This window comes from Bradyrhizobium sp. LTSPM299, from assembly GCF_000938235.1.
GTDB lineage: Bacteria > Pseudomonadota > Alphaproteobacteria > Rhizobiales > Xanthobacteraceae > Bradyrhizobium.
This window is the reverse complement of the sequence record NZ_JYMU01000006.1, coordinates 504,645-614,534: the sequence shown is the minus strand read 5'-3', so window position 1 is coordinate 614,534 and position 109,890 is coordinate 504,645. Positions and strand designations below refer to the sequence as shown.

The following is a 109,890-nucleotide window of genomic DNA, read 5'->3' as shown; positions in this document are numbered from 1 at the left end:
GGCCGATAATGTCCCATATTTCGTCCCAGCACTCGCGCCCCTTTGCTCCCAGAGCGCTTGGATGCCTTTCCGGGCCCATCGTTGTACGATAGGCATCATTGTAGAACTGGATGAGTTCTGGCCCCCACCAAATGAACATCGGGTGGCGCGAGGTGAGAACGAGCCGCACGGTAACCCGAAGACTTTGCGGCCATGTTTCGGGAGATCCGAGCGACGTTTTTGACCAGTCAAACGCTCTTGTCAGAGCGCCCATCTCGCCGCCGCCCGACAGGAAGTCGCTGACCAAATTCTCGTCCATACGCACAACCTTAGTCAGACGCTCGTCGCCAAGCCTACAGCCAAGGTTCCGCCAAATACAATGCTCCTCTTGGATCATCAACTAACCCGGCAAGCCCGCCTCTCGAAGGGCTGCGATCATTCGATTGCGCATTTCAGATGAGCGAGTGGGAAATGCCTCTTCCGCATCGGTCGCCCTGGATTCGGGGCGCGACTTCAAGAGCCGCGCGGCGGCCTGTTGGGCCTCCGCAACCTGCCCGGCGGGAATGGCGTTGACGATGAAGGCTCCCAGGGTATGGAAGTTCGCACCCACCTGAATTGATTTCATCGCAGAGACGCAGCCGTCCTCGTAACGGCCGAGTGTGAAGAACGCGAATGAGCTCCCGTTCCAGGCGCTAGCGCGCAGGGGATCAAGCGGATTGAGCCTGATCATCCGGTCGAAGCTCTCGATCGAACGTTCGGCTTCCCCGCACATCATGGTGACCCATCCGCGACTATACCAGGCAATCCCGAGATTTGGATTGAGCGCCACGGCCTGCTCGACCATGGACGCGCCCCGATCGTATTCGCGGCCGAGATAAGTCAGCACATGACCGGCTCTCGCCAACGTAAACGCATCGTCGCCGGCCATTTTCGACGCCGAATTTGCAAGCCGGATTGCTTCAGAGCGCTTTTCGGCGGTCAAAGGGACGCCGCTGATTGCCTGTTCGAACATCAGGGTCGCCGCAGCCTTGGCATAAGCCGGACCGTATTCAGGATCCTGTTCGTATGCTTTGGTGAAAAACGCACGGGCTTCCGCAAACGCGCCCCTGACCTCGCAAATAGACATCGTAGCTGTCGAGGCTCTCGGTGGGCTTTTGTCGCGCCCGGTCAATCTCCGCTTGCTCAAGTTTCGGAGCAATCAACCCCACGACACTGCTGGTCACCTGGTCTTGCAGGTCGAACACGTCTTCCAATGCGCCGTCGAATTTGTCCGCCCATAGATGCCTGTCGGTTGCGGCCTCGATCAGCTGCCCGGTGATGCGAACGCGGCCGCCCGATCTCCTGACGCTTCCTTCAAGTACATAGCGCACGCCCAATTCGCGACCGACGCGTTTGATGTCGACCACCTTGCCCTTGTAAGTGAAGCTCGAATTGCGGGCGATCACGAACAAGGACTTGAATCGGGACAGCGCGGTGATGATGTCCTCTACCATGCCGTCGGCGAAGTACTCCTGCTCGGGATCTCCACTCATGTTCTGGAACGGCAACACGGCTATCGAAGGCTTGTCGGGAAGCGGTAACGGCTTTTTGGTCGTGCCGGAGGAGGCCGTCGCGGCCGAGGTCGCAGGCCAGCCGGCCGGCTGCACCGCATAGATGCGCACGGGCCGTGAGATGTTCTTGACCTGCTGTTCGCCGCGATCCTCGAAAACGGCCTCGAACTTGCCGTCGACTTCGCTGTGGATTTTCCCGGATATCAAGATACCGCCGGGATCGCAAAGCGCCTCGAGCCGTGCGGCGACGTTGACGCCTTCGCCATAGATGTCACCGCTATCCTCCACGATGACATCGCCGAGGTTGAGACCGATCCGTAGAGGAAGTGGACCGGGATCGTTGCCGAGATCACCTTGAATGGCAATTGCGCAGCGCAGGGCTGCGATCGGGCTGGCGAATTCAGCCAGGAAACCGTCGCCCGTGGTCTTGATCAACCGCCCCTGTTGCTCGGAAAGGCGAGGCTCGACGATCTCGCGCCGCAGCCGGCCGACGCGGGCGTAGGTGCCTTCCTCGTCGCGCTCCATCAGCGACGAAAAGCCAACGACGTCGGCGGCCAAAATGGCCGCCAGTTTCCGCTGAACGGGCTCGTTGACCAAAACGCTCCCCCTCTCAAATATCGTCGCATCAAACCATGCCGAGTGGGTGTTCGGCTAGGTCGAATGTCTCCGGGGGAAATGCCGGGATGCTTGCTTTGGCTGCAAGAGCCGACATCTCTCGTTTCCGAACTCTGGCCGCGCATCGCCGAAAGCCGAGCTTGCGCGCGCAATCGTCCGACTGCATTCTGCGCTCGAAAAACAGTCCATCGGCTGCACGCCGCAGTGTCGGAGAGCTTGAATGACCGCGAATGATCGACCGCAAGTGACCAGGAAAGGTCACGAGCACGGCAACACCGGTCAATCGGGCGGGCTGAAGCTCATGACTGGGGTCGGACCGCAGCATACATCGGCGAGCAAAATCTGGTTTGGCAAGGCCAGCAACCCGCCTGGCTTCCGTTCCTTGCCGCATCATCATGGCGAAGCCGAGACTGGCGCCTATGTGCTGTCGGGGCGCGCCCGCGTCTATTTCGGAAAGGACTTCCAGGAGTACGTTGATCTATCGGAAGGCGATTTCATGTTCGTGCCGCCCTATATCCCGCACCTCGAAGTCAACATGAGCACGACGGAAGAGCTTTGGTGGCTGGCCTGCCGGACGCCGGAGAACATCGTGGTGAACCTGCCCGATGTCGAGGACTCCTCGCTCGCAGGTTATCGTCGGGCTTGAAGTTGGCGCTGGGGCGCAATGCCTGAGGCCTCCAACGCCCATGCCCTAGCCGGACTTGCGGCGCCGGTTGCGGATGAAGTGGGCAGCGCCGCGCGCAGCCTCGTAGCCGAGGCTGTGCATCCTCACGGCGGCATGGATGACCGGCACCAGCGGATCGCGGCGGCGCAGCGGGATCAGCACGTCGCCGATCGCGAAGCGTTCGCGCCAGATCGGGTCGATCATGGGGTGGCCGGGCGCCGCGGTGGAATCGGCTGACGCAATCGCGGGATCGGCGCAGAGGTGGCGCGTAAGATCCAGCGTCAATTGCGTGCCCGGCGAATATTTCGCGAAGCGCTGGTCGATACCGATCTTGAAGAAGAAGGCGCGGTCCTGGTGGCGCACGACGATGCCGCCCGCGACCGGCGTCTCTCCGGCATGCAGCGTGATGATCTCGCAGCGGCCGGCTTCGGCCATCGCCATTGTCGCGCGGCGGATGAACGCGGCGTCGCCGGCATACTGGCTCAATGCGGTGCCGCGCTTGCCCTTCCAGCCGCCGGCTTCGAGGGTGAGGAAAATCTCGAGCGCGGCTGCGACCTCGCGCGGGCTACGGGCGACGTCGAAGCGCACCGCGCCATGATCGGCGAGGCGATTGCGCTGGCGGCGCAGCTCCTTCAGCTTCTTCGCGCCCACCGCGTCGCGCAGCAATTCATCCGCATCGCGCGTCGCGTCGAGCGCGGCGCGCGCATAGGCGCTCAGCATGCGCGGACGCAAGCCGTCGCGCGCCAGCGCCGCCTCGATCGCGGCCATGGCCGGGCCTTGCAGCGACATGGTGCGCAGGATCAGCGCATGCGCGCCGGAATTGCGCGCCTGCCGCAGCAATTGTGCCGCGGCGTCCTCCGCCGAGTCGCGATCGAGCAACGGCGTGCACAGCGTGCCGTAGGGCTCGGCGCCGACCAGGGCGGGCAGGGGGAGCTTATAGATGCGCTGCATCGGGAACACCGGCAGCAGGCCGATCAGTTGGCCGGCCTCGCTGACGGCGCTGAGCGCGGCGGCGCCGGTGCGGCCGCGCGCGGAGGCATTGACCGCCAATTCCCAGTCGGGCTGGTAGTAACCGTTGGCCTCGACCGCGCGCTCGGCGAGCGCACGCCATTGGCTGACCGGGGCGTCGGATAGCGGCGGCAACGCATGCGCATCCGCGGCATCGCTATCAGATGCACGGTGGAGCATCGCATGGTTAGCAAGTTCGGCCACGTCCCGTTTCCCCGTGCGCGAGGCGTCCCCCGGGTCGGCCTGCGCGCGTCAGCGGCAATGTTAGCTGAAGGAAATGGACAATGCCGTTGAAGCCGTCAGGCAATTTGAGCGGTAATGTTAACGGGGCGTTCAGTATGTGGGAGCGTCTACAGTTACTCACCCGATCAGGAAAAGCCCGTTGCGTGCAACGTTGCCGTCATTCCTATTTCAGAGACTGGTTGGCCAGGAATTTCAGGATCAGATCCGCAATCTCATCGTTCTTCTCGTCGAAAGCGAAGTGGCCCGCGTCGAGTTGATGCACTTCGGCATCCGGAACGTCGCGCTTGTAGGCGTCTCCGCCGGCCGCGATGAACGAAGGATCGTTTTTTCCCCAGGCGACGAGTGTCGGAGGCTTGTGCTCGCGCAACCAGCTTTGCCACGCCGGATACGAAGCGACGTTGGTCCGGTAGTCGTAGAGAAGCGCCGACTGGATCTCGCGCTGCCCCGGTTGTTGCAAATGGGCGTATTCGTCGGTCCAGGTGTCGGGATTGTAGCGTTCCGGATGCGAAGTCCCGAGGGTGTGACGTTGCTCGGTCGCGGCCTGCGACACGAACGCGTCGAAAACTTCGGGATGGGCTTTCGGATCGGTCCAGTACTGCGCGATCACGGCCCATTTGGCGCCCAAACCCTCGCTGTAGGCGTTGGCATTCTGGACGACGAGAGCCTGCACCCGCTGCGGACGCGCCGCCATCACGCGGAAGCCGACCGGACCGCCGTAATCGTGAAGATAGAAGACGCATTTGTCGATTCCGAGCTGATCGAGCAACGCGCTCGTCGTCTGCGCCAGATGATCGAACGTGTAAGCGTACGACGAAGGCGATGGCGCATCGCTGTGACCGAAACCGGGAAAATCCGGCGCGATGAGGTGATACTGTGTCGCCAGCAGAGGAATGAGGGGATCGAACTCGCGTGAGGAGGACGGAAACCCGTGCAACAGAACGATCGTCGGTGCGCCTTTCGGGCCGGCCTCGCGATAAAAGATGCCGACGCCATCGACCGTCACGCGGTGATAGGTCGTGGTTGCCGAAGTCGACGGCAGTGGATGAGCCTGACCGGCATCGGCCGTGATCAGCGCGGCGGCAGCCGCCAAAACAGCTTTTGCTTTCATGCTCACGTTCTTCCTTAGGGGTCTCGGGGCGATAGGTCATTAAATGACCCGATGCCCCCATACCACGATCTTATGGTTGGTAAGTCGATCGGTGATTCCTCAACTATCTCGCGCAGCCGAGACGACCAATATGTCTCTCCTGCATCTTCCAACAAGACGCTTGCCTTCGTAAGCGCATCGCGCAGCATGCGCTCAGCTTCACTAGCATGGGTCATCGGTTGTTCAACAACACTGCGGCGACATATTGGAGATAGTTCCTGGGCGGATTGGAGCCAACGACCTCATCGCCATTGTGCGTTGCACGCCGGTGTCTCGCCTTCGCAGGGACGACAGCGGAGTTAGACGCAAGCCATCGATCTCACCGCGCGGCCGTCGTGCCCACCGGAGCGGAGCTCTCGATCGGCTCGTAATTTTCCGTCAGGCAGTTGTCGTCGGCCTCGGCCTGCCGGCGATCGGAGACCACGCCGTTGTCGATGAAGACGCGATAGGTCTGGGTGCCGAGCGGCTTGCCGATCACCGATGTCAGCTCGGCGCGCACGCAGGCGGTCCAGCCGCGACCGCGCAGATCATGCAGCGGCGCCGAGACCCGCACATGGGTCGGCTGCGAGCCCGCGGTGAACACCGACTCCAGCTTGGCGCCGACCAGTTGCTTGACGTCTGGCGGCGTTTCGAGCGGCGCCATATCGGTGGCTTTGACCTTCAAGATATCCGGCCACACCGCGTGGCTGTCCGCCAGCCCGCAGCCGCTTAGCACCACCGTGGCGCCGGTCAGCAGCGCCGCAATACAAACTCGTCCCTGTCCCATGGAATTTATTTAATGTGCAGCCGCCAAGATTGCGCCCCCCTGATGGGGTTGAATTCGCATCGCCCGGCGCGCTTTGTCGATCAACAAATGCTGATAGACAAGTCATCGTCGGCATGTTGGTGTTGCCGAATGTTTCTGCGGCTTGCGGGGAGAGGTTGACATGAAGAGGTTGACGATTGCGGCCGTCGTTCTGGCAATGATTGCGACCCCGACGCTGGCCCAGGGCCGGCGGGGCGGCGGGGGTGGCGACGACAAGAAGACGGAAACCAAACCCAAGGTCGATGAGAAGGCCTACAAGGCCGCGCTCGATCGCATCCCCGAGCCCAAGGAGAAATACGATCCCTGGGGCGTCACCAAGCCGGCCGCCGATCCCGCCAAGAAGCCGAAATAGGTCCCGATACAGCGTGGCCTCGCACCTCCCGGATCAAGCGTTGAATCCGGCCGCTACGGCGCTTCACATTGACGCGCAGGCATGAACCTTCGCCTGGAGCATCCCGACCAAATCCTGACTCGATCGTCGGGAGGTCGCCATGATCAGCCGCACACTGCTCAGCCTGCTTGTATCAGCCGCGATCCTGCTCGGTGGCTCGCCGGCATCAGCGGAAAGCCGCCTTGCGTTGGTCATCGGGCAATCCGCCTACAAGTCGGTCCCCGCGTTGCCCAATCCGGCCAATGACGTAAAGGCCATATCACAGATGCTGACCGATTCCGGATTTGCCGTGACGTCGGCGTCCGATCTGTCGCAGGACGAGATGCGCGCACGCATCAGCGAGTTCGCCGGCCAGGTCGCCGCGAAGGGAGCCGACACCGTGGCGCTGGTGTTTTATGCCGGCCATGGCCTGCAGATCGACGGCGAGAACTATCTGGTGCCGGTCGATGTCGATCCGAAGCGTGAAGCCGACATCCCGCTCCAGGCGGTCCGCCTCAACGATATCCTGAATACGCTGACCTCGGTGCCGAGCCGGATGCGTATCCTGTTGCTCGATGCCTGCCGCAACAACCCGTTCCCCGAGCTCGGCAAGAGCGCGGGCCACGGGCTCGCCATCATCGACGCCAAGGTCGGGGTACCGGGCACGTTCGTGTCGTACTCGACCTCACCGGGTGCGGAAGCCGAGGACGGCAGCGGCGCCAACAGCCCCTACACGACGGCGTTGCTGGCCTCCGCCAGGGGAAAGGGAATTCCGATCGAGGACACCTTCAAGCGCGTCCGTCTCGCGGTGAACAAGGCGACCGATGGCCGGCAGACGCCGTGGGACTCGTCGTCGCTCACCGAGGATTTCAGCTTCGCTGCCGGCGTGGGGCCGTCGTCCGCGGCGAGCCCGAAGCCTGCCGCGGCCAAACGCACCGCCGAGGAATGGAAGCGCGACTTGCAGGGCATGGCGGTCGAGGCCGCCAACGAGCTGATCGTGGTCGACGGCACCGATGAAGCCTATGCGGCATTCGCCGTGCTCTACGCCGGCACGCCGCGCGGCTTGCAGGCGCGCGACTGGCTCGACCGCCATCGCCGCATGGTGGCGTGGAATGACGCGGTTCTCGTCAACAATGCCGCGGCCTACCGCGCCTTCCTCGCGCAGTATCCCGACAGCGACCTGACCGCGACCGGCAACAAGATGATCGAACGGCTGCGCTACCGTCCCGACGCGATCGCCGCGGCGATCAGCCTGCCTGCGACCAATGTGGCGCTGGCGGCGCCGATCTGTCCCTGCAACAGCGCGCCGCCGCCGCCGCCGCCGCAGCTGCAGAAGGCCGATATCCCCGCGCCGAAGGTCGACATCCCGGCGAAGAAGCGCGTTGATCCCACTCCGCCGAAGCGCGCGGGCAAGCGGCCGCCGCGGTATGTCGATGACGACGATGTCGTCGTGGAGCGCCGTCCGCCGGTCGTGGTCTACGAACCCGCCGGCCCGCCGGTCGGCGTCGGAATTGGCTTCGGCGGCGGGTATGGCGGCCGCTTCGGCGGCGGCGGCTTCCGCAGGGGTGGATACTGACGCGCCGATGGCTTAAATCGTCGCAGATACGCGGTGCGGCGAATAGTCAATGATCGCATCGGCCGGGGGGATGCAATGCGATCAATGTTTCGCCTGCTTGCGGTGCTGCTGCTTTGCGCGACACCGGCCCTGGCCTGGGAGCATTGGGGTGGCGATCGCGGGGGCACGCGCTTCTCGCCGTTGACGCAGATCACGCCTGATAATGTCGGCAGCCTGGTGCGCGCCTGGGAGTTCCGCACCGGCGATCTTGACGTCCGTGCGCCCGAGGTCATGAAGCGCACCAAGTTCGAGACCACGCCGCTGGTCGTCGAGGACAGCCTGATCTTCTGTACGCCGTTCAACGAGGTGGTCGCGCTCGATCCCGGCACGGGAGTGCAGAAGTGGCGCTACGATCCGAAGATCAGCACCGCGCAGCGTCCGGCCAACCGCTATGTCTGCCGCGGCGTCGCCTATTGGGTCGATGATCGTGCGGCGGAAGGCAGTGCCTGCCGGTCGCGGATCTTCACCGGCACCAACGACGTGCGCCTGATCGCGCTCGACGCTAGAACCGGCCAGCCCTGCGCCGACTTCGGCGCCAATGGCGAGGTCAGGATCGACGCCGGAATCAAGCTGGAATGGCCCGGCGAGTTTCAGATCACGTCGGCGCCGGTGATGGGTCGCGGCGTCGTCGTGGTGGGATCGTCGATATCGGACAACCGCCGCGTCGACGCGCCGCTCGGCACGGTGCGCGCCTATGACGCCCGGACCGGGCAGCCGCGCTGGACCTTCGACCCGTTGGTGCATGAGGGGATCAACGCCGGCGGGAGCAATGTCTGGGCGCCGATGTCGGTGGACGAGGAGCGCGGCCTGGTGTTCCTGCCGACGACGTCGCCGAGCCCGGATTTCTGGGGCGGCAAGCGCCCGGGCAACAACGAACATGCCAACTCCGTGGTGGCGCTGCGGATCGCGACTGGCGAACTGGTCTGGGCGTTCCAGACCGTGCATCACGACGTCTGGGATTATGACCTGCCGGCGCAGCCGACGCTGGCGCGGATCGATACCGGCGACGGCATGCGCGATGTCGTGATCCAGCCGACCAAGCAGGGCTTCGTGTTCGTGCTCGACCGCGACACCGGCAAACCGGTCTGGCCGGTCGAGGAGCGCGCGGTGCCGCAGGGCGGCGCGGAGGGTGAGCTGCTGTCGCCGACGCAGCCGTTTCCCAGTCATGTGCCGCCGCTGCTGACGCAGCGCATCTCCGCCGATGATGCGTTCAGCCTGTTGCCTGGATTTGGCGGCGCCTGCAAAAAGCTGCTCGCCGACGCCCGCAATGAGGGCCTGTTCACGCCGCCATCGACGCAGGGAACGGTGGTCTATCCGATGACCGGCGGCGGCGTGAACTGGGGCAGTGCGGCATTCGATCCGGTCAACCAGATCCTCTACGCCAACACCAGCCATGCCGTGCACATGATCAAGCTGATCCCGCGCGAGGAGGCCAAGGGCTTCAGCCCACCGGCCGGCCATGATTTCGGCCGGCAGGAGGGCGGCCCGTTTGCGATGTCGCGGTCGGTTGCGATGTCGCCGCTCGGCTTGCTCTGCAACAAGCCGCCATGGGGAGAGATGGTGGCGGTCGACCTGAAGGCTGGCAAGATACTCTGGCATTCGATGGTCGGCACCAGCGAGGATGTGGCGCCGCTCGGCATCGCGTTCCATTGGGGCACGCCGCTGCTCAGCGGCGTCGCGATCACCGCGGGCGGGCTGGTGTTCACCGGCGCGATGGATGCCTATCTGCGCGCGTTCGATGCCAAATCGGGCCGCGAGCTGTGGCAGGGCCGGTTGCCGGTGCCGGGCATCGCCAATCCGATGACCTATCTCTGGAAGGGCGAGCAATATGTCGCGATCGGCGCCGGCGGCCATTCCGAAGCCGGCACCTCGATCGGCGACAGCGTGGTGGCGTTCCGCCTGCCGCGCCAGGGCGAGGGGGTGTCGCTGTGGTCGCGCCTGATCGACCGTCCGGGCGGGCGCTTTGCCGGCAAGGTGGCCGCGGCCGGTCTTGTGCTGATCGCGCTCGTCGCGCTGCTGTGGCGCTGGCGGCGGAGGCGCCGCGTGAAAGCCGTCTGATGTCGCTTTCTCAATCCGTGCAGCGAAACGACGTGCGGTTTGATCTGTGCGGTGCCATGCTTGCGTTCGGCACGACGTATCGTTTACGACGTCGCAAGCCGAAGCGCCGGGCTTTCCGGCGACCTGTTCATTTACAATTATCGCTCACAGAGATTTTCATGAAGATCACTGCTTCGATCCTGCTCGCCGCCGCGCTCGCGTTCTCGTCGGCGCCCGCCAATGCCGTTGTCCTCGATCTCTCGACCATGACCTGCAAGCAATTCATCGAGAGCGGCGACGATACCATCAAGCTGGTGCTGACCTGGATGGACGGCTGGTACAAGGGCGATTCCGACGAGGCCATCATCGACACCGACGTGTTCGTCGAGAACGCCAAGAAGTTCGGTACCTATTGTGGAAAGAAACCGACCATCAGCATCGTCAATGCGGCCGAAGCCGTTCTGGGAAAATAGTCTTCTTGTTTGAGCATGGTCTTTCGGCAAACCGCTCCACACTTTTCCGGATCATGCTCTAGCCAGGCAGCATCGCGAACGCGCTCGACACCATCGCCACCGGCTTGTTGTCGGTGGCGGACAATAGCGTAACGCGGCCGAAACTCATGGTGCGGCCGAGCCGGACAATGCGCGCGTCCGCGAGCACGTCGGATGCGGTCACCGCGCGCATGAAATGCGTGGTCTGGTCGACCGTGGTCATCGGGCGATAGCCCTTGTTGGCCGCGAGGTTGGCCAGCACCATCGCGGTGTCGGCAAACGCCATCAGCGCCTGGCCGGACACGATGCCGCCGCTGCGGCAGATCCGTTCCGAGAACGGCATGCGCAGCACGGCGCCGGGCTGCCAGTCGGCGGCGTTGCCGGAGGGTGCTGCGAAGTCGAACTGCTCGACCGACAGATTGAGATCCTGCACCCACGGCGCAAAGATCTCGCCGAGCGCGCGCCTGGCCTCGTCGATCCCGAACTCTCCGGCTTGCTGCTCCATGACGTCCTGTTTCCTCTGCTGCTCGCTGTTGCGTGCGCTTAGCCGCGCGTCACATGGACACGCGGCTTCTCGCCGCCATTCCATTTGCCGCCGATTGCCCGCTCGATCTGGGCGGCGAGCTGCAGCAGCAACCCGTCATTGGCCTGCTTCGCGATGACCTGGATGCCGAGCGGCAGGCCGTGCTCGTTGGTTGCCAGCGGCAGCGAGATCGCGGGGATGCCGCAGAGATTGGCGAGCGGCGTGAAAGCGAAGTTGCGCCAGAGATTGCCGAACCAGTCCAGCACCGACGGATTGTCGCTGATCGTCAGATATTCTGATGTGCCGATCTTCGGCGTCGGCAGCGCCGTGATCGGCGTCAGGATGATGTCCCAATCCTCGAAGAACGCGCCGAAGCCGCGCGAGGTCGTGTTGAACACCGCCTGCATGCGCGCGCGGTCGGCAAATGAGGTGTGCCGGCCATGTTCCCAGATGCGGACGTTGATCGGCTCGATCAGCTCCGCGGGCGGCCGCTCGAGCCCGCGCGCGGCGAGCATGTTGTCGATCACGACGGCGAAATTGCTGATGTAGCAGGTGGTCTGTGCCGCGAAGGCTTCATTGTAGTCGAGCGACGGCAGGGCGTAGTCGACCTGATGGCCGAGGCTCTCGAGGAAGCGTCCGACCTTCTCGAGCTCGGCCGCGATATGCGGCGTCGCTCGATAGTCGCCCCATTGATGCGACAGCGCGATCTTGAGCCGGGCGGGATCGCGCGTGATTGTCGTGGTGTAGGGCTCGGGCGGGGTCCAGAACGGCATGAACTCGCCGGGCGCTGGGCCGCGGCAGGCATCGACAAAGGATGCGGTGTCACGCACCGAGCGTGACTGGCAGCCCTGGATCGAGACCAGCCCAGAAAGATCGGACAGATGCGGCGCCAGCGAGAACACGCCGCGCGACACTTTCAGTCCGATATTGCCGTTGACCCCTGCGGGAATGCGGATCGATCCGCCGCCGTCGGTCGCATGCGCGATCGGGACGACGCCGGCGGCGACCATCGCCGCGCTGCCGGCCGACGAGCCGCAGGTGGTGTAGTCGGTGTTCCAGGGATTGCGCGTGACATAGACTGCCGGGTTTTCAGCCGAACTGCAGACCCCGAACTCCGGCGTCGTGGTGCGGCCGATCAGATTGAGGCCGGCCTTGCGCAGTTTCGTGGTCAGGAAGGTGTCGGCGGTGGCGCGGTTGCCGCGCATCATCAGCGAGCCCATTTCCTGCAGCCGACCCTTCAGCGTCGGGCCGAGATCCTTCATCAGAAAGGGCAGGCCGGCGAAGGGACCGTCGAGGTCGGCGCCGTCTTTGGCCGGATCTTCGATTACATCCTGAAACAATTCGACCACGCCGCAGAGCGCGGGATCGACCTTGGCGACAGCGGCGGTCGCCTGGGCGGCCAATTCCCGGGGCGTCAGCTCGCCTGTCCTGACGCGCTCGGCGAGTGCCGTTCCATCGTGCTGCGCCCATTCGTCCCAGCTCATCGCCAAAGTCATGCCGTCGATTCCTTATCTTGATTTGTTCGCACTGTAATTTGAGCGGGGGCCGGGTCAAACCACCCCTCGCGTGTGGCGGCGTTCCCGGCTTGAAAATGCCCCAGTTTTGGGGCCCTATTCACCCTCGTTGGGGATGGGGCCGTTTATGTTCCGCAGACTGGTATTGCTGGGCGGCGTGATTGCGATCGGGCTTGCGCTCGGTGGCTGCACCAAGTGCGGCCCGATTTGGGATGACTGGATGCAATCGCCGAAATCCTGCAAGTCGGACAATCTCTAGGACCTGCTCTTGGACCTGAAAGTTCTTGGGCAGGCGCGCTTGGCGATGCCGTTTTTGCGGTGGTATATCCCCTCACGAAAATGCAAGGGAGCGTCTTCATGAGAGTTTTGATGGCAGTCGCCGTCGCGGCGTTTGTGGCGGCGCCGGCCTATGCGCAGATGCCGCAGATCAACCTGATGCCTGAGGTCAAGAGCAAGACCCAGGAAGAGAAGGATCAGGACGCGGTCGCGCAGAAGGCCTACAAGGACTCGCTCAGCAAGATTCCCGATGCCAAGACATCGTCCGATCCGTGGGGCGCGGTGCGCAGCGATGCGCCCAAGGCGGCGGCCCGTCCCGCCAAGCCGAAGACCAAGACCGGAAGCACCGCGCAAGGCAGCCAGTAGCGCCGGCCTGCGCCGCATCGTTCTCCCGCAGACTCGGATTCTGCCAGCGCCGGCCCTATATTGCGGTGGTCGTCAGGTGGTCCGGAGTTGCGACAATGGTCTTTCGTCCGCGCGATCTCGCCAGCCGAATGGCCGACCGGCGCAAGCCGGATGACGGCTATCTGCGCGTGACCTTCACCCTGCCACGCGACGAGGCCCGATCGCGGGCGCGCGACTTCCTCGACCGCTACCCGAAGGCCGCCTATATGAGCGCCGTCGAGAGCTGGCGCGAACTTCCCGGCGGCGCTATCGAGTTCACGATGCGGCGGCTGGCGAGTGCGGATTAGAGCCATTTCCGTTCGGCGTCAGCGGGCCTGATCCTGCTGGATCTTCTTCAGCTCGCGGTCGATCCGCAGCTGCACGCGGCGAATGGCCAGCAGATTGAGCTTGGCCTCGGTCTTACCCGTGAAGTCCCGTTCGCCGATCTGAAAGCGCCATTTCCAGACGCCGACCGCAACCTGCGTGACGCTGAATTCGATACCCTTGTGGATCATGTTTGAAAGCTCCGCGGGAATCAGGGGCGGGCGCTTGGCTATTTAAACTATAAGTTGTTTCAATATAAAAAGCTCGTCAAACGATATTGTGACGCACCAGGCCCGGTCTGGCTCAACAATCGGTGTCTTCGGTCCAGCCCGGAGGCTCGCAATTCGCGTGCAGTCGTGGCCGAGGTACGTGACTGGGCACTTATCGTGACGAACACCGGTGGAACTCGCGTGTTCCATTGAAGGCTACGCAGTTTTTTCAGGCCTCAGGAGGTGTACCAAGGTAGTAGGTGTCGGCCCCAATCGCGTGTCGTTCAAAGGCGAAGCGGGCGGGTATTCGAATGTTGATTTAAGCGTATGATCTTAAAAAGTAAAATTTGGAATCCCGGAGGCGGTCGGAGGGCTCGGAACTTTGTTCTCGCCCGGAGAACTACGGACGCCGGCGCCCCCCGTCGTTGCGTTGTGCGCTGTATGATATTGGCTTGGGCGTCGGAGCCAGGACTGCAGGATGGAACCGTACGATTCGCGGGAGAAGGTCAAGGTCACAGCGGGTGCGGTGGCGGCCGTCGTGATGACCGCGATGCTGTTTGTGGTGCTGTTCGCAGTCCTGATTGCCCCATAAGGGCCGACGCAGCTTAAAATTCTCGACGCCAATGAGCCGAAGAGATCATCGCATAAGGCGAACTCGGTAGTCCTACTGAGAACGCACCAAGGCACGGTTACGGCTAGCTGAATTCAATAGGATCATCGCCGGGATTCGACTTCGCACGCTGCAGGTTACCTGGGCCGCGACCATGAACAATTGTCGCCGGCCGACAGAATGAAAGAAGCCGCCAAATGAGGCGGCCTTACAGGGGATAAAATGACAGACGCACCGTTCAAGGTAGGCGACCGAGTAAAGAAGCGCTCAGGTTACGAATATCCGGGTTTCATCGTGTCGGTTTTTATAAACCGAGCGGGGGCCGTTCGGTATGTCGTGGAGGCGGACCACTCTGCCTTCTCCGGCATGTTGCACATCTTCAATGGCGACCAGCTTGAACATCGCTAGGCAAACTGGGCCACTGCCAAAAAGCAAACTAGGCCACTAGGGGATAAAACAGGTCAGTACCCGCCGGCCGGTGCTGTCCACTGCTGAGCCATTTACGATGCAGATGGCCCCCGGTCGGCTCACGGGACGTTTCGATCTCACGAAGCGAAGTGAGGCGATCGCGATGATTGAGATGCTCAATGTCATGAAGGCGTTTCTTGAAAACGATGAGGCCGCTGAGCGATATGGCCGCAACCCAGATGAGGAATGAAAAGAGGCCGCCTCAGTTGGCGATCTCGTGCGGATTGATGCCTATATAAGAGGCTATGCATCTATCGGTGCATATAGGGGAACGAAGTCTCGGTATTCTTACTGAGAACATTGCCCTAAGCGACTTAGGACACTCTCAAAATCAACTTAGGACACTTGGGGTTAAATACGGACAGTACCCGCCGGCCGGTACTGGCCGAAATAGGCCACTCGCAGATGCGAAATATGCCACTGTGCTATTTGGGAATAACGCCCGCAGTTGCGACTGCGGGCAAGCGCATTACGAGTTCAAGGCGCTTTAGAACCGAATCCATGGTATCGCCGGGCACAGCGCTATAGACGTTTGGATTTGGTGCATGGAAGATCGAGCATGAGCCGGATACACTTGCGCCGGCCCTGCACCCCACCGGTTAGTCGACATTCAGGTTCGCAGCTCGCCGGGCTGCCAGAAATTGCTTGGCGAGATCGACACTGTTGGCCGTTCCGTCTCTCACCTTGTCGAGGTGGAGCAATGCGGTCTCCTTGCCTAAGGCGATATGATCTTGTTCACCCATGACGCTTCGCGCGAGGTCGTCGCCGATTTCCGTAATCTTTTTCTCCTGAACAAGATCGGTCTTGGCCTTCTTCGTTTCCTTTTCAGCGCCCTCAGCTCGCTTAACCTGGACACCCAATAGTGCGCCCACACCGGCGAAAGCGGCGGCCTCGATCGAGTGAAAAATAAGCAAATACTTGGCCCAGTGGGTTTCGTTATCGAGATTGAACCACAGCACGACTATTCCGACGACCCAGAGACCGATTAGGAGCAGTGCGACGATGGTCTCGAGCGGTCCAAGCGTTTTCGTAAGTGAAGGTTTGTCGCTCATTCTTGCCTCCGCAATTTAGCTCACAACCAATACTTGCATACCATCAAACGCACCTCTACCGCGGCAAGTGAGTGCGTTGCGGATCGCGTTGATTATGGCCAAGGTCTCCCGCACCTCTGAACGGGAGAATCCGCGATGGAAGTAAAATGTCCACAATGCGGTCTAACTGCTGATTGCACTCCTCTCCCATCAGGATGGACGATAATGGGGGGATCGGTCGCAGAGGTTACCCAGCTTTGCCAAATGCCTGATATCGAACACAGGCGGCCAGCCACATGCACTTGGTGGCAAGAGGAGGCCCACGAAATGACGGGCGGCCCATAGGTCCCTAGAGCGGCCTACTTTTTACCGGACGTTCTCTGCCGTGTTCATGCTTGCGTGCGTCGCAGCGCTGGAGCTTGAACAGGTGGTGTTGGAGGAAATCTAGCTGGCGAGGCAATCGTGCGATTTTTGTTAGTCGGGCTTTTCCTTTGCGGATTTGCCACCGCAACCTGTGCAGATGAGTACCGCGCCTGTCAGGAGAAAGATCGCCCGACCATCGGCATGACCGAGGCGCAGGTGGAAGCGACATGCTGGGGTAAGCCAGACAGTACCTATAAGGTCCCCGACGGAAGAACCGGGTGGTCTATCGACAGGGATTCATATTTTTTACTGACGGCAAGCTATCAATCATTTACGAAGGGCATCATCAAACCTACTAGCTAATTCGGCCCTTGTGGCGTTTGCGCCATAATACCGCTGTTTCTGATTCGGGGCAGGTTCGAGGCGGGCGCCGGATGCGGTTCACTCCAGAACCTCGTACTCAAACGCCACGCCCTCCGGGTCGTTCTCCACGAACCATGTCTCTGCGGCGTCCTGGTTGGCGAACACCTTGATGTGCTCTTTGTCGCCAACCTACTTGCTGGTGTTGACATAGATGAAGACTGTCATTGGTCTCTCTTGAGCTTACGTTTGCCTCAATGGTGGTCTTTCCGGTCTGGATTAAACTCGCGAACCTTGTACCGGTTCAGCGCCTGCATGAACCCGATCCGGGCCAGCATGGTCGGCCGGTTGAGCTCTACAGCCAGCATTAGTTCCGAAATTGCGGTCTGCCATTCCTTCGCCGCGGCTTCCGTTTTTGGCAGAGCTGTAATGTAAGTCGCCGCATCATGCAGCGTTACGAGCGCGCGACCTTCGGGCAACTCGATCGGGTCATCGAACCTGCGCTGCCAACCGCGCGCTTTGGCCAAATCTACCGCTCTGCCGCGCCGTCGCCTTGCTCGGCGATTGGAAGAGTTATTGGCGTCAGCGGCGACGGCCGCCGTTCGCTATGCTCGTACCTAGCGGCAAGATCCAAGAGACGTCGGCGGATGAAGGGATCGGCTCGTGCAGCAAGATCGCGCACCAAACTCGCACGCTGCTTCTTAAATTGGTCGTCCAACATGTCTGACACTCCAAACGCTACCGACTGAAAGCCTGGATGATAGCTCAGTAATCGCGTATGGAAAAGCCATCTCAGGCGAAGAGATCCGCCCCAGCCGGCGTAAACTTCACGAAGGTCCCGCTCTCGTGATAATCGAGCCAGCCGCGCTTGATCGCGAATTGCAGGCCAGCCCAGTATTCTGCCGCGGTCGCCTTGTCCCCGAACAACATCTTGCCGTTGATGACCTCGGTGTATATCCGGCCGTCCCGAATCGGCTCGAAGGCGTTGGCGCGTTCCAGCAGCCGGCGCGCGGCTTTCTCCGGGTCAGCATAAGGGCGAGGCTCGGCGTACTTCATCCTCCACCGATACTGTGATTCTGCGCGTGGAGTGAACGGCGGTCACCCGTCAGCTTCTCGACGTAGTCGTCGATCGCGTCGATCAGCGACCGGCCTGGAACGCCGGTCCGGCTCTTGAGGAGCAGGTAGTCGCGCAGCTTCTGCAACTGCTCAAGGTCTGCCTTGACGCGCTCCGCTTCGATGTCCTCGTCGAGCTTGCGCAACTTCTCTTGCTGGTAGGCTCGCGCCGCGGCTCGGTTTTCTGCTTTGGTCATGCCCCATCACAACGACATCGCTGCGGAGATGCAAATTTACAATCGGTCGTGGCGCGGAACTGTGCCGGGCTACCGCGTGTCGTGGGTGTGGAAAACGATCCCGCAATTTCGCTCGGTGACTATAACCATTACGGTCGCGAAGGCGGCGTCGGTTCCTGCTTCGTCGTCTCGTGCGATCGGTTCATGAGTGATCGGATCGTCGAGCCCTCTACTGCAGCGTCGTCCGCACCATTGGCAACGCGTTCAGGCGTGCACTTCGTTGAGGGCGGACTTCCGCATTCTCGCGCCAGCGCCTCCCATCCCACGCACTTCCCAGCCTGATTGCGATAGCCCGGTCCACCCTTGTCACCGCATGCGGACAGAGCTGGTTGGCTGGCCAAAACCAGCACGAAAGCTATTGCTGCTTTCGCCATCATCGCGTGTCTCCGGCCTGCGCGTTAAGTCACTCCGCTGCTGGCGGCTTGCCCTGAAACTGGATGTTGCATTTCTTGGCGATCGACGCCTGCTCGACAGCCACCATCTGTCCCTTCATTTGGGATAGCTCGGCGGCTGTCTGCTTATCGCCACCCACAAAGAACGCCGCTGGCCAGAAGATGACGACCGCGGCCGCGGTCGCAAGGCCATCCTTGGTTCGCTGGCTGTCCTGAGCGCCTGACAGGGTAGCTGCCCGGGTCGATATTGCTTGAGCCTCGAGCGCCAATTGCTGGCAAGTGTATGATTGGTAGGCCACCGGTGAGACATATGCCGGCGCAATATCCGACGCCGCCGACGCACAACCACCGAGCGCGGCGCAAAGCGCCACGACTGCAAAAACACGCATACTGATTCCCCCTGACCCAGCGCAACCCAAGCGCAACTTACGGTGGAGAGCAAGCCGTAGACCTACGGGGCGCCCCGAAAGGGGATGGATTTTTAACGAAGATCAGCGTCTCGGCTGGTTGCCTGCGACTGTCTTCGGTCTAGCTGCCGATCCTTTCGTGGCCGGGAGTCAAGAATATCCGGCAGCGGTGGCAGTTGGGGACGCGGCTCGGGACTTGGCTCGCTGCCCGGATCGTCCTGGACCTTCGCCCGTTGTCTGATTGCGAGGCCAATCAGGCTGACAACTGCCAACACGGCTCCTGCGAGCATCAGCCAGTGCGGTAACTCCAGCCATTCCATCGCGGTCCTGAGAGTGTCCAACCTACCTCTTCTCCTTCAGTCCGATCTGACGACCCGACCGATGTTCCGCAATCGGAGAGCAATCGTCGCCAATCAGCCAGTCGGAAACAGCTTATCCGTGGCTTTGTCCAAATACTTATCGGCGCCCCGCGCGTTCGCCAGATGTCCAACCAGAGCCCCCGAAGGCTTGTAAATGTTGATGCCTCTTAGGTCGTAGAGCTTCTTTCCCTTGAGGTCGAAGATAGCTGAGCCGATAACAATCGCGACGCGAACCCCACTGCTGTTGAAAATATTTCCGTCCATAGGATAGCTATTTCCCCTCCGCCTTCAGCTTGCTCTTCCGCGATTGAATGGCACCGACGGTGCGGTTCATCTTCAGAGCGATCGCTGGCGCTTTCATTCCGGAAGCCAGCAGCTTGCGCAACATATCGTCGTCGGTGAGCGTTCAGGGGCGGCCGGCTGGACGTGGGCCCGTCATTTGCCGTCACTAATCTTCCGGCAGACTTCCGCTACCTTAGCTGTACCGTGACATCCGAACGACCGTCGTCCGACATCCGCCATGCCGCCGCTCCGAAATAGGCGGTGAAGAACAAACCCGTGACAATGAAAAGCGCAAAAGCGAGCCGGCTCATTTGTTCGACTCCGAGGATAACCCCCGGTTTCATTCCAAGCACTTTTCGCTGATTCGGGAAACGCCCAGTCCGATTTCTGTATTGGCACCAAGCCGGTGACAAGCGGGGAGAGCTGATCACTGCTCGCTAGCGGAGGTTGCGTCGCAGGTGCTGACGGCCTTGTGGGTGCATTTTCCGCTCGCCATTGCGCCGACCGAGGAGCAGGCTGCAATACACAACCGAACTGTTGGTCAGGAGCAACGTTCATGAAAAGGTTGTTGCTTGCCGTCGCCGTCATCCAGAGCATGACCGTCGCGGAAACTGTTTTGGCGCAGTCGCTCGACTGTGCCACCGACCGGCCTATCTGCCCGGACGACGGGTCTACGCCGTCTGGAAATTTCCCGGACTGCAGCTGTCCGAAGCCTTCGAGCTGCGGCGATTTTCCCGATTTTAGTTATTCCTGCTCGTTCGATAATTTAAGCTTCGCCTGGTCTTGCGTATGCACCGACAACCGGCAGCCGGCAGGACCGGCTACGCCGACACCTCCGGCTGACAAACCTGATTTTTGCACCAGTATCCCTTGCCCTGGCGGAGGCGTCGCACATGGAGTGCCGGGGACTGGAAGCTTCGTTTGCACCTGCTCCGACGGAACTTCGCCAAAGGGGTCGTCGTCGAGCCGTTTCGATCCGCGTCGTTTAATCGCCGGCATGCCTTTTAAGCCCAATTCGCAGTCGGCACGGCGCATGTTCGAACGATTGACGCGGAACCGGAACACGGCGGACGAGAATGCCGCCGCCTGTCTCGCTAGTCCCTAAAAGATACGCCGCCGGGCTCGAAATACATTGTCCCGGCGGCGACCTTAGTGTTCCGGCAGCACTCGTCAGAGGCGCTGATGGCACGTCGTCAAAACAAACGCGGCCTTGCTGCATTGCCACTCGCCACCGAGCGCATCACTTGAAACGGGACGGGGGGCAGCCAGCGCCAACAGAATGGCGCCGCCGGCCAGCAAATTGATAATTACCAGGGTGCGCGCTTTACGGATCCAGCCCATCATAGCCGTCACTCCTTCTGAGTTGATGGGAGCAGGCTAGGCGGGATTTGTTTCCGGCCTAATTCGTCCGCTCTGGAAAATGGTTTCGCCGCCAGCCAGAGACTCGTCCGTGCGCTGGTGCTGAGCGATCGGGACAAGACAGCGGGCAATCCGGATCCGCACCAGCGGCCTCGCCAAAGCATATGCACCTATCAGTGCATATGGGGAACAGACTCTCCGTTCTCTTACTGAGAACATCGGCCCAACCAATTCAGGACACTGCCAAAATCAAATTAGGCCACTAGGGGTCGAAACAGGCCAGCACCCGGCTGAGCAAGCCAATTTCTTTGAACATGGAAAGAATCGTCTCGTTATGCCCGCCGTGGCAACGCGAGATAATCCGCCAGAAAATCCGGATGATAAAAACAAGAACAAAAATGGAGGCGGCGGAGGCGGCGATGATGGACTTACCGAACTTGCCCTCGACCCCTTGCTGATCGCGCTTTTGAAGAAGATACCAACGTCGGGGGGAGTGGCCCGCTCCGCAGCGTTTACGCTGGTTTCGAACGTTCGCAATGAACGTCTCGCAAATCTACCACGGCGAAATGGACGATCCAGTCGAAATGAAAATCGAGTTGGAAGGTCCGCCCGTAGGAACCGGAACGTCTAAATATGCCTAGTGAAAGAGGCCGCCAACTGAGGCGGCCCCGTTAGCAGGTTTAAGTAATCGGCGGTCTGCCAATTGCACCCAGCATTCCGTTCAGCACGTTGGTCGGAGTGTGGTCCGTGGCGTGCGAAAGGGCATCAAGGGCCTTGCCCGCAAGGTATCCAATAAGCCACTCGATGGGGCCGCCGCCCGACACCCGATCCAGTTCGTTGAAGTTCAATTCGACACTGATTTCGTTGTGCATGCCTCTCTCCTGTTTGTCGGAGGAGGGACAATCCCCGCCAGCCGCGAGGACAGGCATACGCGCGGATCAGGTTGCCTGCCGTGCTATACATCACACAAGCATCACATTTCAAATTAGGCCACTGCCAAATTCAAAATAGGCCAGTTGCGCCGGAAACAGGCCAGTACCCGCCGGCCGGTGCTGGCCGAAATAGGCCACTCCCAGATGCGAAAAAGAGGCCGCCAACTGAGGCGGCCTTACTCTTCCTTGCGCCATGCTCCAAGCAGAAACCTGCGCCGAGGTGGACCGCCAGCCAGCCTTTGGGTGTCGGTCAGATCAACTGCATTTCGCTTCATCCAGAACTTGACCGCCGCGCCAAAGATTAAGAAGGGCGCGACGTAGATGGCGAACACTTCAAGTGCGCGCATCAGCCAACTCCGGTCCAGGTGGACACGGCAACGATCATAGCACCAAGAACAAATCAAAACAGGCCACGGCCATTTTCAAACTAGGCCACTAAGGGTCGAAACAGGCCAGTACCCGCCGGCCGGTGCTGTCCTAATTCGGACACTCTCGTTCATAAACTAGGACACCTCACGTCTACCCCGGAAGGCCTCGACGCACCCAGCCCGCGTCGGGGCCTCTCGTTTGGTGATCCTGACAACACAACGCCGCCCGCTTGAAATGATTGCAGACGGCGTTGGTCCTAGCCCCGGGAAGGTGATTGCAAAATCCCGTAAAGGTTAGTCAGCACAACGGACGCAAAGGTTCATGGCCCAGATGGGTCATGGCGCGGACAAAGTCGGGCGACACTCGCGACGGGGAATTAGGACACCCTGTGGATAGGTCGCACACTGGGGACATCGGTCACTCATTTTTCGGGACGATCCGAACCACAGAATCGGATAGCCCAAGGCGCTTCCGGCGCGCTTCCTCAAAGCGCTTCTTCACCTCCGGCTCGGCGTCCAGTCTGTTTTGAATGAAGAAATCCAGCGCAGCCCGGATCATGTCTCTTTCAGGGGCATTGTAGTGCGCGGCACAAAAATCATTGAGCATGGACTGCCAAGGTTCGCCCAAGCCAAGCCGCGCGCCTTTGGACGGATTTGACACGCCAGCATTGCTCCTTGAGGTACGTTGAGGTACCTTAACGTACCTCACGACGTTGAGCCATGTGATTCGACGGCTGACTTGATGTCGCGCTAAAGAAAAACCGGGCACCCGCAAGGATGCCCGGCTGTAGTGAAAGTGGTGGACTCGGCTGGATTCGAACCAGCGACCAGGAACTTAGTAGGGACCTGCTCTATCCACTGAGCTACGAGTCCGAAAGCCGCCGCAAACGGCCTTCAGCATTCGCCCCGCCCTTCACACGGCGGGGCGAATCGCATTAGAGATAACGTTGTCACAATAGCTGATTTGTTGATTCCGTCCGAATCGGCGGCGCGATTTTTTTGTGAATGTCCACCATCAATCATTGTCTTTCCCGCCTTGAATTATGCGGAAGCTTCGCGTTACCCGCACCGGGCGATTCGGCTCTAATGGCAGCACGGCGTCCAACAAATCCCCAATGCTCCAAACGCGCTCAGCGATGCCCAGCGCGACTGCCGGCGTGGTGCGCAGCGCCTCATGAACGCGGCAGAGGTTATAGTGAGCAACGTACAGGCTGACCGCCGCAGCGTGGTTAGTGAGCTTCTTTGAAAAGCCATTGGTGAGCCGAGCGAACCGCTTCTGCGTCATGCGCAGCGTGAGGTTCTGGCGCTCAACATAGCTGGTCGAGATATGAGCCGGCATGCCGCTCTCTACCTCACGGCTTACTGCTACTACTTCAGCTGGGCTGTAGCGGCGAGCGGCGTCTTTTACAGCCAGGTTCGTTACACTGTAGGTCTTTACGATCACGCCATGATGCGCGCGGCCGGCGAAGGCGTCGCGGATAGCCATCTTGTAGGGGTGAAAGCCATCCGTGCTGATCTCGGGCGCCCCGATCACGCGCTGGCGTAGGTCCTGCACAAACAGGTCCGTATTCTCGCTGTCTCGCTTGCCGGTGCGGTAGCTGATGATGGCCTTAGCGGAGGCCGACATTCCAATGAACGTGTACTGGTCGCCCTTATGGCTGATCTCATGGCGCTGGACGCGCTTTTGCTTCTTGCCGACGTATCCCCAAATCTCGTCAAGCTCCAGCCGACCGCAGCGAATGCCGACCATCATACGGTCGTGCAGTTCCGCGCAGCCGCGGCCGACACGCTCACCAAGGCGCATGATGGTATCGCGGTGAATGCCGGTGATGCGCTCAGTGGCGCGGATGCTCTGGCCTTCGGTGAGGCAGGCGATGATTTGGATCTGTTGGTCGCGAGAAAGTACGTTCACGAAGCTCATCCTTCGGGTTGAAGGGGATGGGCTTCCGGCGACTCTGGAACATGCGCCCGCCAAGGCGTATATTACTCAGAACGGTTGTCGCTTCGGGCTCATCCCCGGAGTGGTGATCGGGGGTCGTTTCCGCGCCAACGGCGACGGCCCCACTAGTTTGATGGTGGAAGCGGTCAGATTCGAACTGACGGGACCCTGCGAGGGGTTTGGACGCCCAAAGGTCCGGCGAGGGGTAAGCTCGCTGCAATAGGCCACTCTGCCACGCTTCCGCACACAAAAACGCCCCGCCAGCCGAAAGGCCGGAGGGGCGTTTGCTTGTGTGTGTCTGAGCAACCATGGAGACCATAAAGCATATGGACCCGGAACTTGCAAGCATGTACTTGCAAATACCTGTAATCCTCCTATTATGCAAGCATTGGAGGAAACAAATATGGATAATGAGCCGACCGGAAAATCCAAGGGTGGGCTAGCTAGGGCCAATTCGCTATCTGGAGATCAGCGCAAAGAGATTGCTCAGGCCGCAGCCAAAGCGCGATGGGCCGGGGATTTGCCTTATGCCATTTATGGCTCATCCGACCGACCCTTGCGGATTGGTAAGCTTGAGGTGCCTTGCTACGTTTTGAGCAATGAGCAACGTGTTCTGACAGATCGCGGCATCATCGCCGCGCTTGGAATGGCTAGAGGCGGGGCCGGTTCCTTCTCCTCTGGTCAGGGCGATAGACTTCAGCGTTTTGTGACTGGAAACGCCTTAAGTCCCTACATTTCCAATGACTTGCTCAATGCGATAAGAAATCCAATTCCCTTTAGGGTGAAGGTGCACGGTGCCGGTATGCGGCGCGCGCTCGGCTATGACGCCGAGGCCCTTCCAGGAATTTGTGAGGCCGTCCTTCAAGCTCGCGCGGATGGCGTGCTGCATCCAAGACAGCTTCACATTGCTGCGGCATGTGAGTTGATTGCTCGCGGCTTGATGCGAGTCGGCATCATTGCTCTAGTTGATGAGGCGACCGGATATCAGAAAGATCGCGCTCGCGATGCGCTGGCGGAAATTCTTGAGCAGTTCATCGCTAAAGAATTGAGGCCTTATATTCGGATGTTTCCGAGTGAGTTTTATGAGAACTTGTTTCGCCTGCGCGGGCTAGAATTTCCGAGAGATAGTGGCAAAAAACCACAATACTTCGGCCATCTGACCAATGACATTGTTTGGGCAAGGCTCGCCCCCGGCGTGTTGGAGGAAATGCGAACAATTGTTCCGAAGAGAGAAAGCGGGAAAGGACGAAAGTACCCTTTCACGCGGCGATTAACGGAAGATACTGGGCACCCAAAGATGCGAGAGCATCTGGCATCAGTTACAACAATTATGAAGCTGAGTGATGAGTACGATGATTTTGAAGTGAAGCTTGATCGCGTGCATCCCCGATTTGATGAGACCCTCGCGCTGCCATTGTTCGATAAAGATGGGGACCCAGTATAAAATGAAAAAGGCCGCCAACTGAGGCGGCCTTACTCCTTCTCCCGCTCCGGATGAAACGAGGCTTTCTCAGCCATCATTTTCTCTATTAGGTCGGCAAGCCCGTCTTGAAGCATCTTGTCGTTGATTTGGGACGCTACCCGCTTATAGCGGATAATCTTCGCGTCAATATCGTCGCACTTCTCGCACATGACATGCCCTGCTTCGTTGCAGGCAGCAGCCAATAGGGCCACCTGTACCGAGTCATGCGTATCCCAGCAGATTGGTTCCTGGCCAACTGGTTAACGGGATTTAGGACACTCCCAAAATCAACTTAGGACACTTGGGGTTAAATACGGACAGCACCCGCCGGCCGGAAAGAACATATTGCGAACACAGAACAAACGTGGTACATCGGTTCCCGGTCAACAACGCGTCCCGCCTGATCCGTTTGTCCCGCTAGCGAATCCCCGCCATAAGGAGCACATCCCATGTCCGCCTCTGCCCTGCGTATCGTCGAAGGATCCTCTATGGACAAGTCCAAGGCGCTCTCAGCCGCGCTCTCCCAGATCGAGCGCCAGTTCGGCAAGGGCTCGGTGATGAAGCTCGGCAAGAACGACCGCTCGATGGATATCGAGACGATATCGTCGGGATCGCTCGGGCTCGATATCGCGCTCGGCGTCGGCGGCCTGCCGAGGGGCCGCGTCGTCGAGATTTACGGACCGGAATCGTCGGGCAAGACCACGCTGGCGCTGCACACGGTAGCCGAAGGCCAGAAGAAGGGCGGCATCTGCGCCTTCATCGACGCCGAACACGCGCTCGACCCGGTCTATGCGCGTAAGCTCGGCGTCAATATCGACGAACTCCTGATCTCGCAGCCCGACACCGGTGAGCAGGCGCTGGAAATCTGCGACACGCTGGTGCGCTCCGGCGCGGTCGACGTGCTGGTGATCGACTCGGTTGCGGCGCTGGTGCCGAAGGCCGAGCTCGAGGGCGAGATGGGCGATGCGCTGCCGGGTCTGCAGGCGCGGTTGATGAGCCAGGCGCTGCGCAAGCTCACCGCCTCGATCAACAAGTCCAATACCATGGTAATCTTCATCAACCAGATCCGCATGAAGATCGGTGTGATGTACGGCTCGCCGGAGACCACCACTGGCGGCAACGCGCTGAAGTTTTATGCCTCCGTTCGTCTCGACATCCGCCGCATCGGCGCGATCAAGGAGCGCGACGAAGTCGTCGGCAACACCACCCGCGTCAAGGTCGTGAAGAACAAGCTGGCGCCGCCCTTCAAGCAGGTCGAGTTCGACATCATGTATGGCGAGGGCGTCTCCAAGATGGGCGAAATCCTCGACCTCGGCGTCAAGGCCGGCATCGTCGAGAAGTCCGGCGCATGGTTCTCCTATGACAGCCAGCGGCTCGGCCAGGGACGCGAGAATTCGAAAGCCTTCCTGAAGGCCAACCCCGACATGACCGCCAAGATCGAAGTTGCGATCCGCCAGAACTCCGGACTGATCGCCGAGCAGATCCTCGCCGGCACGCCCGAGCGCGACGCCGACGGTGAAGAGCCGGTCGCGGAGGAGTAAGCCTCAAGGCTTGCGTGATTTCGCTGGAAGCGGGCGCTGAGGACGTTGAGTTGCCGACGTCGTCGGCGCCCGTTTCGTTTTTGTATGTCTCGGTGTTCCATTGCTTGAGTCAGGCCAATGAAGCGTCTGATCTTGACCAATTCGAATGGTATGAGTCTCAAGCGTTCGGGCATCAGCGATGACTTGATCTCATTGCCCATTATCCTTTTTCGGTTCGTTTGGGGACCGCTTCCTTCTCCAGATAACCTCGCAACCTATCTAGCCGCGCGCTCGGAGAGGCACGGATCGGGTGAACACTGGTCGGACTATGTTGACAGGAGGTCTCATCGCAACAAAGCTCGCAGGAATCTTGGACTGGTTGAGTTCTGTGAGCCGTACGGCGTTATCGAGCTTTGGTTCGAGCGGGAGCCGAATGACCAGTTGCGCCTGATGTGGGTGCTCGATTGTTTTCGATCATGTCCCGAGATCGCCGCGAGGCTCGAACTGCGCCTTGTTGATTTCAATCTGATCACTATGCATCTCAACGGGCCTGAGGAGCCGGAGGACGTACCGATTGTTGACGTCACCGCGGCGGAGCTTCAGATCGCGAGTCTGTGTTGGCAGGCCTATCGGTCGACAACGCCCGAAGCCTGCTTCGACCTGCTGCACCGGGATTTGAGCGCGTTTCCGCTTTTGCGGCCGGCGTTGCTCGACCTGCTCCAGGAGCTTCCCTGGAGCAAAACGGGACTTGCCGCGACGGAAATGCGGCTGCTCGAACTGATCGGAACGGGCTTCATGGGTACCAACATGCTGTTCTATCTTCGCGGCTTCCGTCAGCGCGGCGTATTCGGCGATATGGACATCGGCACGTTGCTGGAGGGACTTGCCCACGGACCGCAGCCGGCAATAACGGGGCTCGATGACGAGCTGCGCGTCATCGATCGCACAAACCAGCGAGACCGGCTCAAGGCCTATCAGCGCAGCCGGCTTTCACTCACCGATTTCGGCAAGACGGTTCTCGCACACGAGACGGATTTTAGCCGCCACAACCCGATCGATCGCTGGTGGGGCGGCACGCACCTCACCAACGACAATCTATGGCGCTGGAATCCGGCGCTGATGAAGCCTTAGCGTTCGGCTCGCAGCCGCTCACCGCTACGCCAGCGCCTTTTCCCGGCTGGCAATCATCTCCCGCAAGGACTCCGTCACGGCGACCGACTGATGCGTCTGCTGGTCAGTCGCGACCCAGACGATCTCGCCTGTCGCGCGAAGATCGTCGGAGCCTCTGGCGAAAATCGCGAGCGCAAGCGTGATCGAGGATCGGCCGATCCGCGCGACCCGCACGCAGACGTCGATCTCCTCGTCGAACCGGATCGGCGCCTTGTATTCAACAACCGACCGCACAGTGTGAAAGTCGATGCCGGTTCTTGCGACCTCACCGAGATAATCGTAGCCGAGCGCGCGGAAATACTCTGTGATCGCCGTGTCGAAATAGGTGAGGTAGTGGGCGTTGAACACCACGGCCTGCGCGTCGACCTCGGAATAGCGGACGCGAAACGGGAAATGAAACCAGAAATCCTGGCGCATGATTGCTCCTGCCACCGGCTTCGTTCGCCCCGTGGTCAACCCGTAGACCGTAGGATGGGTAGAGCGAGGCGAAACCCATCATCTCGCCGCGGGGTCGAAGTTATGGGTTTCGCTGCGCTCTACCCATCCTACGACAGCGGCTTTACTCCGCCGCTTGCGCGTAATCCTCGATCGGAGGGCACGAGCACACCAGATTGCGATCGCCATAGACATTGTCGACGCGGCCGACCGGGCTCCAGTATTTGTCGGATCGTGACACGCCGGCCGGGAAACAGCCCTCGGCGCGTGTGTAGGCGCGATTCCAGGCATCGTCGGCGATGTCATGCACCGTATGGGGCGCGTGGCGCAGCGGTGAGGCCTCGATTTTCCAGCGGCCTTTCTCGACTTCGGCAATCTCGTTGCGGATCGCGATCATGGCGTCGCAGAAGCGATCGATCTCGGCCTTCGACTCCGATTCGGTAGGCTCGATCATCAGCGTGCCCGCGACCGGAAAGCTCATGGTGGGCGCATGGAAGCCGTAATCGATCAGCCGCTTGGCGATGTCGTCGACGGTGACGCCGCTGGTGGTCTTCAGTGCCCGCGGGTCGACGATACATTCATGCGCGACGCGGCCCTTTGCGTTGCGGTACAGCACCGGGAAGTGCGGCTGCAGCCGCACCGCAATGTAGTTCGCGTTCAGGATCGCGATCTCGGTCGCCCGCGTCAGGCCTTCGCCCCCCATCATCAGGATGTAGATGTAGGAGATCGTCAGGATCGACGCCGAGCCGAACGGCGCGGCTGACACCGGCCCGACCGAATGCGGAATTGCGCCGTCGGTGACGGGATGACCAGGCAGATAGGGTGCTAGATGCGCCTTGACGCCGATCGGGCCCATGCCGGGGCCGCCGCCGCCATGCGGGATGCAGAAGGTCTTGTGCAGATTGAGATGGCTGACATCGGCGCCGTAATCGCCGGGCCGGGACAGACCGACCTGCGCATTCATGTTGGCGCCGTCGAGATAGACCTGTCCGCTGTGGGCATGCACGATATCGCAGATCTCGCGGATGTGTTCCTCGAACACGCCATGCGTTGAGGGATAGGTGATCATCACGGCAGCGAGATTGGCCGAATGCTTCTCGGCCTTGGCGCGGAGATCGCCGACATCGACGTCGCCACGCGCGTCGCACGCGACCACCACGACGTCCATGCCGACCATCGCCGCGGAGGCCGGATTGGTGCCGTGCGCGGAGGAGGGGATCAGGCAGACCTTGCGGTGTGGCTCGCCGCGCGCAACATGATAACCACGGATCGCAAGAAGTCCGGCATACTCGCCCTGCGCGCCGGAGTTAGGCTGCAGCGAGATCGCGTCATAGCCGGTGATGTCGCACAGCCACTGCTCCAGCCGCTTGAATAGCGCGTGGTAGCCCTTGGCCTGATCCGCCGGTGCGAACGGATGCAGATTGCCGAATGCCGGCCAGGTCAACGGGATCATTTCCGTGGTCGCGTTGAGTTTCATGGTGCAGGAGCCGAGCGGGATCATCGCGCGGTCGAGCGCCAGGTCGCGATCACTGAGCTTGCGCATGTAGCGCAGCAGCTCGGTCTCGGACCGGTGCGTGTTGAACACGGGATGGGTGAGGAAGGCGCTCGTGCGCTTCAAATTCTTCGGAAGCGCCTCGTGCGCATCGGCCTCGATCTCGGCATAGGCGAGCTTGCCGCCGAACACGCGCCACACGGCCTCGACGGTCTCTGATGTCGCGGTCTCGTCGAGGGCGATGCCGAGCGTGGTCTCGCCGATGCGCAGGTTGATCCGCTCCGCGAGCGCACGGGCGACCAGCTCGTTCTGTCGAGTGCCGGCGTCGACGGTCACGGTGTCGAAGAACGCCTCGCTCGTGGGCGTAAAGCCGAGCTTGCGCAGGCCGGCGGCCAGCACCGTGGCGCGGCGATGCACGCTGCGCGCAATGTGGGTCAGGCCCTCCGGGCCATGATAGACCGCATACATCGAGGCGATCACGGCGAGCAGCACCTGTGCGGTACAGATGTTGGAAGTCGCCTTTTCGCGGCGGATGTGCTGCTCGCGGGTTTGCAGCGCGAGGCGATAGGCAGGTGCGCCCCGTGAATCCACCGACAGGCCGACGATGCGGCCGGGCAGCGAGCGCTTCAGCGTGTCACGCACCGCCATGTAGGCGGCATGCGGACCGCCATAGCCCATCGGCACGCCAAAACGCTGTGCCGAGCCGACCGCGATGTCGGCGCCGAGTTCGCCGGGCGAGGTGATCAGGGTCAGCGCCAGCAGGTCGGCTGCGACGATCGCAAGCGCACCCTTGGCACGCAGCGATGCGATGGCGGGCCGGAGGTCGCGCACCGCACCCGAGGTAGCAGGATATTGCAGCAGGGCACCGAGCACATCGGTGTTGTCGAGATCGGTCAGGGGATCGCCGACGACCAGCGTCCAGCCCAGCGGCTCGGCGCGGGTGCGCATTACCGCAAGCGTCTGGGGATGAACCTCCTTGTCGACGAAGAAGGCGTTCGCCTTCACCTGCGAATGACGCTCGGCAAGCGCCATCGCTTCGGCCGCCGCGGTCGCTTCATCGAGCAGCGAGGCGTTGGCGACGTCGAGCCCGGTGAGATCGCAGATCATGGTCTGGAAGTTGAACAGCGCCTCCAGCCGGCCCTGGCTGATCTCCGGCTGATATGGCGTGTAGGCGGTGTACCACGCCGGATTCTCCAGGATGTTGCGCTGGATCACCGCGGGCAGGATGGTGCCGGAATAACCCTGGCCGATCAGCGAGGTGAACACCTGGTTCTGCGCGGCGAGCGCATCCATATGTGCGAGCGCCTCGGTTTCGCTCAGCGCACGCCCGAGATCGAGCGGGGCCTGCTGCCGGATCGAGGACGGCAGCGTCTCGCTCATCAGCACTTGCAGGCTCGCGGCGCCGACCGTTTCCAGCATCGCGGTGATGTCGCGCGGCGAGGGACCGATGTGGCGGCGGACGAAATCGGTGGCGGCGTCGTTGGTCGGCTTGAAGGGCGCGTTCATGGGATAATCCTTACGCAATGTGCGCGGCGTAGGCGGCCTCGTCCATCAGGCCGCCGAGCTCGCCCTTGTCAGCGATCTTCAGCTTGAAGAACCACGCCTTGCCGCCGGCGTCCGAATTGACCAGCGCAGGCTCGGCCGCGAGCGCCTCGTTGACCTCGAGCACGTCGCCGGTGATCGGCGCGTAGACGTCGGAAGCCGCCTTGACGGATTCGACGACGGCTGCGGCCTCGGCCTTCTTTAGGCTTCGGCCGACCTTGGGCAGTTCGACGAACACGACGTCGCCGAGCTGCGATTGCGCGTAGTCGGTGATGCCGATGGTGGCGACATCGCCCTCGATGTGGAGCCATTCGTGGTCGGACGTGTACAGCGTCGTCATTGTTGTCCTCTAGCGTTTGTAAGTGTTGGGGACGAAGGGCGTGGCGGCGACCTTGAGCGGCAGCCGCTGGCCGCGCACTTCGGCGAATACGGTGGTGCCGACGGCGGAAAGGGAGGTGGGCAGATAGCCCATCGCAACCGGTGCATTGAGGCTTGGGCCGAAGCCGCCTGAGGTCACCTTGCCGATTGGCTCGGCGGAGTCGGCATCGGCAAACAGTGCGGCGCCTTCGCGCACCGGTGCGCGGCCGTCCGGCCTCAAGCCGACGCGGCGGCGGGATGCACCTTGTGCGAACTGCGTGAGGATCGCGTCCGCACCCGGGAAGCCGCCGGCGCGGGCGCCGCCGCTGCGGCGGATTTTTTGCACCGACCATTCCAACGCGCCTTCCACCGGCGTCGTCGTGGTGTCGATGTCGTGGCCATAGAGGCAGAGCCCGGCTTCCAGCCGCAGGCTGTCGCGCGCACCGAGCCCGATCGGCAGCACGTCGGGATTGTCGAGCAGCGCGGTGGCCAGCGCTTCGGCCCTGTCTGATGGAACGGAGATCTCAAAGCCGTCCTCGCCGGTGTAGCCTGAGCGCGAGACGAAGCAGTCGATCTCGCCAACGCGTCGCAGACCGGCGTCCATGAATTTCATCGCACGGACATCTGCACAAAGTTTCGCCAGCGCCGATTCGGCCTTTGGTCCCTGCAGCGCGATCAGCGCGCGGTCGGGCAGCGAAACGATCTCGCAGCTGTCTGAGAGATGCGCGCGGAGGTGCGCTTCGTCCTCTTCCTTGCAGGCGGCATTGACCACCAGGAACAGGTGATCGCCGAAATTCGCCACCATGAGGTCGTCGAGCAGGCCGCCGTCATCGTTGGTGAATTGCGCGTAGCGCTGCCGTCCCGGCGCGATGCCGAGAATGTCCTGCGGCACCAGTCTTTCCAGCGCCAGCGCCGCGTCGGCCACCTTGCCGGATTTCGGTCGCAGCGCGAGCTGGCCCATATGGGAGACGTCGAACAGGCCGGCATGGGAGCGGGTGTACAGATGCTCCTTGAGGACACCCGCCGGATATTGCACGGGCATGTCGTAGCCGGCGAACGGCACCATCCTGGCACCGCGCGCCACATGCAGCGCGTGCAAAGGGGTCTGTTTCAGCGGGGAATTGTCGCTCGCAAGCATCAAAGGGCCCTCGCGGTTCCACCGGGGACCTATTTCCCCTTGAGAAACCTGCAGAAAGCCCCATCTGTCGCTGTGCCTGAGAGTATTATCCCGTCGGCGGACGCATCAAGGTCAAACCCTTACGCGCCTCTTTCCAGATGTCAGACGTCACGCGGTCCGTTTGCCTGAGAGTTTCCGGGGCGGTTGCTCCTTCGGCGCCGGCACAAGGCCAGTCTCTCCCGACGTGACTTAACAACACAACAGTTAGGACAGAAACACGGCCGCGCCAAGGCTGTCAACGAGGCTCTGGCTGCTATCAACGGGCTTTGTGCTGCTGCGGCAAGTCCATGATCCGCCTGCACAGTTTCTGGACACCGTCGTCCACCTTGTCTAAAAGCGTTCGGCCGGAAACTGGCGTTATTTTGCGCCTGATCCGGTCCATTTTCCCGATTGGATGAACATGAGCAGCGTCAGCGACATCAGGTCGACTTTTCTGAACTACTTCGCGGCCAATGGCCACGAGATCGTGGCGTCGTCGCCGCTGGTGCCGCGCAACGACCCGACCTTGATGTTCACGGCGGCCGGCATGGTGCAGTTCAAGAACGTCTTCACCGGCATCGAGAAGCGCCCCTATCAGCGCGCCACGACGTCGCAGAAATGCGTCCGCGCCGGCGGCAAGCACAACGACCTCGACAATGTCGGCTACACCGCGCGCCATCTCACTTTCTTCGAGATGCTCGGCAATTTTTCGTTCGGCGACTACTTCAAGGAGCGGGCGATCGAGCTCGCCTGGAATCTGGTCACCAAGGATTTCGGGCTGAACAAGGACAAGCTGCTCGTCACGATCTACCACGACGACGACGAGGCGGCGCTCTACTGGAAGAAGATCGCCGGCTTCTCCGACGACCGCATCGTCCGCATCGCGACCTCGGACAATTTCTGGGCCGCGGGCGATACCGGTCCCTGCGGTCCGTGCTCGGAGATCTTCATCGACCGCGGCGAGCACATTTGGGGCGGGCCTCCGGGCAGCCCGGAAGAAGACGGCGATCGCTTCCTGGAATTCTGGAATCTCGTCTTCATGCAGTTCGATCAGGTGACGAAGGAAGAGCGCGTGCCGCTGCCGCGCCCCTCGATCGACACCGGCATGGGGCTGGAGCGCATGGCGTGCATCCTGCAGGGCGTCGACAGCGTGTTCGAGACCGATCTGTTCCGCCATTTGATCGATGCCGCTTCATCCGCTCTCGGGCACGGGCCGAACGCGCAGAACGTTGCGTCGTACAGGGTCATTGCGGACCATCTGCGCTCGTCGGCCTTCCTGATCGCCGACGGCGTGCTGCCGTCGAACGAAGGCCGCGGCTATGTGCTGCGCCGGATCATGCGCCGCGCGATGCGCCACGCGCAGCTGCTTGGCGCGCAGGAGCCGCTGATGCACCGCCTCGTCTGGGCGCTGGTCCGCGAGATGGGCCAGGCCTATCCGGATCTGGTGCGTGCGGAGAAGATGATCGAGGAGACGCTGCGGCTGGAAGAGACCCGCTTCCGCAAGACGCTGGTGCGTGGCCTGTCGATCCTCGACGAGAAGAGCGCGACCCTGAAAAAGGGCGACATGTTCGACGGCGATACCGCATTCACGCTGTACGACACCTACGGTTTCCCGCTGGATCTGACGCAGGACGCGCTGAAGTCGCGCGGCATCAGCGTCGACCAGGCGTCGTTCACCGACGCAATGGAGCGGCAGCGTGTGAAGGCGCGCGCTTCCTGGGCAGGCTCTGGAGACGCTGCGACCGAAGCAATCTGGTTTCCGCTGCGCGAGAAGCTCGGCGCGACCGAATTCCTGGGCTACGAGACCGAGACCGCGGAAGGCGCGGTGACCGCGCTGCTCAAAGACGGTGCCGAGGTCGAGGGCCTCGAGGCCGGCGAGACCGGCACGATCGTGCTGAACCAGACGCCGTTCTACGCAGAGTCCGGCGGCCAGGTCGGCGACACCGGTGTGCTGACCGGCGAGGGCGTCAGGTTCCGCGTCACCGAAACGCAGAAGAAGGTCGGCGATCTCTTCGTGCATCTCGGCACCGTGGAGCAGGGGACGGTGAAGGTCGGTACCGCGCTGCAGCTCGTGGTCGATCACGACAGGCGGTCGTCGATCCGGGCGCACCACTCGGCGACTCATCTGTTGCATGAGGCGCTGCGCCAGGTGCTCGGCGATCATATCGCGCAGCGCGGCTCGCTGGTCGCACCCGATCGGCTGCGCTTCGACTTCGTGCATCCGAAGCCGATCACGCCGGAAGAGCTCGCCCGCGTCGAGGATATCGCCAACGACGTCGTGCTTGAGAATGACGAGGTCACCACCCGCATCATGGGCGTCGATGACGCCCGCGAGGCCGGCGCCCGTGCGCTGTTCGGCGAGAAATATGGCGACGAGGTTCGCGTCGTTTCGATGGGCAAGGCTGCCCGCGAGCACGGCCAGAACGCGCTCGGCTGGTCGGTCGAGCTGTGCGGGGGCACCCATGTGCGTCGTACCGGCGACATCGGCCTGATCTCGGTCACCGGTGAGAGCGCGGTGGCCTCGGGCGTACGCCGCATCGAGGCGCTGACCGGCCGCCACGCGCGCAAGCACGCCAACGACATCATTGCATTGGCGAAGACCGCGGCGCAGGAGCTGCGCACCTCGGTCGAGGATGTGCCGGCGCGCATCGCCGCGCTGATGGACGAGCGCAAAAAGCTCGAGCGCGACCTGTCGGATGCGCGCAAGAAGCTCGCGATGGGCGGCGGCAGTGCGTCTGATGGCGCGGCGTCTGATATCCGCGAGGTCGGCAATGTCAAGCTGCTGGCGCGTGCGGTCGAGGGCGTCGAGACCAAGGACCTGAAGAGTCTTGTCGACGACGGCAAGAAGCAGATCGGTTCCGGCGTGGTCGCGATCGTCGGCGTCACCGAGGACGGCAAGGCCGGCATTGTGGTCGGTGTCACCGCCGATCTCACCTCGCGCTTCAACGCGGTCGAGCTGGTGCGCAAGGGCTCCGAAGCGCTCGGCGGCAAGGGTGGCGGCGGCCGTCCCGACATGGCGCAGGCCGGAGGGCCCGATGGGGCCAAGGCCAACGCGGCGCTGTCGGCGATCGAGCAGGCGATGGCTCAGCAAGCATCGGCGGGCGCCTGACGGAGCAATCACAGCGTGGCGACGGTTCCGGGCAAGCCAGCGATCAGCGACCCGGATTTGCGGGACCGTCTCTACGAACTGCTCGAGCACGATCATCTGCCATATTCGGTCGGCTCGCGGTTCGTCCGGCTGATCATTGCCATCATCGTCGTCGACGTGCTGACGGCGATCCTGGCCTCGGTGCCTGACATCGACGCGCAGCTTGGCTCGCTGTTCATCACGATAGAAGTCGCGGCGGTCCTGGCCTTCGCGCTGGAATATGCCGCGCGGATCTGGAGCGTCGTCGGCCACTCGCTGCGCGACGTGACGCCGCTGCGGGCGCGGCTCGAATATACCTTCTCGACCCTCGGCTTGATTGATCTGCTGGCCTTCCTGCCGTCGGCGATTGCGTTGATCGTGGGCGACAAGACTGCGCTCGTGCTGTTCGGCATGCTGCCGTTCCTGAAGCTGGTGCGCTATTCGCCGGCGATGCGTTCGCTGCTGGCGGCGCTGCATGCCGAGCGGCGCACGCTGGTCGGCTGCCTCGTGATCCTGACCGGCGCGGTGCTGCTGTTCGCGTCGTTGCTTTATGCGATCGAGCACAAGGTGCAGCCGGACAAGTTCGGCACCATCCCGCAGGCGATGTGGTGGGCGATCGTGACGCTGGGCACGGTCGGCTATGGCGACGTGGTGCCGGTGACGCTGCTCGGCAAGATGGTCTCGGCGGTCGCGATCGTCGTCGGCTTTGCCATGATCGCGCTTCCGGTTGCGATCATCTCGACGGCATTCGCGGACGAGGTTCGGCGCCGCGATTTCGTCGTGACCTGGGGGATGCTGGCACGGGTGCCGTTGTTTTCCCATCTCGGGGCCGCCGAGATCGCCGACATCATGCGCCTGCTGCGGGCGCAGACCATCGAGTCCGGCGAGGTGCTGGTGCGGCGGGGCGACGCAGCGGCGTCGATGTATTTCATTACCGCCGGCGAGGTTGAGATCGATCTGCCGAGCCAGCGGGTGCGCCTGTCGGACGGCACCTTCTTCGGCGAGATCGCGCTGCTGCGGCGGACCAAGCGCTCCGGCACGGTGACGGCGACGCGCAAAACCAAGCTTTTGGCGCTCGATGCGCAGGATTTCCATGCCCTGATCGAACGCGTCCCGGCGCTCGCCGTGCATGTCAAGCAGACGGCCGAGGCGCGCCTGGCGGAGACGGCGGGCTCAGGCGACGTCGCCGCCGGAGAAATCGCCCAGGCTGCGCCCTCCGAGAGCGACGGCGGCATCCGGGACTAGGATGGCTCAACCCTTGCGCAGGAACACGTAATCCGCCGAGTAGGGCGCGCTCTTCAGCAGGCCCGCCTTGTCGCAGGCGCCGGCGAGCTGGCCGCCTGAGGTATTGATCCGCTGCACGGTGGTGGCGCCTGACAGCACGCCATTGCCGCGGCGGGAGATCACCTCGAGCTTCAGCCAGGCGATATCTGATGTGGTCGCGCCCGGCGCGTTGCCAATGGCGCGGCCGGTCACGGCACTGCCGTCGACATTCTCCCAGTTCGGGCCCGCGTAATGCCGGCCGACCGTCTTGCCCTCGGCGATCAGGGTCGCGATCGGCTCGCGGAACGACCAGGCGAGCTTGCCGTCGGCGACCGCCTTGCACTCATAGACCTGGGCACCCTCGGCGTGGACGGAGAGAACGACGGTCTCGCCGGGAGCGGCGATGGCGTCGGGGAGGGAATCGGCGGCAAGCGCCGCCGACCCGGTCAGCAACGATGCTGCGAGCGTCACACTCTTAAGATAGTTCATGGTCACGCTCACTGTTGCGGTCGGTGTCGGCAGCTTACGCCGCCTTCGTCAGGTTCTCGGCGACCTTGTCGAGGAAGCCGGTGGTGGAGAGCCAGCGCTGGTCGGCGCCGACCAGGAGCGCGAGGTCCTTGGTCATGTAGCCTTCCTCGACGGTATCGACGCAGACCTTCTCGAGCGTGTTCGCGAACTTCGCCAACTCGGCGTTGTTGTCGAGCTTGGCGCGGTGGGCGAGGCCACGGGTCCAGGCGAAGATCGACGCGATCGAGTTGGTCGAGGTCTCCTTGCCCTTCTGGTGCTCGCGGTAATGGCGGGTCACCGTGCCGTGGGCGGCTTCGGCTTCCACCGTCTTGCCGTCGGGGGTCAGCAACACCGAGGTCATCAGGCCGAGCGAGCCGTAGCCCTGCGCAACAGTGTCGGACTGCACGTCGCCGTCATAGTTCTTGCAGGCCCAGACATAGCCGCCGGACCACTTCAGGGCCGAGGCCACCATGTCGTCGATCAGGCGGTGCTCGTAGGTGAGGCCCTTGCCCTCAAAATCCTTCTTGAACTCGCGTTCGTAGACGTCCTGGAAGATGTCCTTGAAGCGGCCGTCATAGACCTTGAGGATGGTGTTCTTGGTCGACAGGTACACCGGATAATTGCGCAGCAGGCCGTAGTTCAGCGAGGCGCGGGCGAAGTCGATGATGGAGTCATCGAGGTTGTACATCTGCATCGCGACGCCGGCGCCGGGCGTCTTGAACACTTCCCGCTCGATCACGGTGCCGTCCTCGCCAACGAACTTCATCGTCAGGACGCCCTTGCCGGGGAACTTGATGTCGGTGGCGCGATACTGGTCGCCATAGGCGTGACGGCCGATGATGATCGGCTTGGACCAGCCGGGAACCAGCCGCGGCACGTTCTTGCAGATGATCGGCTCGCGGAAGATGCAGCCGCCGAGGATGTTGCGGATGGTGCCGTTCGGCGACTTCCACATCTGCTTCAGGCCGAACTCCTTCACCCGGGCTTCGTCGGGGGTGATGGTGGCGCATTTGACGCCGACGCCGACCTTCTTGATGGCTTCGGCGGCGTCGATGGTCACCTGGTCGTTGGTTTCATCGCGGTATTCCATCCCGAGGTCGAAATAGAGCAGTTCGACATCGAGGAACGGGTTGATCAGTTTGTCCTTGATGTACTGCCAGATGATCCGGGTCATCTCGTCGCCATCGAGTTCGACGACGGGATTGGATACCTTGATTTTTGCCATGACGGAGAGGCCCTCTTGGGAACGGCACGCTTTTGACGGCGGGGTGGAATATCCCCGCGCTATAGCACCGCCCGGGGGCGGGCGGAAGCGGAGCGGTTATGCAGTTTCAGCCCATCTTTTCACCGAGAGCCGCCATTCTGATTGGATCAGAATGACCGCTCCCGGTCCCTCGTTTTGACTGGTTTTCTTCACGCGAACCGGTGCCCACTTCGCTTGAAAACCCTCTAAAATGGGACCTGCGTCGCCGTCCCCGCCACGACGTACCAGGTCACGAACAGCCCCGCGATCAGGGCGCCGGGCAGGCTCGAGCCGGTCCGCCGCCAGGTAAAGGTCGCGATCACGGCCACGATCGCCAGCAGCGGCACGAACTGGATGGCGACGATGGTCGAGAGCGGCACGAAGCCGGGGTCCGGGATCGGGTTGAACAGTTTTCCGGTCAGCCACAGCGTGCCGTATTGCAGCACCAGCAGCACGATGAAGCCGAGCGTCAGCGCCAGGATATTGGTGAGATAGAGTGCAGCACGCGGGGCGCCCAGGGTCGAGAAATTCCGGTGCAGCACGTGCAGCGCCACGACGAAAAATGCCGTGAATGGAATCAGATAGATTAGGAAGATGAGGAATTGCTTCGCGCTCATCAACTTCAGCGCGATGATCCAGAACCGGAAGTCGATCTTGAAGGTGAGGTCGGCAAGCCACAGCGCGGCGTAACCGACTGCGACCGAGGCGACCGCGATGATGACGGACTGCCCGATCAGGCCAGCCCGGCTGGCACGTTTCGGGGCGAACCGCATCAAAGCGAGCGTGATCAGGCCGTTGATCACAGCCCAGACCAGGATCTGGTTGGTGATGCCCTGCGGTAGGAACGCCGACGGCGTCACGAAGCTGCCGCCGAGCGCAAAGGCCGGGTAATAGGTCAGCGCCGGGAGGAAGGCGGACAGGATCAACGCCGCGGTCCAGCGCCGGCCGGCTGCCGCCTCATGCGGCGGCATGGTGCCGTCGGCAATAACAGGCAGCCGCAGCCGCGAGAACATCGGCGCTTCCAGCAGCCCGTCGAACATGCCGATCACCAGCGCCACGAAGCCGATCAGCGCAATCAATGTGCCGATCTCCTTGCGGAACCAGATCTGGTCGTCGACCGGGCGCGGGGTGCCGCCCTTCAGCGTCCGGGCGAACCAGTCGAGGCTGTAGCCAATCGCCTCATGCGAGATGTGTTCGGCCGGATGGGTCATCGCAGGCGTGTAAAGCACCCGGGCGGTGCCGGCGGCCGGATCGCCGTAGACCTTGCCGGGTTCGACCGCGCCCTTTGTGCCGAACAGCTCCCAGAGTTTTGGGCTCTGGGTGACGTCGCGGGCAAGGTCGACTCCCCACATCAGGGTGGAGAATTCTTCGTATTGGGCGAACACCAGGGCGACGTTGCGCGGCCAGCTCGGTGTGCCCTCGGCGGCGAACGGCTTGCCGGTCGAGGAGCCTTCCAGCACCATCGACTTGTAGTCGTTGGGCATGGCGGCGGCTGCCGCGAGCACGGTCCAGCCGCCCATCGAATGGCCCTCGAGCCCGATATTGTCCTTGTCGACGATCTCGAGGCTGCGGAGATAGGCGAGGCCGTCAGGGCCGCCGAACCCGTTGGCAAAGGATGGCGGGTCGCTGTAGCCGTGGCCGGTCTGGTCGAGGGCTAGCACGACGTAGCCGCGGCGGGCGAACTCGATGGCAAAGCCGTCCTGGGTCTCGCGCGAATTGATGTAGCCGTGGACCGCGAGGATGCCCGGCACCGGAATCTGCGGCGTCGCATTCGGTGGGATGTAGAGCAGGGCGCTCATGGTGTTACCCTTGGCGCCCTTGAACCTGATGTCCTGGATTTTGATGCCACCCGCGGTCTGGGTGACGAAGGCGAGCAGTCCGCCCGCCACGATCAGGACGATTCCAAGAATCGCCAATGTCCATCTGCCCCGCACTTTCGCTTCCCCCTGCACTTTTCGCCGTTAAACCGGCGTCTGAAGCTTGGCTTTACAGCTTCGCTTTGATTGTGGTTGATACCCTATCCGAAGGCGAAGCGCGCGCAAGGTGCAGCCCGGTGCCAGCGTCGCTGAGATTCCGATTGAGGATTCGCAAACGCTGCTAACCCTGTTATCTCCCTGGAGAAAATGGTTGTGGGGAAAACCCGTCGCGGGCCGAACCCAAGCCTGTTTTTGGGGCCCTGCATGAGATCTTGAATCGGCGTCTTCGGAAACTGATTCAGAATCTTCAGACGTTGAATCAGAAAGTGAAGTGAGATGTCCGGCACCGACAAGACCAAGGCAGGGCACGACCTTGCCGGTCCCGTCGTCATCCTGGTCGAGCCGCAGCTCGGCGAGAACATCGGCATGGCCGCGCGCGCCATGGGTAACTTCGCGCTGAGCCGGCTGCGTATCGTCAAGCCGCGCGACGGCTGGCCGAATGTTGCCGCCCAACGCGCCGCCGCCGGCGCCGACCACATCCTCGATACCGTCGAGCTGTTCGACACCGTCGAGCAGGCGATCGCCGATCTCACATTGGTGTTCGCGACCACCGCCCGTGCCCATGACCAGGCCAAGCCGGTGGTCGGGCCGGAAGGCGCGGCCCGCGAGATCGTCGGTCATGTCGCCACCGGCGGTGGGGCCGGCATCCTGTTCGGGCGGGAGCGCTCGGGGCTGACCAACGAGGAGGTCGCGCTCGCCAACCGCATCATCACCTTTCCGGTCAACCCGGGCTTCGCCTCGCTCAACCTCGCGCAGGCGGTGCTGTTGATGGGCTACGAATGGTTCAAGCTCTCGACCACGGGCGCGCTGCCCTTCGCGATGCCCGAGCGGTCCGAACCGGCCTCCCAGCACCAGATGCAGGCGTTCTTCGACAACCTCGTCGCCGAGCTCGATAAGGTCGAGTTCCTGCGCCCGGCGGAGAAGCGCGACACCATGCTGGTGAACCTGCGCAACATCTTCACCCGGATGGACCCGACCAAGCAGGACATGCACACCCTTCATGGAGTCGTGATGGCGATCGCCGAGGGCCGGAAGGGCCCGGCCAAGGGCGGCGTGCTCGACGGCGCCCAGGCCACCCGGCTGCGGGCGCTGCTCGCCGAACAGGGGCAGGGCGGCGCCGCGGCCGACAACAGCAGCACCGTCCGCGGGCTGGCGCGGCTGCTCCGCCGCAACCCGACCGATGCCGAGCGGATCCTGTGGCAGGCGCTGACCAAGGACCGCCGCTTCGCCGGCCTGTTCAAGCGCCAGACCCCGGTCGGCCGCCACATCCCCGATTTCGTCTCCTTTGTGCACCGGCTCGCAATCGAACTGGTCAACCCCGATGAGAGCGATGCGATCGGGGCCGACCGCGCCGGACGCAAGGCGTGGCTGGAGGCGCGCGACTACAGGGTGGTCGACATGCAGTCGGCTGACGTGGAGCACGATCTTGCGGGTGAACTGGCGCGGCTGGAGGCGGGGCTTCAGCAAGGGCGGTGAGCTTTCACGGTCGTTCTCCGCTTTTGCCAGGACGACGCTGGAGATGGTTCTCAATTCACGATCAAACATCGCGGTGTCATCACGCGCGCATGCGGGTGAGCCAGTATTCCAGAGACGGCAGTGCTTGAGCCGATGGGCCGCGGCGTACTGGGTCGCCCGGTCCATGTGCGCAATTGCGCACAGGCCGGGCGATGACAGCTGTGAATGAGGACGCAACTTCGCCATCTCGCGACACGATTTGTCCGAGTTTTGCATCTCGTTCCGCCCTCAAAGCAGGGCGCAGGGAATGCCGGGTACACGCTGTACCCGCGGTCTCGTGCGCAAAAGTGTAGAAAATGGCGCACACGAGCATACAGGTTCAGCGGAGGCACTCCGGCATTCCCTGCGCGATGGCTTTGCGGCTTATACGTGCTCCCCGGCGAGACCGGGCTTTGTTGTCACCGCCCCTGCAAAAACGCTTTCGCGCACTTCGCAAGGAGACACCGACCACTGGGGCGTCAGGTCCACACGACTTCACCGTCCGCTTTGGCACGTTCGTCTCGTGTGCCGCAGCGGCCACCGCATCTCACGGCAACGTTCGTGACGATCGCGAGCGCCCCTCAATCGGGTGAGACGCGATATCTATACCACTGAGTTGCACTTCTGATAAAGAGAAATATTTTTAGCGCGGTGGATTGACAGGTTTTGCTGAGTTGCCCGTCGGGTCGGTTTGTCGCAAATATGTTCAAGGCGCGTGCAGAGTAATGTGTAATCCATGGATTACACAACATTGCATGGCGGCGACAAGCGAACCCGGAGCAGGGACATTCGGAAGGCCAGGGAAATCGCAGAGGCATTGGAGGACTGAGGGATGAAAATCAGCAAGCTAAAGAAGTTCGATGCCGCCGAGCACCTTCGCACACCGGAGGCACGCGCGGAGTATCTGAACATTGTTCTCACCGATGGTGATCCCGCCGAAGTCCGTGACGCCCTCAATCTCGTCGCCCGCGCGCAGGACATGAGCGAGGTCACCAAGGCTGCCGGCGTGACCAGAGAGGGGCTTTACAAGACACTCGGCGAGAACGGCAACCCGGAGTTTGCTACCGTCCTGCGGATCATCGGAGCCATGGGAATGCGGCTTACGGCAAAACCGGCCAGAGCCAAGCCGAAGAAGAAAGCTGTAGCGTGATGGCACTGTCCATTAGTCGACCTGATGATCGCTTTCGCCCCTCCACCTGAGTACGCCACAAAATGCGTTCCGCCCGCATCGTTTGCACGCTCCTTGCAGCGTTGGGTCTATTGCTTGGTGTATCCACCGCTTTTGCGGAATTTCTGCCGGGTACACCTTGCCCCGACGGCTATACCTGCTTCTCAGTCATACCGCGCGACGGGATGTGTCAGCATCCCGACGTGGTTCTCGACGAAGAGATGAAAGTCACTCGCTTCGATGGCGATCAGTTCTCCCAGGAACGAGAACGCGCCTGCATCATGCAGACGGCGGGAGCAGTCGTTCGAAGCGGTGCAGGGCTTCACTTGAAGTTCGACAATGCCAAATCCAGATTGATCAAAGACAAGGCCGACTGCGAACGAAACCCGGACACGTGCGAACTCTATTCGCTATACGACTATTTCCCGAAAGGCAGATTGTTCCTGGTCCATGATCAGGGTTATGAGAGCGGTGCATGGTTCTTAATCAGCCAGCGGGATGGCCGCAGACAACGGATTGTCGCGCCACTGGGGTATTCACCCAACAAACGATGGTTAGCCGCAGTCAACGCGACCGATGGCCCGGGCGACAATGGCTTCGATATCGTGCCGGCGGACTTCAACCCGAATGAAGCCGCCATCCATTACAGACCCACGGCCTACGAACTATGGGAGTTCGTCCGTTGGGATGGCGATAATCGCCTCTTGCTGAATGTGACGGTTCACGATGATAGCAGTCCGGCGCTCGCTACGCGGCCTGCCGAAGTGTCTTTGGTTAACGGCAAGTGGGTTCTGAACAAGTGGTCGCCACGCTAGTCCATTGTTACAAGTCAGGTCCGCTTTGGGTTATAAGCCGCCGTTGACGACCAAGCGGAGGATCACACCTTCGAAATACCACGTCGATCACCGGTCCCAGCGTCTCGTAACGTTCGCCGGAAAAGCGCACCAGTTGGTGGGTGCGCACTCATGCGGCGTGAACAGGAAGCCCGCGGCCAGTCATTCGGCTGTCATCGCCGGTCTGTGATAAACTCGCAAGGCCGCAACATCGAGGCGGGATAGTTCATGGCCTATTTTGCGATCATCTCGACCTGGGTCGGCATTGCCGCCTGCATCCTGCAATCGGCGGTGTTCTCCGGACTCAATCTCGCGGTCTTCAGCCTCAGCCTGTTGCGGCTTCAGATCGAAGCCGATGGCGGCAACAAGAACGCGGCCAGCGTGCTCGAACTGCGCAGGAGCGCCAATCAGATCCTGGCGACCATCATCTGGGGCAATGTCACCACCAATGTGCTGCTGACATTGCTGTCGGACTCGGTGCTCGCCGGGGTCGGCGCGTTCGTGTTCTCGGCCGTTGCCATCACCTTGCTTGGCGAGATTTTCCCCCAAGCCTATTTCTCGCGCAATGCGCTGGCGATGACCGCGCGGTTTCTGCCGTTCTTAAATTTCTACCGCGTCGTGCTGTTTCCGTTGGCGAAGCCCACCGCCATGGCGCTCGATTGGTGGCTGGGGGCCGAAGGCATCATCTATCTGCGCGAACAAGGTCTCAGGCAGATGATCGCCCGGCACGTTGTCGACGGCGGTGACATCAGCAGAGTGGAGGCGACCGGCGCCCAGAATTTTCTTGACCTCGACGACATCTCGGTGTGCGAGGAGGGCGAGGTCATTCATGCCGACAGCATTTTGAGCCTGCCGCTGGCCAACCAGCGCTGCGTGTTGCCGAAGTTCGACCGCGTTCCCGACGATCCGTTCCTGCGCCGCGTCGATGCCTCAGGGATGAAATGGGTGATCGTGACCGATCTTGCCGGCGAACCGGTGTTCGTGCTCGATGCGCATCATTTCCTGCGCGATGCGCTGTTCAACCAGCTCGAGAGCGACCCGACCGCCTATTGGCATCGCCCGATCATCGTCCGCGACCCGAAGGCGCGGCTGGGCGACGTGATCGGGCTGATGAAGGTGGTGCCGGAAACGCCGGGCGACGATGTGATCGAGCACGATCTGATCCTGGTCTGGAGCGGCGAGAGGCGCATCATCACCGGCTCCGATCTGCTCGGCCGTCTCTTGCGCGGTATCGCCACGGTGGAGAAGCGGACGGCGGCGTAGATCGCCACGCGATCTCCGCGATTGATCACTTCCGTGCCTGTGTCCAAAGCGCCACCGGCTGCTCGAGCCCGCGGATGGTCTGCGGGGGCCGGGCCGTCAGGGGACCAAACACCGCTTCTGCACTGTCGAGTTCGGCTCTCGCCTGGTTCACGAGATCGTCGCTTGCCACCAGCGCGCAGTCGAGCACGCGGGTCAAGGCTTCGAGCCGACTTGCGACGTTCACGGTCGAACCGATCACTGCAAACTCGAGACAGGTCAGCCCGATGTCGGCGAGGACGACCGACCCATAATGCAAACCAAAACTGACGCGGATCGGAGTCTCGCCCGCCGTCTTGCGCCGGGCATTCCATCCATCCGCGGCCACCATCATCGCCTGCGCACAGCGTAGCGCGTTGATGGCGTCAGCCTTTCCGACGAATGGCGTGCCGAAGGTCGCCATCAACCCGTCGCCGAGATATTTGTCCAGCGTACCGCTATGACGAAAAACCTCCTGCTCCATCAGCCCATGGAATTCGCGCAAGGTGCGCACGACCTCGTCCGGCGTGCGCGCGTCGGCAAAGGCGGTGAAGCCGACGATGTCGACGAACAGCACTGCGACGTTTTGCGTGCGCACTTGCTTCAGTGGCTCGTCATGCCCCGACAGTTCCTCGACCACGTTCGGCGAGAAGTAGCGCGCAAGATTGCCGCGTTGGCGCTCCACCGCAGCATGGCTGATCAGGAGATCGTTGCTGCGGCGCACCGCCACGGCGAGCGTCACCGCGACGATCATGAACACGACAATCTCCTGAATGCGCTCGCCGAACACGATCGAGTTGGGCGAGATCAGTTGCAGCAGTCTGTGATCGCTGCCGATCGCCGCTGCGACGCGGGCGGTCAGCGACGGATCGCGATCGGGCTGCCACCACACCCAGGCAATCCCGATGATCCAGAGGGCGGAGGTCCACGTTCCGACCGCGATGACCGTGCGCCAGGAATAGGCAAGCGTTGCGCCCGACAGCAGCACGAAAAAATAGATGAAGTTGCCGAAATGGAGTTGCATCGCCGCCGGCCAGTGCCCCGAGCCGAAGGGATTGGGCCCCACGATGACGAACGTCAGCAGCGCGAGATCACAGAACAGCAGCGCAAGCTCCTGCCTTGACACGCCGACCCGCCCGACCCTGGTCTGGGCCCAGCCGATCAGCGCGAACAGGCCGAGCAGCGCCACATAATATAGCTGTTCCCATGCCGGGTTGATAATCGGCAACAGGCAGGCGATGACGGCGAGCGCGACATAACGCGTCCGCACCGCCAGCTGCAGGCCCTCCTGTTTCGCCGCTGTGAGCGCGGCCTGCGCAAACTGAACGGTGTCAGTTTCGGTGTCGCGCCGACTGCGCGCGCGCCGCAACGCGGCGGGAAAGTCGAGGCGCTCGACAAGCGTGGTCACGGGCGGTCTCCTCGAGAGGACGGGTGCAGCACAGTAACGGACATCGGCTGCCGCAACCAACGATCAGTCTCGTGATGCATGAGTTTGAGGTCATCACCTCGGACCGAGGACTTCGCCCTACTCGCTAGAATGGAGGTCCGCCATACACCCGGCAGCCGCAACAACCCGGCACGGGAAAAGATTGAGCGCGTGGCCTATCCGTCCCGTCGTCCTGGCGAAAGCCAGGACCCATAGCCACCGAATTTGATCGTGAGCGGGATCGTTGCGCCGGCGCAGTGCGGCAACAGGCGGCTGGGGTAATGGGTCCTGGCTTTCGCCACGACCACGCTGAATGTGTGCCGCTTGTGAATCATGTATTCACATTCTCTCGGAAGCGGACCTCTGTCAGTACACCCCTAAACGGCCACGAGTTGCTCGGTGGGGCCAGCCGTCCGTTTCGGCTTCTTCACCTTCGACGGCGCGAACAGATTGCCCGCGGCGAGGCCCGCGGTGTCGGCCACACATGGATCGCACGACACCATCGCGGCGACGATGGCGCCGTCGATCAGCAATGCGAGCTGATGGGCGAGACTTGCGGGCTCGACCGCGCCCATTTCAGCGGCGAGTTTTTCGATGTGCGCCAGCACCACCTTCTTGTGCTTCAGGGCGATGTTGCGGAACTGCTTCTGGTCCTTGTCGTGCTCGGCGACCGCGTTGATGAAGGGGCAGCCGTAGAAGCGGTCCTCGGCAAACCAGATCTTCAGCGCGGGGAATATCCGCGTCAGCTTGGTCTGCGGATCGCCGCCGCCGGCTTCGATCGCACCGATGAACCATTCGCGCCACTGCTTGCCTTCGTTCTCAAGCACCGCGTGGACGAGGTTGGTCTTCGATCCGAACAGTTTGTAGAGCGTGGTCTTCGCGGTTCCCGCTTCGTCGATGATCGCGTCGATCCCGGTGGCGTTGATGCCGTTCTTGCAGAACAGGTGCGTCGCCGCGTTCAGCAAACGCCCGCGCGCGGATTCATCGTCGCCGGCGGCGAACGCCGCAGCAGGTTTTTTCTTCGCAGCTGATTTGGCCATGCGCGGCAGTAAATCGGACCGCGGCGCAATCATCAAGTCGCATCTTCACGCGACCGGTCATGCGCGCAAAATAATCGCTCCCTGGCGGCAGATGCATTTCGTTTGGGCAGCGGCGTCCTGATCAATCCATGGGCATGACAGGCTAAGCGCCTGCGCCGGTTCGGCTTTTGATTTGGCCAAAGTCTGGCCAGGTCTGGCACGCCTTATGCAGGATACAGACCGTTCGGTATCCTTACCTATTCCACCGCTCCAGGGAGAAAACTGATGACTGCTGTCGCTCAAAAAACGGTACTGACCGGCTGCCTCGCGCCGATCGACAAGGACGGGCTGGAACAGCTCATTGCCAACGGCAAGGCCAACCCGAAGGTCATCAAGACCTTGAAGTGCAAGACGGTGGCCGAGGGCCGGTTCCGCCATTCCAACTACATCCGCAACCTCGCGCCCTACATCGTCGACGAGCCGCCGGGTCTGCTCGGCGACGACACCGCGCCCAATCCGTCGGAAGCCTCGCTTGCCGCGCTCGGCTCCTGCCTTGCGGTCGGCCTGCACGCCAACGCCGTGCACCGCGGCTGGACCGTCAACAAGCTCGAGCTGCAGCTCGAAGGCGATCTCAACATCACCGCGGTGTGGGGTACCGGCGACGTCAGCGAGAAGCCGGTCGGCTTCACCGACGTCCGCGTCAAGGTCGACATGGAATGCGAAGGCATCTCCCAGGAAGAGGTCGATGCGCTGGTGCAGCACGTGAAGAAGTGGTCGCCGGTCGCCAACACCTTCACCCGTCCGGTCAATCTCGAGGTCAGCGCGTAAAGCCCAGATCGACAGCAATCAAAGGTGCGGAGACGAACGATGGGTTCATTGGCTTTATCGCGGGTCGACATGGCAGATCCCGCACCGACCATTGCCGACGAGGTCGCCCGGTTGGCCCGTCAGGAGCTGGCACCGCTTGCATCCGCAATCGATGCCGGCTCCGTTTATCCCGGTGAATTCCTGCGGCGGCTCGGCGAAGTCGGCGCCTGGGCCAGCCACGTCCCGCAGGAAGGGCCGGCCGATCTGCGCTGCGCCATCCAGTCGATGGCAGCACTCGGGGAGATCTGCGGCGCCACCGCCTTCATGGCGTGGTGCCAGAACACACTGGTCTGGTACGCCGCGAACTCCACCAACATGAAGCTTGCCGCGCGCTTCGGCGACAGCTTTTCGAGCGGTCGCGTGCTCGGCGGCACCGGGCTGTCGAACCCGATGAAGAGCTTCTTCGGCATCGAGCGGCTGAAGCTGAAGGGCCGCAAGGTCGAGGGCGGCTACGTCGTCCGCGGCGCGCTGCCCTGGGTGTCGAACCTCGGGCCCGATCATTACTTCGGCACCATCTTCGAGCGCGAGGATGAGGACGGCGGCACCGTGATGTTCCTCGCCGACTGCTCCGATCCCGCCATCACGCTAACGCCTTGCAAACCGTTCCTGGCGATGGACGGCACCGGCACCTATGGCGTCCAGTTCCGCGACGTGTTCGTGCCTGACGAGTTGATCCTGGCCGAGACCGCCGCACCGTTCGTCAAGAAGATCCGCGCCGGCTTCATCCTGCTGCAGGCAGGCATGGGCCTCGGCCTGATGAAGGATTGCATCAACATCATGGACGAAGTCCATGCGCCGCTCGGCCACGTCAATCGCTATCTGCCGCAACAGCCCACCCAATTCCGCGAGCTCTATGCCGAGTTCGAGAAGGAGGCGATGACGCTGGCGCGCGATCCCTACAATGAAGACGACAGCTATTGGCGGCGCGTCGTCGCGCTGCGCTTGCGGATCGGCGATGCCAGCGTCGCGGTCGCGCATGCGGCGATGCTCCATTGCGGCGCGCGCGGCTATCTCAAGAGCCACCGCGCGCAGCGAAGGCTGCGCGAGGCCTATTTCGTCGCCATCGTTACACCCGCCACCAAGCAGCTGCGCAAGATGCTGGCGGACGGGTGAAAGAAGTTCGGGACCACCAAGACTGCAACCACAAACAGGAGAGGCTGCCATGACGGACGTTCTGATCACCGCCGGTGAACTTGCCGAGCTCATCACGAAAGAACCCTGTGTCGTGATCGACACAAGGGATCCGGAAGCCTATGCGGCGGGGCACCTGCCCAATGCCGTCAATGTGCGCGACGTCTTCACCTTTCTCGCAACCTCGACGCCGGAAGGCATGCACGAGCTGAAGACCAAGTTCGCCAATGCGTTCGGCGCGGCCGGTCTGTCCGGCAAGGAGACCGCTGTCATTTACGAGCAGTCGATGAATTCGGGCTTCGGCCAGTCCTGCCGCGGCTACTATCTGCTCACCATGCTGGGCTATCCCAAAGTGAAGGTGCTGCATGGCGGCTACGACGCCTGGAAGGCCGCGGACCTCCCGACGACAACAGACGTTCCGGTGCCGATCAAGGCGTCGTTCTCGATCGTCCCCGAGGCCGGCGACATCCTGATCGACGCCAAGGCGATGCTGGCGGCGCTCGACAAGCCCGGCGTCGCGATCCTCGACGTGCGCGACGTCGACGAATGGATCGGCGACAGCTCATCGCCCTATGGCAAGGATTTCTGCCCGCGCAAGGGCCGCATCCCGGGCGCCGTCTGGCTCGAATGGTACCGCATGATGAAGCCAACCGGCGAGGGCCCGCGCTTCAAGTCCAAGGACGAGATCCTGGCGGAATGCGCCACCGTCGGCATCTCGCAGTCGACGCCGGTCTATCTCTATTGCTTCAAGGGCGCGCGTGCCTCGAACACGTTCCTCGCGCTGAAGAACGCCGGCGTGAAGGACGTACGGATGTATTTCGGCTCCTGGAATGAATGGTCGCGCGACCCCTCGCTGCCGATCGAGGAAGGCTTGCCGACCGCTGCTCTCGAAACAAGCAAGGCGGCATAGAACCTGCATGTTTTTCACCGTCCGGCGGCGCAAAACGCGGCCGGGCGGTGATCAATTTGCCGGATCGCAGGGTTCACTGCGGCCCGGTGCGACAATGAGGCGCAGCATGTCCACCTTCGACGATCCCTTCGATGCCGACCGCGCGCTCACGCGATCGGGCTGCGCCTGCGGCCTGCATCGTTCCGCTGCCGAGCACGATCACGCCGAGCGTGCGCTGCGTTGCGAGCCGGTCAAGAGCGAGGAGAAGCGTTACGAAGGCGTCGTCGCCTCGGCGGTGATGCGGGCGGTGTTTCCGCAGGACGCCGCACGCCGTGCGTTCCTGAAATCGGTCGGTGCCTCGACCGCGCTCGCCGCGCTGTCGCAGTTCTTTCCGCTCAAGACGGCGACCGAGGCGTTTGCCGAAGCCGGCACGCCGGAGAAGAAGGACCTCAAGGTCGGCTTCATTCCGATCACCTGCGCGACGCCGATCATCATGGCAGCACCGCTCGGCTTCTATGCCAAGCAGGGTTTGAACGTCGAGGTGGTGAAGACCGCCGGCTGGGCCGTGATCCGCGACAAGACCATCAACAAGGAATACGACGCCGCGCACATGCTGGCCCCGATGCCGATCGCGATCTCGCTCGGCCTTGGAGCCACTGCGATCCCGTTCACGGTGCCCGCGATTGAGAACATCAACGGGCAGGGCATTACGCTGGCGATGAAGCACAAGGACCGGCGCGATCCGAAGGACTGGAAGGGCATGAAGTTCGCCATTCCGTTCGACTACTCGATGCACAATTATTTGCTGCGCTATTATCTCGCCGAACACGGGCTCGATCCTGACGTCGACGTGCAGCTCCGCTCGGTGCCGCCGCCGGAAATGGTCGCCAATCTGCGCGCCGACAATATCGACGGCTTCCTCGCGCCCGACAACATCTGCCAGCGCGCGATCTATGACGGGGTCGGCTTCCTGCACATCCTGTCCAAGGAGATCTGGGACGGCCATCCCTGCTGCAGCTTTGCCGCGAGCCGGGAATTCATCACCACGGCGCCGAATTCGTTCGCCGCGCTGACCCGCGCGATCGTGGATGCGACCGGCTATGCGTCCAAGGCCGAGAACCGCAAGCAGATCGCGGAGGCGATCGCGCCGGCCAATTACATCAACGCGCCGGTGACGGTGCTGGAACAGGTGCTGACCGGCACCTACGCCGACGGGCTCGGTGGTGTGAAGACCGATCCAAAACGCGTCGATTTCGATCCGTTCCCCTGGCAGTCCTTTGCGGTGTGGATGCTGACGCAGATGAAGCGCTGGGGCCAGATCAAGGGCGATGTCGACTACAAGGCAGTGGCCGAGCAGGTCTATCTCGCCACCGACACCAAGAAGGTGATGGCCGAGATGGGACTGTCACCGCCGGCGACCTCGTACAAGTCGTTCTCGGTGATGGGCAAGACTTTTGATCCGGAGAAGCCCGACGACTATCTCGCGGGCTTCAAGATCAGGAAGTCGTCGTGAGGGAAAAGGCTTTCTCCGCGATGTCGTCCCGGCGAAGGCCGGGACCCATAACCACGGCCGTTAGCGATTGCGTACGGCGTCTCCCCGCGTGCCCCATCGAGGGTGCACGGCGTATGGGTCCCGGCCTTCGCCGGGACGACGCGGGGAGGGAATTCGCGCAATGACCCTCTCCCTCCGCCTCCGCGCCGCAATCGTCTCCATCGCCCTGCTCGCCGTCTTCCTCGGCGCCTGGCATCTTGCGACCCGCGGCACTGGCGCTACGGCCAATATGAGTCCCGAGTATGCAAAGCTGATGGGGCTGACGGCAACGCAGGGCAAGTCGGCGATGCCGGGACCGGTGGATGTTGGCGCAAAGCTGTGGGAGCATTTGAAGCGGCCGTTCTACGACAACGGGCCGAACGACAAGGGGCTCGGCATCCAGCTTGCTTACTCGATGGGACGCGTCGCGCTCGGCTATTTCATTGCCGTGGTCGTCGCGATCCCGCTCGGATTTCTGATCGGCATGTCGCCCCTGATCAGCAAGGCGCTCGACCCGTTCATCCAGATATTGAAGCCGATCTCGCCGCTGGCCTGGATGCCGCTTGCGCTCTACACCATCAAGGACTCCTCGATCTCGGCGATCTTCGTCATCTTCATCTGCTCGGTGTGGCCGATGCTGCTGAACACCGCGTTCGGCGTCGCCAGCGTGCGCAAGGAGTGGATCAACGTCGCGCGCACGCTCGAGGTCGGCACCGTCAGGCGCGCCTTCACCGTGATCCTGCCGGCAGCGGCGCCGACGATCCTCACCGGCATGCGGATCTCGATCGGGATTGCCTGGCTCGTGATCGTCGCGGCCGAGATGCTGGTCGGCGGCACCGGCATCGGCTACTTCGTCTGGAACGAATGGAATAATCTCTCGATCACCAACGTCATCATCGCGATCCTCTTGATCGGTATCGTCGGCATGCTGCTCGACCAGGTCCTTGCGCGGTTCACGCGCATGGTGACGTTTCCGGAGTAGCGATGACCGACAAGTTCATTTCAATCGAAGCCATCGCGCGGCGCTATCCGGCGGCCAATGGCGGCACCACGACAGTGTTCGAGAACCTCTGGCTGTCGATGGCGCGCGGCGAGTTCGGCTGCGTGATCGGGCATTCCGGCTGCGGTAAGACCACGGTGCTCAACATCCTCGCCGGGCTCGACGAGCCAAGCGAGGGCACTGTCATCGTCGACGGGCAGGGCATCGAGGGCACCAGCCTCGATCGTGCCGTGATCTTCCAGAGCCACGCGCTGTTGCCGTGGCGCACGGTGCTCGGCAACGTCGCCTATGCCGTCGGCTCGAAATGGCGCAAATGGGATCGCGCGCGGGTGAAAGCGTACGCGCAGAAGTTCATCGATCTTGTCGGCCTCACCGGCTCGGAGCACAAGCACCCGTCGGAACTATCGGGCGGCATGAAGCAACGCGTCGGCATTGCGCGCGCGCTGTCGATCACGCCGAAGATCATGCTGATGGACGAGCCGTTCTCGGCGCTGGATGCGCTCACGCGAGGGACGCTGCAGGACGAGGTGCGGCGGATTTGTCTGGAAACCGGCCAGACCACCTTCATGATCACCCACGACGTCGATGAGGCGATCTTCCTCGCCGACAAGATCTTCCTGATGACCAACGGTCCCGGCGCGGTGCTGGCGGAGATCGTCGAGAACCCGCTGCCCAAGGAGCGCGGCCGCATCGATCTGCATCGCCACCCCTATTACTACGCGCTGCGAAATCATATCGTCGATTTCCTCGTCAGCCGCAGCAAGAGCTTTGCGACCGACGTGACCGATCACGACCCGCGCCACGTTCCCACCGTGCGGCCGGGGCTGCCGGAACTGACGATTGCGTCGGGGGCCGAGCATTCAACACAGGCGTCATGGCCGGGCTTGTCCCGGCCATCCACGTCTAGCTGAGCTAACCAAAAACGTGGATGCCCGGGACAAGCCCGGGCATGACGAAGAGAGGAGACAATGACATGAAACGCGAAGACCTCACCGAAAAGCTGCTCGACATCAAGCGCGAGAAGGGCTGGAGCTGGAAGCACATCTGCGAGCAGATCGGCGGCTATTCCGAAGTGCTGATCACAGGCGCCATCCTCGGCCAGATGAAGCTGACGAAACCGCAGGCCGCCAATGCGCAGGAGCTGTTCGGTCTGTCGAAATCCGAGACCGCGATGCTCAACGAGGTGCCGATGCGCGGCACCGGCACGCCGATGCCGCCGACCGATCCTTTGATCTATCGCTTCTACGAAATGGTGATGGTCAACAGCCCGGCGTGGAAGGCGCTGATCGAGGAAGAGTTCGGCGACGGCATCATGTCGGCGATCGACTTCGACATGACGATGGAGCGCGTCGCCAATCCCAAGGGCGATCGCGTCAAGATCACGATGTCGGGCAAATTCCTTCCCTTCAAATATTACGGCGCGAGCGGCAACGTGCCGGAATATGGTTTCAAGGAAGAGTGAGTTTTTCCGACGTCATTCCGGACGGCGCGCAGCGACGATCCGGAATCTCGAGATTCCGGGTTCGTGCTTCGCACGCCCCGGAATGACGTCGGGACGCGGGCTACCTGAACGCTTCACGCACCTCCTTCACCGGCGCCATGTCGCGGACAAAGGTGAAGGCACCGCGATCCTTCATCTCGCGGGCACTGCGCAGGAACGCCGCCAGTGCGTGACGCTCCATCGCGCCACCGACGCTGATGCGCTTGACGCCGGCGGCGGACAGCTGATCGACCGTCAAGGTCGGGTCGGCAAAGCCCATCACCAGGTTGAACGGCTTGTCGATCGACGACACCACCGTGCGGATGGTGCCGAGGTCGTACAGACCGGGCGAATACAACACGTCGGCACCGGCGGCTTCAAAGGCCTGCAATCGCTTGATGGTATCATCGAGATCCTTACGTCCCCACAGAAAATTCTCCGCCCGCGCCGTCAGCATGAACGGGAACGGCAACGCGCGCGCGGCCTCGACCGCCGCCTGAACCCGCTCGACCGCGAGCGAGAAATCGTAGATCGGATGCTGCGGATTGCCGGTCGAATCCTCGATCGAGCCGCCGACGGCGCCGGCTTCTGCCGCGCGCGCGATCGCCTTCGCCGCCGTCTTCGGATCATCAGCGCCGCAATTCTCCAGATCGGCGTTGACCGGCAGGTCGGTGGCATCAGCGATCACCCGGCAATTCTCGATGATGGCGTCGAGGCTGACGCTCGCGCGGCCCAGCGTGTTCGCGAGTCCGAGGCTGGTAGTCGCGAGTGCCTCGAAGCTCATGGCAGCGAGCAGCTTGGCGGTTCCGGCATCCCATGGATTGGGAATAATGAAAGCGCCGGGACGCTTATGCAACTCGCGAAACCGTGCCGCCTTGTCTGCCTGGGTGCGCATGTGAAGCTCCTGTGTGTCTCGGATTCGTGCGCGTGAGCGATAGGGTGGTTTCATCCATCAGACAAATTTGTTATTCCTCTCGATACCATCAGCTTTATGCATGAGGTCCGGGATGGACAGCGACGCGCTCAATACGTTCCTGGTCGTGCACCGGCGCGGCGGCATCTCGAACGCCGCGAAGGCGCTGCACCGCTCGCAGCCGGCGATCTCGCGACGGATCGCGCTGCTGGAGCAGGAGCTCGGCGTGCCCTTGTTCGAGCGGATCACGGGCAAGACCAGGCTGAGCGACGCGGGGCGGGTGATGGTGCCCTATGCCGAACGCGCAGTGGCGGCGGCGCAGGACGCCGAAAACGCGGTGCGGGCACTGTCGCGCGACAATTCCGGGCCGGTTGCGCTTGCAGTGACGGGGACGCTCGCCGGAGCGCAGCTCTCCAGGGTGCTGAAGCGCTTTGCGCGCCAGTATCCCGATGTGCAACTGACGCTGCGCACCGCGACCAGCGGCGAGGTCAGCGACCTGATCCGGCGCGGCGAGGCGACGATCGGCCTCCGCTACAGCAGCGTTGGTTCACGCGATCTGGATTGCGAAAGGCTGTTTGCCGAGCCGCTTCAGGTGGTCTGCGCGCCGGATCATCCGCAGGCCGGGCGCCGTGTCGGCAAGCTTGCCGATCTGCGGGCAGAGCGTTGGATTGCCTTTCCGGAGGTACCGGGACGCCGCGAGATCGCGGCTTCGCATGTGTTTGCGCTGTTCCTGACGCAGGGTATGGGTGAGGTTGACTGGACGCCGGTCGACAGCCTCACCGCGCAGAAACGTCTTGTCGAAGCCGGGCTCGGGATCGCGCTGCTGGCGCAGAGCCATGCGGCGGAGGAAATCCGCTCGTCCGCCATCGCGACGATTCGCGTCGGCGATCTGACCGCCAGTCACGATGTCGTCGCGGTGACACGGCGCGGCGGTTTCCTGAGCGCAGCGTCGCGCCGCCTGCTTGAGGTCATTCGTCGTGAATTTTCAAAGACGCGAATGGCGAAATAACGAATCGAATGCCGCTATTCGCCATTCGCTACACCCCATTCGCCAGGCGTTACGCCCCCGCCTTGACCTGGGCCACGGCCTGGGCGAGCAGCTCGTCCATCTTGGCGCGGATCTCGCGTTCGGTGACGGCCTGGCCCTTGGCGGTGAGATCCTTCAGCACCTTGTGCAGGACGTCATTGTCGCCGGCTTCCTCGAAGTCGGCAGCGACCACGTCCTTGGCGTAGGCGTTGGCGGCATCGCCTGACATGCCGAGCTTTCCGGCGGCCCACAGGCCAAGCAGCTTGTTGCGGCGGGCTTCAGCCTTGAATTTCAGCTCCTCGTCGAGGGCGAATTTCTTCTCGAAACCTTCCTCGCGCTTGTCGAATGTGGTCATGGGCTGAAGTTCCGATTCCCTGCTGAAAAGAGGGCCGCCGCGCCGTTGCGGCAGCCCCGATGCCTGCCTAGATAGGGGGCAAGAATCGGCAACACAACGAGCCGTTAAGCCGCAGGCAAAACACACGGAATCGGCCCTTTACGATAGGGCGCGGATAAGTGCCCCCCATGAGGCCGTATCGATTGTGCTCGATGGGCCAATCGGATAGGTTGCCTGAAGGCTTGGTTCTTGTTCTGTTTCCGGTTGGAGTATCAGGTTCCAGGCCTCCGCGGCAGCTCCGTCGTGGGTCGCAACCCAAAGTCATCCGGAGCACCCAGATTCATGGATTTCAACAAAACACGGTACATCCCAATGAGCCGTCGACGCCGCATTTACGAAGGCAAGGCCAAGGTGCTTTACGAAGGTCCGGAGCCGGGAACCCTGATCCAGCACTTCAAGGACGATGCGACCGCGTTCAACAAGCAGAAACACCAGGTGATCGAGGGCAAGGGCGTCCTCAACAACCGGATTTCGGAGTACCTGTTTCAGCACCTCAACGACATCGGGGTGCCCACCCACTTCATCCGCCGCCTCAACATGCGCGAGCAGCTGATTCGCGAGGTCGAGATCGTGCCGCTCGAGGTGGTGGTGCGGAACGTCGCCGCCGGATCGCTGTCGCAGCGCCTCGGCATCGAGGAAGGCACCCAGCTGCCGCGCTCGATCATCGAGTTCTATTACAAGAACGACCAGCTCAACGACCCCATGGTGTCGGAAGAGCACATCACCGCGTTCGGCTGGGCCACGCCGCAGGAAATCGACGACATCATGGCGCTCGCCATCCGCGTCAACGACTTCCTGACCGGATTGTTCTTGGGCATCGGCATCCGCCTCGTCGACTTCAAGATGGAATGCGGTCGCCTGTTCGAGAACGAGATGATGCGGATCATCGTCGCCGACGAGATCTCGCCGGACTCCTGCCGTCTGTGGGATATCAAGTCGAACGAGAAGCTCGACAAGGACCGTTTCCGCAGGGATCTCGGTGGGCTTCTTGAAGCCTATACCGAAGTGGCGAAGCGGCTCGGCATTCTCATGGAAAACGAGCGGCCGGCCGGCACCGGCCCGGTGCTGGTGAAGAGCTAGAGCATGATCCCGAAAAGTGGGAACCGGTTTTCGGGAACAGATCATGCTCAAGCTTTAGGAGAGCTGACGTGAAGGCACGTGTGACCGTTACATTGAAGTCGGGCATCCTCGATCCGCAAGGCAAGGCGATCGAGGGTGCGCTCAAATCGCTCGGCGTCGATGGCGTCGCCAGCGTCCGCCAGGGCAAGGTGTTCGACATCGAACTAGCTGACACCGACAAGGCCAAGGCGGAAGCCGCGCTGAAGGCGGCCGCCGATAAGCTCCTGGCGAATACCGTGATCGAGAATTACCGGGTGGAAGTTCTGAGCTGATCGAGCGAGCCAAATGATAACAGCCGCTCCCGCTTTTCCCGGCAGCAACCGCGCTTCCGTCCGATCATTGTTGCTTGCCCTGCTGGCGGCTGCCGGTATCGGCGGTGCTTCGGCTCAATCGCTACCGGCGCCACCGTCCGCGACGCAGTCGCCGCCGGTTGCGGTTAAGGGGTGGCGTTACGAACGCCGCGGCGCCGACATGCACATTTTCCACTGCGAACAAGCGAACTGCAGTGCGGGTTCGAAGGTCAGCTATCGGTTGTATGCCGCCGACAATCCGATGACCTTGCAGCAGTTCCGCGAGAGCCAGGACCAGATCGTCAAGGCGTTGCAGCAGCGGACGCCAGGGCAGCGGATCACCATTCTCGGCGTTGATGGTGACAAGGGCACGGCGGCGCCGCGAATGTTTCGGGCCAGGCGCCTGACGGTGACGCCCGACGGTGCCAGCGAGTATCAGGTCAATGGCCTGCTGTTCGGCAAGCAAGCCTCCGCCAGCCTGATCAGTTCGGCGCACGACGAGAAGGCCAGCAACGACAATTACGCAAAATTCATGCTTGTTCTAGCGCCCAAGATCCGGTGATCCCATGAAATCAGCCGTCCTCGTTTTCCCCGGCATCAATCGCGAGCGCGACATGGCACGCGCATTGAAGCTTGCTTCCGGCAACGAGACCGCGATGGTCTGGCACGCCGACACCGCGCTGCCCAAAGGCACCGATCTCGTGGTGGTGCCCGGCGGCTTCTCCTATGGCGACTATCTGCGCTGCGGCGCGATCGCAGCGCGGGCGCCTGTGATGGACGCGGTGCGCGACCACGCGGCCAAAGGCGGCCTCGTGCTCGGCGTCTGCAACGGCTTCCAGATCCTGTGCGAGTCCGGCCTCTTGCCCGGTGTTCTCATGCGCAATGCGCAGCTCAAGTTCGTTTGCCGCGACGTGCACATGAAGGTCGAGCGCTCCGACACGCCATTCACCCGCGGCTATAATGCCGGCCAGGTGATTCGTGTGCCGGTCGCCCATGGCGAGGGCAATTACGAGGCGGATGAGGAAACGCTGAAGCGTCTCGAAGGCGACGGGCGCGTGCTCTATCGCTATTGCTCGGCCGATGGCGTGGTCGACGAGAGCTCCAACTTCAACGGTGCCGCGCATTCGATCGCCGGCATCGTCAACGAGCGCGGCAACGTGCTCGGCATGATGCCGCATCCGGAAAATCACGTCGAAGAGATCATGGGCTGCACCGACGGCCGTGGTCTGTTCGCGGGTCTTGTCCAGCACCTGGAAAAGGCGGCCTGAGGACCATTGCGTTTTCGAGGCTGCACCCGGCGCCAACGAGTTCGCGCCGGATCTGCTGCAGCCACTCGTCGGGCGCGACGTCGCGAAATACCGGACGCTGCTGGCGGACGACCAGAAGTAGCTCTCCTGATACAGACGACCCTTGCCCGCCTTGAACCTGCCGGGTTCTGTCCGACACCAACCCCACGTTGCTGCTTTGCGCTTTCACGAACTCTTCACGCTGAGACAGCCGGCCTAACAACCGGGGATTGTCTTGGCGCATTTGACGCGATATCACGGAAACGATTTGAAATGATCGGTTCGCATCGCTGGAATTCGCTATGCCCGTCGCATTGGTCGTTCTGCTGCTCGACATCTCGCTGATCTATCACGCATCGCGCACCGGGCGCCTGCAGCCCTGGGCCTTCATCATCTTGATGGTGCCGCTGATCGGCGCGCTCGCCTACATCGTGGTCGAGCTGGTTCCGGAATGGTGGGGCGGGCCGGGCGCCGCGCAGGCACGCAAGCGCGTCGCCAATCGGCTCGACCCGGAGAAGCAGTATCGCGACCTCTCCGACCGGCTCGCGACGTCGGATACGATCGCCAACCGAGCGGCGCTTGCCGCCGAGTGCCAGACGATCGGCCGCTTCGACGAGGCCGAGCATCATTACGACCATATCATGCGGCTGCCGCTGGGCGACGTTCCTGGCTATGCGCTCGCCAAGGCGCAGGCCCAGTTCGACCGCAAGCGCGCCGCCGACGCGCTGGCGATGCTCGATGCCTTGCGCGAGCGCTGGCCGGATTTCGAATCGGCCGAAGGGCATCTGCTCTATGCCCGCGCGCTCGCCGAAATCGGCCGAGTCGACGAAGCACTGGAGGAATATCACGCGGTTTCGCAGTATTTTCCCGGCGCGGAGGCTCGCGTCCGCTACGGCCTGTTGCTGCAACTGGTCGGCCGGACCGCCGAGGCGCGAATGGTGTTCAACGAGTTGCTGATCCAGATGCGGCGCGCGCCCAGATATCTGAGGAACGCCCAGGCCGAATGGCTTTCGATCGCCGAGAAGCAGTTGTCGACTTGAGCGGCGCTAGCGCGCTGGTTCGAACCTAGCGTGGGTAGGGTCCGAAAAGCCGGATCGTCCGGGCGTTACGCATCCGCCTGCACCGCCGGCTTCCGCTTCATCCTCTTGATGGTGCCGGAGAAGGTGAACAGCATCCGCGCGCCGGAACGCAGCGTGCCGCGCAGGAAGATCAGCGAACCGCCGGCGCGCGTCACCTCACCGTCGCATTCGATAAGTTCGCCCTGGCGGGCGGCGTCGAGGAATTCGCACGAGAACCCCACCGTGACGCCGGATCCCTGCAGCTCGGAGGAGGCGAGGGCGAACAGGCAGTAGTCCGCGAACGTCATGAAGCAGCCGCCATGGACGTTGCCGGAGCCGTTGAGGTGCTTGTTCTCGACCCGGAACGCGCAGCGCACGCGGCCGTTCTCGTCCAGGCGGTGGTAGAACGGCCCGGAATGGGTCTCGAAATTGTCGCGCGTCCAGGTGCGCCAGCCGGCGAATTCGCCCTCGGTTTCGACATGGAGGCGGGACGCCTCGAGGAATGCGGTTTTGGACAGGTCGTTCACGAAAATGGGCCTTCCATGCGGGGTTTCGGTCCTTAAATCCGATCCATCCGCATAGTGCAAATCCCGTACCCTGGAGCCCGCTGGCGCAAAGCTCTGGACAGGGCGGAAATGCCGCCTAAAAGGCCTTTTCGCTCCCGTTCGATCTACCTAAAAGGGACCCATGAACGCGTCCAAGAACGAGCCCATGATCACCCCCGAACTGGTCGCCGCCCACGGGCTGAAGCCGGACGAGTATGAGCGCATCCTGAAATTGATCGGGCGGGTCCCGACCTTCACGGAGCTCGGGATCTTCTCGGCGATGTGGAACGAGCACTGCTCGTACAAGTCCTCGCGCATCCATCTGAAGGGGCTGCCGACCAAGGCGCCCTGGGTGATCCAGGGCCCGGGCGAGAATGCCGGAGTGATCGATATCGGCGACGGCCAGGCGGTGGTCTTCAAGATGGAGAGCCACAACCATCCGAGCTACATCGAGCCCTATCAGGGCGCGACCACCGGCGTCGGCGGCATCCTGCGCGACGTCTTCACCATGGGCGCGCGGCCGATCGCCTGCCTCAACGCGCTGAGCTTTGGCGCGCCGGAGCATCCCAAGACCCGGCATCTGGTGTCCGGCGTGGTGGCGGGCGTTGGCGGCTACGGCAATTCCTTCGGCGTCCCGACGGTCGGCGGCCAGGTGCGCTTCCACACCCGCTATGACGGCAACATCCTGGTCAATGCGATGGCGGTGGGCCTCGCCGACACCGACAAGATCTTCTATGCGGCGGCGTCGGGCGTGAATATGCCGATCGTCTATCTCGGCTCCAAGACTGGCCGCGACGGCATCCATGGCGCCTCGATGGCCTCGGCCGAATTCGACGATGCCTCCGAGGAGAAGCGTCCGACCGTGCAGGTCGGCGACCCCTTCGCCGAGAAGCTGCTGCTGGAAGCCTGTCTCGAGATCATGGCCGCCGATTGCGTGGTCGCGATCCAGGACATGGGCGCCGCGGGCCTGACCTGCTCGGCGGTCGAGATGGGTGCCAAGGGCGACCTCGGCGTCGACCTCGACCTCGACGCGGTGCCGACCCGCGAGACCGGCATGAGCGCCTACGAGATGATGCTCTCGGAGAGCCAGGAGCGCATGCTCATGGTGCTCAAGCCCGAGAAGGAGAAAGAGGCCGAGGCGATCTTCCGCAAATGGGGCCTCGATTTCGCCATCGTCGGCTACACCACGCCGACCAAGCGCTTCGTCGTCAAGCATGGCGGCGACGTCATGGCCGACCTGCCGATCAAGGAGCTAGGCGACGAGGCGCCGCTCTATGACCGCCCGCATGTCGCCTCCAACGCGCAAGCCACGATCCGCGCCCAGGACGTGAAGGCTCCGGTCGGGATTTCACAGGCGCTTACGAGGCTGATCGGTACGCCCGAACTCGGCTCGAAGCGCTGGGTGTGGGAGCAGTACGACCACGTCATCCTGGGCAATACCGTGCAGCGGCCCGGCGGCGATGCCGCCGTTGTCCGCATCGAGGATGGGCCGAAGGGCCTTGCGCTTACCGTCGACGTCACGCCGCGCTATTGCGAGGCCGATCCGTTCGAGGGCGGCAAGCAGGCGGTGGCGGAAGCCTGGCGCAACATCACCGCGGTCGGCGGCCGGCCGCTCGCGATCACCGACAATCTCAATTTCGGCAATCCTGAACGGCCCGAGATCATGGGCCAGTTCGTCGGCTGCCTGAAGGGCATTGCGGAAGCCTGCATCGCGCTGGATTTCCCGGTCGTGTCCGGCAACGTCTCGCTCTACAACGAGACCAACGGTCGCGGAATCCTGCCGACGCCCTCGATCGGCGGCGTCGGTGTGCTCGACGATTTCACCAAGTCGGCGACGCTGGCGTTCAAGGCCGCCGGTGAGGCGATCCTCTTGATCGGCGATACGCAAGGCTGGCTCGGTCAGTCGGTGTACCTGCGCGATATCTGCGGCCGCGAGGAGGGCGCTCCGCCGCCGGTCGATCTCGCCGCCGAGAAGCGCAATGGCGACGTCATCCGCGGCATGATCCACGCCGGCACCGCGACCGCGGTCCATGACGTCTCCGATGGCGGGCTCTTGATCGCGCTCGCCGAGATGGCGATCGCGAGTGGCATTGGCGCGCAGCTGCTGGCGGCGCCATCTTCGATCGTGCCGTATGCCTATTGGTTCGGCGAGGACCAGGCGCGCTACATCGTCACCGTACCGGCGGCGGACGCCGGGCTCGTTCTGGCGAAGATGAAGGGCGCGGGCGTGCCCTGCGCGCGCATCGGCACCACCGGCGGCGATGCGATCGCGGTCGCCGGCGAGCCCCAGGTCGCGGTCGACGACCTGTCTCGCACCTTCGAACACTGGCTCCCGAACTACATGCGTGGCGCCGCCGCCTGATCCGACAGGATCAGGCGTACTCGTTTGAAAAAATGCTGCCGCTATCTTCCGCCGCGGATCGCGCGCCATGCGAAAATGATAACGCAGGCGCCGACAAAGCCGGTCACGAGGTAGCCGATCCAGCCTCCGCCCAGCGACACGCCAAGCAGACCCAGCAGGAAGTTGGCGAGCGCGGCGCCGACTATGCCGAGGGTGATGTTCATCAGAATTCCGGTGCCGGTCTTCATGAACATCTCGGCAAGCCAGCCGGCCAGTCCGCCGACGATGATTGCGGCGATCCATCCAATTTGCGGGTCGTTCATCTCAGCCTCCGTGAGGTCAATCAGTCCGGCCAGCATAACCGAGAATCGCCTGCCGGCATGTGACCAAAGTCAGGTTGTACGCATATTGTCGGCCGCGCTCCGGTGGCCGCGCCGGTGGCGCGGCTGGAGCAGCGTAGCGGAACGGAGGTCCGCGGTATCGCTGCGCGCGCTACAGCACGTGCTTCGCGCCGGGGATCTTGCGCAGCGCCGCCGTGACAGCCCAGCTCAGGATGATCGTGGTGAAAAACGCGATCGCGGCCTTTGCAATCGCCGGCAGCTCGAAGTCGAACAGCCAGTAGTGCAGCCACAGCACGATCGGATAGTGCACCAGGAACATGCCGTAGGCGTCGGCTTGCATGCGGTCGAGCAGCGTCGGGCCCGGCGACTTCGATTGCAGGAAGTAGGCTAGGATCGCGAACAGGATCGAGGCGCTGAACAGCACGTAGAACAGGCCGTAGATCGCAAGATACCAGGACGGCAGCGGATCGGGATTCCCGATGATCTCGCGCTTGATGTAGATCATGACCCACATCATGGCATACGGAATCAGCGTGATGATCGTCCAGAACCAGCGACGCTCGGTCAGCCGCCCATGTGCGCTGAGCAGACCGTTCTCGAAGTTTGCGACGCCAATGCCTGCACCGATGAAGAAGTATGCCGCATAGAGCAGCACGCGGCTTGCCTGCACCGAAAACGGTCCGAACTCGAACCAGTAATTCTGGCCATAATGGACCAGCATCGGGATGTAGACGAGGGCGCTGGCCACAACGAGGAACAGCCAGAATTTCGAAGGACGTTCAAACCCCTTCAGCGACAGCCGGTTGATCGGATCGAGCAACTTCGACGACACCCGGTAGAGCAGGCTCGCGGTTACGTCGAAGCACATCAAGACCCAGACGAACCAGACCGGGCCACTCGGCCACGGTCCGACGGTGACGGTTTTCCACCAGAATTCGGAGAAGGTCAGTCCCGGCGTCGCGCGCAACGCGATCGCATAATAGGCCAGCGGGATCACCGTGACGGCGCAGATCGCAAAGGGCAGGCCGAGCCGCAGCAGCCGGTCGCGCAGGAAAATCAGCCACGGCTTGTGGCCGAGGCCCGGCCACACGAACAGCCCCGACAGGAAGAAGAACATCGCCATGAAGAAGCTGTCGGTGGCGAGCACGACGCAGTCGAAGCCGATCCAGGACGTCGGATCGGTGTGCCCGAAATAGGTGTAGGGGATCACCGCGTGGTGCAGCAGCACGACCAGCGTCAGGAACGTCCGCGCGCGGTCCAGCGACACGTTGCGCGAACGCGCCTTCGGCGTTGCGTGGATGTCGACAGTGGCCGGAGCCACGTGAGCAATCGATTTCATAATGTCCCCGGCCGGTTGCGTGGCCGGATGTTGCAATTGGGAACCGGATTCAGCAAGGCCCAATTGCCTCGATTCCGTCGTGTCGAGGTCGGTCATCTCTGCGTATCTGTTTCGTTTCTGGAACTGGGGGCGCGGGCGGGCGTTACCCAAAGGACTGGCGGACGCGCAGGCGCGCGCGGCTTTGAGGGGCAAGCGATGACAATTCTGAAATGGGCGTTGATCTTTCTCGTTGTATCGATCATCGCGGGCTTGCTCGGCTTCACCGGCATTTCAGCCGCCTCGGCCGACATCGCGCGCTTCCTGTTCTACGTCTTTGTTGTGATCTTCCTGGTGCTGCTGATCCTTGGGCTGACGATATTCAGGGCGTGACGATGCGATGCGCCAAACAACGCCGTCATTCCCGGGCGATGCGTCAGCATCGAACCCGGAATGACGAATGCTTAGGTTAAGCCACTTCCTCGATCTTCACCTTGTCCGGATAGAACGCCAGATGGCCCGTGATCTCGGTCATGGCCGGGAACGGTGTTTCATAGGTCCAGATCGCGTTATCCAGCGTCTTGCCGTTGGCCTTGATGCTGTAATAGCTCGCGTCGCCCTTGTAGGGGCAATGCGTGGTCCGCTCGGTGCGGGCCAAAAGCGCCATGTTGGCGTCCTGGCGCGGCAGATATTGCACGGCCGGATAGCTCGCTTCCTTCAAGGTCAGCGCATGGGTCGTCTCGGCGATGACGACGCCATCGGCGGTGACGCGGACGCGCTTGGGATTGGCTGTGATGGTGATCGGATGGTCGGGACCGGGGAGCTTCATGGTTCTGCGCCTTTTGTGGTCATTTCGGCGTGATGGCTTGTGACCGATTGATGCATGTTTAAATCGCTGGGAATGGGCATATAGTATCTGCCGGGATGACCTAGAAGACCGCAGGCGCTAGGTTTTGCCGTCACGGCCGCGCGAGCCGGTCGTGATTCGATGGCGGCGGGAGCCGCCCTGATATGATGGTGGCGCGAGCCGCCCTGATACGAAGTCGGCGCGAGCCGCTCCGATTCGAAGCGACCTGATGGAGGTGAATTGGGATGCCGATGGACGCCCGCGATATCGAATCGATGATCAAGGCAGCGATCCCGGATGCCGAGGTGACGATCCGCGATCTGGCCGGCGACGGCGACCACTATGCGGCGACGGTCATTTCCGCCTCCTTCCGCGGCAAATCCCGCGTCCAGCAGCACCAGATCGTCTATCAGTCGCTCAAGGGCCAGATGGGTGGCGTGCTGCACGCGCTGGCCCTGCAGACCGGCGTACCGGAAGCCTAGGCCCGGCAACCGGGCGGGGTCTGATCGATGGCAGACAATCCGCGCGGCGCGATGTTTCGGGTCATCGTGCCGGACCAGCACAGCCGCGTCACCAATGCCGAGCTGCTGTTCGATCTCGTCTTTGTCTTCGCCGTCACGCAGCTGTCGCACACGCTGCTGAACCATTTCACTCCGCTGGGAGCGGTGCAGGTCACGCTGCTGTTCCTCGCGGTGTGGTGGGTGTGGGTCTACACCACCTGGGTCACCAACTGGCTCAACCCCGATCTGACGCCGGTTCGGCTCCTGCTGTTCGTGCTGATGCTGGGCGGGCTCGTGCTGTCGACCTCGATCCCGACGGCCTTTGACGGGCGGGGGCTGTGGTTTGCCGTGACCTATGCGGTCATGCAGATCGGCCGGACCCTGTTCTGGCTGCTGGCGACGCCGCCCCACCGCGCGGCGGTCCGCCACAACGCCATCCGTATCCTGGCCTGGCTGTCCTGTTCGGCCGTGCTCTGGATATCAGGCGGCCTGGCCGAGGGGCAAATCCGCCTCTGGCTTTGGATCGCAGCGGTGACGATCGAATATGCCGCGCCGGCGCTGCGGTTCTGGACGCCGAAGCTCGGGTTTTCGTCGATGGAGGCCTGGTCGGTCGAGGGCGGCCACATGGCCGAGCGCTGCGCAGGCTTCATCATCATCGCGCTGGGCGAAGCCATCGTCGTCGACGGCGCGACCTTCGCCGACCTCACCTGGACGCCCGAGAATGTGGCCGCATTCTTGTCGGCCCTGGTCGGCTCCATCGCGATGTGGTGGATCTATTTCCACAAGGGCGCCGAGGCCGGCGCCGAGATGATCTCGAAATCGGCCGAATCCGGGCGCGTGGCGCGGATCGCCTATACCTATCTGCACATGCCGATCATCGGCGGGATCATCCTGACAGCGGTCGCCGACGAACTGGTGCTGAAGCATCCAACCGGCCATTCCGATCTCAAGACGGTGGTGAGCGCGATCGGCGGTCCCTTGCTGTTCCTGGTCGGGACCATCCTGTTCAAGCACGTGATCCGCAACTTCCTGCAGCTCTCGCACGGCGTCGGCATCGTCGCGCTCGCGGTGACAGCCTATTTCGCAAGCGAGATGTCACCCCTGCTGCTGTCGATCGTCACGACCGCGATTATGATCGTGGTCGCGGCGTGGGAATCGATCTCATTGAGATCGGATACGGCAGAGGGGTAGCCGACGTCGCGATGCGCCTCACGGGCGAGCGGTCGCCGCCACACGATGCTGCCAATAGACGAACAGCGGAGCGCCGATCAGCTCGAGCGCGGTGAAGCCCACGAACGGAATTGGCGGCGAACCGACCAACAGGATCGAGAGCAACCTGCCGACGCCTCCCAGGAAGATGGCGCCCCAGACCACGCGGAACAGGACGGTCTGACTTTCGATGCGCGGAGTCAGCCAGAGCAGCGAAAGGCCGAGGCCAAGCCACACTCCGCCGAAGAAGCGGAGATTGCTGTCCAGCACCGGCAGCGCTGGAACGCCCGCCGATGCGTAAAGCGGATCGCTCACGCCCAGCATGGTGATCACGCCGGTCACGATCGGCACCAGGGCAAGCACGGCTGTCGTGATCTGCAGCGCTCGCCTGCCCATGACGGTTTCCGATCTCGCCGGTCGGCTTATTCCGCGGTCAGCGCATGCACCGAGAACATCCGGTTCGCGTCGGTCCAGCTTTCCCGCACCATCCAGCCGGAACTGCGAGCCAGCGCGGTGAAGCGTTCCAGTGAGTATTTGTAGCTGTTTTCGGTGTGGATGCTCTCGCCCGGGCGGAACGCGAAGCTGTTGCCGAGGATGCGCACGGTCTGCGCCTTGCGGCTGATCAGGTGCATCTCGATGCGATGCCGATCGCGATTGTAGATCGAGCGGTGGGTGAATCCCGAGAGGTCGAAATTGCCGCCGAGTTCGCGGTTGATGCGAACCAGCACATTGAGATTGAAGCGCGCCGTGACGCCGGACGCATCATTGTAGGCGTCGTACAGCACGCGCTCGTCCTTTTCGAGGTCGACGCCGATGATCATCTGCGCGCCATCTCCCAGGATCTGACGCGCGCTGCGCAGGAAGGCGGCCGCCTCTTGCGGCTCGAAATTGCCGAGCGTCGAGCCCGGGAAGAAGCCGACCTTCGGCATCCCGGCGACGGCTTCGGGTAGGGCGAACGGCGCGGTGAAATCGGCGGCGACCGGATAGATGCCGAGATCGGGGAAATCCTTGCGCAGGCCGTCGGCCTGGGCTTTGAGGAAATCGCCTGAGATATCGACCGGCACATAGGCGCCAAATTCGCAGTGCTCGAGCAGCAGCCGCACCTTGGTGGTCGCGCCCGCGCCAAATTCGACCAAGGCAGCCCCATCAGGGATGATCGCGGCGATTTCGTCGCCGCGGTCGCGCAGGATGCCGAGCTCGGTCCGCGTCGGATAATACTCCGGCAGCACCGTGATCTGCTCGAACAGCTCCGAGCCCGCGGCGTCGTAAAAATATTTCGGCGACAGCCGTTTTGGGTGACGGGCGAGATCGCCGATCACGTCGCCGGCGAACGCCGAGGTCGCTTCGTCGAACGGATACGCTTTGGCCAAAGCGGCGGCATGCACATTCATGATACTCTCCTGAACGCGCTTTCCGGCGCGCTATTGATGTCGACAGGAATCAATCAGGCGTAATCGGCGAGGCGTAACCCCGTGAATTGCCAGCGGTGGAAGGGATAGAAGAAATTGCGGTAGGTGACACGGCTGTGACCGGCCGGTGTCGCCAGCGAGGAGCCGCGCAGCACCAGCTGGTTGATCATGAACTTGCCGTTGTACTCGCCGAGCGCGCCCTCGATCGCGCGGTAACCGGGATAGGGCGAGTAGGAGCTGCGGGTCCATTGCCAGACGATGCCGTAGGCGTCGTTGAGCTGGCCGGCGCGTGCGGCGACCTCCCATTCCATCTCGGTCGGCAGATGCTTGCCGGCCCAGCGGGCAAAGGCGTCGGCTTCATAGTAGCTGACATGGCACACGGGGGCTGACGGATCGATCGGCTGCAGGCCACCAAGCGTCATGATCTTCCATTCGCCGTTGACCTCGCGCCAATGGCCGGGCGCCTGCCAACCCTCGTTGCTGACGTTGGCAAAGCCGTCCATCAGCCACAGCGTCGCGGTCGAATAACCGCCGTCCTTCATGAACGCGAGCCATTCGGCATTGGTGACGAGATTCTTCGCAAGTTTGACCGGCCCGACGAGGGCGCGATGTGCGGGCTTCTCATTGTCGAAATGGAAGCTGTCGTCGGCATGCCCGACAGAGTGGATGCCTTCGTTCAGCGTGAGCCATTGTTCGCCGCCGCGATGAGATGCCGGGAAGCGCCACGCCGGATCGTAGGCCGGCGGGATCGGGTTCTGCGCGAAGGCGTGCAGGATATCGGTGAACATCAACTCCTGATGCTGCTGCTCATGATTGAGCCCGACCTCGACCAGCGGCACAAGCTCGTGAAGTTTTTCCTCTCCCGCGCGCTGGAAGAATTTGACCACCTCGGCGTCGACATGGCGGCGGTAGGCGGTGACTTCGCCGGCGGTCGGGCGGGTCAGATGGCCGCGTTGGTGGCGGGCATGCCTGGGGCCGGCGCTGACGTAGTAGGAATTGAAGAGATAGGCATAGTCGGGGTGGAACGGGGTGTACCCATCGACGTGTTCGCCGAGCAGAAACTGTTCGAAGAACCAGGTGGTATGGGCGCGGTGCCACTTGGCGGGGCTCGCATCCGGCATCGACTGGATCAACTGGTCTTCCGGCGACAGCGGCGCGGCCCGGCGCTCGGTCTCGTCGCGGACCGCAAGGTAGGAATCCACCAGCCGCTGGGCCAAAGACCCGGATTCGGAAAACAGCGACAGGGGAGCGTTGGCAATGGCGGCCGCGGCGGAGGCTGGCTTCGTCACGATGGTCTCCGGTTCTTGGGGAGAACGTTGGTTCAGCGGACTGGTTCCCGACGGATAGTTCGTCCTAGATGGGGGCTCCGTTACGGGAAAAAAGCCTCCCCGGCGATGATATTGGCGCCATCGGACTACGAGCCGCGCTCTTGGGCGCCCGTCCGGCGTCTGCCGCATGCCTGATTTCCGGCCATTTTGCTTTGGATGCACAATGGTTTGGGGTACATATATGGCAGGTCATGGGTTAGACAGGGCGGGCCGGTCCGTAAGGCTTGAGAGCGCCGCCCCACAAGGAAGCGAAAATGAGCATCGAGCAATTCATCGACAACGAAGTGAAGTCGAACGACGTCGTGCTGTTCATGAAGGGCACGCCGCAATTCCCGCAATGCGGGTTTTCCGGTCAGGTCGTGCAGATCCTCGACCACATCGGTGTCGGCTATAAGGGCCTCAACGTTCTCGAATCGGCCGAGCTGCGCAACGGCATCAAGACCTTTTCGAACTGGCCGACGATTCCGCAGCTTTATGTGAAGGGCGAATTCGTCGGCGGTTGCGACATCATCCGCGAGATGTTCCAGGCCGGTGAGTTGCAGCAGCTGTTTGCTGACAAGGGCGTTCCGGTCGACGCGACGGCCTGACCTTGACGGCGCGCCAGATCGGCCAGGCGCGGCTTGACGTCATCGTTGCCGACATCACGACCCTGCGCGTTGACGCCATCGTCAACGCCGCCAATTCGTCGCTGCTGGGTGGTGGCGGCGTGGATGGCGCGATCCACCGTGCCGCGGGACCGGATCTGGTCGCCGAATGCCGTATGCTTCACGGTTGCAAGACCGGCAACGCCAAGATCACCAAAGGCTATCGACTGCCAGCCAACCACGTGATCCACACAGTCGGCCCCGTATGGAATGGCGGCAAGCTCGGCGAGGACGATCTGCTTGCGTCCTGCTATCGCCGCTCCATGGAGCTCTGCGAAAAGCACGGGCTCGCGTCGGTCGCCTTCCCTGCGATCTCCACCGGCATCTATGATTTCCCCGCAGATCGCGCGGCTGCAATTGCGGTCAGAACGGTCGTCGAGGCTCTGACGGCAACGCCCGTGATCGGTCATATCATTTTCTGCTGCTTTTCCGCCCCCAGCGCTGAATTACATCAGGATGCCTTGGCCCCCTTTGGCAGCCCTTGTGCCTGACGACACGGCCGCTACACTTCCTCGTGAAGTCCGGGAGGGATTGATGAATTCATTTCGATTGGTGTGCGGGGCTGTGGCCGCCGCGGTGTTGCTGGCTGCATCGCCGGCGTTCACTCACACTGAAGGTACCTACGAAATTCCGGCCGGCGCGCATTTCAACCCGGACAAGCTCGCCAGGATCTCGGAATTCTTCAAGGACCAGGTGGCGACCGGCAAGATCGCCGGCGCGATCGTTCTGATCCAGCAGCACGGCAAGCCGGTCTACCACGAATCTTTCGGGGTGCAGGACGTCGTCAGCAAAGCGCCGATCACTGACAAGACCATCTTTCGACTGGCCTCGATGAGCAAGTCGATCTCCGCCGTGGCGTCGATGCAGCTGCTCGAGGAGGGCAAGTTCAAGCTCGATGATCCCGTTTCGAAATACATTCCGTCCTTTGCCGATGTGAAGGTCGGCGTCGAGAAGAAGGCCGAGGACGGCACCAAGACGCTCGAACTGGTGCCGCCCAAGCGGCCAATGACAATTCTCGATTTGATGACGCATACGTCGGGCGTGACCTACGGCTTCTATGGCGACAGCCTGGTGCGCAAGGCCTATCGCGAAGCCAATATCTATGGCGGCGATTTCGACCTCGCCGAATTCGCCGAGCGCATCGCCAAGCTGCCGCTGCACAATCAGCCCGGCGGGCTCTGGCAGTACGGCCACTCCACCGACATTCTGGCGCGGGTGATGGAAGTCACGACCGGTGAGAAGCTTTCGACGATCGAGCGCAAGAATCTGCTCGATCCGCTCGGCATGACGGACACCGGCTTCTTCGTCACCGATCCCGAGAAGCAGAAGCTGATGGCCGAGCCGCTGCCGACCGACAGCGATTTCCGTGTCGGTCGGGTCAACGATCCGACCAAGGTCAAGAAATGGGAATCGGCCAGCGGCGGCATGGTCTCGACCATGGCCGACTATTCGCGCTTTGCGCAGATGCTGCTCAATGGCGGCACCTTCGAAGGCAAGACCATCCTGAAGCCCGAGACGTTCAAGGACTTGACGACCGACCGCGTCGGCCCGGGATCGGGGGTCGAGCGCGACAGCTTCTATTTCCCCGGCGACGGCTTCGGCTTCGGGCTCGGCATCGCGGTCCGCACCGATCCCGGCAACGCGAAGCCGCCGCCGCCCGGCGACCTCGGCGAACTGAAGTGGGACGGCGCAAGCGGCTGCTATTACGTGATTGACCGCAAGCAGGACCTGTTCTTCATCCTGATGGAGCAAACACCGAGCCAGCGCCAGCCCATCCAGGTGAAGTTGAAGCAGTTGATCTATGAAGCGATGGAGAATTGAGATGCGCGGGCGCCGCGCGCTGGTCGCGGCGCTCGTGCTCTTGTTCGGTGCGGTTGGTGCGCGAGCGAGCTCCGAGGGGCCCGCCGCGCATCATTTTTCGCCGGAGGGCCTCGCCAAGGTCTCCGACTACGTCAGGAACGAGATCGCGACCGGCAAGATACCCGGCGCGATCCTGTTGCTGCAGCAGCACGGCAAGCCGGTCTATTACGAGAATTTCGGCGTTCGCGATGTCGCCACCCAACTCTCGATGAGCGCGGACACCATCTTCCGTCTCTATTCGATGTCGAAGCCGATCACCTCTGTCATGGCGATGATGCTGGTCGAGGAGGGCAAGCTCCGCCTGGACGATCCGGTCTCGAAATACATCCCGGCGTTCGCCGACATGAAGGTCGGCGTCGAGAAACACGGCGAGGACGGCAAGGTCGCGCTGGCGCTGGAGCCGCTCAAGCGGCCCATCATGATCGAGGATCTGATGCGCCAAACCGCCGGGGTGCCCTATGGCTATTATGGCGGCGGTGAGGTGAACAAGCTCTACGCCGACGCCCATCTCTCACACAGCGACGATCTCACCAATGCCGAATTTGCGGCGAAGGTCACCACACTGCCGCTCGCGGAGCAGCCCGGCACGCTGTGGGATTACGGCCATGGCATCGACGTTCTCGGCCGCGTCATCGAGGTGATCACCGGACAGTCGCTGTTTCAATTCGAGAAGGAGCGGCTGCTCGGTCCGCTCGGAATGAACGACGCCGCGTTCTACGTCGCCGATCCCACAAAATGGCCGCGCATTGCCGAACCGATGCCGAATGATCGCGCGATCGGTCAGGTCACGCAGGTGCGCGATCCCAGGAAGCCGCTGAAATGGCAATCCGGTGGCGGCGGGATGGTCGGCACCGTCGGCGACTATGCGCGCTTCGCGCAGATGCTGTTGAACGGCGGCACCTATGAGGGCCGGCGCTATCTGAAGCCGGACACCATCGCGCTGATGGCGTCGGATCATATCGGTCCCGAGACCGGGATTGCGCGCGATCAGAACTACTACCCCGGTCCGAATTCGGGTTACGGCCTCAGCTTCGCGGTCCGCACCTCGGTGCCGGAAGGCACCTCCTGGCCGCTTGGCGAGTATCGTTGGGACGGCGTCGGCGGCACCTTCTTCTTCATCGATCCCGAGGACGATTTTCTCGGGATTTTCCTGGTGCAGACGCCGTCGCAGCGCGGCCGGATCCAGCAGGAATTGAAGACGCTGATCTATCGGGCGATGGGGCGCTGAGCGTTAGGCTGTTTTTTGACGCGTTTTCTTCACGAGAACCGGTATCCACTTCGCTCGAAAACGCTCTACGCCCCGCGCACGATCTCCCTGACGTGGCCGACCGTCTCCTCGATCTGGGCCGCGGTCACGTCGAGATGGGTGCAGGCCCTGATGCGGCCGTCCATCATCGCCAGCATCACGCCGCGCTTGCGCAACTCGGCGACCATCCTGTCGCCGGGCACGCCCGCGCCATCGGGCTTGAAGAAGACGAGGTTGGTCTCGGGCGCCTGAACCTCGATGCCGTCGATCTGCGATAGCCCGCGCGCCAGCGCCCGCGCATTGGCATGGTCGTCCGCAAGGCGGTCGACGTGATGGTCGAGCGCGTAAACGCAGGCGGCGGCGGCGACGCCGGACTGCCGCATCGAGCCGCCGAGCCGCTGCTTCCAGCGCCAGACGTCGTCGATAAAGGCGCGCGTGCCGGCGATGGCGCCGCCGATCGGGGCGCCCAGCCCCTTGGAGAAATCGATCCAGGCGGAATCCCAGCCCGCCGTCATATCGCGCGGCGAGATGCCCGATGCGACGGTGGCGTTCAAGAGCCGGGCGCCGTCCATGTGGGTGGCTAGGCCATGGGCCTTGGCCGTTGTCACGATCTCATCGAGCGCGGCCTTGTTCCAGATCGTGCCGCCGCCGATATTGGCGGTCTGCTCGACGCTGACGAGGACCTGCGGCGGCTGATAGCGGGTGCGCGGATGCAGCGCGGCGCGGAAGGTCTCCGGTGTGAATTGGCCGTCGTCGCCCGGCAGTGGCGTGATCTGGAAGCCGCCGAGCGCTGCATGGGCGCCGCCCTCGCGCGCGATGATGTGGGCGGTTGCATGCGCCAGGATCTCATCGCCGGGGCGGCAGTAGGCCAGGGTCGCTGCGACATTGCACATCGTGCCCGACGGCATGAACACGGCGGCTTCCTTGCCGAGCAACTCGGCGACGCGGGCGTTGAGCAGATTGGTGGTCGGATCGTCGCCGACCTGCTCGTCGCCGACCTCCGCGCGCGCCATCGCCTCGCGCATCGCCGGCGTCGGTTTCGTCTGCGTGTCCGACAGCAAATTGATGCGGACGGGCGGAGCCTTCGGATCGAGTGGGGCAGGGGTGTAGAACATCGACGCTCCTCATTGCTCCGCGACGCGGCGCGGGTTCGCTGCTTAGCCTATAGGTCTCCAGGCAGCGCAACGAAACCGCATAATGATAATCTCGGTTGGCATCACGCGATAATCGATCAGGTAAGGGTACGGCGTCGCCGGAAGCTGGCGGACGCCGGGACGGCTTGTTGCGCGTCCCGCATAGGGCCGCTCCTGCAGCAGGGTGACGAGAGCGAGGACACGATCACGAACGTGAACCGCTCCCTGAGGCGATCGTGCTGCGATGTAGGAGAGCGCCTGATCAATCTGGGCAAGAGCGCGTCTCGTATAGCGAACGTTCACAGCCCGTGTTTCGCCCACACCGCACGTACTTCCTGAGCGGTCGCCAACTCGCCGCGCGCAATCTCGGCGTCGGCCTCGGCCAGATCTGCCTCTTCCTCGGCCGTTAGCTGGAGCGGCGGTTGGTCGACACCGGCGAGCTGCAGCATGACTCGCGCGAGGTCGTCCTGCTCCGCATCGGGCAGATTAGAGACGGTATCAAACGCCTGTTCGAGCAGTCGGGTCATCGGCAAGATTTCTCAACTAAGGCAGGCATCTGCCAATTGCCGCATATACTATCATCTTGCGGCGAAACAAAAAGGCCCCGGCAAAACCGGGGCCCTTGATATCTCGCAACGCTGCAATGATCAGCGCGAATAGAATTCGACGATCAGATGCGGCTCCATCTGCACCGGGAACGGCACGTCGGTCAGCGCCGGGACGCGGACGAACTTCGCGGTCATCTTGCTGTGATCGACCTCGAGGAAATCGGGCACGTCGCGCTCGGGCAGCTGGGCGGCTTCCAGCACCGGCGTCAGCTGCTTGGAGGATTCCTTGACCTCGATGGCGTCGCCGATCTTCAGCTTGTAGCTGCCGATGTTGACCTTGCGGCCGTTCACCTTGACGTGGCCGTGGTTGATGAACTGGCGCGCGGCGAACATCGTGGCGACGAACTTCGAGCGATAGACCACGGTGTCCAGACGGCGCTCCAGCAGACCGATCAGGTTCTCGCCGGTGTCGCCCTTCATGCGACCGGCCTCGACATAGATACCGTGGAACTGGCGCTCGGAAATGTTGGCGTAGTAGCCCTTGAGCTTCTGCTTGGCGCGGAGCTGCACGCCGAAATCGGAGAGCTTGCCCTTGCGGCGCTGGCCGTGCTGGCCGGGGCCGTATTCGCGGCGGTTCACCGGGCTCTTCGGGCGGCCCCAGATATTCTGGCCCATACGGCGATCGATCTTGTACTTCGCCTCACTGCGCTTTGTCATCGCGTCCTCTTTCAGGTTTCAGGTTTTGAGGAAACGCGCCCTCCTGTGCACCGGCCGAAGGGCCGATGCCGACAGGTCCGCCTCGAAGCTCGAGGAAAACCACGGGTCGCGAAACGCATCGCGGGCCGAAACCGGCCCGCTAGCAAGCGGGGTTCTAGGGAGAAAGCGCCGTCCTGTCAAACGAAACGGCCTGCTTTTTTGGCCGATTTGGCATCAAAACCGGCCATTTCGACGCATCACGGCCGCTTTACGACGGCCAGGATCGGCCGGGGCTCGGTTTGCGGCAGAATCGCGCGCAACTCGGCTGATATCTCGTTGTTCAGCACCTGTTCCAGCCGGGTCAGCGCTTTGGCGATCAGGGCGGCGTCGCAGACCAGATGGTCCCAGCGCAGCACGACATCGACGGTCTGGTCCGGCTTGATCACGCCGTAACTCAGCAAAAACGGGCCCGGGCTCAGCGCATGCAGCTCGCCGGGGCCATAGGCCGCGACCGAAGTCACGCCAAAACTGCCGCAGAAATTGGCGCGCTGCCGGCCGAAATTCATCCCGATCGCCCAGGCCAGCCGGCGCAGCGGCAGCGGCAGGCCGGCCACGCACAAGGTTTTGCGGAACGAGGGGATCTCCTGCAGCGGGGCGCTTTTGGCGTGCCGGATCGTCGCATCGATGTCGGCAAGCGTCATCTCGTCCGGCGCGCAGACCCGTTCGAACAGCACGCAATCCTCGCCGTCAACGACCCGGGCAATCGCCACCATGCCGATATTGCGCGGCAATTCGTAGAGGCCCGGCCAGGGCCATTTGACATGGAGCGTGCGCAACACAGGCTCGTCCCTGGCAACCAGGGCGAATGCCTTGACGAAGATGGCGGCCCAACCCGGCGGGCGGGCTGCAAGCGCGCGGGCCTCAATCACCGCCCGGACGTTCAATGGACGGATCAGCGAGACGAACGGCACGCGCGCCGACACATGCATGAGATCGGCGACGAGACGGCGCGGCAGCGAGAATTTACGATACCGACCGCGCATCCGTTCCGCTCAAATCCCTGCAATTGGCAAAAAAATCATGCGGCCGGCCCGCCAAAATCCGCCGCTCGCCCTTGTTAGCACGAACCCAACCGCTATGAGGCCAATTGGTTCAGCCCCAATTCGTCTAGTCATGGTGCGGGTTTTGGCGCCGGTGTTGCCGGCCGCTCCGCCGGACGTCTTGGCATCGTGCACCGCACCCTCCGCGATCTGGCAGGAATCGCAAGAGTTTCTTGAGCATCTGTTTGTTCTCCCTGGCGGCGGAAGCTTAGCAGTGCCGCCATGGCGCGACCAGTTGGTAGACCTCAGACCTTAGGAGGTTCAACGCGCGCGCCAATGATCTCGCGGCACGGAACGTGTCCGAGGATGTCTGTTCATCTTCGCCCCGCTCGCCAGCCGCGCACAACGGAAGGGAGCCGCCAACTGAGGCGGCCTCTAGATGTTGAAGATGATCCGAGACGCCAGGATCACCGAAAAGACGCCGAGCCCGATGATGGCGATTTTCAGAACGCGGTCGGCCGCCATAGGCGCATCCTCACCTTGCGAGTTTCGGATTCATCCGTCCGTCGGGAATTTTGTGAGTCATCGGGCCGCTGGCCTTTTCAGGCTTGTGATCGAACCGACCAACCTTGCGTGTGCCTTGCCATAGCTCGACGCCGTGCCCGTTGACCAAGGACTTGGCGCGCGCATTGGCTGCATCGTCGTTCGGGCACTCAAAGTCAAGACGCCTGAGGACAAGGTCGTCAGTACCCTACGATGTAGGCGCGGTACTCGGTCATCTATTTAGGTGCTTGCAGCCCGGGAGACCTCAACCATTCGCTCATCTGCGAGGCGGTCTCGGCCTGTCGTGCTTTTCGGATCAGCCGCTCTCGTTCAGTGCCGGGCGGTGTTCCCCTGGCTTGCTTGCGCAGGCGCTCAGCCTCGTCGATGAGGCGATCTTCGAGAGGTTCGGATTGCTTGAAGCGGCGCGGCGTTTCCATGACTTACTCCTTTCCACAAGAGAAAGGCGGGAGCGCTGACCGGGCGTTCTCATCACCGATAAAAGCCAAAGGGCGGGGCGGTGATGACGTAGCCTGGTGCGTTCGGTGACGAGCTGATGGTCAATATTGACCACCTCGGACAGATTAGGAAGCAAAACAGGCCACTCCCAACTTAGGCCACCAGCAATTGCCGCGTCTCATTTCAGGGGCGCAGCCCAGTGAACCAAATTGACCTGTCGGTGATCGACAGTGATGCCGGGGTCGTAACCCAGTCTGTACCCAGTCTGTGGCGGGATGATCGCGGGATCGTTTTTCTTCGACTCGCGTTCGGCCCAGACCCGGCTCTCGTGAGCCAAGGTCTGCGGCACTCGCAGTTCGCGTCAACCGCCACGACAAACTGCCGTGGCGGCTGGTCGACTTGCCTTACTTCTTCTCAGGCACCCACGCAGTGCTTGCCTTGTCGTAGGTGAATCCGGGCGCGCTCTTCAGATTGTCCTTGGTCTCGTCGAGCGAGAGCCACCATTTGTCGTTCTTCTTCTGGGTCTTCACGGATGTGAACGGCACGATCACGTCCTTTTCGCCCGCGCCGAGAAATCCGCCGACGCCGATGACAAGACCTGTCACCCGGCCTTCCTTGTTGACGAGCACGTCATCGACGTCGCCGATCTTGTTTTCCTTCGGGTCGTACACCGACTGCTTGTAGTAGTTGGTCACGGTCCAGCTTTCCGACGGGGCGGCCGACATGCTCGTCGTCGCGGCATAGGCGGCGGTGGACAGGACGGACGCGAAGGCAATTCCAGCTGCAAACTTTTTCATTGGTGGGCTCCTCTTGGAAGGTGAGCCCAATCAACGAGCAACAGGCATTGCAGTTCCTTCGACGATTCCGCGTCGGCATTTTACCGCTTCCAACTTAGGAAACTTCATCGCCGCGGCGAATTAATTGTTGGGTCGGGTCCTTCAAAGATCTGGCCTGCACGGTCCCGCCTCGAGTCCCCCCAAACCCCCAAGGGCAGGACCGTGCTTCAGGGAGGACACGAGAATGGCGAGCGAAGAGCAAATCCGGAATTACGCGCATCGGCTTTGGGAAGAGGCCGGGCGTCCCGACGGCAGGGATGCCGAATTCTGGCATGCGGCCGAGGTCGAGTTGAACGCAGAGAGCGAGAGCCCCGACGCGCCAACCCAGCCTGACCAGCCGAACAGCACGACCATTCCTGGCTGATGAAGTTAACCTCCTCCGCAAGCGTAGCTCTTTGCTGAGAGGTGGTGACACTGAGACACTTCGTCGAACTTGCGTTGAGCAGGAACTTAGTCGGACGCGTGAGGTTGCTCCATGCAATCAACCTCACCGCGGAGACGACCATGGCCAAGATGAAGAAGCTTGAAGACCTGTTTCACGACACTCTCAAGGATGTCTATTTCGCGGAAAGGAAGATTCTCGCGACGCTGCCAAAAATGGCGAAGGCCGCACAGCATGAGGGACTGAAAGCTGCTTTCACGAAACACCGCGGCGAGACCGAAGGTCAGATCGTCCGCCTCGAGCAGGTGTTCGCTGAGATCGAGCGGAAGCCCCAGGGCAAGACCTGCGAAGCCATCTTGGGCATCACGAAGGAAGGCCAGGAAGTCATGGATGACTACGAGGATATGCCCGCCCATGACGCGGGCTTGCTCGCCGCCGCGCAGGCCGTCGAACATTACGAAATGTCCCGCTACGGCACGCTGTGCGCCTGGGCCGAAGAACTCGGCTACACCAAGTCGGTCAAGTTGCTGCAAAAGACCCTTGACGAGGAACGTGCGACCGACGCCGCTCTGACCAAACTGGCGAAAGCCGTTATCAACGTGGACGCTGAACGAGACGAAGCCGCCTGATTGGCGGTCGCGCTCTCGCCTCGCGAGCTGTAATTTCCCAGCGGCAGGAACCCCTGCCGCTGCCTTCCCTTGAGCATGCAGAGGAGTCTCCGATGACGAACAAGACGAATCCGAGCGAGAAGGAGCCGGGCGAAAAGCAGCCCGGAAAATACCACTACAACCCCGGCAACATGTCCGGCAAAGAGGCCGAGAAAACCGACACGGGCAAAGACGAATCCGATCGGGTCAATAACGCCGACAAGAAAACCGATCGGCCTCACAAGTAAGCGTGGCGCCAACGCGTCGCGCCCGATGACGGGCTGTGATATCCGGGACCGTTGTTCGGTCCCGCATATCGCAACTGCTCACGCAGGACACCGCGTGCCTCATCGCTTGATCCCGGCAAACGCCGCCGCAATCCCGCGCTGGAACAGCGACCAGTCGAAACCCAGCGCGAGCCCGAGGTAGCCGCGGTCGATCATCGCGTTGGCTTGCTCTGCGGTGCGCGCGACGCCGACGATCGGCACGCCGCTTCGCATGATGCCATCTTCGGCGCGCTGCATCAGCGCGACCACGTCGGGATCGTCGGGCAGGTCGCGTTTGTTGATCGAGGTGGCAAGATCGCCGGGGCCGATGACGGCGAGGTCGATGCCTGGTGTCGCCATGATCTCGTCGATGCGGTTCACGGCGTCGACATGCTCGATCGTGATCATGCAGATCATGTCGTCGTCGGCGGTCGCCATGTAGTCGGCCATCGAGACACCCCAGCGGAACGGGGCGTGGAACGGCCCCCACAGCCGGTCGCCTTTCGGCGGATAGCGCACGCTGCGCACCGCCTTGGCGGCATCCTCGGCGTTGCAGATCATCGGAAAATTGATGCCGAGCGCGCCGATGTCCATCGGTGCCTTGGCAAGCCAGGACTCGTTGGCGGCGATCCGCACCATTGGTACGCATGGGGTGCCTGATGTGGCCACGATCATCCCATGCGCGGTGCCAAGATCGATCGGGCCGTGCTCGAGGTCGACGATGATCCAGTCCAGCGACTGCGCCATGATCTGCACCGTCTGAATGCTCGGAATGGTCGCGATCGCGCCGAAGGTCGGGCGCTTCTCGCGCCACTGCTGGCGCAGGCGGTTGAGCGGCGTCGGCGATGTGGATGTCAAATGCAGTACTCCTGCGGTGAAGGCGAGAGCAAACTAGCAGCACACAGTGACGGCGAAAAGCAGGGGCGGGCTGGGACGCTGCTGCCGAACAACGGAGCAAGGCGCGAGCGCGATGCCGGATATTCCGTTCCGGCGCGCGCCATTGGACCCCGGCGGCGGTTGGCGCGTTGAAAATCAAGCTGATGTCCGATCTGGAGAGCCATGCGCACCGCAGCCCAAATTCGAGCAAGTCGCCTTCGCCGCGGGGCAGTTTTTCCGGTCACGATACGGCCGACCCGGGCGGATGTCGCGATCGCGCGCACCATCGCCCGCGACACCGCACCTGCTCCGGAACAGATCGCCCGCGCGATGACCTGGGGCGCCGACGAGAAGGTGCTTCTCGTTCTCGCCGCCGCCGGCTGGCTTGCCTCGCGCGGCCGCAGCGAAGCGCTGCAGCGCGCCGGCAATCATGCGCTGCTGGTGACGGCAGCGGTGTCGCTGCTGCCGCATGGCTTGAAGATCCTGTTCGACCAGACCCGCCCGGATCGCTGGACAGTCATCGGCCACGTCCACGGCGTCGCGTTTTCCGGCAAGCGCGAGGACGCCTTTCCATCCGGCCATGCGCTGCACATGGGCGCGCTGGCCTCCGCAGCCGGGACGTTGCCGCCCAGTCCCCGCCGGGCAATCCGAGCGCTCGCGGTTGGCCTGTCGCTGACCCGAATTGCGGTTCTCGCGCACTGGGCGAGCGACGTGGTGGTGGGGTTTGCGTTGGGAGCAGTGCTTGAACGGCTGCTGCGATTATGGACCGGCTATCGAGCCGAAGCCTCTGTTAGGTCCCCGCCCGCAACAGGGCTGTAAATCGGCAGAAAGGGAAGTTCCTGTTGGGGAACGCGGCCCGAGGGAGCCAAGGGGAATGCGCCTCAAGCCAGTTTCTGCAGCTCGCGGCTCAGTTCGTGCAATTGATAGGGCTTGCGCAGGATCGCAAACTGCGTGCCGACCTCCTTGGTCGAGGCGCTGTAACCGGTCACGAGCAGGATCGGCATTTCAGGGTCTTTCTCACGGATGGCTTTGGCCAATCCGACCCCATCCATCTTGCCAGGCATCACGACGTCACTGAAGACGATGTCGATGCCGTTCGTTTCCAGCTCCGCCAAGGCGGCTGGCGCGTCGGCAGCCCAGCGTACGCGGTAGCCGAGCTGTTCGAGCAAACCGGTGCTGACGACCGCGACCTCGGGATTGTCCTCGACAAGCAGGACGGTTCCGCGCCCCTTCGATAGCGATGGCTCCTGATCGACTGTGAGTTGCGCGGCTGCTTTCGGCAGGCAGATGGTAATGGTGGTGCCTTCGCCCAACGCGCTCTTGAGCGCAACACTTCCTCCGGCCTGATGCGCAAAACCGTGCACCTGGGACAGGCCAAGGCCGGTGCCTTTGCCGACCGCCTTGGTGGTGAAGAACGGATCGAAGACCTTCTCGGCGATGTCGTCAGGAATTCCCACTCCGGTGTCTTGCACGGATATGGCCACCTCCGCCTTGTCCGGAATGTTTTTCGCGCTGATCGTCACCGTACCGCCGTCGGGCATCGCATCGCGCGCGTTGATGACGAGGTTCACGAGCGCAGTCTCAAACTCGTTTGGATCGACCTCAATGTTCCAGATGTCGTCCGGGATCTCGAATGTGAGGATCACGGAACTCCCTAATCCGCTTTTCAGCATGTCGCGGAGCACGTCGATCCGCTCGGACAATGAAATGGATTGCGGTTGAAGGCTCTGCCGCCGGGCGAAGGTGAGCAGCTGGCTGGTTAGCGATGCCGCGCGCTGCGAGGCGCCCTCGATGGATTGCAACGCCTTGAGCGCCTTCTCCCCGGTGACCTCCTTGCGTATCGCGTTGAGACTTCCGGAAATGATCATCAGGATGTTGTTGAAGTCATGGGCAATGCCGCCGGTGAGCTGGCCGAGCGCGTCGAACTTCTGGGATTCGGCGAGTTGCCGTTGCATCACTGCGAGCTTTTCCTGCGCTTCTTTCCGTTCACTGATGTCGCGGGTGATCTTGGCAAAGGCAATCAGCTCGCCGGCGTCGTTGCGGATGGGGTCGATGACGACACTGGCCCAGAAGAACGAGCCGTCCTTGCGGACCCGCCAGCCTTCCTCCTCGTAACGCCCGGTGTCCTGCGCAATTCGCAGCGCCCTGGCGGGCTTTCCCGCCGCCTGGTCGAGGGGGGTGTAAAAGCGCGAGAAATGCTGGCCGACGATGTCCTCGGCGGAATAGCCCTTGATGCGCACGCCGCCGGCATTCCAGTTCGATACGATGCCGGTCGGATCAAGCATGTAGAGGGCGTAATCGGTGACGCCTTCGACCAGCGTCTTGAACTGGTTTTCGCTTTTCGAAAGATCGGTCAGCGCGTTTTGGCGTTCGGTGATGTCGCGCGTGATCTTGGCAAAGCCGATCAGCTTGCGCTTCTCATAGATCGGGTCGATCACGACGGAGGCAAAAAACCGCGAGCCGTCCTTTCGGACGCGCCAGCCCTCGGCGATAAAATGCTTCTCCCTTCGGGCGGTTTCCAGTGCCCGTTTCGGAAGGCCCTCCGCGCGGTCCTCGGGCGTGTAAAACGTCGAAAAATGCTGACCCAGGATTTCCTTGGCCTTGTAGCCCTTGATGCGCTCAGCCCCCTTGTTCCAGTTGGTGACGTGACCTTCCGGATCCAGCAGATAGACGGCATAGTCGGTGATGCCCTCTACGAGCAGGCGGAAATTGCGCTCACTCTCATAGAGGTCCTGCTTCTGTTTGCCGCCAGCCATTACATCTCCAGTCTACCCAGCAAACCGGCTTGGGGCACAATAGTTCCAAGTCGACATATCGATGGCATGCTTCCTTCGGGGAAGGCTGAACGCGAGAACCGGGGCCGCAGCTCGGACGGCGCCGCGGAAGGCCTCAGGCCGGCACGCGGCCGCCGAAGAATGGCGTCAGCGCCTGCGTCAGTCGGTGCGGGCGCTTCGAGGTGAAGATCATCTCGGCGCCGGCGGTATCGCTCTCGCTGCCGATGGGGCCGAGCAGGTCGGAGACGCGGCGGGCGATCGCCGGCGCCGGATCGATCCAGTCGACCGGCCAGGGCGCCAGCTTCGTCAGCCGGTCCAGCAGCAGCGGATAATGCGTGCAAGCGAGCACCACGGTGTCGGTGCGGGCGGGGTCGTCGGCGCCCTGGCCGATGAAGCAGGGCGCGAGCTCGGCTGCGATATCCTCGTCGCGCACCGCCTGCCCGCTCAGCGCGGCTTCCGCCAGCGAGGCGAGCTCGCCGGAACCCACGAGTGTGACCTCGCAGCCCTGCGCGAAATCGGAGATCAGCTTGCGGGTGTATTCCCGCTTCACGGTGCCCCTGGTGCCGAGCACCGAGACGTGCCGGGTCTTCGACGAGGCACAGGCCGGCTTGATCGCCGGCACGGTGCCGACAAAGGGCAGCCTGTAGGCGTCACGCAAATGCGCCATCACGAGCGTGGAGGCGGTGTTGCAGGCGATCACGACGAGGTCGGGTGCATGGGCCTCGATCAGTTCGCCGACCAGCGGCACCACGCGGGCGATGATCTCGTCCTCGCTGTGGTGGCCGTAGGGAAAGAAGGCGTCGTCGGCGACATAGACGTAGCGCGCCTCGGGCCGGGCCCGGACCACCTCGCGTAGCACCGTGAGGCCGCCGAGGCCGGAGTCGAAAATGAGGATCGTTGGAGGAGCTGACACGCGCAAATTCTATCCGAACCAGAGTTACCATTCAGTTGTTTTTGGCCTCCGCGTGACCTTGGGCCACACAAGGCGGTGACATTGCGGAATTTTAAATGGCCTTGACCGATACCTGTCACTATCAAGGCAAGCTATTGCTTTAACGTGCAAATCCGAGACGCGCCGCAGGGGGCCAATCGACCATGATCCGTAATACCGCCGCGAGCTGGGGCTCGCTCGCTCGCGCGTTCCATTGGGTGCTGGGCGCAGCCATCATCGGCATGATCGCCTATGGCTGGTGGATGAACCATTTTCCGGCGCGGCCGGATCGGTTCTTCTATCGCTCGATCCACGCCGATATCGGCTATCTGGTGCTGCTGCTCACCGTGCTGCGGCTGCTCTGGCGGGGCATCAATCCGACGCCGAAGCTGCCGTCGGACTTATCAGCCTGGCAACGGGTCGCTGCCCGCGTCAGCCATGGCGCGCTGTATGCCGTCACCATCCTGGTGGCGGTGCTGGGCTGGGCGCATTCCGGCGCCCGGACGCCTGACTATTCCAGCTTCTTCGGCCTGTTCCACGTGCCGCAGATCACCTCGCCAGACAAGGTGGCAGCCGGGGCCTATGAGGATCGCCACATCTTCTTCGCCTATGTGCTGCTGGCGCTGATCGTGCTGCATCTCGCCGCCGCGGCCTTCCATCATTTCGTCAGGCGCGACCGCGTTGCCGCGCGCATGGTGGGTGCGGGGCAGGCCGACCGCGCCAGCTAGGCCGACGAGGGCGGGATGATCGTGACTGATCCAGCGCGGGACAAAGCCAACTGGCGAATGCCGGACGAGGGCGCTCCGCATGCCGCCACCTGGATGGCCTTTGGTGCCAGCGCAGCGATATGGGGCGGCAGGTTGCTTCCCGCAGCCAGGGAAAATCTCGCCAACATTGCCAAAGCCATCGCAGTCCGTGAACCCGTGAACATGCTGGTGCGCGAGGAGGACACCGAGATTGCCTCGCGGCTTTGCGGCCCCACGGTCGACCTTGTCGTTCAAGCGATCGATGATGTGTGGATGCGCGACACGGGGCCGGTTTTTGTGATCGATCCATCGGGACGGATCGGTGCCGTCGGGTTCAATTTCAACGGCTGGGGCAACAAGCAACGCCATTCGCTCGATGCCGGGGTCGCAAAACATGTCGCCCAAACTGCGAAGGCAATTTTCGTCAAGGCCGGCCTCGTGCTGGAAGGCGGCGGTATCGAAGTCGACGGTGAAGGCACTGCCATCATCACCGAGAGCTGCGTTCTCAACCCGAACCGCGACCTCGGTGTGTCCAGGGACACCTGCGAGTCGGAACTGTCTCGCGTCCTCGGGCTGGACAAGATCATCTGGCTGCCCGGCATTGCCGGCAAGGAGATCACCGACGGGCATATCGATTTCTATGCACGATTTGCCCGTCCCGGGGTTGTCGTGGCCGGCCTGGAATTGGATCCGTCGTCGTTTGACCACGGGGTCACCAAACGACATCTGGATATCCTGCGCGGTGCGACCGATGCGAAGGGCCGACGCCTTGATGTCGTGGTGCTGCCGGGGCCGTCGACATGGCGTGCAAAGTACGACAATAACGACTTCGCCGCCGGATACATCAATGTCTACGTTTGCAACGGCGCCGTGATCGCCCCCGAATTCGGCGACGCGACGGCGGACCGCAAGGCACGCGATACCTTGCGGGAGCTGTTTCCGGATCGGGAGATCGTCCAGCTCAACATCGACGGCATTGCCGCCGGCGGCGGCGGAATTCACTGCACGACGCAACAGCAGCCGCGCTGATAAAACGGGTGATGCTTACCCCGCCGGCATCGTCTTCTCGACCAGCCGCACCCAGTAGGATGCGCCGTGGCCCAAGATATTATCGTTGAAGATGTAGCCCGGGTGATGGCATTCGTTGCCGTCGCCCATGCCAAGAAACACGAAGGCGCCGGGGCGGGCTTCCAGCATGAACGAAAAGTCTTCAGCGCCCATCAGCGGCGTGGTGCGGTCGTCGACGCGGTCGTTGCCGACCACGTCGCGCGCCACGTCCGCGGCGACACCGGCTTCGCGCGCATGGTTCATCGTCACCGGATACATCCGGTTATATTTGGTCTCGGCCGATCCGCCATAGGCGCGGGCAACGCTCTCGGCGACTTCGCCGATGCGGCGTTCGACGAGATCGCGGATCTCCGGATCGAGCGTGCGCACGGTGCCCGCGAGATGCGCGATCTCCGGAATGACGTTGAAGGCGGTGCCGGCATTGAACTTCGTGATCGAGATCACGGCCGATTTCAGCGGATCGACGTTGCGCGCGACGATCGACTGCAGGGCGTTGACGATCTGCGAGCCGATCAGAACGCTGTCGACCGCGCGGTGCGGGCCGGCGCCGGCATGGCCGCCCTTGCCGTGGACCGTGATCTCCAGCGAGTCCGCCGAGGCAAGCAGCGCTCCCGGCTTGGTGGCGAAATGGCCTTCGGGCAGGCCCGGCATGTTGTGCAGGCCGTAGACCTCCTGGATGCCCCAGCGGGTCATCAGCCCGTCGTCGACCATCGCCTTGCCGCCGCCACCGCCTTCCTCGGCGGGCTGGAAGATGACGATGGCGGTGCCGTCGAAATTGCGGGTCTCGGCGAGATATTTGGCAGCACCGAGCAGCATCGCGGTGTGGCCGTCATGGCCGCAGGCGTGCATCTTGCCCGGGACCTTCGAGGCGTAGGCCACGCCCGAGGTCTCCTGCATCGGCAGCGCATCCATGTCGGCACGCAGGCCGACGGTCTTGCCCGAATTGCTCTTGCGGCCGCGGATCACGCCGACCACGCCGGTGCGGCCAATGCCGGTCACCACCTCGTCGCAGCCGAACTCGCGCAGGCGATCGGCGACGATGCCGGCGGTGCGGTGGACGTCGTAGAGCAGTTCCGGATTCTCGTGGAAGTCATGGCGCCAGGCGGCCATTTCATCCGAGAGAGCGGCGACGCGATTGACGATGGGCATGGGATGGGTCCGTTTCTTGTTTGTAGGGCGGGTGAGCGTAGCGTAACCAACAGCGATGTCACGAGGTAAGGAGCCGTCATTCCGGGGCACCCGAAGGGTGAACCCGGAATCTCGAGATTCCGGGTTCGATGCTTCGCATCGCCCCGGAATGACGGGAGTGTTCAGCTCTCCCCGAACACCCGCTTGAAGATCGTGTCGACATGCTTGAGGTGATAGCCGAGGTCGAACCGCTCCTCGATCTCGGCGTCGGTCAGGTATTTCTTCACGTCGGCGTCCTGCTTCAGCAGCGTCTGGAAGTCGCCTTCGCCGCGCCACACCGGCATCGCGTTGCGCTGCACGTATTTGTAGGCGTCCTCGCGGCTGGCGCCCTTTTGCGTCAGCGCCATCAGCACGCGCTGCGAATGCACGAGGCCGCCGAGGCGGTCGAGGTTCTTCTGCATGTTCTCTGGATAAACCAGCAGCTTCTCGATCAGCCCGGCGAGCCGGACCAGCGCGAAATCGAGCGTCACGGTGGCATCGGGAGCGATCATGCGCTCGGCCGAGGAGTGCGAGATGTCGCGCTCATGCCAGAGCACGACGTTCTCCATCGCCGGCAGCGCATAGGCGCGCACCATGCGCGCGAGGCCGGAGAGGTTTTCCGACAGCACCGGGTTGCGCTTGTGCGGCATCGCGGATGAGCCCTTCTGGCCCTCGGAGAAGAACTCTTCGGCTTCCAGCACCTCGGTGCGCTGCAGATGACGGATCTCCACCGCCAGCCGCTCGACCGAGGAGGCGATCACGCCGAGCGTCGCAAAATACATCGCATGGCGGTCGCGCGGGATCACTTGCGTGGAGATCGGCTCCGGCCGCAAGCCCATCGCCTTGGCGACGTGCTCTTCGACCCGCGGGTCGATCTGGGCGAAGGTGCCGACCGCGCCCGAGATCGCGCAGGTCGAGATTTCCTCGCGCGCCGCGACCAGGCGGGCGCGGGCGCGGCTGAATTCGGCATAGGCATAGGCGAGCTTCAGGCCGAAAGTGACCGGCTCGGCATGGATGCCGTGGGAGCGGCCGATGGTCGGCGTCATCTTGTGCTCGAAGGCGCGTGTCTTCAGCGCCGCAAGCACACGATCGAGATCGGCGAGCAACAGGTCGGCGGCGCGCTTGAGCTGGACGTTGAGGCAGGTGTCGAGCACGTCCGACGACGTCATGCCCTGGTGCACGAACCGCGCCTCGGGGCCGATGATCTCGGCCAGATGGGTGGTGAAGGCGATCACGTCATGCTTGGTCTCGCGCTCGATCTCGTCGATCCGCGCGACATCGAAGGTCGCGTCCCTGGCCTTGGCCCAGATCGTCTTCGCGGCCTCCTTGGGGATCACGCCGAGCTCGGCCTGCGCGTCGGCGGCATGCGCCTCGATCTCGAACCAGATCTTGAAACGCGTCTGCGGCTCCCAGATCGAGGCCATTTCCGGGCGGGTATAGCGGGGGATCATCGAAAACTCCGGAGCAGGTGGGCGGGGCGCGAGGGGACGTCCGGCCGATTTGTTTTTACGCCGCGCTATAGCAAATCGGGCCCGCGGAGGCCACCCGTACGGGGCTCTTGGGAGGGGAAAACGGGGGCGTTTCGAGGGGCCAAAATCCAGTTGGGCGGCAGACTCCGCTTCGCCTCTCCCCGCGAAGAGCGGGGCGAGGGAGACGTTAGAGATTGGCCAACCCGCATTCGACGGCCAAGCGGACGAGCTGCGCGTCGGTCCGCATGCCGGTCTTGGCCTTTATCAGATAGTGGTAGTTCTGCACGGTCTTGGTGCTGAGATTGAGATTGTCCGCGATCTGCTCCTTGGTGCTGCCTGCCGCAAGCTGGCGCAGGATCTCGATCTCCCGTTCGCCCAACTGGTCGAGCACCGATTGCGTCGGCACCAGGCTGTCCATCGCCAGCACCCGGGCGATATCGTCGCTCATCGCGTGCTCGCCGCGGGCCACGATGCGGATCGCATCGATCAGCGCCGCCGGTTCGCTGCCCTTGGTGACGAAGCCGCTGGCGCCGGCGCCGAACGCTGCCTTCACCTGCGCCGCTTCGCTGTGCATGCTGAAGACCAGGATGCGGGCCTCGGGGCTGCGCGCGCGGATGTTGCGGATCGCCTCCAGGCCGCTCGCCCCCGGCATCGAGATATCCATGATCACGACATCAGGGTCGTGCGACTTGAACGCGCGATACGCGTTCGCCGCGTTGTCGGCTTCCGCAACCACCCGGAAATCGTCCTGATGTTCCAGCACGCGCCGGTAGCCCTGCCGGACGACGGGATGGTCGTCGACCAGCAGGATCGAGATATCTCTGGTCTTCGACGCGGTCATCACGCGGCGAGCGGGATGGTGGCGGCGACGCTGAGGCCGCGGCTTGCGCGTGCGATCGACAGAGAGCCGCCAAGGGCTGCCACGCGTTCGCTGACGCCGGTGAGGCCGAAGCCCGCCGACCGCGCCACCTTGGCCGCGTCGCCGCCGCCATCGTCCTCGACGCGGATCAGCAGCGTATTCTCCGGTCCAGCTCTCCGCTCGATCCGAAGCACGATCTCGCGGGCGTCGCTGTGGCGCAACGCGTTGGTCAGGCATTCCTGCGCGACGCGGTAGGCGGTGGCAGCGACCTTGCCGCTGATATCGGCGAGATCACCGTGCAGGTCGAGCTGGATCAGCGGCTGCGTCGTGGCCTGCGATCGCCAGCTGTCGACGAGGTCGACGAGGCTCGCCTCCAGCCCGAGCTCCTCGGCCGGCGGATGGCGCAGCCGGCTCAGCGTGCCGCGCAGGCAGGTCATGATATGGCGCGTTGCCTGCGAGATCATGCGGGCGTCCTGCGCGATTTCGCTTGCGTTGGTCTTGTCTTGCTTGTTCTGCGTACTGCTCGCCTCGATCGTGGTGGCGAAGGCGAGGACCGCGGTCAGGTTTTGCCCGAATTCATCGTGCAGCTCGCGGGCCAGCGCGCGCCGCTCGTCGTTGCGGATTTCGAGCAGACGCCGCGTCAAGACGGCGCGTTCCTCCTGGGCCTGCGCGAGGCGCTCGCCGAGATCGCTGACCGCCTGTCCGATCATCGCCAGTTCCATCGAGCGGATCCGCGGCAATGGTGTCCGGTATTGGCCATCAGCCATGCGCTGCAGCGCCGCGACGATCGAGCGCGCCGGCGCCAGTGTATGCGCGATGGCCAATGAGGCCAGCAGCGCGATCGCCAACGCCATCAGCAGCGCGACGTGGATGTTATCAAGGATGTGCTGCCAAGCCAGCGCGACCGCGGCATCCGGATCGGGGTTGGCGAGCACGGTTCCCGCGGTTGCGGCGCGGGTGCTGATCGGTTGCGTCACGGTCGCATGATTGCCGAGCACCGTCTGCACGATAGCGCCGAACCAGCGCGGCGGCGCCCTGCCGATCCCCTTGCTCTGGCCGCACAGGGGCCTCTCGAACGCGCCCGCCGGCTCGAACTGGACGCAGATCCCGGGCGAGATCAGCCCCATCGTCTCGATGGTGCGCCAGTCGGGCGACGGCAGCAATTGCTCGCGCATGCGATTGCTGCGCAACAGCAATTCACGCCAGTAGAGCGCTTCGAGCGCCTGCGAGACCCGCTCGGCGGATGCGGACGTGGCGCGATCGACACTGCGGTAGGCATCGATCGTGGCCCAGATCGTGGCCGCTCCCAGGCACAAGGCGACGATGACGAGCAGGCGGGCGACCAGTTGAAGCACGAGGCGCATGCGATCCACTCCACAATCTGTGGCTAAGCGTAACAGCAGCGCCATTCTCCGCCAATTGCAAGCCGGGCGATGCCAACAGGTCGGGAAATTTGCCCGATGATGCTTGGGCAGATGTCTTTGGACGGCGCTTGCCGCCTCTGGTCTTCTGTTCTGGCGAGGCAGTCTCGCAAGGAGCGAATGCAGATGAGTGCCAAGGGCGGAGCCGCGGCCGCATCGTCAGGCACGGACACGGCGGAACGCAGCGTCCTGCTGCTATGGATGATCTTCACCGGCATCTCGATTTTTGCCGTGTTCCTGCTCTGGCGCTACGGGCTGGTCCGTCTGATGGTCAGTTCCGACCGAACCTACATTTCGAGCGTGATCGCTGTTCTCTACGTCGTCACTTGTGCGCATTGCTTCTGGCGGACGCGGGCGATCGCGCGTGAGGGCGAGGAGGCTCGGGGCTGTCGCGCGATCCTGGCGGCGCCTGACGGCACCAAGGCGCTTGCCGCTGATGCGCAGCGCCTGCCGGGCGGGCTGGTCAGCGATCACATCCGCAGCCTGGTGCAGAAGGCCGCGGCCCAGGGCGCCGGCCGGATCGACCAAACGCTGCTACTTCGGACACTGGCGGACCGCCTGCGCGGTTCCAACGGCTTCGGCGCCTTCGTCTCCGACACGCTGATGAAACTCGGGCTGCTCGGAACCATCATTGGCTTCATCATCATGTTGGCGCCGATCGCCACGCTCGATGCCGCCGACAAGGTCGCGATGAAGTCGTCGATGGGGCTAATGAGCGACGGCATGGCGGTCGCGATGTATACGACGCTGGCGGGCCTGATCGGATCGATCCTGGTCAGGATCCAGTACTACATGCTCGATTCCGCGACCCAGCGGGTGTTTTCCGATGCCGTCATGCTGACCGAGACGCATGTTACGCCGGCTTTGGAACGCCGTCATGATGGATGATTTCGGCCTCTATCCGCGCGAGGAGTCATTCGATCCGCTCGGCGTGATGCTGTTCAAGGCGCTTCAGGTGATCTCGTTCCTGTTCTTCCTGGCGCTGCTTTCGGTGTCGCCGGATGCCAAGGACGGCAAGATCGAGTCCAAGGCCGAATTCATCATCACGATGGACTGGCCGGACAATCATCCTGACGATCTCGACCTGTTCGTGCAGGACCCCGCCGGCAACATTGCCTGGTACCGGCATCGCGAGGCCGGGTTCCTGACCCTCGACCGCGACGATCGCGGCGGCGCCAACGACTTCATCGTGGTCAACGGCAAGAAGATTGCGTCACCGATCCGCGAGGAGATCGTCACGGTGCGTGGCATCGTCCCCGGCGAATACACCGTCAACATCTCGCATTTCCAGGCGACGACCGGCGAGCCGGTCGAGGCGAATGTGAAGGTGCAGAAGCTCAATCCGACGGCGCAGGTGATCTTCGACAACAAGCTGATCGTAAACCACACCGGCGACGAGAAGACCGCGGTCCGGTTTCGCCTCGATTCCGAGGGCAAGGTGATCAACGTCGACCGGCGGCCGAAATCGCTGCTCGAGACGTTTCGCAATGTCCGCGCCAACGGTGCCGATCTCGATCCGAAGACAGGGGTGAGGATGCACCGTGAGTAGCTTGCAGTCGGTCATCCTGACGCTCGCGGTCGCCTATGCGGTGATCGGTGCGCTGTTGTTGATCGTATTGGTCTATGCGCGGCTGCATTGGTCGGCGAAGGCGATCGCGATCATCGTGACCAGCACCTTCTATGTCGTCAGCTTCGGCGGCATGCGCGGGCTGCTCGGCTGGGCCACAACGGACCGGCTGCCTGCGGCCTTCAAGCTGCTGCAGGCGCGGATCGTGGAGCCGCATTCGCTGGAGGGCGACCCCGGTGCGATCTATCTGTGGGTCGAGGAACTCGACGAGGACAATCGGCCAAGCGCCGTTCCCCGGGCCTTCCGCGTTCCCTACACCGACGCGCTGGCCGAGCAGACCCACACCGCGGAGAACGAGATCAAGGCCGGGCATCCCCAAGGCGGCCGGGCTGCGGATTTTGGCGGAGGCGAGGGGACCATCCTGGACCTCGTCAGGGAGTACGTCACGCCGAAGACGATCCTGGAGACATCGGGCGGCGATTCCACGACCGGCGAGTTCAGGCCCCCGCCGGCGGGCGCACAGGGATCGGTTTTCACCCCACTGCCGCCGCCCCGGATGCCGCCCAAGGACGCCGAATAGGGCCCCGGGAAGGGTTCTCGGGTTCCCGAGGTCCCAGGGCAGCCCGGGCTCATTTTCCCGACCGGTGGACTTAAGATAATTGTCTGACAGATATTGAAATCTGTCAGCGCGATGGTATATTCCCGATGACGCCGGGGCTAGGGTGTCACGTGGTGTTCGGCGTTTGGCCGGCGGCTCGGCCTGAACTTCAATGACTACCTCTAAGGACTACCCCCATGACTATCGAAATCATCCATTTGACCTCCCAGATTCAACAGTGGCTCAACGTTCGCGTCGCCCGCCATTTGGCCGCCCAGGCCGCCAAATTCTCCCGCGGCCAGGACAGCGATAACCAGACGGTAAACGCATGAACGAGACGGTGGTTTTGACGCCCGAGCGGATCCTCGAAGCAACCGAGGATGTTTTGAGGCGCTTCGGGCTCGCCAAGGCCACCGTCGTCGACGTTGCCCGTGCGCTGGATGTCAGCCACGGCAGCGTCTACCGCCATTTCCCCAGCAAGGCCTCGCTGCGCGATGCCGTGGCCAAGCGTTGGCTCGATCGGGCCAATGAGCCGCTGTGCAAGCTCGCGGCGTCATCCGGCCCGGCGCCGGAGCGGCTCGAGAAATGGCTGCGCACGATGTTTGCGATCAAGCAGAAGAAAGTCTGCGACGATCCGGAGATGTTCGCGACCTATCTGGCGCTGGCGCAGGACGCCCGCGAGGTGGTGGAGGCCTACAAGGACAAGCAGGTCGACCTGCTCGCAAAGATCCTGTCCGACGGCGTGACGCAGGGCGTGTTCGCGATTGACGACGTCAAGGCAACGGCACGCGCCGTGTTCGACGCGACCGTCCGCTACCACCATCCGGCGCATGCCGAGGAATGGGCCAAGCCGGAATGCCCGTCGCGGATCGAAGCCCTGATCAGCCTGCTGCTGAAGGGCCTGGAAGCGCCGCGCAAGCACTAGCGCTAGCTTTCTCTTCCGATATTCCCTCATCGACTGACGCCTTTGGCCCGATTGCGAGCCAGGGGTTGCGTGTGCTTGATATCGGCTGGGACTGGGAACGCGGACGACCATGCGGCTTGCGCTGTTTGCCGATATTCACGCCAACCGGCAGGCCTTCGCCGCCTGCCTCGAGGCTGCGCGGGCGCGCGGCGCCGAACGCCTGATCTGCCTCGGCGATATCGTCGGCTACGGCGCCGATCCGGAATGGGCCGTCGATACGGTGACGGACCTCGTGGCCAAGGGCGCGATCGCGGTGCGCGGCAACCATGACAATGCGATCGGAGTGCCCGGCGACAGCATGAATGCCGATGCGCAGGCCGCGATCGACTGGACCCGCGGCAGGCTCAGCGCTGAGCAGCGCGCGTTCCTTGCTGGTTTGCCGATCATGCGCGAGGAGGACAACCGCCTTTACGTGCATTCGGAGGCGTCGGATCCGGAGGGGTGGCGCTATGTCCGCGATTCCTCCGACGCCGCGCGCAGCATGATGGCGACCGAGCAGCACGTCACGTTCTGCGGCCATATCCACCGGCCCGGCCTCTACTCGCTGTCGTCGGCCGCGAAGATGACGAGCTTCGTTCCGACCGCCGATATCGAGGTGCAACTGCTGACGGGGCGGCGCTGGCTCGCGGTGCTCGGCTCGGTCGGGCAGCCGCGCGACGGCGATCCCGCCGCGTCGTTCGCGATGTTCGATACGGTGAGCCGCGCCATCACCTATCTGCGCGTGCCTTACGACGTCGACGCCGCGGCGACGCGGATCAGGGTGAGCGGCCTGCCGCGCTGGCTGGCCGATCGCCTGTTGATCGGCAGGTGATCCGTGGTCGTCCAAGCGATGCAGCCGGGCGCTGAGATCGATGGCTTCACCGTCGGTGAACTGGTCCACCGTGGCGGCATGGCGACGCTGTGGAGCGTGACGCATCCCGGCATCGATGTGGCTCTGCTGATGAAGGTGCCGCTGACGTCGGAGGGTGAGGATCCGGCGGCGATCGTCAGCTTCGAGATGGAACAGATGATCCTGCCGCGGCTCTCAGGGCCGCACGTGCCGGCCTGTTTCGGCACCGGCGATTTTGAGCGACAGGCCTATGTGGTGATGGAGCGCATTGCCGGCCAAACGCTCTACAAGCGGCTCGGCAATCTGCCGCTGGGTTACGAGGAGGCGAGGGTGATCGCCGGCAAGATTGCGTCCGCGCTCGCCAATCTGCACCGGCAGAACGTCATCCACCACGACATCAAGCCGAGCAGCATCATGTTCCGCGAGCGTGGCGAGGCAGTGCTGATCGATTTCGGCCTGTCGCACCACAACCATCTGCCCGATCTCCTGCAGGAGGAGTTTCGCCTGCCTTACGGCACCGCGCCCTACATGGCGCCGGAGCGCCTGCTCGGCGTCCGCGACGATCCGCGCAGCGACCTGTTCTCGCTCGGCGTGCTGCTGTATTTCTTCACCACGGGTGTGCGGCCGTTCGGCGAGACCGAGACCTTGCGCGGCATGCGCCGGCGGCTGTGGCGCGATCCCACGCCGCCGCGCAAGCTTCGGGGCGACTATCCGCCCTGGCTGCAGGAGATCGTGCTGCGCTGCCTGGAGATCGACCCGGCCGCGCGCTATCCGACCGCCGCCCAGCTTGCCTTCGAGCTCGCCCATCCTGAAAAGGTGAAACTGACGGCGCGATCGCAGCGCATCAAGCGCGATCCGCTCAGGACCGTCTGGCACCGCCGCTTCAATCTCGGCACGATGCAGCCGCAGCCAAAGTCCGATGTCGAGGCCCAGCTCGCGTCGAGCCCGATCGTCGCGGTCGCGCTGGATACCGCTGAGGGGTCCGGCGCGCTGAACGAGGCCATTCGCGTCGCCGCCGAGCAGGCGCTCTCGACCTTGCCCTCGGCCCGGCTGGCCTGCTTGAGCGTGTTGAAGCTGAATCTCCTGGCGCTCGACCGGACGCTCGACGAGCAGGGCCAGAACAAGCATGTCGACCGCCTGGTGGCGCTCCAGCATTGGGCGCGACCGTTCCGGCTCGACGAGTCCAGGCTCACCGTGCACGTGCTGGAGGCGATCGATCCCGCCGCCGCCATCCTGGAATTTGCCGCGGTCAATCTCGTTGATCACATCATCATCGGCGCGCGGCAGAACTCGATGATGCGCTCGCTGCTCGGCAGCGTCTCGGCAAAGATTGCATCGGAAGCGCCATGCACCGTGACCGTGGTGCGGCCCTCGCGCCTGGCGTCGCTGGCGGGCGACAACGATGAAGCGGCGGAACGGCCGGCCAATGAGGCCGCGGTCACGCCACCAGGATTGTTCTGATCAAGCGACGGCTCGCACGCCGCGGATTGCCGTCAGACGCGGCGCAGGTAAGCGCATGTGACGCGCGCCGCATTGGCCCGCTCGGGCGATGTCACGTACATGCGCCGCGCGACGAACGCTACGTTCAAGCCAATCCACAAGGGTAAACCCGTCCAAACAATGGCCATCGTCATGATGCGCCTCCCTCAATATATTTTGAGATTGTTGTGCATCGTTTTGGATGAGTCTGTGAAGACCGTATGAATACGTTGCTCGCACGAATGTTGTGCATGCGGCAGCGCAGCAGTTTAGTGTGCGCCGCACCTTCAGGCAGCGGCGCGCGCTGTTGTCTATTAGATCGCTTCTCCGCGCGCCTGCGCGGCGGCGTTGCGGATGGCCGCGATGTTGGTCTTGTAGGCCTCGACGGTGCCGCCCTTGAACACCGCTGAGCCGGCAACAAAGGCATTGGCGCCGGCGGCCGCAAGTTGGCCCGCGACGTCGGGCGCGACACCGCCGTCGACCTCGATGTCGATCGGGCGTCCGGCGGTCATCGCCCTGACGTCGCTGACCTTGCCGAGCGCCGAGCGGATGAAGGCCTGGCCGCCGAAGCCGGGATTGACGGACATCACGAGCACGAGGTCGACCAGGTCGAGCACGTACTCGATCGCGCTTGGCGGGGTTCCCGGATTGAGCGAGACGCCGGCCTTCTTGCCGAGCGCGCGGATCGCCTGCAGCGAGCGATGCAGATGCGGGCCGGCCTCGGCATGCACCGTGATGTGGTCGCAGCCCGCCTTGGCGAAGGCTTCAAGATACGGATCGCACGGCGAGATCATCAGATGCGCGTCGAAGATCTTCTTGGTGTGCGGCCGCATCGCCTTGATGACGTCGGGGCCATAAGAGATGTTCGGCACGAAATGCCCATCCATCACGTCGAGATGGAGCCAGTCGGCGCCGGCCTGGTCGACCGCGCGGACCTCCTCGCCGAGCCTGGAGAAATCCGACGCCAGGATCGACGGCGCGATGACGAGGGGACGCGGAGCGAATGACTGGGACATATGCGCTTTCCCTGAAGGCTTCGAGAGCCGTGTGATGGCCCCGCCTAACATGCGGATACGTAGTGGGCAATGCGAGGGCGATCTCGGAACTGTGGGCGGAAAAATCTGCCGCGGCGGCAGCTCTTGCCGGGTGTTCCGAACCACCTCCGTTGCGGGAAATACCCGATTTTATTGAGTTTTTGCCATGGCACGTCGCTTGCTCAGAGTACTGGCATGGGGTTCGAGCCGCCGCGCGCGGCGTTGTGTGGAGTACTGCCATGTTGTTTGCCCTTGGCGCCGCGTCGTCGGCCCTGGACATTTTGAGCCTGCTGACCTCGTCGAAGTCGTCGTCACCGACGGCATCGTCGTCGTCATCAGCGTCGTCGACGAGTTCCAGCCAGAGCAGCGGCCTGTTCGATGCCTCGACGATCGCATCGAGTTCGACCGCCAGCAGCACGAGTGCCGGATCCGCCAGCGGCTGCCCGCAGATCTCGCCGGAGATGATGAGCGCGCTGCTGTCAGCGCAAAGCCAGTCGCAGACCACAGCCTCGGCCGGCACGAGCGGTTCGACCAGTTCCGCCAGCTCGACCGGCACGACCTCAACCAGTTCCTCGAGCGCGCTGCAGGATCTGTTCTCGCAGATCGACGCCAACGGTGACGGTTCGATCTCCAAATCGGAATTCGAGAGTGCGCTTGGCGCCGGCGGCACCAACACCGCACAGGCCGACGACGTTTTCTCGAAGCTCGACACCAATGGCGACGGTTCGGTGAGCCTCGACGAGATGTCGAAGGCGCTGCAGGGCCACAAGGGCGGCGGCCACCATCACCACATGGCCGATAGTTCGACCGACGGCACCAGCTCCAGCAGCGGCTCGGGCTCCAGCGGCTCCGGTGGATCGAGCTCGACCGATGGCACCACCAGCACCACGGTAACCAACAGCGACGGCTCGACCACGACCACGATGACCTACGCCGACGGTTCGAAGGTGTCGATGACGTCGGCGGCGGCCTCGGCGTCTACCTCCAGCAACGCGACCTCGTCCTACAATTTCATCGAGCAGCTGATTCAGCGCCAGTCGCAGCAGATTGCCGCACAGGCCTCGTCATCGGTGGCGCTTACCGCGTAGGTTGATCGCGCAGGCGGCTTTCCTTCGCCTCTCCCCGCGTGCAGGGAGAGGCCATAACGCATCGCAAGATGCGTTGCGGGTGAGGGGGACTCTCCGCGAGTCCGTCTCTCACCGCGATTGCGGCAGCGGCCCCTTACCCCAACCCTCTCCCCGTAAGAACGGGGCGAGGGAGCGCAGCCCCGCCGCGGTTGTCGTTCAACTTCATCTTAGCGTTCTAACCAAACCGGTCCTGCCAGCTCGGCAGCGCGCCGGGGAAGGGCAGGGCGGTCGCGGCATAGACGCCGCGTGCGATCGCGCGCGCCACCGTGTTGGCCGCCACCGCGCCGAGCGTGGTCAGGCCGAACTGCGGGTCGATCTGCTTTGCGCCGGTCGCCGCCGCAAACACCACATCGCCGTCGGTCGGCGCGTGCACCGGATAGATCGCGCGCGCCATGCCGGTCTGCGCGATAACAGCGAGCCGCTTGGCCTGCGGTTTTGTCAGTTGGGCATCGGTCACGACCACGACGAGCGTGGTGTTCTCGGCGGCCGTCGCCTGCGGGCCACCCTTCAGACGGATCTTCAGCATGTCAGGCGTGAATGACGGTGGCAGGCCGCGCCCGCCGAATTCGCTGCCGACCTCGAACGGCGCGGCCCAGAACCAGGGGCCGGTGCCGACGGTGACGCTGCCGACCGCGTTGACGACGGCAAGCGCTGCGACCATCACACCGTCATCGGTTTGCGCCGACGCCGAGCCGAGGCCGCCTTTCAGGCCGGCCGTGGTCGCGCCCATCCCGGCGCCGACGCTGCCGAGGCGGAAATCGCCCGCGGCCGCATCCGCCGCCGCATAGCCGAGATCGCGATAGGGTGGAAAGCGTCCCCACGCCTTGTTGCCGCCGTTGAGCAGGTCAAAGCAGATCGCGCCGGGCACGATTGGGACCACCGCGTCACGGACCCGAAAGCCGCGGCCGCGCTCGGCGAGCCAAGCCTGCACGCCGCCGGCGGCGTCGAGCCCGAGCGCAGAGCCGCCCGAGAGCGTGATGGCGTCGATCGCCTCCATGGCGCTCTGCGGCGCAAGCAGAGCTTCCTCGCGGGTGCCGGGACCGCCGCCGCGGACATCGATCGAGGCCACCGCCCGCTTGTCGAAGATGATGGCGGTGACGCCAGAGGCGATCGAAGGGTCGTCGGCGTGGCCGACGCTGACGCCGGCAATGTCGGTGAGAAGGTTTTTCACGATGGGTTCCGCCCGGGCCTGCATACCCTTGTTTTGACGCGTTTTCCTCACGCGAACCGGTATCCACTTCGCTCGAAAACGCTCTGCCTGGCCCGGTATAGCAGCCGCGACGGGCGCAGCAACCAAGGTAACGCCCCCTTTACCGGCCGAACCGATAATTCAAGGCAATAGCGTTTGATTCCCGATTTTCGGACCTAGCCTGACCGCCAAAGCTCCATTGCGTTTTCGAGCAGGCGGCAACGCGTCAAAACAAAGGGTTAAAGCGCGGTTCTGTTCGCTCGGAGCCAAGCTGGAGGAAAGCCGTCATGTTCCGTATTCTCGTGATCGATGACCAGGCCGATGTCCGGGCGATGATCGCAATCCTGCTGCGTGTCCAGCGCTTCGAGGTCGTCGAGGCCTCAAACGCCCCGGAGGCATTGGCGGCATTCGCAGCCGCGTCGTTCGACCTTGCGATTGTCGACATCTTCCTGGATGGCAAGAACGGGATCGACGTCATCATGGCGTTGCGCGCACGGGTCCCCGATCTTCCTGTCGTCGCCATCTCCGGAATGACGGCGCGAGATTTCCTGCCGGGGTCGCTGGAACTTGCTGACGTCGTCTGCCTGCAGAAGCCGTTCCGGCCGAACCAGTTGGCGTGCGCGATCGAAACCGCGCGCGCGTCGGTCGCGCGGGGCGTCGCCGCACTCGCGGCGGGCTAAACCAGAGGCGCGCTGATAGCGTCGTCTAAGACCTCATCATCCGGGCAATCGCTTCGCCGATCACAACCGTTGTCAAGTGAGTATTGGCCCGGCAATCGGACGGCATGATCGACGCGTCGGCGACCCGCAGGCCGCGGATGCCCTTCACGGTGCCGTCGGGATTGACCACGCCTGCGGGATCGTTGACGCCGGTCATGCGGCAGCTGCCGGCGGCATGCTGGATATCGCCGGTCTCCCGTCGCAACACCGCTTCGAGCTCGGCGTTCGGCAAGGCCGCGGCGGCCGGCAAGGTCAGCTCGGTATCTCCAAGGCGGATCCAGTCCGATATGCCGGCCAGCGCCGGCTGCGTGGCCAGCACGGCGAACCGCTTCACCGCATCGGTCATGCGCAGCATGTCGCGCGGATCGGCCAGCATGTTTTCCTCGACGATGGGATCGATCGTCGGATCGGGCGAAGCCAATCTCAGCTGGCCGCGCGAATAGGCGTTGAACAGGCCAGCGCCGATCGCTCCGGAATTTCCGATGCCGCGATGGTTGAAGCCAATCATGATCATGTCGCGCTTGCCGCCGTCGGCCAAACCAGATGAATAGGTCACGCAGCAATTGGTGTGACGTGTATCGGGATCGGTGGGCCGCAGATCCTCGTGCAGCTGGATCGTCATGCGAAACAGCGGATGATCGAAGAAATGGCGACCGACCGGCAGGTCACGCTCGACCGCGATCCCCATGGCTTGCAGCTCGTCCGCGGGGCCAATGCCCGATCGCAGCAGGATCGCCGGGCTGTGGATGGCGCCGCCGCACAGCACGATCTCGCGCGCGGCGATCTCGCTGGTGCCCTGGCCGTCGATGTGCACACGGACACCGGTGGCCTTGCCGTCGCGGATCACGACCCGGTCGACCAGCGCCTTGCCACGGATCTCCAGATTGGCGCGGCCACGCGCCGGCTCGAGATAGCCTTCGTTAGTAGTGATGCGACGACTGTCGCGGCTGTTGATCGGATAGCAGGCAACGCCTTCGCCATCGGGGCCGTTCACATCGGCGCACCACGGATAGCCGCTGGCGAGCGCTGCATCGCGCAGGCCGCGATCGATCGGCCCCCAATTCTCGGGCGGCGCGCGATAGACCGGCAGCGGGCCGCCGCGTCCATGTCCCTTGGTGTCGCCAAATTCCTGATCGTCCTCGATGTCAGAGAAAAGCGGCATGATCTCGCGCGCAGACCAGCCGGTGCAGCCGAGCGCGGCCCATTCGTCGAAGGCATCCGCGACGCCGCGAATGGCGATCTGGCCGTTCATCATCGAGCTGCCGCCGAGCCCCTTGCCGCGCCAGTAGAAGCGCGGCTCCTGCCCTGCGATGCGGCGGGTCAGGAGGTCGGGCCACTGCCATTTCTCCTGGAATTCCCGCTTGTGGATGATCGGAATCGGATTGGGCGTCCTGATTTCCCAGGGCGCTTCATCGGCACGCCAGTCGAGGCCTGCTTCCAAGAGCAGCACCCGCCGGTTTCGATCCTCGGACAACCGGGCGGCAATGGCAGCACCGGCAGAGCCGCCACCGACAACGATCACATCATACATGGTATCAAACCTCGTTACGCCGGAAAGCCCGAACACAAGACGTCGGATTGCCTTCCGACATCCGTGACGTCTTCCGCAGGGATCATCTGGGTTGGGATTACTCTGACTTGTCGATGTTCCAGAACAGCGGCGTGGCCGGACCATCGAGCATGCCCGTCAGCTCCTTGTGCCACACACTCGGCGCAAAATACTGTCCGAGAGGAATGTAAGTCACCTGATCGAGCGCGCGGGCCTGAATCTCGGCCGCGATCTTCTTCTGCGCGTCCGGCGAGCCGGCGCGCGCGAAGCCATCGCGAAGCGTCTCCAGCTGCGCGTCGTCGGGCCAGCCGACCCAGCCGCCCTTGCGACCCCTGTTGTTCAAGGGCGCGCTCACGACGGGGTTCATGATGTCGGCGATGCCCCAGTTGGTGAAGAACATGTTCCAGCCGCCGTCCTTCGGCGGCTTCTGGCTTGCGAGCACAACGTTTTCCGTCTGCCAGTCCATCGACTGGACGGTCACCTGGAAGCCGGCCTGGCGCAGCAACTGCGCCGCGACGATCGGCTGCGTCTTGAGCGTCACCACATCGGTCGGTGCCAGCATCACGACGGGCGTGCCGTCATAACCGGATTCGGCCAGCAGCTTCTTGGCCACCGCCATGCCGTTGCCCGTGACGAGAGAGTCCGTTCCGAGGTCGGAGGCCAGTGGGGTGTCGCAGCCGAAGATCGCGCCGCAAATCCTGTAGAGCTTCGGATCCCCGATCATGGTGTCGAGGATGTCTTTCTGATTCAACGCCATCATGGCGGCCCGGCGCACCTTGACGTTGTCGAATGGCGGATAAAGGAAATTCATCCGTCCGATGGTCTGGAAGCCGAGACCGCTGAGAGGGCGCGACGTCAAATCCTTGTCGGCTTGCAGGATCGGCAGCATGTCGAATGACGGCCGTTCCAGGAAATCGATGTCCCCGGACTGCAGCGCGCTGGTTGCGGTCTGAACGTCGGGCATCGTAATCCATTCGACGCGATCGACCTTCACCACCTTGCCGCCCGAGGTCCAGCTTGGCGGCTCGGCGCGCGGCACATAGTCCTTGTTCTTCTCGTAGACGGCCTTCACGCCGGGCTGGAATTCCGACTGGATGAACTTGAACGGACCCGAGCCGATCTGCTCGGCGATCGCCCGGTCCGATGGTGTTTCGGCAAGCCGTTTCGGCATCATGAAAGGCACCAGCGTGGACGGCTTGCCGAGTGCGTCAAGCACCAGGCCATAGGGCTCCCTGAGCTTCAGCGTGATGGTCCTGGCATCGGTGGCTTCCAGGCTGGCGGTGAAGTCCATCAGCTTCTGGCCCATGCCGTCGACGGCAGCCCAGCGCTTCAATGAAGCAACACAGTCGTCCGCAGTGACTGGCGTGCCGTCGTGCCACTTCAGCCCGTCGCGCAGCGTGAACGTGTAAGTCAATTTGTCGTCGGACACCTTCCAGTCCGCCATTTGAGGCCGGATCGTGAAGCTGGAGTCCATCGCCACCAGCGTGTCGTAGACCATATAGCCGTGGTCGCGCGTGATGTAGGCCGACGAAACGATCGGATCGAGCGCCCGCAGGTCCGAGTGCATCACCGCCCTGATCGTTTTGGCTGACGACAAGGTCGGCCACGCCAGCGCGGTGGCGACAAGCAGCCCGCGGAATGCGATCTTCAAGGACATCGGGGAGTTTTTGGCGCGCGGAGTGGCTGACATCATTTTCCTCGGGTGAACGCTGAGCGGACTTCAGGTGGCGTTGGATAAATCGCGCGCCCGCGTCGCACGGATGGTCGTTGCGCCGGTGAGGCCGGCGCCGACAAGTGCAATGATGGGCATGTCTTAAACAGGCTCCCGGACGCTAGAGTCGCCCCGACACCGGCGTAAACCGGTGGAGGCGCCCCATCTGTCTCGGTACCTGAGAGCTTGATCCGCTAGAGCCATTGCTCAATGCATGGCCCTATGACGGATATCCCCTTCGGTGGACGCCACACTGTGAGTATGGCGTCTCTCTCCAGATCGTCCTGACGACACGGTCCTTGTGCCTGAGAGTTTCCGGGGCGGTTGCTCCGTCGGCGCCGAACACGAAAACGTAGTGCTTGTTTTCGCTTCGAGCTCTCCCGCATCGTCGCGTTGGACTGTCAAACGATATTGTGCGCTCGGAAACCAGGCAAGACTAAACTTCAATCGGGAGCTGCCCAGATCATATGCGATCGATCTTGCACGCAAACGACAAAGAAAAAACGCCCCGGCGAACCGGGGCGTTTCGACTCAACAGCTATCCTGACGGGTCAGGAGTCCTTATGCGTCAGGAGCCTTTCTGGTCGATCTGGATGTAGTTGCCCTTGGCGTCCCACTTGTAGACGACATAGTCGATCGCCTTGATGTCGCCCTTGGCGTCGAAGCCCATCTTGCCGAGCACGGTGTCCCAGTCGCCGGCCTTGATGGTGGCCATCACCTTCTTGGCGTCGGTGGTGCCGGCCTTGGCGGCGGCCTGGGTCCAGACCTGGATCGCCGCGTAGGTGTAGAGCGTGTAGCCTTCGGGATCGATGCTCTTGGCCTTGAACTTCTCGACGATCGCCTTCGCGGTCGGCTTGTTGCGCGGGTCGGGTCCGAAGGTGAACAGCGTGCCTTCGGCGGCGGGGCCGGCGATCGAGGCGAACTCCTTGTCGTTCAAGGCGTCGCCCGCCATCAGCACGGCCTGCAGGCCCTGATCGCGCATCTGGCGCAAGATCAGGCCGGATTCCTGATGGTAGCCGCCGACATAGACAAGGTCGATCTTCTCGTTCTTCAGGCGCGAGACGATCGCGTTGAAGTCCTTGTCGCCCTTATTGTAGGACTCATTGACCTTCTCGGTGATACCGGCCTTGTTGAGCGATTTCTTGGTCTCGTCGGCGAGGCCTTTGCCATAGGTGGTCTTGTCGTTCAGGATCGCGATGTTCTTGCCCTTGAAGTTCTTCGCGATGTAGTTGGCGGCGATGATGCCCTGCTGGTCGTCACGGCCACAGACGCGCGCCACGTTCCAGAGATTGCGCTCAGTGAACAGCGGGTTGGTCGAAGCCGGCGTGATCTGCAGGACGTTGCTGTCCGCGTAAGCCTCCGACGCCGGGATCGAGGATGACGAGCAGAAGTGACCGGCGACGAACGGAATCTTCGCGCTGCCGATCTTTTCCGCGATCGAGCGCGCCTGCTTGGGATCGCAGGCGTCGTCGTTGGATTGCAGCGCGAGCTTCTTGCCGAGAACGCCGCCGGCCGCGTTGATGTCGGCGACGGCCTGCTCGGCGCCGTTCTGCATCTGCCGGCCGAAGGCGGATTCGCCGCCCGTCATCGGGCCAGCCACTGCGATGGTGATGTCCTGCGCGAACGCGCTCGCCGATAATGCGAACGAAGCGCCCAATGCCAGGCCGATGATCTTCAGTGATTTCATGACAAGTCCTCGTGGTCGTTGCCTCTTGGGGAAAGAACCCGGACCGGGCCGGGTACAATAACCGGCGCCATTCTCGGCTGATTTTGCGGCGAAGTCACCGGCAATTTTCAGCCAAATCGACGCTTCGCCCACCGCGAGGGGGCGCCGCACGGTTAGCCGCGCCGGCCGCCCTCCAGATAGGCGGCACGGATTTCTGGGCGCTGCAGCAGCTCGGCACCCGTTCCGGCCAGCGTGATCAGGCCATTGACCATGACATAGCCGCGATGGGCGAGCTTCAACGCGTGGTTGGCGTTCTGCTCGACGATCAGCACGGTGAGGCCGTCCTGCCGGTTCAGCGTACGGATGGCCTCGAAGATCTGCTTGGCGATCAGCGGCGCCAGGCCGAGCGAAGGCTCGTCCAGCATCAGCAGGCGCGGCCGGCTCATCAGGGCGCGGCCGATCGCCAGCATCTGCTGCTCGCCGCCCGACAGCGTGCCGCCGCGCTGCGCGATGCGCTCCTTCAAGCGCGGGAACAGCGCAAACACGCGCTCCAGCCCAGCCTCGCGTTCGGCCTCGCTGGATTCGGTCGCATCCGCGCCCATCTGCAGGTTTTCGGCCACGCTCATGCGCGGGAAGATCCGCCGTCCTTCAGGCGATTGCGCGATGCGCAGCCGCGCGATCTCGTGGGTCGGCTCGCCGGTGATGTCGCGGCCATCGAATTCGATCCGTCCGGCGCGGGCGCGCGGCTTGCCGAAGATCGTCATCATCAGCGTCGACTTGCCGGCGCCGTTGGCCCCGATCAGCGCCACGATCTCGCCGGCATTAATCTCGACGTCGACGCCCTTCAGCGCCTCGATCTTGCCATAGGCTGCGCGCAGGCCGCGCACCGCGAGCAGGGGTGTTGCTGCCTGGGCCGCGCTCACGTGGCGCTCTCCATCACGGCGATCGCCTCTTCCTCGTCGGCGCCGAGATAGGCGGCGATCACCTTGGGATCGTCGCGCACCGCCTGCGGCGTGCCTTCGGCGATCTTGACGCCGTAATCCATGACCACGACGTGGTCGGAAATCTCCATCACGACCGACATGTCGTGCTCGATCAGCAGGATCGAGGTGCCCTGGTCGGCGCGGATCGACAGCAGCAATTCGTTCAGCGCGCCGCTCTCGCGCGCGTTCAGGCCTGCCGCCGGCTCGTCGAGACAGAGCAGCGCCGGCTCGGTGCACATCGCGCGGGCGATCTCGAGGCGGCGCTGGTCGCCATAGGGCAAATTGCCGGCGGCATCGTCGGCGCGGTCGAGCAGGTTGACACGTGTCAGCCAGGTCCGCGCCAGATCGATCGCGGCCCGTTCGGCACTCCGCCAAGACGGCACGCCGATCAGGCCGAGGAAAGTCAGGCCGGAGGCGCGCATCAGCGCATTGTGCTGCGCGACCATCAGGTTCTCCAGCGCGGTCATGCCGGGAAACAGCCGGATGTTCTGAAAGGTGCGAGCGACCTTGGCTCGCTTGGCGATCCGGAAATCGTTGAGGCGTTCGAGCTGGATGGTGCGGCCGTCATCATGGGTCAGCCGGATGGCGCCGCCGCTCGGGCGGTAGAAGCCGGTGATGCAGTTGAACACCGTGGTCTTGCCGGCGCCGTTCGGTCCGATCAGCGCGGTGATCTTGCCGCGTTCGGCGGCAAAGGAGAGATCGTTGACAGCGACGATGCCGCCGAAGCGCATCATCAGATGATCGACGGTGAGGATTTGGTTGTCGCTCATCCGTGGCCCTCCTTGACGAGGTCGGACGAGATCGCCTGACTGCGTTCCAAGAACACGGTCGGCGCGCGATGGCCGATCAGCCCGCGGGGCCGCCAGATCATCAGGAACACCATCGCCATGCCGAATACCAGCATGCGGTATTGATCGAAACCGCGGAACAGCTCGAAGCCGCCGATCATGGCAAGTGCGGCGAGTGCGACACCGAGCTGCGAGCCCATGCCGCCGAGCACGACGATCGCGAGCACCAGCGCCGACTCCTGGAAGGTGAAGGATTCCGGGCTGATGAAGCCCTGCCGGGTGGCGAAGAACGCGCCGGCGAGGCCGCCGAACATCGCGCCGGTCGCAAACGCCGTCAGCTTGGTTGTCGTGGTGTTGATGCCGAGCGCGCGGCAGGCCACCTCGTCCTCGCGCAGCGCCTCCCAGGCGCGGCCAATCGGCAGCCGCCGCAGCCGGATCGTCACCCAGTTGGTGAGCAGCGCCATCAACAGGATCAAATAGAACAGGAAGACGATGCGGTGGGTCGGCGAGAATTCGATGCCGAGTTTGGCGGCAAGCCCGTTGTCGGTGTTGTCGAGCGGGATGCCGAACAGCGTCGGGCGGGGAATCCCGGAGACGCCGTTGGGGCCGCCGGTCAGGCTCTGCCAGTTGATGATGACGAGGCGGATGATCTCGCCGAAGGCGAGCGTCACGATCGCCAGATAGTCGCCGCGCAGCCGCAGCACGGGGAAGCCGAGCAGCACGCCCCAGAACGCCGCCAGGATGCCGGCGAGCGGCAGGCAGACCCAGAACGACCATCCGAAATAGGTGGCGAGCAGCCCGTAGGAATAGGCGCCCAC

118 protein-coding genes, 2 tRNA genes and 3 riboswitches (2 of these 123 running past the window's edge) are annotated in these 109,890 nt (G+C 63.0%); of the genes, 55 read left to right on the top strand and 65 right to left on the bottom strand.

Annotation, left to right across the window (positions count from 1 at the left end):
- The 3 genes from UP10_RS04095 to UP10_RS45705 form a co-directional block, all read right to left on the bottom strand.
- A protein-coding gene (locus tag UP10_RS04095; protein ID WP_044586184.1) for a sensor histidine kinase crosses the window boundary here: on the bottom strand, nucleotides 1-298 show its start. The gene continues 794 nt to the left of window position 1, outside the view; only the first 298 of its 1,092 coding nucleotides appear in the window; the start codon lies at nucleotides 296-298; its stop codon lies beyond the left edge, outside the window.
- Between the two features lie 81 nt (nucleotides 299-379).
- Nucleotides 380-991 carry a tetratricopeptide repeat protein gene (locus UP10_RS45710; RefSeq protein ID WP_245321650.1) on the bottom strand — a complete coding sequence of 204 codons (612 nt, stop codon included), beginning with the start codon at nucleotides 989-991 and terminating at the stop codon, nucleotides 380-382.
- A gap of 37 nt (nucleotides 992-1,028) precedes the next feature.
- Nucleotides 1,029-2,126 carry an adenylate/guanylate cyclase domain-containing protein gene (locus UP10_RS45705; RefSeq protein ID WP_245321649.1) on the bottom strand — a complete coding sequence of 366 codons (1,098 nt, stop codon included), beginning with the start codon at nucleotides 2,124-2,126 and terminating at the stop codon, nucleotides 1,029-1,031.
- A gap of 238 nt (nucleotides 2,127-2,364) precedes the next feature.
- Here UP10_RS45705 and UP10_RS04085 point away from each other — a divergent pair, with 238 nt between their 5' ends.
- Nucleotides 2,365-2,790 (top strand): cupin domain-containing protein, encoded by a 426-nt coding sequence (locus UP10_RS04085; RefSeq protein WP_044586049.1) that lies wholly within the window; start codon nucleotides 2,365-2,367, stop codon nucleotides 2,788-2,790.
- A 45-nt stretch (nucleotides 2,791-2,835) separates the two neighbouring features.
- Here UP10_RS04085 and UP10_RS04080 read toward each other — a convergent pair whose 3' ends face one another.
- From UP10_RS04080 to UP10_RS04070, 4 genes are all read right to left on the bottom strand, one after another.
- A complete protein-coding gene (locus UP10_RS04080) occupies nucleotides 2,836-4,020 on the bottom strand; it encodes a GNAT family N-acetyltransferase (protein ID WP_044586048.1) in 1,185 nt (394 codons plus the stop codon).
- 202 nt (nucleotides 4,021-4,222) lie between these two features.
- On the bottom strand, nucleotides 4,223-5,167 hold the full coding sequence (locus UP10_RS04075; protein WP_044586047.1) for an alpha/beta fold hydrolase: 945 nt from the start codon (nucleotides 5,165-5,167) through the stop codon (nucleotides 4,223-4,225).
- A 14-nt stretch (nucleotides 5,168-5,181) separates the two neighbouring features.
- Complete coding sequence (locus tag UP10_RS46610; protein WP_502692160.1) at nucleotides 5,182-5,355, bottom strand: DUF6966 domain-containing protein; 174 nt, start codon at nucleotides 5,353-5,355, stop codon at nucleotides 5,182-5,184.
- 170 nt (nucleotides 5,356-5,525) lie between these two features.
- Nucleotides 5,526-5,972, bottom strand: coding sequence for a hypothetical protein (locus UP10_RS04070; protein ID WP_044586046.1), 447 nt, complete (start codon nucleotides 5,970-5,972; stop codon nucleotides 5,526-5,528).
- A gap of 160 nt (nucleotides 5,973-6,132) precedes the next feature.
- On the opposite strand from UP10_RS04070, the gene UP10_RS04065 reads away from it, so the two are divergent.
- The 4 genes from UP10_RS04065 to UP10_RS04050 all read left to right on the top strand — a co-directional run bounded on the left by UP10_RS04065 (nucleotide 6,133) and on the right by UP10_RS04050 (nucleotide 10,506).
- Nucleotides 6,133-6,363 (top strand): hypothetical protein, encoded by a 231-nt coding sequence (locus UP10_RS04065; protein WP_044586045.1) that lies wholly within the window; start codon nucleotides 6,133-6,135, stop codon nucleotides 6,361-6,363.
- Nucleotides 6,364-6,502: 139 nt separating this feature from the next.
- Nucleotides 6,503-7,957 (top strand): caspase family protein, encoded by a 1,455-nt coding sequence (locus UP10_RS04060; RefSeq protein WP_044586044.1) that lies wholly within the window; start codon nucleotides 6,503-6,505, stop codon nucleotides 7,955-7,957.
- A gap of 75 nt (nucleotides 7,958-8,032) precedes the next feature.
- Nucleotides 8,033-10,054, top strand: a complete 2,022-nt coding sequence (locus UP10_RS04055; RefSeq protein ID WP_044586043.1) for a pyrroloquinoline quinone-dependent dehydrogenase — start codon at nucleotides 8,033-8,035, stop codon at nucleotides 10,052-10,054.
- Between the two features lie 158 nt (nucleotides 10,055-10,212).
- The gene (locus UP10_RS04050; protein WP_044586042.1) at nucleotides 10,213-10,506 is read left to right on the top strand and encodes an HdeA/HdeB family chaperone; all 294 of its coding nucleotides are present in this window, start codon (nucleotides 10,213-10,215) and stop codon (nucleotides 10,504-10,506) included.
- Between the two features lie 58 nt (nucleotides 10,507-10,564).
- On the opposite strand, the gene UP10_RS04045 is transcribed toward UP10_RS04050, so the two are convergent.
- Nucleotides 10,565-11,029, bottom strand: a complete 465-nt coding sequence (locus tag UP10_RS04045) for a PaaI family thioesterase (protein WP_044586041.1) — start codon at nucleotides 11,027-11,029, stop codon at nucleotides 10,565-10,567.
- A gap of 38 nt (nucleotides 11,030-11,067) precedes the next feature.
- Nucleotides 11,068-12,543: an amidase gene (locus tag UP10_RS04040; RefSeq protein ID WP_044586040.1), complete on the bottom strand. Its 1,476-nt coding sequence runs from the start codon at nucleotides 12,541-12,543 to the stop codon at nucleotides 11,068-11,070.
- A gap of 145 nt (nucleotides 12,544-12,688) precedes the next feature.
- On the opposite strand from UP10_RS04040, the gene UP10_RS04035 reads away from it, so the two are divergent.
- The 3 genes from UP10_RS04035 (at nucleotide 12,689) to UP10_RS04025 (ending at nucleotide 13,529) form a co-directional block, all read left to right on the top strand.
- The gene (locus UP10_RS04035) at nucleotides 12,689-12,820 is read left to right on the top strand and encodes a hypothetical protein (protein WP_044541543.1); all 132 of its coding nucleotides are present in this window, start codon (nucleotides 12,689-12,691) and stop codon (nucleotides 12,818-12,820) included.
- 110 nt (nucleotides 12,821-12,930) lie between these two features.
- Nucleotides 12,931-13,203, top strand: a complete 273-nt coding sequence (locus UP10_RS04030; protein ID WP_502692151.1) for a hypothetical protein — start codon at nucleotides 12,931-12,933, stop codon at nucleotides 13,201-13,203.
- A 95-nt stretch (nucleotides 13,204-13,298) separates the two neighbouring features.
- Nucleotides 13,299-13,529 carry a hypothetical protein gene (locus UP10_RS04025; RefSeq protein WP_044541541.1) on the top strand — a complete coding sequence of 77 codons (231 nt, stop codon included), beginning with the start codon at nucleotides 13,299-13,301 and terminating at the stop codon, nucleotides 13,527-13,529.
- A gap of 18 nt (nucleotides 13,530-13,547) precedes the next feature.
- Here the strand turns inward: UP10_RS04025 and UP10_RS04020 are convergent, their stop codons facing one another.
- A complete protein-coding gene (locus UP10_RS04020) occupies nucleotides 13,548-13,736 on the bottom strand; it encodes a hypothetical protein (RefSeq protein ID WP_044586038.1) in 189 nt (62 codons plus the stop codon).
- Nucleotides 13,737-14,586: 850 nt separating this feature from the next.
- On the opposite strand from UP10_RS04020, the gene UP10_RS04015 reads away from it, so the two are divergent.
- Together UP10_RS04015 and UP10_RS43955 are read left to right on the top strand one after the other, a co-directional pair.
- Nucleotides 14,587-14,772 (top strand): hypothetical protein, encoded by a 186-nt coding sequence (locus tag UP10_RS04015; protein WP_044586037.1) that lies wholly within the window; start codon nucleotides 14,587-14,589, stop codon nucleotides 14,770-14,772.
- Nucleotides 14,773-14,869: 97 nt separating this feature from the next.
- Nucleotides 14,870-15,022 (top strand): hypothetical protein, encoded by a 153-nt coding sequence (locus UP10_RS43955; protein WP_156179645.1) that lies wholly within the window; start codon nucleotides 14,870-14,872, stop codon nucleotides 15,020-15,022.
- A gap of 409 nt (nucleotides 15,023-15,431) precedes the next feature.
- Here UP10_RS43955 and UP10_RS04010 read toward each other — a convergent pair whose 3' ends face one another.
- The 13 genes from UP10_RS04010 to UP10_RS43940 form a co-directional block, all read right to left on the bottom strand.
- Nucleotides 15,432-15,884, bottom strand: a complete 453-nt coding sequence (locus tag UP10_RS04010) for a hypothetical protein (protein WP_044586036.1) — start codon at nucleotides 15,882-15,884, stop codon at nucleotides 15,432-15,434.
- A gap of 956 nt (nucleotides 15,885-16,840) precedes the next feature.
- Nucleotides 16,841-17,113 (bottom strand): hypothetical protein, encoded by a 273-nt coding sequence (locus UP10_RS04005; protein ID WP_044586035.1) that lies wholly within the window; start codon nucleotides 17,111-17,113, stop codon nucleotides 16,841-16,843.
- Between the two features lie 265 nt (nucleotides 17,114-17,378).
- Nucleotides 17,379-17,642: a hypothetical protein gene (locus UP10_RS03995; RefSeq protein WP_044586033.1), complete on the bottom strand. Its 264-nt coding sequence runs from the start codon at nucleotides 17,640-17,642 to the stop codon at nucleotides 17,379-17,381.
- Complete coding sequence (locus tag UP10_RS03990; RefSeq protein WP_044586032.1) at nucleotides 17,639-17,896, bottom strand: hypothetical protein; 258 nt, start codon at nucleotides 17,894-17,896, stop codon at nucleotides 17,639-17,641. The genes UP10_RS03995 and UP10_RS03990 overlap by 4 nt, the downstream gene beginning before the upstream one ends.
- Before the next feature lie 442 nt (nucleotides 17,897-18,338).
- Complete coding sequence (locus UP10_RS03985; protein ID WP_044586031.1) at nucleotides 18,339-18,716, bottom strand: hypothetical protein; 378 nt, start codon at nucleotides 18,714-18,716, stop codon at nucleotides 18,339-18,341.
- 431 nt (nucleotides 18,717-19,147) lie between these two features.
- A complete protein-coding gene (locus UP10_RS03980) occupies nucleotides 19,148-19,357 on the bottom strand; it encodes a hypothetical protein (RefSeq protein WP_044586030.1) in 210 nt (69 codons plus the stop codon).
- 1,188 nt (nucleotides 19,358-20,545) lie between these two features.
- Entirely contained in the window at nucleotides 20,546-20,719 is a 174-nt protein-coding gene (locus UP10_RS43950; protein ID WP_156179644.1) for a hypothetical protein, read from the bottom strand.
- 695 nt (nucleotides 20,720-21,414) lie between these two features.
- Nucleotides 21,415-21,606 (bottom strand): hypothetical protein, encoded by a 192-nt coding sequence (locus tag UP10_RS03975; protein WP_044586029.1) that lies wholly within the window; start codon nucleotides 21,604-21,606, stop codon nucleotides 21,415-21,417.
- A gap of 236 nt (nucleotides 21,607-21,842) precedes the next feature.
- A complete protein-coding gene (locus UP10_RS45140) occupies nucleotides 21,843-22,013 on the bottom strand; it encodes a hypothetical protein (RefSeq protein WP_197086734.1) in 171 nt (56 codons plus the stop codon).
- A gap of 439 nt (nucleotides 22,014-22,452) precedes the next feature.
- Entirely contained in the window at nucleotides 22,453-22,695 is a 243-nt protein-coding gene (locus UP10_RS43945; RefSeq protein WP_156179643.1) for a hypothetical protein, read from the bottom strand.
- Nucleotides 22,696-22,831: 136 nt separating this feature from the next.
- Nucleotides 22,832-22,907 (bottom strand) — tRNA-Ser (locus UP10_RS03970).
- 142 nt (nucleotides 22,908-23,049) lie between these two features.
- Nucleotides 23,050-23,946 carry a transposase gene (locus UP10_RS42515; RefSeq protein WP_082076982.1) on the bottom strand — a complete coding sequence of 299 codons (897 nt, stop codon included), beginning with the start codon at nucleotides 23,944-23,946 and terminating at the stop codon, nucleotides 23,050-23,052.
- 161 nt (nucleotides 23,947-24,107) lie between these two features.
- Nucleotides 24,108-24,215 (bottom strand) — tRNA-Val (locus UP10_RS43940).
- 161 nt (nucleotides 24,216-24,376) lie between these two features.
- On the opposite strand from UP10_RS43940, the gene UP10_RS03960 reads away from it, so the two are divergent.
- Entirely contained in the window at nucleotides 24,377-25,417 is a 1,041-nt protein-coding gene (locus UP10_RS03960; RefSeq protein WP_044586028.1) for a P63C domain-containing protein, read from the top strand.
- A 29-nt stretch (nucleotides 25,418-25,446) separates the two neighbouring features.
- Here the strand turns inward: UP10_RS03960 and UP10_RS43935 are convergent, their stop codons facing one another.
- Nucleotides 25,447-25,638 carry a hypothetical protein gene (locus tag UP10_RS43935; RefSeq protein WP_156179642.1) on the bottom strand — a complete coding sequence of 64 codons (192 nt, stop codon included), beginning with the start codon at nucleotides 25,636-25,638 and terminating at the stop codon, nucleotides 25,447-25,449.
- Between the two features lie 246 nt (nucleotides 25,639-25,884).
- On the opposite strand from UP10_RS43935, the gene recA reads away from it, so the two are divergent.
- Together recA and UP10_RS03950 are read left to right on the top strand one after the other, a co-directional pair.
- The gene (recA, locus tag UP10_RS03955; protein WP_044586027.1) at nucleotides 25,885-26,976 is read left to right on the top strand and encodes a recombinase RecA; all 1,092 of its coding nucleotides are present in this window, start codon (nucleotides 25,885-25,887) and stop codon (nucleotides 26,974-26,976) included.
- A gap of 117 nt (nucleotides 26,977-27,093) precedes the next feature.
- The gene (locus UP10_RS03950) at nucleotides 27,094-28,086 is read left to right on the top strand and encodes a hypothetical protein (RefSeq protein ID WP_044586026.1); all 993 of its coding nucleotides are present in this window, start codon (nucleotides 27,094-27,096) and stop codon (nucleotides 28,084-28,086) included.
- Between the two features lie 24 nt (nucleotides 28,087-28,110).
- Here UP10_RS03950 and UP10_RS03945 read toward each other — a convergent pair whose 3' ends face one another.
- The 4 genes from UP10_RS03945 to gcvT all read right to left on the bottom strand — a co-directional run bounded on the left by UP10_RS03945 (nucleotide 28,111) and on the right by gcvT (nucleotide 33,089).
- On the bottom strand, nucleotides 28,111-28,542 hold the full coding sequence (locus UP10_RS03945) for an acyl-CoA thioesterase (protein WP_044586025.1): 432 nt from the start codon (nucleotides 28,540-28,542) through the stop codon (nucleotides 28,111-28,113).
- Between the two features lie 142 nt (nucleotides 28,543-28,684).
- Nucleotides 28,685-31,558, bottom strand: coding sequence for an aminomethyl-transferring glycine dehydrogenase (gene gcvP / locus UP10_RS03940; protein ID WP_044586024.1), 2,874 nt, complete (start codon nucleotides 31,556-31,558; stop codon nucleotides 28,685-28,687).
- Between the two features lie 10 nt (nucleotides 31,559-31,568).
- Complete coding sequence (gene gcvH / locus UP10_RS03935) at nucleotides 31,569-31,934, bottom strand: glycine cleavage system protein GcvH (protein ID WP_044586023.1); 366 nt, start codon at nucleotides 31,932-31,934, stop codon at nucleotides 31,569-31,571.
- Between the two features lie 9 nt (nucleotides 31,935-31,943).
- On the bottom strand, nucleotides 31,944-33,089 hold the full coding sequence (gene gcvT, locus UP10_RS03930) for a glycine cleavage system aminomethyltransferase GcvT (protein ID WP_044586022.1): 1,146 nt from the start codon (nucleotides 33,087-33,089) through the stop codon (nucleotides 31,944-31,946).
- Between the two features lie 142 nt (nucleotides 33,090-33,231).
- Nucleotides 33,232-33,321: riboswitch (glycine riboswitch) on the bottom strand.
- A gap of 207 nt (nucleotides 33,322-33,528) precedes the next feature.
- Here gcvT and alaS point away from each other — a divergent pair.
- Both alaS and UP10_RS03920 read left to right on the top strand, forming a co-directional pair.
- The gene (gene alaS / locus UP10_RS03925) at nucleotides 33,529-36,216 is read left to right on the top strand and encodes an alanine--tRNA ligase (RefSeq protein WP_044586182.1); all 2,688 of its coding nucleotides are present in this window, start codon (nucleotides 33,529-33,531) and stop codon (nucleotides 36,214-36,216) included.
- 15 nt (nucleotides 36,217-36,231) lie between these two features.
- The gene (locus UP10_RS03920) at nucleotides 36,232-37,479 is read left to right on the top strand and encodes a cyclic nucleotide-gated ion channel (protein WP_044586021.1); all 1,248 of its coding nucleotides are present in this window, start codon (nucleotides 36,232-36,234) and stop codon (nucleotides 37,477-37,479) included.
- Between the two features lie 6 nt (nucleotides 37,480-37,485).
- Here the strand turns inward: UP10_RS03920 and UP10_RS03915 are convergent, their stop codons facing one another.
- From UP10_RS03915 to UP10_RS03905, 3 genes are all read right to left on the bottom strand, one after another.
- A complete protein-coding gene (locus UP10_RS03915) occupies nucleotides 37,486-37,986 on the bottom strand; it encodes a DUF3455 domain-containing protein (RefSeq protein WP_044586020.1) in 501 nt (166 codons plus the stop codon).
- Nucleotides 37,987-38,020: 34 nt separating this feature from the next.
- Nucleotides 38,021-39,229: an NADP-dependent isocitrate dehydrogenase gene (locus tag UP10_RS03910; protein ID WP_044586019.1), complete on the bottom strand. Its 1,209-nt coding sequence runs from the start codon at nucleotides 39,227-39,229 to the stop codon at nucleotides 38,021-38,023.
- Nucleotides 39,230-39,453: 224 nt separating this feature from the next.
- Complete coding sequence (locus UP10_RS03905; protein WP_197086733.1) at nucleotides 39,454-41,163, bottom strand: alpha/beta hydrolase family protein; 1,710 nt, start codon at nucleotides 41,161-41,163, stop codon at nucleotides 39,454-39,456.
- A 336-nt stretch (nucleotides 41,164-41,499) separates the two neighbouring features.
- Between UP10_RS03905 and UP10_RS03900 the strand changes: the two genes are divergently transcribed.
- The 4 genes from UP10_RS03900 (at nucleotide 41,500) to UP10_RS03885 (ending at nucleotide 45,981) form a co-directional block, all read left to right on the top strand.
- A complete protein-coding gene (locus tag UP10_RS03900) occupies nucleotides 41,500-42,699 on the top strand; it encodes a TrmJ/YjtD family RNA methyltransferase (RefSeq protein WP_044586017.1) in 1,200 nt (399 codons plus the stop codon).
- A gap of 850 nt (nucleotides 42,700-43,549) precedes the next feature.
- Entirely contained in the window at nucleotides 43,550-43,867 is a 318-nt protein-coding gene (locus tag UP10_RS03895) for an addiction module antidote protein (protein WP_044586016.1), read from the top strand.
- Between the two features lie 62 nt (nucleotides 43,868-43,929).
- On the top strand, nucleotides 43,930-44,700 hold the full coding sequence (locus UP10_RS41965; RefSeq protein ID WP_050043555.1) for a hypothetical protein: 771 nt from the start codon (nucleotides 43,930-43,932) through the stop codon (nucleotides 44,698-44,700).
- Between the two features lie 246 nt (nucleotides 44,701-44,946).
- Nucleotides 44,947-45,981 carry a DUF21 domain-containing protein gene (locus UP10_RS03885; RefSeq protein WP_044586015.1) on the top strand — a complete coding sequence of 345 codons (1,035 nt, stop codon included), beginning with the start codon at nucleotides 44,947-44,949 and terminating at the stop codon, nucleotides 45,979-45,981.
- 25 nt (nucleotides 45,982-46,006) lie between these two features.
- On the opposite strand, the gene UP10_RS03880 is transcribed toward UP10_RS03885, so the two are convergent.
- Together UP10_RS03880 and UP10_RS03875 are read right to left on the bottom strand one after the other, a co-directional pair.
- A complete protein-coding gene (locus tag UP10_RS03880) occupies nucleotides 46,007-47,404 on the bottom strand; it encodes an adenylate/guanylate cyclase domain-containing protein (RefSeq protein ID WP_050043554.1) in 1,398 nt (465 codons plus the stop codon).
- Between the two features lie 395 nt (nucleotides 47,405-47,799).
- Nucleotides 47,800-48,462 (bottom strand): TetR/AcrR family transcriptional regulator, encoded by a 663-nt coding sequence (locus tag UP10_RS03875; protein WP_044586014.1) that lies wholly within the window; start codon nucleotides 48,460-48,462, stop codon nucleotides 47,800-47,802.
- A 264-nt stretch (nucleotides 48,463-48,726) separates the two neighbouring features.
- Here UP10_RS03875 and UP10_RS03870 point away from each other — a divergent pair, with 264 nt between their 5' ends.
- From UP10_RS03870 to cynS, 7 genes are all read left to right on the top strand, one after another.
- A complete protein-coding gene (locus UP10_RS03870) occupies nucleotides 48,727-49,269 on the top strand; it encodes an OsmC family protein (protein WP_044586013.1) in 543 nt (180 codons plus the stop codon).
- 39 nt (nucleotides 49,270-49,308) lie between these two features.
- Nucleotides 49,309-50,421: an acyl-CoA dehydrogenase family protein gene (locus UP10_RS03865; RefSeq protein WP_044586012.1), complete on the top strand. Its 1,113-nt coding sequence runs from the start codon at nucleotides 49,309-49,311 to the stop codon at nucleotides 50,419-50,421.
- 49 nt (nucleotides 50,422-50,470) lie between these two features.
- On the top strand, nucleotides 50,471-51,349 hold the full coding sequence (locus tag UP10_RS03860) for a sulfurtransferase (RefSeq protein WP_044586011.1): 879 nt from the start codon (nucleotides 50,471-50,473) through the stop codon (nucleotides 51,347-51,349).
- Between the two features lie 106 nt (nucleotides 51,350-51,455).
- The gene (locus UP10_RS03855; protein WP_044586179.1) at nucleotides 51,456-52,841 is read left to right on the top strand and encodes a CmpA/NrtA family ABC transporter substrate-binding protein; all 1,386 of its coding nucleotides are present in this window, start codon (nucleotides 51,456-51,458) and stop codon (nucleotides 52,839-52,841) included.
- Nucleotides 52,842-53,001: 160 nt separating this feature from the next.
- Nucleotides 53,002-53,841 carry a nitrate ABC transporter permease gene (ntrB, locus tag UP10_RS03850; RefSeq protein ID WP_044586010.1) on the top strand — a complete coding sequence of 280 codons (840 nt, stop codon included), beginning with the start codon at nucleotides 53,002-53,004 and terminating at the stop codon, nucleotides 53,839-53,841.
- A 2-nt stretch (nucleotides 53,842-53,843) separates the two neighbouring features.
- Nucleotides 53,844-54,770 carry an ABC transporter ATP-binding protein gene (locus UP10_RS03845; protein ID WP_044586009.1) on the top strand — a complete coding sequence of 309 codons (927 nt, stop codon included), beginning with the start codon at nucleotides 53,844-53,846 and terminating at the stop codon, nucleotides 54,768-54,770.
- 62 nt (nucleotides 54,771-54,832) lie between these two features.
- Nucleotides 54,833-55,321: a cyanase gene (cynS, locus tag UP10_RS03840; RefSeq protein WP_044541517.1), complete on the top strand. Its 489-nt coding sequence runs from the start codon at nucleotides 54,833-54,835 to the stop codon at nucleotides 55,319-55,321.
- A gap of 100 nt (nucleotides 55,322-55,421) precedes the next feature.
- Here the strand turns inward: cynS and UP10_RS03835 are convergent, their stop codons facing one another.
- Nucleotides 55,422-56,234 carry an isocitrate lyase/PEP mutase family protein gene (locus tag UP10_RS03835; protein WP_044586008.1) on the bottom strand — a complete coding sequence of 271 codons (813 nt, stop codon included), beginning with the start codon at nucleotides 56,232-56,234 and terminating at the stop codon, nucleotides 55,422-55,424.
- A 112-nt stretch (nucleotides 56,235-56,346) separates the two neighbouring features.
- Here UP10_RS03835 and UP10_RS03830 point away from each other — a divergent pair, with 112 nt between their 5' ends.
- Nucleotides 56,347-57,261 (top strand): LysR family transcriptional regulator, encoded by a 915-nt coding sequence (locus UP10_RS03830; protein ID WP_044586007.1) that lies wholly within the window; start codon nucleotides 56,347-56,349, stop codon nucleotides 57,259-57,261.
- A 49-nt stretch (nucleotides 57,262-57,310) separates the two neighbouring features.
- Here the strand turns inward: UP10_RS03830 and UP10_RS03825 are convergent, their stop codons facing one another.
- Entirely contained in the window at nucleotides 57,311-57,634 is a 324-nt protein-coding gene (locus UP10_RS03825; RefSeq protein ID WP_044586006.1) for a DUF1476 domain-containing protein, read from the bottom strand.
- Between the two features lie 351 nt (nucleotides 57,635-57,985).
- Here UP10_RS03825 and purC point away from each other — a divergent pair, with 351 nt between their 5' ends.
- The 5 genes from purC to UP10_RS03800 all read left to right on the top strand — a co-directional run bounded on the left by purC (nucleotide 57,986) and on the right by UP10_RS03800 (nucleotide 61,408).
- Nucleotides 57,986-58,753: a phosphoribosylaminoimidazolesuccinocarboxamide synthase gene (purC, locus tag UP10_RS03820; RefSeq protein ID WP_197082751.1), complete on the top strand. Its 768-nt coding sequence runs from the start codon at nucleotides 57,986-57,988 to the stop codon at nucleotides 58,751-58,753.
- A gap of 68 nt (nucleotides 58,754-58,821) precedes the next feature.
- Nucleotides 58,822-59,064, top strand: a complete 243-nt coding sequence (purS, locus tag UP10_RS03815) for a phosphoribosylformylglycinamidine synthase subunit PurS (RefSeq protein WP_044541512.1) — start codon at nucleotides 58,822-58,824, stop codon at nucleotides 59,062-59,064.
- 13 nt (nucleotides 59,065-59,077) lie between these two features.
- Nucleotides 59,078-59,644, top strand: a complete 567-nt coding sequence (locus tag UP10_RS03810) for a hypothetical protein (RefSeq protein ID WP_245321648.1) — start codon at nucleotides 59,078-59,080, stop codon at nucleotides 59,642-59,644.
- A gap of 4 nt (nucleotides 59,645-59,648) precedes the next feature.
- A complete protein-coding gene (purQ, locus tag UP10_RS03805) occupies nucleotides 59,649-60,350 on the top strand; it encodes a phosphoribosylformylglycinamidine synthase subunit PurQ (protein WP_044586005.1) in 702 nt (233 codons plus the stop codon).
- Nucleotides 60,351-60,670: 320 nt separating this feature from the next.
- Nucleotides 60,671-61,408, top strand: coding sequence for a tetratricopeptide repeat protein (locus UP10_RS03800; RefSeq protein WP_044586004.1), 738 nt, complete (start codon nucleotides 60,671-60,673; stop codon nucleotides 61,406-61,408).
- A gap of 65 nt (nucleotides 61,409-61,473) precedes the next feature.
- Here UP10_RS03800 and UP10_RS03795 read toward each other — a convergent pair whose 3' ends face one another.
- Nucleotides 61,474-61,953, bottom strand: a complete 480-nt coding sequence (locus UP10_RS03795; protein WP_044586003.1) for a PaaI family thioesterase — start codon at nucleotides 61,951-61,953, stop codon at nucleotides 61,474-61,476.
- A gap of 160 nt (nucleotides 61,954-62,113) precedes the next feature.
- Here UP10_RS03795 and purL point away from each other — a divergent pair, with 160 nt between their 5' ends.
- On the top strand, nucleotides 62,114-64,333 hold the full coding sequence (purL, locus tag UP10_RS03790) for a phosphoribosylformylglycinamidine synthase subunit PurL (RefSeq protein WP_044586002.1): 2,220 nt from the start codon (nucleotides 62,114-62,116) through the stop codon (nucleotides 64,331-64,333).
- A gap of 41 nt (nucleotides 64,334-64,374) precedes the next feature.
- Here purL and UP10_RS03785 read toward each other — a convergent pair whose 3' ends face one another.
- The gene (locus UP10_RS03785) at nucleotides 64,375-64,635 is read right to left on the bottom strand and encodes a GlsB/YeaQ/YmgE family stress response membrane protein (RefSeq protein ID WP_044586177.1); all 261 of its coding nucleotides are present in this window, start codon (nucleotides 64,633-64,635) and stop codon (nucleotides 64,375-64,377) included.
- A 169-nt stretch (nucleotides 64,636-64,804) separates the two neighbouring features.
- Entirely contained in the window at nucleotides 64,805-65,992 is a 1,188-nt protein-coding gene (locus UP10_RS03780; RefSeq protein WP_044586001.1) for an acyltransferase family protein, read from the bottom strand.
- Nucleotides 65,993-66,187: 195 nt separating this feature from the next.
- Here UP10_RS03780 and UP10_RS42780 point away from each other — a divergent pair, with 195 nt between their 5' ends.
- Complete coding sequence (locus UP10_RS42780; RefSeq protein ID WP_044541507.1) at nucleotides 66,188-66,361, top strand: DUF1328 domain-containing protein; 174 nt, start codon at nucleotides 66,188-66,190, stop codon at nucleotides 66,359-66,361.
- Nucleotides 66,362-66,437: 76 nt separating this feature from the next.
- Here the strand turns inward: UP10_RS42780 and UP10_RS03770 are convergent, their stop codons facing one another.
- A complete protein-coding gene (locus UP10_RS03770) occupies nucleotides 66,438-66,797 on the bottom strand; it encodes a DUF427 domain-containing protein (RefSeq protein ID WP_044586000.1) in 360 nt (119 codons plus the stop codon).
- A gap of 263 nt (nucleotides 66,798-67,060) precedes the next feature.
- Here UP10_RS03770 and UP10_RS03765 point away from each other — a divergent pair, with 263 nt between their 5' ends.
- Together UP10_RS03765 and UP10_RS03760 are read left to right on the top strand one after the other, a co-directional pair.
- A complete protein-coding gene (locus UP10_RS03765; RefSeq protein WP_044541505.1) occupies nucleotides 67,061-67,297 on the top strand; it encodes a BolA family protein in 237 nt (78 codons plus the stop codon).
- A 27-nt stretch (nucleotides 67,298-67,324) separates the two neighbouring features.
- A complete protein-coding gene (locus UP10_RS03760; protein WP_044585999.1) occupies nucleotides 67,325-68,506 on the top strand; it encodes a low temperature requirement protein A in 1,182 nt (393 codons plus the stop codon).
- A gap of 18 nt (nucleotides 68,507-68,524) precedes the next feature.
- Here the strand turns inward: UP10_RS03760 and UP10_RS03755 are convergent, their stop codons facing one another.
- Genes UP10_RS03755 through egtB form a run of 3 tightly spaced genes read right to left on the bottom strand, consistent with a single transcriptional unit; the run spans nucleotide 68,525 to nucleotide 71,222 of the window.
- A complete protein-coding gene (locus UP10_RS03755; protein ID WP_044585998.1) occupies nucleotides 68,525-68,920 on the bottom strand; it encodes a DUF4345 domain-containing protein in 396 nt (131 codons plus the stop codon).
- A 26-nt stretch (nucleotides 68,921-68,946) separates the two neighbouring features.
- On the bottom strand, nucleotides 68,947-69,915 hold the full coding sequence (gene egtD / locus UP10_RS03750; protein WP_044585997.1) for an L-histidine N(alpha)-methyltransferase: 969 nt from the start codon (nucleotides 69,913-69,915) through the stop codon (nucleotides 68,947-68,949).
- Nucleotides 69,916-69,968: 53 nt separating this feature from the next.
- The gene (gene egtB, locus UP10_RS03745; protein ID WP_082076970.1) at nucleotides 69,969-71,222 is read right to left on the bottom strand and encodes an ergothioneine biosynthesis protein EgtB; all 1,254 of its coding nucleotides are present in this window, start codon (nucleotides 71,220-71,222) and stop codon (nucleotides 69,969-69,971) included.
- A 293-nt stretch (nucleotides 71,223-71,515) separates the two neighbouring features.
- Here egtB and grxD point away from each other — a divergent pair, with 293 nt between their 5' ends.
- From grxD to UP10_RS03725, 4 genes are read left to right on the top strand one after another with little or no spacing between them, the layout of a single operon-like run.
- A complete protein-coding gene (gene grxD, locus UP10_RS03740) occupies nucleotides 71,516-71,848 on the top strand; it encodes a Grx4 family monothiol glutaredoxin (protein ID WP_044541499.1) in 333 nt (110 codons plus the stop codon).
- Nucleotides 71,849-71,850: 2 nt separating this feature from the next.
- A complete protein-coding gene (locus UP10_RS03735) occupies nucleotides 71,851-72,396 on the top strand; it encodes an O-acetyl-ADP-ribose deacetylase (RefSeq protein ID WP_502692150.1) in 546 nt (181 codons plus the stop codon).
- Nucleotides 72,397-72,439: 43 nt separating this feature from the next.
- Complete coding sequence (locus tag UP10_RS03730; RefSeq protein ID WP_044585995.1) at nucleotides 72,440-73,726, top strand: serine hydrolase domain-containing protein; 1,287 nt, start codon at nucleotides 72,440-72,442, stop codon at nucleotides 73,724-73,726.
- A gap of 1 nt (nucleotide 73,727) precedes the next feature.
- On the top strand, nucleotides 73,728-74,993 hold the full coding sequence (locus tag UP10_RS03725) for a serine hydrolase domain-containing protein (protein WP_044585994.1): 1,266 nt from the start codon (nucleotides 73,728-73,730) through the stop codon (nucleotides 74,991-74,993).
- A gap of 65 nt (nucleotides 74,994-75,058) precedes the next feature.
- Here the strand turns inward: UP10_RS03725 and UP10_RS03720 are convergent, their stop codons facing one another.
- The 7 genes from UP10_RS03720 to UP10_RS03700 all read right to left on the bottom strand — a co-directional run bounded on the left by UP10_RS03720 (nucleotide 75,059) and on the right by UP10_RS03700 (nucleotide 80,224).
- Entirely contained in the window at nucleotides 75,059-76,126 is a 1,068-nt protein-coding gene (locus UP10_RS03720; protein WP_044585993.1) for a threonine aldolase family protein, read from the bottom strand.
- Between the two features lie 42 nt (nucleotides 76,127-76,168).
- Nucleotides 76,169-76,447, bottom strand: a complete 279-nt coding sequence (locus UP10_RS42775; protein ID WP_082076969.1) for a type II toxin-antitoxin system RelE/ParE family toxin — start codon at nucleotides 76,445-76,447, stop codon at nucleotides 76,169-76,171.
- Nucleotides 76,444-76,671: a hypothetical protein gene (locus tag UP10_RS03715; protein ID WP_044585992.1), complete on the bottom strand. Its 228-nt coding sequence runs from the start codon at nucleotides 76,669-76,671 to the stop codon at nucleotides 76,444-76,446. Before UP10_RS03715 ends, UP10_RS42775 begins: the two co-directional genes overlap by 4 nt.
- Before the next feature lie 120 nt (nucleotides 76,672-76,791).
- A complete protein-coding gene (rpsD, locus tag UP10_RS03710) occupies nucleotides 76,792-77,409 on the bottom strand; it encodes a 30S ribosomal protein S4 (RefSeq protein WP_044585991.1) in 618 nt (205 codons plus the stop codon).
- A gap of 236 nt (nucleotides 77,410-77,645) precedes the next feature.
- A complete protein-coding gene (locus tag UP10_RS03705; protein WP_044585990.1) occupies nucleotides 77,646-78,431 on the bottom strand; it encodes an acyltransferase in 786 nt (261 codons plus the stop codon).
- 776 nt (nucleotides 78,432-79,207) lie between these two features.
- Entirely contained in the window at nucleotides 79,208-79,408 is a 201-nt protein-coding gene (locus tag UP10_RS42770; RefSeq protein WP_082076968.1) for a hypothetical protein, read from the bottom strand.
- A gap of 423 nt (nucleotides 79,409-79,831) precedes the next feature.
- On the bottom strand, nucleotides 79,832-80,224 hold the full coding sequence (locus tag UP10_RS03700; protein WP_044585989.1) for a PRC-barrel domain-containing protein: 393 nt from the start codon (nucleotides 80,222-80,224) through the stop codon (nucleotides 79,832-79,834).
- 223 nt (nucleotides 80,225-80,447) lie between these two features.
- Here UP10_RS03700 and UP10_RS03695 point away from each other — a divergent pair, with 223 nt between their 5' ends.
- From UP10_RS03695 to UP10_RS45135, 3 genes are all read left to right on the top strand, one after another.
- Nucleotides 80,448-80,627 carry a DUF2934 domain-containing protein gene (locus UP10_RS03695; RefSeq protein ID WP_044585988.1) on the top strand — a complete coding sequence of 60 codons (180 nt, stop codon included), beginning with the start codon at nucleotides 80,448-80,450 and terminating at the stop codon, nucleotides 80,625-80,627.
- Between the two features lie 140 nt (nucleotides 80,628-80,767).
- Entirely contained in the window at nucleotides 80,768-81,274 is a 507-nt protein-coding gene (locus UP10_RS03690; RefSeq protein WP_044586175.1) for a YciE/YciF ferroxidase family protein, read from the top strand.
- 92 nt (nucleotides 81,275-81,366) lie between these two features.
- Entirely contained in the window at nucleotides 81,367-81,540 is a 174-nt protein-coding gene (locus UP10_RS45135; protein ID WP_197086732.1) for a hypothetical protein, read from the top strand.
- Between the two features lie 99 nt (nucleotides 81,541-81,639).
- On the opposite strand, the gene UP10_RS03685 is transcribed toward UP10_RS45135, so the two are convergent.
- Nucleotides 81,640-82,416, bottom strand: a complete 777-nt coding sequence (locus UP10_RS03685) for an HpcH/HpaI aldolase family protein (RefSeq protein ID WP_044585987.1) — start codon at nucleotides 82,414-82,416, stop codon at nucleotides 81,640-81,642.
- Between the two features lie 201 nt (nucleotides 82,417-82,617).
- Here UP10_RS03685 and UP10_RS03680 point away from each other — a divergent pair, with 201 nt between their 5' ends.
- Complete coding sequence (locus UP10_RS03680; RefSeq protein WP_044585986.1) at nucleotides 82,618-83,253, top strand: phosphatase PAP2 family protein; 636 nt, start codon at nucleotides 82,618-82,620, stop codon at nucleotides 83,251-83,253.
- A 62-nt stretch (nucleotides 83,254-83,315) separates the two neighbouring features.
- Here the strand turns inward: UP10_RS03680 and UP10_RS03675 are convergent, their stop codons facing one another.
- Nucleotides 83,316-85,190, bottom strand: a complete 1,875-nt coding sequence (locus tag UP10_RS03675; RefSeq protein WP_082076967.1) for a hybrid sensor histidine kinase/response regulator — start codon at nucleotides 85,188-85,190, stop codon at nucleotides 83,316-83,318.
- A 133-nt stretch (nucleotides 85,191-85,323) separates the two neighbouring features.
- On the bottom strand, nucleotides 85,324-86,121 hold the full coding sequence (gene murI / locus UP10_RS03670; RefSeq protein ID WP_044585985.1) for a glutamate racemase: 798 nt from the start codon (nucleotides 86,119-86,121) through the stop codon (nucleotides 85,324-85,326).
- Between the two features lie 182 nt (nucleotides 86,122-86,303).
- On the opposite strand from murI, the gene UP10_RS03665 reads away from it, so the two are divergent.
- Nucleotides 86,304-86,867: a cytochrome b gene (locus UP10_RS03665; RefSeq protein ID WP_044585984.1), complete on the top strand. Its 564-nt coding sequence runs from the start codon at nucleotides 86,304-86,306 to the stop codon at nucleotides 86,865-86,867.
- Between the two features lie 15 nt (nucleotides 86,868-86,882).
- Nucleotides 86,883-87,914, top strand: coding sequence for an agmatine deiminase family protein (locus tag UP10_RS03660; protein WP_044585983.1), 1,032 nt, complete (start codon nucleotides 86,883-86,885; stop codon nucleotides 87,912-87,914).
- Between the two features lie 15 nt (nucleotides 87,915-87,929).
- Here UP10_RS03660 and UP10_RS03655 read toward each other — a convergent pair whose 3' ends face one another.
- The 4 genes from UP10_RS03655 to UP10_RS03640 all read right to left on the bottom strand — a co-directional run bounded on the left by UP10_RS03655 (nucleotide 87,930) and on the right by UP10_RS03640 (nucleotide 92,812).
- Complete coding sequence (locus tag UP10_RS03655; RefSeq protein WP_044585982.1) at nucleotides 87,930-89,102, bottom strand: M20 aminoacylase family protein; 1,173 nt, start codon at nucleotides 89,100-89,102, stop codon at nucleotides 87,930-87,932.
- A gap of 161 nt (nucleotides 89,103-89,263) precedes the next feature.
- On the bottom strand, nucleotides 89,264-90,571 hold the full coding sequence (gene purB, locus UP10_RS03650; RefSeq protein WP_044585981.1) for an adenylosuccinate lyase: 1,308 nt from the start codon (nucleotides 90,569-90,571) through the stop codon (nucleotides 89,264-89,266).
- 205 nt (nucleotides 90,572-90,776) lie between these two features.
- Nucleotides 90,777-91,430: a response regulator gene (locus UP10_RS03645; RefSeq protein ID WP_044585980.1), complete on the bottom strand. Its 654-nt coding sequence runs from the start codon at nucleotides 91,428-91,430 to the stop codon at nucleotides 90,777-90,779.
- Nucleotides 91,430-92,812, bottom strand: a complete 1,383-nt coding sequence (locus UP10_RS03640; protein ID WP_044585979.1) for a sensor histidine kinase — start codon at nucleotides 92,810-92,812, stop codon at nucleotides 91,430-91,432. Before UP10_RS03640 ends, UP10_RS03645 begins: the two co-directional genes overlap by 1 nt.
- A 183-nt stretch (nucleotides 92,813-92,995) precedes the next feature.
- On the opposite strand from UP10_RS03640, the gene UP10_RS03635 reads away from it, so the two are divergent.
- The 7 genes from UP10_RS03635 (at nucleotide 92,996) to UP10_RS03610 (ending at nucleotide 98,288) form a co-directional block, all read left to right on the top strand.
- Nucleotides 92,996-93,757, top strand: a complete 762-nt coding sequence (locus UP10_RS03635; protein ID WP_044586173.1) for a MotA/TolQ/ExbB proton channel family protein — start codon at nucleotides 92,996-92,998, stop codon at nucleotides 93,755-93,757.
- Nucleotides 93,747-94,418, top strand: coding sequence for a DUF2135 domain-containing protein (locus UP10_RS03630; RefSeq protein WP_044585978.1), 672 nt, complete (start codon nucleotides 93,747-93,749; stop codon nucleotides 94,416-94,418). Before UP10_RS03635 ends, UP10_RS03630 begins: the two co-directional genes overlap by 11 nt.
- Complete coding sequence (locus UP10_RS03625; RefSeq protein WP_044585977.1) at nucleotides 94,411-95,016, top strand: hypothetical protein; 606 nt, start codon at nucleotides 94,411-94,413, stop codon at nucleotides 95,014-95,016. Before UP10_RS03630 ends, UP10_RS03625 begins: the two co-directional genes overlap by 8 nt.
- 215 nt (nucleotides 95,017-95,231) lie before the next feature.
- On the top strand, nucleotides 95,232-95,366 hold the full coding sequence (locus tag UP10_RS46315; RefSeq protein ID WP_283806022.1) for a hypothetical protein: 135 nt from the start codon (nucleotides 95,232-95,234) through the stop codon (nucleotides 95,364-95,366).
- Nucleotides 95,363-95,959: a TetR/AcrR family transcriptional regulator gene (locus tag UP10_RS03620; protein WP_044585976.1), complete on the top strand. Its 597-nt coding sequence runs from the start codon at nucleotides 95,363-95,365 to the stop codon at nucleotides 95,957-95,959. Before UP10_RS46315 ends, UP10_RS03620 begins: the two co-directional genes overlap by 4 nt.
- Nucleotides 95,960-96,068: 109 nt before the next feature.
- Nucleotides 96,069-96,809 carry a metallophosphoesterase family protein gene (locus tag UP10_RS03615; protein WP_044585975.1) on the top strand — a complete coding sequence of 247 codons (741 nt, stop codon included), beginning with the start codon at nucleotides 96,069-96,071 and terminating at the stop codon, nucleotides 96,807-96,809.
- An 18-nt stretch (nucleotides 96,810-96,827) separates the two neighbouring features.
- Nucleotides 96,828-98,288: a serine/threonine protein kinase gene (locus UP10_RS03610; protein WP_044586172.1), complete on the top strand. Its 1,461-nt coding sequence runs from the start codon at nucleotides 96,828-96,830 to the stop codon at nucleotides 98,286-98,288.
- A 32-nt stretch (nucleotides 98,289-98,320) separates the two neighbouring features.
- Here UP10_RS03610 and UP10_RS43930 read toward each other — a convergent pair whose 3' ends face one another.
- Nucleotides 98,321-98,461, bottom strand: a complete 141-nt coding sequence (locus UP10_RS43930) for a hypothetical protein (RefSeq protein WP_156179637.1) — start codon at nucleotides 98,459-98,461, stop codon at nucleotides 98,321-98,323.
- Between the two features lie 159 nt (nucleotides 98,462-98,620).
- Complete coding sequence (rpe, locus tag UP10_RS03600; RefSeq protein ID WP_044541475.1) at nucleotides 98,621-99,322, bottom strand: ribulose-phosphate 3-epimerase; 702 nt, start codon at nucleotides 99,320-99,322, stop codon at nucleotides 98,621-98,623.
- Nucleotides 99,323-99,579: 257 nt separating this feature from the next.
- On the opposite strand from rpe, the gene UP10_RS03595 reads away from it, so the two are divergent.
- A complete protein-coding gene (locus tag UP10_RS03595) occupies nucleotides 99,580-100,428 on the top strand; it encodes an EF-hand domain-containing protein (RefSeq protein WP_044585973.1) in 849 nt (282 codons plus the stop codon).
- A 214-nt stretch (nucleotides 100,429-100,642) separates the two neighbouring features.
- On the opposite strand, the gene UP10_RS03590 is transcribed toward UP10_RS03595, so the two are convergent.
- Nucleotides 100,643-101,638, bottom strand: a complete 996-nt coding sequence (locus UP10_RS03590; RefSeq protein WP_044586171.1) for a P1 family peptidase — start codon at nucleotides 101,636-101,638, stop codon at nucleotides 100,643-100,645.
- 305 nt (nucleotides 101,639-101,943) lie between these two features.
- Here UP10_RS03590 and UP10_RS03585 point away from each other — a divergent pair, with 305 nt between their 5' ends.
- Complete coding sequence (locus tag UP10_RS03585; RefSeq protein WP_044585972.1) at nucleotides 101,944-102,336, top strand: response regulator; 393 nt, start codon at nucleotides 101,944-101,946, stop codon at nucleotides 102,334-102,336.
- 25 nt (nucleotides 102,337-102,361) lie between these two features.
- Here UP10_RS03585 and UP10_RS03580 read toward each other — a convergent pair whose 3' ends face one another.
- From UP10_RS03580 to livM, 6 genes are all read right to left on the bottom strand, one after another.
- Nucleotides 102,362-103,906 (bottom strand): GMC family oxidoreductase, encoded by a 1,545-nt coding sequence (locus tag UP10_RS03580; RefSeq protein WP_044585971.1) that lies wholly within the window; start codon nucleotides 103,904-103,906, stop codon nucleotides 102,362-102,364.
- 97 nt (nucleotides 103,907-104,003) lie between these two features.
- A complete protein-coding gene (locus UP10_RS03575) occupies nucleotides 104,004-105,581 on the bottom strand; it encodes an ABC transporter substrate-binding protein (RefSeq protein WP_245321647.1) in 1,578 nt (525 codons plus the stop codon).
- A 218-nt stretch (nucleotides 105,582-105,799) separates the two neighbouring features.
- Nucleotides 105,800-105,915: riboswitch (glycine riboswitch) on the bottom strand.
- A gap of 3 nt (nucleotides 105,916-105,918) precedes the next feature.
- Nucleotides 105,919-106,028, bottom strand: a riboswitch (glycine riboswitch).
- A gap of 175 nt (nucleotides 106,029-106,203) precedes the next feature.
- Nucleotides 106,204-107,322 (bottom strand): branched-chain amino acid ABC transporter substrate-binding protein, encoded by a 1,119-nt coding sequence (locus UP10_RS03570; protein ID WP_044585970.1) that lies wholly within the window; start codon nucleotides 107,320-107,322, stop codon nucleotides 106,204-106,206.
- 152 nt (nucleotides 107,323-107,474) lie between these two features.
- Complete coding sequence (locus UP10_RS03565) at nucleotides 107,475-108,224, bottom strand: ABC transporter ATP-binding protein (RefSeq protein WP_044585969.1); 750 nt, start codon at nucleotides 108,222-108,224, stop codon at nucleotides 107,475-107,477.
- On the bottom strand, nucleotides 108,221-109,054 hold the full coding sequence (locus UP10_RS03560; RefSeq protein WP_044585968.1) for an ABC transporter ATP-binding protein: 834 nt from the start codon (nucleotides 109,052-109,054) through the stop codon (nucleotides 108,221-108,223). The genes UP10_RS03565 and UP10_RS03560 overlap by 4 nt, the downstream gene beginning before the upstream one ends.
- Nucleotides 109,051-109,890, bottom strand: the 3' portion of a protein-coding gene (gene livM, locus UP10_RS03555; RefSeq protein WP_502692159.1) for a high-affinity branched-chain amino acid ABC transporter permease LivM. 429 nt of this gene lie beyond the right edge of the window; only the last 840 of its 1,269 coding nucleotides appear in the window; the start codon falls outside the window, past its right edge — the gene reads right to left on this strand; it ends in the stop codon at nucleotides 109,051-109,053. Before livM ends, UP10_RS03560 begins: the two co-directional genes overlap by 4 nt.

Excerpts from the sequence above, each read along its gene's own strand:
- UP10_RS45710 (WP_245321650.1), bottom strand. The coding sequence starts at position 991 with ATGTTCGAACAGGCAATCAGCGGCGTCCCTTTGACCGCCGAAAAGCGC.
- UP10_RS04085 (WP_044586049.1), top strand. The coding sequence starts at position 2,365 with ATGACCGCGAATGATCGACCGCAAGTGACCAGGAAAGGTCACGAGCAC.
- UP10_RS04075 (WP_044586047.1), bottom strand. The coding sequence starts at position 5,167 with ATGAAAGCAAAAGCTGTTTTGGCGGCTGCCGCCGCGCTGATCACGGCC.
- UP10_RS46610 (WP_502692160.1), bottom strand. The coding sequence starts at position 5,355 with ATGCTGCGCGATGCGCTTACGAAGGCAAGCGTCTTGTTGGAAGATGCA.
- UP10_RS04070 (WP_044586046.1), bottom strand. The coding sequence starts at position 5,972 with ATGGGACAGGGACGAGTTTGTATTGCGGCGCTGCTGACCGGCGCCACG.
- UP10_RS04065 (WP_044586045.1), top strand. The coding sequence starts at position 6,133 with ATGAAGAGGTTGACGATTGCGGCCGTCGTTCTGGCAATGATTGCGACC.
- UP10_RS04060 (WP_044586044.1), top strand. The coding sequence starts at position 6,503 with ATGATCAGCCGCACACTGCTCAGCCTGCTTGTATCAGCCGCGATCCTG.
- UP10_RS04055 (WP_044586043.1), top strand. The coding sequence starts at position 8,033 with ATGCGATCAATGTTTCGCCTGCTTGCGGTGCTGCTGCTTTGCGCGACA.
- UP10_RS04050 (WP_044586042.1), top strand. The coding sequence starts at position 10,213 with ATGAAGATCACTGCTTCGATCCTGCTCGCCGCCGCGCTCGCGTTCTCG.
- UP10_RS04045 (WP_044586041.1), bottom strand. The coding sequence starts at position 11,029 with ATGGAGCAGCAAGCCGGAGAGTTCGGGATCGACGAGGCCAGGCGCGCG.
- UP10_RS04040 (WP_044586040.1), bottom strand. The coding sequence starts at position 12,543 with ATGACTTTGGCGATGAGCTGGGACGAATGGGCGCAGCACGATGGAACG.
- UP10_RS04035 (WP_044541543.1), top strand. The coding sequence starts at position 12,689 with ATGTTCCGCAGACTGGTATTGCTGGGCGGCGTGATTGCGATCGGGCTT.
- UP10_RS04030 (WP_502692151.1), top strand. The coding sequence starts at position 12,931 with ATGGCAGTCGCCGTCGCGGCGTTTGTGGCGGCGCCGGCCTATGCGCAG.
- UP10_RS04025 (WP_044541541.1), top strand. The coding sequence starts at position 13,299 with ATGGTCTTTCGTCCGCGCGATCTCGCCAGCCGAATGGCCGACCGGCGC.
- UP10_RS04020 (WP_044586038.1), bottom strand. The coding sequence starts at position 13,736 with ATGATCCACAAGGGTATCGAATTCAGCGTCACGCAGGTTGCGGTCGGC.
- UP10_RS04015 (WP_044586037.1), top strand. The coding sequence starts at position 14,587 with ATGACAGACGCACCGTTCAAGGTAGGCGACCGAGTAAAGAAGCGCTCA.
- UP10_RS43955 (WP_156179645.1), top strand. The coding sequence starts at position 14,870 with ATGCAGATGGCCCCCGGTCGGCTCACGGGACGTTTCGATCTCACGAAG.
- UP10_RS04010 (WP_044586036.1), bottom strand. The coding sequence starts at position 15,884 with ATGAGCGACAAACCTTCACTTACGAAAACGCTTGGACCGCTCGAGACC.
- UP10_RS03995 (WP_044586033.1), bottom strand. The coding sequence starts at position 17,642 with ATGAAGTACGCCGAGCCTCGCCCTTATGCTGACCCGGAGAAAGCCGCG.
- UP10_RS03990 (WP_044586032.1), bottom strand. The coding sequence starts at position 17,896 with ATGACCAAAGCAGAAAACCGAGCCGCGGCGCGAGCCTACCAGCAAGAG.
- UP10_RS03985 (WP_044586031.1), bottom strand. The coding sequence starts at position 18,716 with ATGCGTGTTTTTGCAGTCGTGGCGCTTTGCGCCGCGCTCGGTGGTTGT.
- UP10_RS03980 (WP_044586030.1), bottom strand. The coding sequence starts at position 19,357 with ATGGACGGAAATATTTTCAACAGCAGTGGGGTTCGCGTCGCGATTGTT.
- UP10_RS43950 (WP_156179644.1), bottom strand. The coding sequence starts at position 20,719 with ATGATGGGCTGGATCCGTAAAGCGCGCACCCTGGTAATTATCAATTTG.
- UP10_RS03975 (WP_044586029.1), bottom strand. The coding sequence starts at position 21,606 with ATGCACAACGAAATCAGTGTCGAATTGAACTTCAACGAACTGGATCGG.
- UP10_RS45140 (WP_197086734.1), bottom strand. The coding sequence starts at position 22,013 with ATGCGCGCACTTGAAGTGTTCGCCATCTACGTCGCGCCCTTCTTAATC.
- UP10_RS03960 (WP_044586028.1), top strand. The coding sequence starts at position 24,377 with ATGGATAATGAGCCGACCGGAAAATCCAAGGGTGGGCTAGCTAGGGCC.
- recA (WP_044586027.1), top strand. The coding sequence starts at position 25,885 with ATGTCCGCCTCTGCCCTGCGTATCGTCGAAGGATCCTCTATGGACAAG.
- UP10_RS03950 (WP_044586026.1), top strand. The coding sequence starts at position 27,094 with ATGAAGCGTCTGATCTTGACCAATTCGAATGGTATGAGTCTCAAGCGT.
- UP10_RS03945 (WP_044586025.1), bottom strand. The coding sequence starts at position 28,542 with ATGCGCCAGGATTTCTGGTTTCATTTCCCGTTTCGCGTCCGCTATTCC.
- gcvP (WP_044586024.1), bottom strand. The coding sequence starts at position 31,558 with ATGAACGCGCCCTTCAAGCCGACCAACGACGCCGCCACCGATTTCGTC.
- gcvH (WP_044586023.1), bottom strand. The coding sequence starts at position 31,934 with ATGACGACGCTGTACACGTCCGACCACGAATGGCTCCACATCGAGGGC.
- gcvT (WP_044586022.1), bottom strand. The coding sequence starts at position 33,089 with ATGCTTGCGAGCGACAATTCCCCGCTGAAACAGACCCCTTTGCACGCG.
- alaS (WP_044586182.1), top strand. The coding sequence starts at position 33,529 with ATGAGCAGCGTCAGCGACATCAGGTCGACTTTTCTGAACTACTTCGCG.
- UP10_RS03915 (WP_044586020.1), bottom strand. The coding sequence starts at position 37,986 with ATGAACTATCTTAAGAGTGTGACGCTCGCAGCATCGTTGCTGACCGGG.
- UP10_RS03910 (WP_044586019.1), bottom strand. The coding sequence starts at position 39,229 with ATGGCAAAAATCAAGGTATCCAATCCCGTCGTCGAACTCGATGGCGAC.
- UP10_RS03900 (WP_044586017.1), top strand. The coding sequence starts at position 41,500 with ATGTCCGGCACCGACAAGACCAAGGCAGGGCACGACCTTGCCGGTCCC.
- UP10_RS03895 (WP_044586016.1), top strand. The coding sequence starts at position 43,550 with ATGAAAATCAGCAAGCTAAAGAAGTTCGATGCCGCCGAGCACCTTCGC.
- UP10_RS41965 (WP_050043555.1), top strand. The coding sequence starts at position 43,930 with ATGCGTTCCGCCCGCATCGTTTGCACGCTCCTTGCAGCGTTGGGTCTA.
- UP10_RS03885 (WP_044586015.1), top strand. The coding sequence starts at position 44,947 with ATGGCCTATTTTGCGATCATCTCGACCTGGGTCGGCATTGCCGCCTGC.
- UP10_RS03875 (WP_044586014.1), bottom strand. The coding sequence starts at position 48,462 with ATGGCCAAATCAGCTGCGAAGAAAAAACCTGCTGCGGCGTTCGCCGCC.
- UP10_RS03870 (WP_044586013.1), top strand. The coding sequence starts at position 48,727 with ATGACTGCTGTCGCTCAAAAAACGGTACTGACCGGCTGCCTCGCGCCG.
- UP10_RS03865 (WP_044586012.1), top strand. The coding sequence starts at position 49,309 with ATGGGTTCATTGGCTTTATCGCGGGTCGACATGGCAGATCCCGCACCG.
- UP10_RS03860 (WP_044586011.1), top strand. The coding sequence starts at position 50,471 with ATGACGGACGTTCTGATCACCGCCGGTGAACTTGCCGAGCTCATCACG.
- UP10_RS03855 (WP_044586179.1), top strand. The coding sequence starts at position 51,456 with ATGTCCACCTTCGACGATCCCTTCGATGCCGACCGCGCGCTCACGCGA.
- ntrB (WP_044586010.1), top strand. The coding sequence starts at position 53,002 with ATGACCCTCTCCCTCCGCCTCCGCGCCGCAATCGTCTCCATCGCCCTG.
- UP10_RS03845 (WP_044586009.1), top strand. The coding sequence starts at position 53,844 with ATGACCGACAAGTTCATTTCAATCGAAGCCATCGCGCGGCGCTATCCG.
- cynS (WP_044541517.1), top strand. The coding sequence starts at position 54,833 with ATGAAACGCGAAGACCTCACCGAAAAGCTGCTCGACATCAAGCGCGAG.
- UP10_RS03835 (WP_044586008.1), bottom strand. The coding sequence starts at position 56,234 with ATGCGCACCCAGGCAGACAAGGCGGCACGGTTTCGCGAGTTGCATAAG.
- UP10_RS03830 (WP_044586007.1), top strand. The coding sequence starts at position 56,347 with ATGGACAGCGACGCGCTCAATACGTTCCTGGTCGTGCACCGGCGCGGC.
- UP10_RS03825 (WP_044586006.1), bottom strand. The coding sequence starts at position 57,634 with ATGACCACATTCGACAAGCGCGAGGAAGGTTTCGAGAAGAAATTCGCC.
- purC (WP_197082751.1), top strand. The coding sequence starts at position 57,986 with ATGAGCCGTCGACGCCGCATTTACGAAGGCAAGGCCAAGGTGCTTTAC.
- UP10_RS03810 (WP_245321648.1), top strand. The coding sequence starts at position 59,078 with ATGATAACAGCCGCTCCCGCTTTTCCCGGCAGCAACCGCGCTTCCGTC.
- purQ (WP_044586005.1), top strand. The coding sequence starts at position 59,649 with ATGAAATCAGCCGTCCTCGTTTTCCCCGGCATCAATCGCGAGCGCGAC.
- UP10_RS03800 (WP_044586004.1), top strand. The coding sequence starts at position 60,671 with ATGCCCGTCGCATTGGTCGTTCTGCTGCTCGACATCTCGCTGATCTAT.
- purL (WP_044586002.1), top strand. The coding sequence starts at position 62,114 with ATGAACGCGTCCAAGAACGAGCCCATGATCACCCCCGAACTGGTCGCC.
- UP10_RS03785 (WP_044586177.1), bottom strand. The coding sequence starts at position 64,635 with ATGAACGACCCGCAAATTGGATGGATCGCCGCAATCATCGTCGGCGGA.
- UP10_RS03780 (WP_044586001.1), bottom strand. The coding sequence starts at position 65,992 with ATGAAATCGATTGCTCACGTGGCTCCGGCCACTGTCGACATCCACGCA.
- UP10_RS42780 (WP_044541507.1), top strand. The coding sequence starts at position 66,188 with ATGACAATTCTGAAATGGGCGTTGATCTTTCTCGTTGTATCGATCATC.
- UP10_RS03770 (WP_044586000.1), bottom strand. The coding sequence starts at position 66,797 with ATGAAGCTCCCCGGTCCCGACCATCCGATCACCATCACAGCCAATCCC.
- UP10_RS03765 (WP_044541505.1), top strand. The coding sequence starts at position 67,061 with ATGCCGATGGACGCCCGCGATATCGAATCGATGATCAAGGCAGCGATC.
- UP10_RS03760 (WP_044585999.1), top strand. The coding sequence starts at position 67,325 with ATGGCAGACAATCCGCGCGGCGCGATGTTTCGGGTCATCGTGCCGGAC.
- UP10_RS03755 (WP_044585998.1), bottom strand. The coding sequence starts at position 68,920 with ATGGGCAGGCGAGCGCTGCAGATCACGACAGCCGTGCTTGCCCTGGTG.
- egtD (WP_044585997.1), bottom strand. The coding sequence starts at position 69,915 with ATGAATGTGCATGCCGCCGCTTTGGCCAAAGCGTATCCGTTCGACGAA.
- grxD (WP_044541499.1), top strand. The coding sequence starts at position 71,516 with ATGAGCATCGAGCAATTCATCGACAACGAAGTGAAGTCGAACGACGTC.
- UP10_RS03730 (WP_044585995.1), top strand. The coding sequence starts at position 72,440 with ATGAATTCATTTCGATTGGTGTGCGGGGCTGTGGCCGCCGCGGTGTTG.
- UP10_RS03725 (WP_044585994.1), top strand. The coding sequence starts at position 73,728 with ATGCGCGGGCGCCGCGCGCTGGTCGCGGCGCTCGTGCTCTTGTTCGGT.
- UP10_RS03720 (WP_044585993.1), bottom strand. The coding sequence starts at position 76,126 with ATGTTCTACACCCCTGCCCCACTCGATCCGAAGGCTCCGCCCGTCCGC.
- UP10_RS03715 (WP_044585992.1), bottom strand. The coding sequence starts at position 76,671 with ATGACCCGACTGCTCGAACAGGCGTTTGATACCGTCTCTAATCTGCCC.
- rpsD (WP_044585991.1), bottom strand. The coding sequence starts at position 77,409 with ATGACAAAGCGCAGTGAGGCGAAGTACAAGATCGATCGCCGTATGGGC.
- UP10_RS03705 (WP_044585990.1), bottom strand. The coding sequence starts at position 78,431 with ATGCGCGGTCGGTATCGTAAATTCTCGCTGCCGCGCCGTCTCGTCGCC.
- UP10_RS42770 (WP_082076968.1), bottom strand. The coding sequence starts at position 79,408 with ATGGAAACGCCGCGCCGCTTCAAGCAATCCGAACCTCTCGAAGATCGC.
- UP10_RS03700 (WP_044585989.1), bottom strand. The coding sequence starts at position 80,224 with ATGAAAAAGTTTGCAGCTGGAATTGCCTTCGCGTCCGTCCTGTCCACC.
- UP10_RS03695 (WP_044585988.1), top strand. The coding sequence starts at position 80,448 with ATGGCGAGCGAAGAGCAAATCCGGAATTACGCGCATCGGCTTTGGGAA.
- UP10_RS03690 (WP_044586175.1), top strand. The coding sequence starts at position 80,768 with ATGGCCAAGATGAAGAAGCTTGAAGACCTGTTTCACGACACTCTCAAG.
- UP10_RS45135 (WP_197086732.1), top strand. The coding sequence starts at position 81,367 with ATGACGAACAAGACGAATCCGAGCGAGAAGGAGCCGGGCGAAAAGCAG.
- UP10_RS03680 (WP_044585986.1), top strand. The coding sequence starts at position 82,618 with ATGCGCACCGCAGCCCAAATTCGAGCAAGTCGCCTTCGCCGCGGGGCA.
- UP10_RS03675 (WP_082076967.1), bottom strand. The coding sequence starts at position 85,190 with ATGGCTGGCGGCAAACAGAAGCAGGACCTCTATGAGAGTGAGCGCAAT.
- UP10_RS03665 (WP_044585984.1), top strand. The coding sequence starts at position 86,304 with ATGATCCGTAATACCGCCGCGAGCTGGGGCTCGCTCGCTCGCGCGTTC.
- UP10_RS03660 (WP_044585983.1), top strand. The coding sequence starts at position 86,883 with ATGATCGTGACTGATCCAGCGCGGGACAAAGCCAACTGGCGAATGCCG.
- UP10_RS03655 (WP_044585982.1), bottom strand. The coding sequence starts at position 89,102 with ATGCCCATCGTCAATCGCGTCGCCGCTCTCTCGGATGAAATGGCCGCC.
- purB (WP_044585981.1), bottom strand. The coding sequence starts at position 90,571 with ATGATCCCCCGCTATACCCGCCCGGAAATGGCCTCGATCTGGGAGCCG.
- UP10_RS03645 (WP_044585980.1), bottom strand. The coding sequence starts at position 91,430 with ATGACCGCGTCGAAGACCAGAGATATCTCGATCCTGCTGGTCGACGAC.
- UP10_RS03640 (WP_044585979.1), bottom strand. The coding sequence starts at position 92,812 with ATGCGCCTCGTGCTTCAACTGGTCGCCCGCCTGCTCGTCATCGTCGCC.
- UP10_RS03635 (WP_044586173.1), top strand. The coding sequence starts at position 92,996 with ATGAGTGCCAAGGGCGGAGCCGCGGCCGCATCGTCAGGCACGGACACG.
- UP10_RS03630 (WP_044585978.1), top strand. The coding sequence starts at position 93,747 with ATGATGGATGATTTCGGCCTCTATCCGCGCGAGGAGTCATTCGATCCG.
- UP10_RS46315 (WP_283806022.1), top strand. The coding sequence starts at position 95,232 with ATGACTATCGAAATCATCCATTTGACCTCCCAGATTCAACAGTGGCTC.
- UP10_RS03620 (WP_044585976.1), top strand. The coding sequence starts at position 95,363 with ATGAACGAGACGGTGGTTTTGACGCCCGAGCGGATCCTCGAAGCAACC.
- UP10_RS03615 (WP_044585975.1), top strand. The coding sequence starts at position 96,069 with ATGCGGCTTGCGCTGTTTGCCGATATTCACGCCAACCGGCAGGCCTTC.
- UP10_RS03610 (WP_044586172.1), top strand. The coding sequence starts at position 96,828 with ATGCAGCCGGGCGCTGAGATCGATGGCTTCACCGTCGGTGAACTGGTC.
- UP10_RS43930 (WP_156179637.1), bottom strand. The coding sequence starts at position 98,461 with ATGACGATGGCCATTGTTTGGACGGGTTTACCCTTGTGGATTGGCTTG.
- rpe (WP_044541475.1), bottom strand. The coding sequence starts at position 99,322 with ATGTCCCAGTCATTCGCTCCGCGTCCCCTCGTCATCGCGCCGTCGATC.
- UP10_RS03595 (WP_044585973.1), top strand. The coding sequence starts at position 99,580 with ATGTTGTTTGCCCTTGGCGCCGCGTCGTCGGCCCTGGACATTTTGAGC.
- UP10_RS03585 (WP_044585972.1), top strand. The coding sequence starts at position 101,944 with ATGTTCCGTATTCTCGTGATCGATGACCAGGCCGATGTCCGGGCGATG.
- UP10_RS03580 (WP_044585971.1), bottom strand. The coding sequence starts at position 103,906 with ATGTATGATGTGATCGTTGTCGGTGGCGGCTCTGCCGGTGCTGCCATT.
- UP10_RS03575 (WP_245321647.1), bottom strand. The coding sequence starts at position 105,581 with ATGTCCTTGAAGATCGCATTCCGCGGGCTGCTTGTCGCCACCGCGCTG.
- UP10_RS03570 (WP_044585970.1), bottom strand. The coding sequence starts at position 107,322 with ATGAAATCACTGAAGATCATCGGCCTGGCATTGGGCGCTTCGTTCGCA.
- UP10_RS03560 (WP_044585968.1), bottom strand. The coding sequence starts at position 109,054 with ATGAGCGACAACCAAATCCTCACCGTCGATCATCTGATGATGCGCTTC.